At 55.7% G+C, this 113885-nt stretch carries 114 protein-coding genes, 1 tRNA gene and 9 pseudogenes (2 of these 124 cut by a window edge); 74 read left to right on the top strand and 50 right to left on the bottom strand.

Annotated elements, in window-relative coordinates; genetic code table 11:
* A protein-coding gene (locus N8E88_RS09400; protein WP_262292276.1) for an ATP-binding protein crosses the window boundary here: on the top strand, window positions 1-194 show its 3' portion. It extends 409 nt beyond the left edge of the window; the window shows 194 of its 603 coding nt (coding positions 410-603); its start codon lies beyond the left edge, outside the window; it ends in the stop codon at window positions 192-194.
* Here N8E88_RS09400 and N8E88_RS09405 read toward each other — a convergent pair.
* Entirely contained in the window at window positions 180-2429 is a 2250-nt protein-coding gene (locus N8E88_RS09405; RefSeq protein WP_262292277.1) for an adenylate/guanylate cyclase domain-containing protein, read from the bottom strand. The two genes, N8E88_RS09400 and N8E88_RS09405, sit on opposite strands and share 15 nt — an antisense overlap.
* 144 nt (window positions 2430-2573) lie before the next feature.
* Complete coding sequence (locus N8E88_RS09410; RefSeq protein WP_262292278.1) at window positions 2574-3662, bottom strand: GGDEF domain-containing protein; 1089 nt, start codon at window positions 3660-3662, stop codon at window positions 2574-2576.
* 430 nt (window positions 3663-4092) lie between these two features.
* Here N8E88_RS09410 and N8E88_RS09415 point away from each other — a divergent pair.
* Window positions 4093-4669, top strand: a pseudogene (locus tag N8E88_RS09415) (SOS response-associated peptidase family protein).
* Window positions 4670-4676: 7 nt separating this feature from the next.
* Here the strand turns inward: N8E88_RS09415 and N8E88_RS09420 are convergent.
* The 3 genes from N8E88_RS09420 to N8E88_RS31755 form a co-directional block, all read right to left on the bottom strand.
* Window positions 4677-5111, bottom strand: coding sequence for a Ros/MucR family transcriptional regulator (locus N8E88_RS09420; protein WP_262292279.1), 435 nt, complete (start codon window positions 5109-5111; stop codon window positions 4677-4679).
* Between the two features lie 265 nt (window positions 5112-5376).
* Window positions 5377-5661: a hypothetical protein gene (locus N8E88_RS09425; RefSeq protein ID WP_262292280.1), complete on the bottom strand. Its 285-nt coding sequence runs from the start codon at window positions 5659-5661 to the stop codon at window positions 5377-5379.
* A gap of 119 nt (window positions 5662-5780) precedes the next feature.
* Entirely contained in the window at window positions 5781-5909 is a 129-nt protein-coding gene (locus tag N8E88_RS31755; RefSeq protein WP_410010580.1) for a hypothetical protein, read from the bottom strand.
* Window positions 5910-5986: 77 nt separating this feature from the next.
* Between N8E88_RS31755 and N8E88_RS09430 the strand changes: the two genes are divergently transcribed.
* Entirely contained in the window at window positions 5987-6211 is a 225-nt protein-coding gene (locus tag N8E88_RS09430) for a tetratricopeptide repeat protein (RefSeq protein WP_262292281.1), read from the top strand.
* Between the two features lie 178 nt (window positions 6212-6389).
* Here N8E88_RS09430 and N8E88_RS09435 read toward each other — a convergent pair whose 3' ends face one another.
* From N8E88_RS09435 to N8E88_RS09445, 3 genes are all read right to left on the bottom strand, one after another.
* Window positions 6390-6830: a YybH family protein gene (locus tag N8E88_RS09435; RefSeq protein WP_262292282.1), complete on the bottom strand. Its 441-nt coding sequence runs from the start codon at window positions 6828-6830 to the stop codon at window positions 6390-6392.
* Between the two features lie 174 nt (window positions 6831-7004).
* Entirely contained in the window at window positions 7005-7268 is a 264-nt protein-coding gene (locus N8E88_RS09440) for a hypothetical protein (protein ID WP_262292283.1), read from the bottom strand.
* A gap of 33 nt (window positions 7269-7301) precedes the next feature.
* Window positions 7302-7673, bottom strand: coding sequence for a hypothetical protein (locus N8E88_RS09445; RefSeq protein WP_262292284.1), 372 nt, complete (start codon window positions 7671-7673; stop codon window positions 7302-7304).
* Between the two features lie 619 nt (window positions 7674-8292).
* On the opposite strand from N8E88_RS09445, the gene N8E88_RS09450 reads away from it, so the two are divergent.
* Both N8E88_RS09450 and N8E88_RS09455 read left to right on the top strand, forming a co-directional pair.
* Window positions 8293-9585: an alpha/beta fold hydrolase gene (locus tag N8E88_RS09450; RefSeq protein ID WP_262292285.1), complete on the top strand. Its 1293-nt coding sequence runs from the start codon at window positions 8293-8295 to the stop codon at window positions 9583-9585.
* 260 nt (window positions 9586-9845) lie between these two features.
* Window positions 9846-10985, top strand: coding sequence for a helix-turn-helix transcriptional regulator (locus N8E88_RS09455; protein WP_262292286.1), 1140 nt, complete (start codon window positions 9846-9848; stop codon window positions 10983-10985).
* 80 nt (window positions 10986-11065) lie between these two features.
* On the opposite strand, the gene N8E88_RS09460 is transcribed toward N8E88_RS09455, so the two are convergent.
* The 4 genes from N8E88_RS09460 to N8E88_RS09475 all read right to left on the bottom strand — a co-directional run bounded on the left by N8E88_RS09460 (window position 11066) and on the right by N8E88_RS09475 (window position 14144).
* A complete protein-coding gene (locus N8E88_RS09460) occupies window positions 11066-11326 on the bottom strand; it encodes a cold-shock protein (RefSeq protein ID WP_410010581.1) in 261 nt (86 codons plus the stop codon).
* A 519-nt stretch (window positions 11327-11845) separates the two neighbouring features.
* Window positions 11846-12310: an ABC-three component system middle component 6 gene (locus tag N8E88_RS09465; RefSeq protein WP_262292288.1), complete on the bottom strand. Its 465-nt coding sequence runs from the start codon at window positions 12308-12310 to the stop codon at window positions 11846-11848.
* Window positions 12311-12520: 210 nt separating this feature from the next.
* Entirely contained in the window at window positions 12521-13558 is a 1038-nt protein-coding gene (locus N8E88_RS09470) for a nucleotidyl transferase AbiEii/AbiGii toxin family protein (RefSeq protein WP_262292289.1), read from the bottom strand.
* On the bottom strand, window positions 13551-14144 hold the full coding sequence (locus N8E88_RS09475; protein WP_262292290.1) for a DUF6088 family protein: 594 nt from the start codon (window positions 14142-14144) through the stop codon (window positions 13551-13553). The genes N8E88_RS09470 and N8E88_RS09475 overlap by 8 nt, the downstream gene beginning before the upstream one ends.
* A gap of 901 nt (window positions 14145-15045) precedes the next feature.
* Here N8E88_RS09475 and N8E88_RS09480 point away from each other — a divergent pair.
* The 3 genes from N8E88_RS09480 to N8E88_RS09485 all read left to right on the top strand — a co-directional run bounded on the left by N8E88_RS09480 (window position 15046) and on the right by N8E88_RS09485 (window position 16853).
* The gene (locus tag N8E88_RS09480) at window positions 15046-15630 is read left to right on the top strand and encodes a globin domain-containing protein (RefSeq protein WP_262292291.1); all 585 of its coding nucleotides are present in this window, start codon (window positions 15046-15048) and stop codon (window positions 15628-15630) included.
* A gap of 116 nt (window positions 15631-15746) precedes the next feature.
* The gene (locus tag N8E88_RS31760; RefSeq protein ID WP_410010590.1) at window positions 15747-15914 is read left to right on the top strand and encodes a hypothetical protein; all 168 of its coding nucleotides are present in this window, start codon (window positions 15747-15749) and stop codon (window positions 15912-15914) included.
* Window positions 15915-16166: 252 nt separating this feature from the next.
* Entirely contained in the window at window positions 16167-16853 is a 687-nt protein-coding gene (locus tag N8E88_RS09485; protein WP_262292292.1) for an RNA polymerase sigma factor, read from the top strand.
* A 327-nt stretch (window positions 16854-17180) separates the two neighbouring features.
* Here the strand turns inward: N8E88_RS09485 and N8E88_RS09495 are convergent, their stop codons facing one another.
* Window positions 17181-17993, bottom strand: a complete 813-nt coding sequence (locus tag N8E88_RS09495) for a hypothetical protein (protein ID WP_262292293.1) — start codon at window positions 17991-17993, stop codon at window positions 17181-17183.
* A gap of 318 nt (window positions 17994-18311) precedes the next feature.
* On the opposite strand from N8E88_RS09495, the gene N8E88_RS09500 reads away from it, so the two are divergent.
* The 5 genes from N8E88_RS09500 to N8E88_RS09520 all read left to right on the top strand — a co-directional run bounded on the left by N8E88_RS09500 (window position 18312) and on the right by N8E88_RS09520 (window position 20566).
* Window positions 18312-18512 carry a hypothetical protein gene (locus N8E88_RS09500; RefSeq protein WP_262292294.1) on the top strand — a complete coding sequence of 67 codons (201 nt, stop codon included), beginning with the start codon at window positions 18312-18314 and terminating at the stop codon, window positions 18510-18512.
* 3 nt (window positions 18513-18515) lie between these two features.
* Window positions 18516-18860, top strand: a complete 345-nt coding sequence (locus N8E88_RS09505) for a hypothetical protein (RefSeq protein ID WP_262292295.1) — start codon at window positions 18516-18518, stop codon at window positions 18858-18860.
* A gap of 189 nt (window positions 18861-19049) precedes the next feature.
* The gene (locus N8E88_RS09510) at window positions 19050-19238 is read left to right on the top strand and encodes a hypothetical protein (protein ID WP_262292296.1); all 189 of its coding nucleotides are present in this window, start codon (window positions 19050-19052) and stop codon (window positions 19236-19238) included.
* Complete coding sequence (locus tag N8E88_RS09515) at window positions 19235-19423, top strand: EsV-1-7 cysteine-rich motif-containing protein (RefSeq protein WP_262292433.1); 189 nt, start codon at window positions 19235-19237, stop codon at window positions 19421-19423. Before N8E88_RS09510 ends, N8E88_RS09515 begins: the two co-directional genes overlap by 4 nt.
* A gap of 390 nt (window positions 19424-19813) precedes the next feature.
* Window positions 19814-20566 (top strand): Hint domain-containing protein, encoded by a 753-nt coding sequence (locus N8E88_RS09520; protein WP_262292297.1) that lies wholly within the window; start codon window positions 19814-19816, stop codon window positions 20564-20566.
* A 97-nt stretch (window positions 20567-20663) separates the two neighbouring features.
* On the opposite strand, the gene N8E88_RS09525 is transcribed toward N8E88_RS09520, so the two are convergent.
* Window positions 20664-21368 carry a DUF1236 domain-containing protein gene (locus N8E88_RS09525; protein ID WP_262292298.1) on the bottom strand — a complete coding sequence of 235 codons (705 nt, stop codon included), beginning with the start codon at window positions 21366-21368 and terminating at the stop codon, window positions 20664-20666.
* A gap of 66 nt (window positions 21369-21434) precedes the next feature.
* Entirely contained in the window at window positions 21435-21830 is a 396-nt protein-coding gene (locus N8E88_RS09530; RefSeq protein WP_262292299.1) for a DUF1236 domain-containing protein, read from the bottom strand.
* Between the two features lie 338 nt (window positions 21831-22168).
* Between N8E88_RS09530 and N8E88_RS09535 the strand changes: the two genes are divergently transcribed.
* The 3 genes from N8E88_RS09535 to N8E88_RS09545 all read left to right on the top strand — a co-directional run bounded on the left by N8E88_RS09535 (window position 22169) and on the right by N8E88_RS09545 (window position 24112).
* Window positions 22169-22456 (top strand): DUF1236 domain-containing protein, encoded by a 288-nt coding sequence (locus tag N8E88_RS09535; RefSeq protein ID WP_262292300.1) that lies wholly within the window; start codon window positions 22169-22171, stop codon window positions 22454-22456.
* Window positions 22457-22592: 136 nt separating this feature from the next.
* Window positions 22593-23045, top strand: a complete 453-nt coding sequence (locus tag N8E88_RS09540) for a BA14K family protein (protein WP_262292301.1) — start codon at window positions 22593-22595, stop codon at window positions 23043-23045.
* 455 nt (window positions 23046-23500) lie between these two features.
* Window positions 23501-24112: a hypothetical protein gene (locus tag N8E88_RS09545; protein ID WP_262292302.1), complete on the top strand. Its 612-nt coding sequence runs from the start codon at window positions 23501-23503 to the stop codon at window positions 24110-24112.
* A gap of 64 nt (window positions 24113-24176) precedes the next feature.
* On the opposite strand, the gene N8E88_RS09550 is transcribed toward N8E88_RS09545, so the two are convergent.
* Window positions 24177-24830, bottom strand: coding sequence for a response regulator (locus tag N8E88_RS09550; RefSeq protein WP_262292303.1), 654 nt, complete (start codon window positions 24828-24830; stop codon window positions 24177-24179).
* Window positions 24831-25928: 1098 nt separating this feature from the next.
* On the opposite strand from N8E88_RS09550, the pseudogene N8E88_RS09555 reads away from it, so the two are divergent.
* A pseudogene (locus tag N8E88_RS09555) lies at window positions 25929-26561 on the top strand (Crp/Fnr family transcriptional regulator); the annotation flags it as partial.
* Between the two features lie 74 nt (window positions 26562-26635).
* Here the strand turns inward: N8E88_RS09555 and N8E88_RS09560 are convergent.
* The 5 genes from N8E88_RS09560 to N8E88_RS09580 form a co-directional block, all read right to left on the bottom strand.
* Entirely contained in the window at window positions 26636-27460 is an 825-nt protein-coding gene (locus tag N8E88_RS09560; protein ID WP_262292304.1) for a glycoside hydrolase family 16 protein, read from the bottom strand.
* A gap of 51 nt (window positions 27461-27511) precedes the next feature.
* Window positions 27512-28993 (bottom strand): lipopolysaccharide biosynthesis protein, encoded by a 1482-nt coding sequence (locus tag N8E88_RS09565; protein WP_262292305.1) that lies wholly within the window; start codon window positions 28991-28993, stop codon window positions 27512-27514.
* Between the two features lie 122 nt (window positions 28994-29115).
* Window positions 29116-30372 (bottom strand): glycosyltransferase family 4 protein, encoded by a 1257-nt coding sequence (locus N8E88_RS09570; RefSeq protein ID WP_262292306.1) that lies wholly within the window; start codon window positions 30370-30372, stop codon window positions 29116-29118.
* Window positions 30369-31739 carry a glycosyltransferase family 4 protein gene (locus N8E88_RS09575; protein ID WP_410010582.1) on the bottom strand — a complete coding sequence of 457 codons (1371 nt, stop codon included), beginning with the start codon at window positions 31737-31739 and terminating at the stop codon, window positions 30369-30371. Before N8E88_RS09575 ends, N8E88_RS09570 begins: the two co-directional genes overlap by 4 nt.
* Window positions 31736-32431: a Crp/Fnr family transcriptional regulator gene (locus tag N8E88_RS09580; protein WP_262292308.1), complete on the bottom strand. Its 696-nt coding sequence runs from the start codon at window positions 32429-32431 to the stop codon at window positions 31736-31738. The genes N8E88_RS09575 and N8E88_RS09580 overlap by 4 nt, the downstream gene beginning before the upstream one ends.
* 400 nt (window positions 32432-32831) lie before the next feature.
* Here N8E88_RS09580 and N8E88_RS09585 point away from each other — a divergent pair, with 400 nt between their 5' ends.
* The 6 genes from N8E88_RS09585 to N8E88_RS09610 all read left to right on the top strand — a co-directional run bounded on the left by N8E88_RS09585 (window position 32832) and on the right by N8E88_RS09610 (window position 39499).
* Complete coding sequence (locus N8E88_RS09585) at window positions 32832-33542, top strand: sugar transferase (protein ID WP_410010583.1); 711 nt, start codon at window positions 32832-32834, stop codon at window positions 33540-33542.
* Between the two features lie 60 nt (window positions 33543-33602).
* On the top strand, window positions 33603-35399 hold the full coding sequence (locus tag N8E88_RS09590; RefSeq protein WP_262292309.1) for a GumC family protein: 1797 nt from the start codon (window positions 33603-33605) through the stop codon (window positions 35397-35399).
* Window positions 35400-35452: 53 nt separating this feature from the next.
* A complete protein-coding gene (locus N8E88_RS09595; RefSeq protein ID WP_262292396.1) occupies window positions 35453-36418 on the top strand; it encodes a glycosyltransferase family 2 protein in 966 nt (321 codons plus the stop codon).
* A 158-nt stretch (window positions 36419-36576) separates the two neighbouring features.
* On the top strand, window positions 36577-37896 hold the full coding sequence (locus N8E88_RS09600; protein WP_262292310.1) for a polysaccharide biosynthesis/export family protein: 1320 nt from the start codon (window positions 36577-36579) through the stop codon (window positions 37894-37896).
* Window positions 37889-38029 carry a hypothetical protein gene (locus N8E88_RS09605; RefSeq protein WP_262292311.1) on the top strand — a complete coding sequence of 47 codons (141 nt, stop codon included), beginning with the start codon at window positions 37889-37891 and terminating at the stop codon, window positions 38027-38029. Before N8E88_RS09600 ends, N8E88_RS09605 begins: the two co-directional genes overlap by 8 nt.
* Window positions 38030-38032: 3 nt before the next feature.
* Window positions 38033-39499, top strand: coding sequence for a hypothetical protein (locus N8E88_RS09610; protein WP_262292312.1), 1467 nt, complete (start codon window positions 38033-38035; stop codon window positions 39497-39499).
* Between the two features lie 53 nt (window positions 39500-39552).
* On the opposite strand, the gene N8E88_RS09615 is transcribed toward N8E88_RS09610, so the two are convergent.
* Window positions 39553-39858 (bottom strand): hypothetical protein, encoded by a 306-nt coding sequence (locus N8E88_RS09615; RefSeq protein ID WP_410010584.1) that lies wholly within the window; start codon window positions 39856-39858, stop codon window positions 39553-39555.
* Between the two features lie 257 nt (window positions 39859-40115).
* Here N8E88_RS09615 and N8E88_RS09620 point away from each other — a divergent pair, with 257 nt between their 5' ends.
* The 3 genes from N8E88_RS09620 (at window position 40116) to N8E88_RS09630 (ending at window position 42424) form a co-directional block, all read left to right on the top strand.
* Window positions 40116-41027 carry a glycosyltransferase family 8 protein gene (locus N8E88_RS09620; RefSeq protein ID WP_262292313.1) on the top strand — a complete coding sequence of 304 codons (912 nt, stop codon included), beginning with the start codon at window positions 40116-40118 and terminating at the stop codon, window positions 41025-41027.
* Window positions 41028-41041: 14 nt separating this feature from the next.
* Window positions 41042-42064: a glycosyltransferase family 2 protein gene (locus N8E88_RS09625; protein ID WP_262292314.1), complete on the top strand. Its 1023-nt coding sequence runs from the start codon at window positions 41042-41044 to the stop codon at window positions 42062-42064.
* 180 nt (window positions 42065-42244) lie between these two features.
* Window positions 42245-42424, top strand: coding sequence for a hypothetical protein (locus N8E88_RS09630; RefSeq protein ID WP_262292315.1), 180 nt, complete (start codon window positions 42245-42247; stop codon window positions 42422-42424).
* 1192 nt (window positions 42425-43616) lie between these two features.
* Here N8E88_RS09630 and N8E88_RS09635 read toward each other — a convergent pair.
* A complete protein-coding gene (locus N8E88_RS09635) occupies window positions 43617-43964 on the bottom strand; it encodes an autotransporter outer membrane beta-barrel domain-containing protein (protein ID WP_262292316.1) in 348 nt (115 codons plus the stop codon).
* A 231-nt stretch (window positions 43965-44195) separates the two neighbouring features.
* Here N8E88_RS09635 and N8E88_RS09640 point away from each other — a divergent pair, with 231 nt between their 5' ends.
* The 7 genes from N8E88_RS09640 to N8E88_RS09670 all read left to right on the top strand — a co-directional run bounded on the left by N8E88_RS09640 (window position 44196) and on the right by N8E88_RS09670 (window position 48143).
* The gene (locus tag N8E88_RS09640) at window positions 44196-44522 is read left to right on the top strand and encodes a hypothetical protein (RefSeq protein ID WP_262292317.1); all 327 of its coding nucleotides are present in this window, start codon (window positions 44196-44198) and stop codon (window positions 44520-44522) included.
* Between the two features lie 108 nt (window positions 44523-44630).
* Window positions 44631-44861 carry a hypothetical protein gene (locus tag N8E88_RS09645; RefSeq protein ID WP_262292318.1) on the top strand — a complete coding sequence of 77 codons (231 nt, stop codon included), beginning with the start codon at window positions 44631-44633 and terminating at the stop codon, window positions 44859-44861.
* 1426 nt (window positions 44862-46287) lie between these two features.
* Window positions 46288-46962 (top strand): SOS response-associated peptidase, encoded by a 675-nt coding sequence (locus N8E88_RS09650; RefSeq protein ID WP_262292319.1) that lies wholly within the window; start codon window positions 46288-46290, stop codon window positions 46960-46962.
* Between the two features lie 15 nt (window positions 46963-46977).
* A complete protein-coding gene (locus N8E88_RS09655; protein ID WP_262292320.1) occupies window positions 46978-47259 on the top strand; it encodes a hypothetical protein in 282 nt (93 codons plus the stop codon).
* A 148-nt stretch (window positions 47260-47407) separates the two neighbouring features.
* Entirely contained in the window at window positions 47408-47551 is a 144-nt protein-coding gene (locus N8E88_RS09660; protein WP_262292321.1) for a hypothetical protein, read from the top strand.
* A 68-nt stretch (window positions 47552-47619) separates the two neighbouring features.
* The gene (locus tag N8E88_RS09665) at window positions 47620-47952 is read left to right on the top strand and encodes a hypothetical protein (RefSeq protein ID WP_262292322.1); all 333 of its coding nucleotides are present in this window, start codon (window positions 47620-47622) and stop codon (window positions 47950-47952) included.
* Window positions 47943-48143, top strand: coding sequence for a hypothetical protein (locus N8E88_RS09670; protein ID WP_262292323.1), 201 nt, complete (start codon window positions 47943-47945; stop codon window positions 48141-48143). The genes N8E88_RS09665 and N8E88_RS09670 overlap by 10 nt, the downstream gene beginning before the upstream one ends.
* 100 nt (window positions 48144-48243) lie before the next feature.
* Here N8E88_RS09670 and N8E88_RS09675 read toward each other — a convergent pair whose 3' ends face one another.
* Window positions 48244-48471: a hypothetical protein gene (locus N8E88_RS09675; protein ID WP_262292324.1), complete on the bottom strand. Its 228-nt coding sequence runs from the start codon at window positions 48469-48471 to the stop codon at window positions 48244-48246.
* A gap of 760 nt (window positions 48472-49231) precedes the next feature.
* Here N8E88_RS09675 and N8E88_RS09680 point away from each other — a divergent pair.
* The 4 genes from N8E88_RS09680 (at window position 49232) to N8E88_RS09695 (ending at window position 51618) form a co-directional block, all read left to right on the top strand.
* A complete protein-coding gene (locus tag N8E88_RS09680) occupies window positions 49232-49651 on the top strand; it encodes a hypothetical protein (protein WP_262292325.1) in 420 nt (139 codons plus the stop codon).
* Window positions 49652-49654: 3 nt separating this feature from the next.
* The gene (locus tag N8E88_RS09685; RefSeq protein WP_262292326.1) at window positions 49655-50884 is read left to right on the top strand and encodes an HlyD family secretion protein; all 1230 of its coding nucleotides are present in this window, start codon (window positions 49655-49657) and stop codon (window positions 50882-50884) included.
* Between the two features lie 156 nt (window positions 50885-51040).
* Entirely contained in the window at window positions 51041-51229 is a 189-nt protein-coding gene (locus N8E88_RS09690) for a hypothetical protein (RefSeq protein ID WP_262292327.1), read from the top strand.
* 26 nt (window positions 51230-51255) lie between these two features.
* A complete protein-coding gene (locus tag N8E88_RS09695; RefSeq protein WP_262292328.1) occupies window positions 51256-51618 on the top strand; it encodes a hypothetical protein in 363 nt (120 codons plus the stop codon).
* A 198-nt stretch (window positions 51619-51816) separates the two neighbouring features.
* Here the strand turns inward: N8E88_RS09695 and N8E88_RS09700 are convergent, their stop codons facing one another.
* Window positions 51817-52044 (bottom strand): hypothetical protein, encoded by a 228-nt coding sequence (locus N8E88_RS09700; protein ID WP_262292329.1) that lies wholly within the window; start codon window positions 52042-52044, stop codon window positions 51817-51819.
* A gap of 758 nt (window positions 52045-52802) precedes the next feature.
* Between N8E88_RS09700 and N8E88_RS09705 the strand changes: the two genes are divergently transcribed.
* The gene (locus N8E88_RS09705; protein ID WP_262292330.1) at window positions 52803-53087 is read left to right on the top strand and encodes an EsV-1-7 cysteine-rich motif-containing protein; all 285 of its coding nucleotides are present in this window, start codon (window positions 52803-52805) and stop codon (window positions 53085-53087) included.
* A gap of 864 nt (window positions 53088-53951) precedes the next feature.
* Here the strand turns inward: N8E88_RS09705 and N8E88_RS09710 are convergent.
* The 3 genes from N8E88_RS09710 to N8E88_RS09720 form a co-directional block, all read right to left on the bottom strand.
* Window positions 53952-54200, bottom strand: a complete 249-nt coding sequence (locus tag N8E88_RS09710; RefSeq protein WP_262292331.1) for a hypothetical protein — start codon at window positions 54198-54200, stop codon at window positions 53952-53954.
* A gap of 53 nt (window positions 54201-54253) precedes the next feature.
* A complete protein-coding gene (locus N8E88_RS09715; RefSeq protein WP_262292332.1) occupies window positions 54254-54829 on the bottom strand; it encodes a hypothetical protein in 576 nt (191 codons plus the stop codon).
* Between the two features lie 692 nt (window positions 54830-55521).
* Window positions 55522-55764, bottom strand: a complete 243-nt coding sequence (locus N8E88_RS09720; RefSeq protein ID WP_262292333.1) for a hypothetical protein — start codon at window positions 55762-55764, stop codon at window positions 55522-55524.
* Here N8E88_RS09720 and N8E88_RS09725 point away from each other — a divergent pair.
* The 4 genes from N8E88_RS09725 (at window position 55763) to N8E88_RS09740 (ending at window position 57761) form a co-directional block, all read left to right on the top strand.
* Entirely contained in the window at window positions 55763-55909 is a 147-nt protein-coding gene (locus N8E88_RS09725) for a hypothetical protein (RefSeq protein ID WP_262292334.1), read from the top strand. The two genes, N8E88_RS09720 and N8E88_RS09725, sit on opposite strands and share 2 nt — an antisense overlap.
* 320 nt (window positions 55910-56229) lie before the next feature.
* Window positions 56230-56844: a PRC-barrel domain-containing protein gene (locus tag N8E88_RS09730; RefSeq protein WP_262292335.1), complete on the top strand. Its 615-nt coding sequence runs from the start codon at window positions 56230-56232 to the stop codon at window positions 56842-56844.
* 317 nt (window positions 56845-57161) lie between these two features.
* Window positions 57162-57485: a hypothetical protein gene (locus N8E88_RS09735; RefSeq protein WP_262292336.1), complete on the top strand. Its 324-nt coding sequence runs from the start codon at window positions 57162-57164 to the stop codon at window positions 57483-57485.
* Between the two features lie 57 nt (window positions 57486-57542).
* On the top strand, window positions 57543-57761 hold the full coding sequence (locus N8E88_RS09740; RefSeq protein ID WP_262292337.1) for a DUF982 domain-containing protein: 219 nt from the start codon (window positions 57543-57545) through the stop codon (window positions 57759-57761).
* Between the two features lie 127 nt (window positions 57762-57888).
* Here N8E88_RS09740 and N8E88_RS09745 read toward each other — a convergent pair whose 3' ends face one another.
* The 4 genes from N8E88_RS09745 to N8E88_RS09760 all read right to left on the bottom strand — a co-directional run bounded on the left by N8E88_RS09745 (window position 57889) and on the right by N8E88_RS09760 (window position 59416).
* A complete protein-coding gene (locus tag N8E88_RS09745) occupies window positions 57889-58116 on the bottom strand; it encodes a hypothetical protein (RefSeq protein WP_262292338.1) in 228 nt (75 codons plus the stop codon).
* 131 nt (window positions 58117-58247) lie between these two features.
* Window positions 58248-58324 (bottom strand) — tRNA-Met (locus tag N8E88_RS09750).
* A gap of 7 nt (window positions 58325-58331) precedes the next feature.
* Window positions 58332-58667, bottom strand: coding sequence for a hypothetical protein (locus N8E88_RS09755; protein WP_262292339.1), 336 nt, complete (start codon window positions 58665-58667; stop codon window positions 58332-58334).
* Between the two features lie 278 nt (window positions 58668-58945).
* Window positions 58946-59416: a YciE/YciF ferroxidase family protein gene (locus tag N8E88_RS09760; RefSeq protein WP_262292340.1), complete on the bottom strand. Its 471-nt coding sequence runs from the start codon at window positions 59414-59416 to the stop codon at window positions 58946-58948.
* 303 nt (window positions 59417-59719) lie between these two features.
* Between N8E88_RS09760 and N8E88_RS09765 the strand changes: the two genes are divergently transcribed.
* The 4 genes from N8E88_RS09765 to N8E88_RS09780 all read left to right on the top strand — a co-directional run bounded on the left by N8E88_RS09765 (window position 59720) and on the right by N8E88_RS09780 (window position 62218).
* The gene (locus N8E88_RS09765) at window positions 59720-60040 is read left to right on the top strand and encodes a PepSY domain-containing protein (protein WP_262292341.1); all 321 of its coding nucleotides are present in this window, start codon (window positions 59720-59722) and stop codon (window positions 60038-60040) included.
* A gap of 29 nt (window positions 60041-60069) precedes the next feature.
* Window positions 60070-60672, top strand: a complete 603-nt coding sequence (locus N8E88_RS09770; RefSeq protein ID WP_262292342.1) for a general stress protein — start codon at window positions 60070-60072, stop codon at window positions 60670-60672.
* Window positions 60673-61150: 478 nt separating this feature from the next.
* On the top strand, window positions 61151-61534 hold the full coding sequence (locus tag N8E88_RS09775; RefSeq protein WP_262292343.1) for a hypothetical protein: 384 nt from the start codon (window positions 61151-61153) through the stop codon (window positions 61532-61534).
* Between the two features lie 9 nt (window positions 61535-61543).
* Window positions 61544-62218: an SOS response-associated peptidase gene (locus N8E88_RS09780; protein ID WP_262292344.1), complete on the top strand. Its 675-nt coding sequence runs from the start codon at window positions 61544-61546 to the stop codon at window positions 62216-62218.
* Window positions 62219-62381: 163 nt separating this feature from the next.
* Here N8E88_RS09780 and N8E88_RS09785 read toward each other — a convergent pair.
* Window positions 62382-62926, bottom strand: a pseudogene (locus N8E88_RS09785) (transporter); the annotation flags it as partial.
* Window positions 62927-63287: 361 nt separating this feature from the next.
* On the opposite strand from N8E88_RS09785, the pseudogene N8E88_RS09790 reads away from it, so the two are divergent.
* The 4 genes and pseudogenes from N8E88_RS09790 to N8E88_RS09805 form a co-directional block, all read left to right on the top strand.
* Window positions 63288-64154 (top strand): annotated as a pseudogene (locus N8E88_RS09790) (DUF1254 domain-containing protein); the annotation flags it as partial.
* A gap of 577 nt (window positions 64155-64731) precedes the next feature.
* A complete protein-coding gene (locus N8E88_RS09795) occupies window positions 64732-65001 on the top strand; it encodes a hypothetical protein (RefSeq protein ID WP_262292345.1) in 270 nt (89 codons plus the stop codon).
* A gap of 12 nt (window positions 65002-65013) precedes the next feature.
* Window positions 65014-65229: a hypothetical protein gene (locus tag N8E88_RS09800; RefSeq protein WP_262292346.1), complete on the top strand. Its 216-nt coding sequence runs from the start codon at window positions 65014-65016 to the stop codon at window positions 65227-65229.
* A 338-nt stretch (window positions 65230-65567) separates the two neighbouring features.
* Entirely contained in the window at window positions 65568-65714 is a 147-nt protein-coding gene (locus N8E88_RS09805; protein ID WP_262292347.1) for a hypothetical protein, read from the top strand.
* A 267-nt stretch (window positions 65715-65981) separates the two neighbouring features.
* Here the strand turns inward: N8E88_RS09805 and N8E88_RS09810 are convergent, their stop codons facing one another.
* Entirely contained in the window at window positions 65982-68675 is a 2694-nt protein-coding gene (locus N8E88_RS09810) for an autotransporter family protein (RefSeq protein ID WP_262292348.1), read from the bottom strand.
* Between the two features lie 606 nt (window positions 68676-69281).
* Between N8E88_RS09810 and N8E88_RS31765 the strand changes: the two genes are divergently transcribed.
* The 8 genes from N8E88_RS31765 to N8E88_RS31770 all read left to right on the top strand — a co-directional run bounded on the left by N8E88_RS31765 (window position 69282) and on the right by N8E88_RS31770 (window position 75378).
* Window positions 69282-69437: a helix-turn-helix domain-containing protein gene (locus N8E88_RS31765; RefSeq protein WP_410010591.1), complete on the top strand. Its 156-nt coding sequence runs from the start codon at window positions 69282-69284 to the stop codon at window positions 69435-69437.
* Between the two features lie 534 nt (window positions 69438-69971).
* Window positions 69972-70337, top strand: coding sequence for a c-type cytochrome (locus tag N8E88_RS09815; protein WP_112527005.1), 366 nt, complete (start codon window positions 69972-69974; stop codon window positions 70335-70337).
* A 1718-nt stretch (window positions 70338-72055) separates the two neighbouring features.
* Entirely contained in the window at window positions 72056-72307 is a 252-nt protein-coding gene (locus tag N8E88_RS09820; protein WP_262292398.1) for a DUF982 domain-containing protein, read from the top strand.
* A 404-nt stretch (window positions 72308-72711) separates the two neighbouring features.
* Window positions 72712-72969, top strand: coding sequence for a hypothetical protein (locus N8E88_RS09825; protein ID WP_262292349.1), 258 nt, complete (start codon window positions 72712-72714; stop codon window positions 72967-72969).
* 480 nt (window positions 72970-73449) lie between these two features.
* The gene (locus tag N8E88_RS09830; RefSeq protein WP_262292350.1) at window positions 73450-73725 is read left to right on the top strand and encodes a DUF982 domain-containing protein; all 276 of its coding nucleotides are present in this window, start codon (window positions 73450-73452) and stop codon (window positions 73723-73725) included.
* A 296-nt stretch (window positions 73726-74021) separates the two neighbouring features.
* Window positions 74022-74162, top strand: a complete 141-nt coding sequence (locus tag N8E88_RS09835; RefSeq protein ID WP_262292351.1) for a hypothetical protein — start codon at window positions 74022-74024, stop codon at window positions 74160-74162.
* 532 nt (window positions 74163-74694) lie between these two features.
* Window positions 74695-74964 carry a hypothetical protein gene (locus N8E88_RS09840; protein ID WP_262292352.1) on the top strand — a complete coding sequence of 90 codons (270 nt, stop codon included), beginning with the start codon at window positions 74695-74697 and terminating at the stop codon, window positions 74962-74964.
* Between the two features lie 258 nt (window positions 74965-75222).
* Entirely contained in the window at window positions 75223-75378 is a 156-nt protein-coding gene (locus N8E88_RS31770) for a helix-turn-helix domain-containing protein (protein ID WP_410010592.1), read from the top strand.
* Between the two features lie 632 nt (window positions 75379-76010).
* On the opposite strand, the gene N8E88_RS09845 is transcribed toward N8E88_RS31770, so the two are convergent.
* Both N8E88_RS09845 and N8E88_RS09850 read right to left on the bottom strand, forming a co-directional pair.
* A complete protein-coding gene (locus N8E88_RS09845; protein WP_315975243.1) occupies window positions 76011-76265 on the bottom strand; it encodes an autotransporter outer membrane beta-barrel domain-containing protein in 255 nt (84 codons plus the stop codon).
* A 103-nt stretch (window positions 76266-76368) separates the two neighbouring features.
* Window positions 76369-76671, bottom strand: a complete 303-nt coding sequence (locus N8E88_RS09850) for a hypothetical protein (RefSeq protein WP_262292353.1) — start codon at window positions 76669-76671, stop codon at window positions 76369-76371.
* Window positions 76672-77488: 817 nt separating this feature from the next.
* On the opposite strand from N8E88_RS09850, the gene N8E88_RS09855 reads away from it, so the two are divergent.
* Window positions 77489-78103 carry a PRC-barrel domain-containing protein gene (locus N8E88_RS09855; RefSeq protein ID WP_262292354.1) on the top strand — a complete coding sequence of 205 codons (615 nt, stop codon included), beginning with the start codon at window positions 77489-77491 and terminating at the stop codon, window positions 78101-78103.
* A 1857-nt stretch (window positions 78104-79960) separates the two neighbouring features.
* On the top strand, window positions 79961-81034 hold the full coding sequence (locus N8E88_RS09860; protein WP_262292355.1) for a sensor histidine kinase: 1074 nt from the start codon (window positions 79961-79963) through the stop codon (window positions 81032-81034).
* A 277-nt stretch (window positions 81035-81311) separates the two neighbouring features.
* Here N8E88_RS09860 and N8E88_RS09865 read toward each other — a convergent pair whose 3' ends face one another.
* Window positions 81312-81674: a hypothetical protein gene (locus N8E88_RS09865; RefSeq protein ID WP_262292356.1), complete on the bottom strand. Its 363-nt coding sequence runs from the start codon at window positions 81672-81674 to the stop codon at window positions 81312-81314.
* 921 nt (window positions 81675-82595) lie between these two features.
* Here N8E88_RS09865 and N8E88_RS09870 point away from each other — a divergent pair.
* Window positions 82596-82796 carry a hypothetical protein gene (locus N8E88_RS09870; protein ID WP_262292357.1) on the top strand — a complete coding sequence of 67 codons (201 nt, stop codon included), beginning with the start codon at window positions 82596-82598 and terminating at the stop codon, window positions 82794-82796.
* 532 nt (window positions 82797-83328) lie between these two features.
* Here N8E88_RS09870 and N8E88_RS09875 read toward each other — a convergent pair.
* On the bottom strand, window positions 83329-83925 hold the full coding sequence (locus N8E88_RS09875) for an autotransporter outer membrane beta-barrel domain-containing protein (protein WP_315975239.1): 597 nt from the start codon (window positions 83923-83925) through the stop codon (window positions 83329-83331).
* A 135-nt stretch (window positions 83926-84060) separates the two neighbouring features.
* Window positions 84061-84516, bottom strand: a pseudogene (locus tag N8E88_RS09880) (LysR substrate-binding domain-containing protein); the annotation flags it as partial.
* 155 nt (window positions 84517-84671) lie between these two features.
* Between N8E88_RS09880 and N8E88_RS09885 the strand changes: the two are divergent.
* Complete coding sequence (locus N8E88_RS09885; RefSeq protein WP_262292434.1) at window positions 84672-84890, top strand: DUF6894 family protein; 219 nt, start codon at window positions 84672-84674, stop codon at window positions 84888-84890.
* Window positions 84891-85079: 189 nt separating this feature from the next.
* Here the strand turns inward: N8E88_RS09885 and N8E88_RS31775 are convergent, their stop codons facing one another.
* A complete protein-coding gene (locus N8E88_RS31775; protein ID WP_410010600.1) occupies window positions 85080-85265 on the bottom strand; it encodes a hypothetical protein in 186 nt (61 codons plus the stop codon).
* 30 nt (window positions 85266-85295) lie between these two features.
* Here N8E88_RS31775 and N8E88_RS09900 point away from each other — a divergent pair, with 30 nt between their 5' ends.
* Window positions 85296-85397, top strand: coding sequence for a CGNR zinc finger domain-containing protein (locus N8E88_RS09900; RefSeq protein ID WP_262292400.1), 102 nt, complete (start codon window positions 85296-85298; stop codon window positions 85395-85397).
* 150 nt (window positions 85398-85547) lie between these two features.
* Here N8E88_RS09900 and N8E88_RS09905 read toward each other — a convergent pair whose 3' ends face one another.
* The 3 genes and pseudogenes from N8E88_RS09905 to N8E88_RS09915 form a co-directional block, all read right to left on the bottom strand.
* A complete protein-coding gene (locus tag N8E88_RS09905) occupies window positions 85548-86387 on the bottom strand; it encodes an alkaline phosphatase family protein (protein ID WP_262292359.1) in 840 nt (279 codons plus the stop codon).
* Between the two features lie 40 nt (window positions 86388-86427).
* A pseudogene (locus N8E88_RS09910) lies at window positions 86428-86673 on the bottom strand (Rieske (2Fe-2S) protein); the annotation flags it as partial.
* Window positions 86657-86845: a DUF892 family protein gene (locus N8E88_RS09915; protein ID WP_262292361.1), complete on the bottom strand. Its 189-nt coding sequence runs from the start codon at window positions 86843-86845 to the stop codon at window positions 86657-86659. The gene N8E88_RS09915 and the pseudogene N8E88_RS09910, both read right to left, overlap by 17 nt.
* Window positions 86846-87025: 180 nt before the next feature.
* On the opposite strand from N8E88_RS09915, the pseudogene N8E88_RS09920 reads away from it, so the two are divergent.
* Together N8E88_RS09920 and N8E88_RS09925 are read left to right on the top strand one after the other, a co-directional pair.
* Window positions 87026-87370 (top strand): annotated as a pseudogene (locus tag N8E88_RS09920) (alpha/beta fold hydrolase); the annotation flags it as partial.
* Between the two features lie 801 nt (window positions 87371-88171).
* Window positions 88172-89047, top strand: coding sequence for a PRC-barrel domain-containing protein (locus tag N8E88_RS09925; RefSeq protein ID WP_262292362.1), 876 nt, complete (start codon window positions 88172-88174; stop codon window positions 89045-89047).
* Window positions 89048-89470: 423 nt separating this feature from the next.
* Here N8E88_RS09925 and N8E88_RS09930 read toward each other — a convergent pair whose 3' ends face one another.
* The gene (locus N8E88_RS09930; protein ID WP_262292363.1) at window positions 89471-90289 is read right to left on the bottom strand and encodes a transglutaminase-like domain-containing protein; all 819 of its coding nucleotides are present in this window, start codon (window positions 90287-90289) and stop codon (window positions 89471-89473) included.
* Between the two features lie 275 nt (window positions 90290-90564).
* Window positions 90565-90819, bottom strand: a complete 255-nt coding sequence (locus N8E88_RS09935; RefSeq protein ID WP_262292364.1) for a DUF982 domain-containing protein — start codon at window positions 90817-90819, stop codon at window positions 90565-90567.
* A gap of 285 nt (window positions 90820-91104) precedes the next feature.
* Between N8E88_RS09935 and N8E88_RS09940 the strand changes: the two genes are divergently transcribed.
* A complete protein-coding gene (locus N8E88_RS09940) occupies window positions 91105-92097 on the top strand; it encodes a YihY/virulence factor BrkB family protein (RefSeq protein WP_262292365.1) in 993 nt (330 codons plus the stop codon).
* 84 nt (window positions 92098-92181) lie between these two features.
* On the opposite strand, the gene N8E88_RS09945 is transcribed toward N8E88_RS09940, so the two are convergent.
* Complete coding sequence (locus N8E88_RS09945) at window positions 92182-93279, bottom strand: AI-2E family transporter (RefSeq protein WP_262291610.1); 1098 nt, start codon at window positions 93277-93279, stop codon at window positions 92182-92184.
* 853 nt (window positions 93280-94132) lie between these two features.
* Here N8E88_RS09945 and N8E88_RS09950 point away from each other — a divergent pair.
* The 5 genes and pseudogenes from N8E88_RS09950 (at window position 94133) to N8E88_RS09970 (ending at window position 95814) form a co-directional block, all read left to right on the top strand.
* On the top strand, window positions 94133-94324 hold the full coding sequence (locus N8E88_RS09950) for a CsbD family protein (RefSeq protein ID WP_262291611.1): 192 nt from the start codon (window positions 94133-94135) through the stop codon (window positions 94322-94324).
* A 177-nt stretch (window positions 94325-94501) separates the two neighbouring features.
* Window positions 94502-94588, top strand: a pseudogene (locus tag N8E88_RS31520) (hypothetical protein); the annotation flags it as partial.
* Between the two features lie 56 nt (window positions 94589-94644).
* On the top strand, window positions 94645-94956 hold the full coding sequence (locus N8E88_RS31525; RefSeq protein WP_315975217.1) for an HWE histidine kinase domain-containing protein: 312 nt from the start codon (window positions 94645-94647) through the stop codon (window positions 94954-94956).
* A gap of 34 nt (window positions 94957-94990) precedes the next feature.
* Entirely contained in the window at window positions 94991-95359 is a 369-nt protein-coding gene (locus N8E88_RS09965) for a hypothetical protein (protein ID WP_262291612.1), read from the top strand.
* 77 nt (window positions 95360-95436) lie between these two features.
* The gene (locus N8E88_RS09970; protein WP_262291613.1) at window positions 95437-95814 is read left to right on the top strand and encodes a response regulator; all 378 of its coding nucleotides are present in this window, start codon (window positions 95437-95439) and stop codon (window positions 95812-95814) included.
* Between the two features lie 211 nt (window positions 95815-96025).
* Here N8E88_RS09970 and N8E88_RS09975 read toward each other — a convergent pair.
* A pseudogene (locus tag N8E88_RS09975) lies at window positions 96026-96727 on the bottom strand (IS6 family transposase).
* 1166 nt (window positions 96728-97893) lie between these two features.
* On the opposite strand from N8E88_RS09975, the gene N8E88_RS09985 reads away from it, so the two are divergent.
* The 3 genes from N8E88_RS09985 (at window position 97894) to N8E88_RS09995 (ending at window position 100097) form a co-directional block, all read left to right on the top strand.
* Window positions 97894-98103 (top strand): cold-shock protein, encoded by a 210-nt coding sequence (locus tag N8E88_RS09985; protein WP_112532490.1) that lies wholly within the window; start codon window positions 97894-97896, stop codon window positions 98101-98103.
* Between the two features lie 171 nt (window positions 98104-98274).
* Window positions 98275-98550, top strand: a complete 276-nt coding sequence (locus N8E88_RS09990) for a hypothetical protein (protein WP_262291615.1) — start codon at window positions 98275-98277, stop codon at window positions 98548-98550.
* Between the two features lie 167 nt (window positions 98551-98717).
* Window positions 98718-100097, top strand: a complete 1380-nt coding sequence (locus N8E88_RS09995; protein ID WP_262291616.1) for a transposase — start codon at window positions 98718-98720, stop codon at window positions 100095-100097.
* A gap of 355 nt (window positions 100098-100452) precedes the next feature.
* Here the strand turns inward: N8E88_RS09995 and N8E88_RS10000 are convergent, their stop codons facing one another.
* From N8E88_RS10000 to N8E88_RS10010, 3 genes are all read right to left on the bottom strand, one after another.
* Entirely contained in the window at window positions 100453-102243 is a 1791-nt protein-coding gene (locus N8E88_RS10000) for a bifunctional diguanylate cyclase/phosphodiesterase (protein WP_262291617.1), read from the bottom strand.
* A gap of 1206 nt (window positions 102244-103449) precedes the next feature.
* Window positions 103450-106770 (bottom strand): autotransporter outer membrane beta-barrel domain-containing protein, encoded by a 3321-nt coding sequence (locus N8E88_RS10005; RefSeq protein WP_262291618.1) that lies wholly within the window; start codon window positions 106768-106770, stop codon window positions 103450-103452.
* Window positions 106771-107262: 492 nt separating this feature from the next.
* Window positions 107263-113885, bottom strand: the 3' portion of a protein-coding gene (locus tag N8E88_RS10010; protein ID WP_262291619.1) for an autotransporter-associated beta strand repeat-containing protein. The gene runs 4108 nt beyond the window's last position; only the last 6623 of its 10731 coding nucleotides appear in the window; its start codon lies beyond the right edge, outside the window — the gene reads right to left on this strand; the stop codon is at window positions 107263-107265.

The following is a 113885-nucleotide window of genomic DNA, read 5'->3' on the forward strand; positions in this document are numbered from 1 at the left end:
ACAAACCGGATTTTCCAGGGCGGAATTTGGCTCGACACGAGGCGTGGTTGGGGACACAAATTGCCCCTGTATTACATCTTGATGGAACTCAAGCGCCTTGGGTTCTCGTCTCCCAAGTTCTCGCCGAGCAGCAAAGCCTCCAAGTCTGCTTGGAACCTATCTGTGGGTCGATCCGCATCTCATTTCACAACTGAGAATTCGAATCTGTCCCACGGGGTAGTCAAAAGGTATTCGTTCTTCTGCGCGAAGGTACCGCTGGGATTGCGGAAAATGGAGGTGCAGAAACGAGCCTCTGATGGATAGTAGATACACAAGAGATTGCCTTCAATTGTGCTTTTGCCTGTATCGGACCAGTCCCCGACGGTGATGTGTGTTGTGCCGTCATCTGCCGATGCCCGCCAATACGCTTCACCCGTACCGAGTTTGCGTCCCTGTACTTCGTGACCGAATAGCAGCTTTTGTATCGCAGCTCCGTCAAGGCGGTCCGGCGACTTTGGATCAAAGCCGAAAGGCAGTTCCTGGACGCCTGCCTTGCGCAGACCAACGAGCACCCTGTCGAGATCGGCGTAGTTCTTGAACGGGAACTCCGCCGCTGCCAGCAGTCCTGTGTTTTCGCGATCATTTGTCTTGGCCACATAGGGCTTGATACTCTCCTTTGCGCGGGCGACGTCGGCGTCGCGCCCCAAATGCCCGTAAGTGGAGATCAGGAGCTTCAGTCCATTATACGTCGACCAAAAGTCCCAATAGGACGTTTCCTTCGCCTCCGGATCGATCTTTTCGAATGCGACGGCTGCCTCCTTGAAGCGGTCCAACGATAAGTAGGCGAACCCGGCAAGGTAGTAGCGCGAGCGTGACCATAAAGGATCGACACGCGTTGCGGCATCAAGGTAGCCGAGACCATCCGCCGCTCTGCCGTTATAAATCATCGCAGTACTCAGCGACTCGTAGTTCTCAGGATCGCTGGCATCGAGCGCTATGGCCCGTTCCGCGGCGACGATTGCTTCATCCGACCTTTGCTGCAGGTTCAGCTTTCCTGCGAGGATTCTGTAGTACGCCGCAGAGGGGTTCTTCGCGGCCTCTGTGAAATAGGCATCTGCCTTATTACGGGCTTCTTCAATGGAAAGCCCCAACTCTTTCGAGCGTAACTCGGTCCACTGTGCTTCCCGATAGATCCACGCGAGCGCCGCGGCCGCGTTTCCGAATTTCGGGTCGAGCTCAAGGGCCTGCTCGTAGTGCTTTACGGCCTCAACCCAGTCCTCGGGCTTTTCCCTGAGTTCGAGTTCGCGCCCTCGCAGGTAAGCTTCGTAAGCTGCGGCGTTGATTGTACCTCCTGCGATCTTAGCCGCTTGTTGACCCGCAACCAACCGGAGCTTCAGCGCCGTGGCGATCTCGCCGACCATCTTGTCCTGAAGATCGAACACCCCGCTCCACGCCCCGTCGAAGCGCTCCGCCCACATATGGCCACTGGTCGTCGCGTCGATGAGCTGGGCGTTGATGCGCATCTGATCACCAGCGCGGCGAATGCTGCCTTCCAGGATGTAGCGGACGCCCAGTTCAGTGGCGACCTGGGCCGGCTGCGTGGCCTTGTCCTTGTAGGTGAAGGCCGCGTTGCGCGAGACGACAAAGAGCCCAGGAAGGCGCGCCAACTCCGTCGTCAGATCCTCGGTAATGCCGTCCGCGAGGTAGCCCTGCTCGGCATCGCTGCTCAGATTGTCAAACGGCAGCACGACAAGCGATGGCCGGGTGTCGGCCGCGACAACATTCCGCACGTTAGGCCGTTCGCCCGCCATCCGCCATGGCTGCCACCAAGCTGCCGCTCCTGCCAGCAGGAGCGCGATGATTGCCGCGGCAGCCGCCGGAACGCGCCAGGAGCGACGGTTCTTGCGGGCTTCGGTCGTCTTGCCCACTGCTGCCGCGTCGAGCACTACACGGTATACCCTGATGGGCTCGGTGATGTTCTTGACTTTCTGCTCGCCGAGCGAGGCAAAGCCCACAGCAACCTTCGTTCTTACTTGATCGTAGGCCGTGCCGGAGATGGCGATGCCTCCCGGCTCGGCCAGTGCCTGTATTCGGTCCGCGACGTTGACACCGTCGCCATGGATGTCGTCACCCTCAACGATGATGTCGCCGAGATTGACGCCAACTCGAAAATCAAGCCGCTTCTCGGGAGGCGCGGCGCCATTCTGCTTGGCCTTCTCCTGCTGGATATCCACCGCACAGCGCAGTGCATCGACCACACTGTGAAATTCGGCCAATATGCCGTCGCCCATCGTTTTGACCAGCCGGCCGTGATGCTCGGCGATCTGTGGCTCGAACGTATCATTGAGATCGGCCTGGAAACGGGCACGCGTACCCTCTTCGTCGATTTCGCTTAAACGGCTGTAACCAACGACGTCGGCGATCAGGACGGCTGCAAGGTGGCGCTCCATATCTGGGCCCCCTCACGAAATGCAGTGCACTCCGATTGAGCATCTTACCGCAGATGACCTGCCGATGCCATTGCGGCAATGCCTCGAATGGTTGCTTACATCCGCATTGGCAATGCCGAACGCGGGCAGACTGGATCTAGATTGCTATAACGCGATTTCGACGCGGTTTCTGCCACCACTCTTGGCGCGATAGAGCGCCCGATCCGCCGCCTTCATGACAGCATCCATGTCATGAAAGCGATCGCTCAGACTTGCCACGCCAGCGCTGATCGTCACGCCCAAGCTTTCCTCTCCGGATTCGAACTGCGTTTGCTCGATCTGACTGCGAACACTTTCGGCAAGTTCTATCGCCGCCGATTGTGGCGTGTTGGTCAAGAGTAGAACAATTTCCTCGCCGCCATACCGTACGACGACATCCGTAATGCGGACTTTCTTGCGGATAATCGCTGCAACGTCGGCCAATACCGTGTCACCGGCATCATGGCCCCAGCGATCATTGATGGCCTTGAAGTGGTCGATATCGATCATCACCAGCGAGCATTGATGCGATTTCGACCTGTTGTCATTCATGGCGCGCAGTGCAGCCTGATCAAAGGCACGGCGGTTTTGCAGCTTCGTCAGTGGATCAACGCTGGCCTCGTGTTCGAGTGCCCGCATGATGCGCTGCCTTGATTTTTCCCGTTCGAGAAATTCGCCGAGGAGAATGACGCCCGCAATATTGGCAATGATGACCGTGACAAGAGGAATACCGACCAACGTCATCATAATCTCGTGCGGCAGCAGGGTGATGGCGGCCAAGGAAGTCGACGCGGCAATGCCGATCAACAGCGATCTGGCAGGACCAATTTTCAGCTTTCTGACCGGGATCAGTGTGCAGGCAAAGCCGATAAGTGCGGTCGCAACCATTCCAATCACTCCCGATAGCGAACCAATACCACCAATCCAGATGCGATAGACGGCCATGACCGCCAACGTGATAAGCGTCCCGATCGGCCCACCGTAGGGATAGGCCAGCGCCAATAGAGCCGTCCTGCCGTCGTAAATGACACCGGGAGCGAATCTTATTGGATCGTTCATGGAGATAATCCCGCCGAGGGCAAACAAAACGCCGACAGCGGCTCCTTTGGTCAATCCTCCGGAAAACTTGCGGATGACCCAGGAATACCCGAGCACAACCAGCGCCGTCAGGCCAAGCGTGCGGATAATTCCAGTCAGCAGTTCGCCTGAATCCATTTGGTTACCTCTGATTACCCAACCGGACCCCTAGCAGCTTCTGCTTAGGATTGCATGAAAGAAGGCTTCGCCAATGTGGTCTTGGCACTCCGCAGCCTGCCTGATGGGATGAAAAGCCCTCGCAACGGGGGGTACGAGGACTTTTCGGTGTGGGCTTCCAACAGAAAGCACAGCCAGGATGACAGTGAGTTCAAATACGCGCAATAAAATAAGACATGTGGTTCGCTCTTTTACCGTCCTCCGAGCGCACAACAATACCAGGCTGTCAGCCTCGCCCTCCATCTGGAACATTTGCCGTCTCGGGACCTTTTAAGAGCCAATAGCTTCGGTCAACGACACCAGCCTTTCAGGGAACACCTCTTGTCAACCTGGAGTCCAATCTTATCTTGCCCCCTCGAAATGGGGGCGAAGTTGAACTACCTTTGGTGTTATGTGCAATGACTATGAGCAGCATATCCGTTGGGCCGAATATTGCGACATAATGCGCAGGCTCGAGCTAGGCATTCCTGCACATCAGAGCGAGCTCGACCTTCCGCGGGCCGATGATATCAGGGTCAACGATATGGCTCCGGTGATGCACGCTGCCGGAGACTATATCGAACTTTCGCCGATGAATTTCAGTTTCCCACCGACCGGACGTGGCGGACCCGTGTTCAATTTTCGATCGGAGGGACGACGCTTTGCCGACAGCAAACGTTGCCTCATCCCGGCAAGCGCCTTCTTCGAATATCCGAAAGCGAAGCATCGGTTTGCTTTGAAGGATCTCGCCCTTTCTGGCAATCGCGAGCATCTGGCGCGAGGGACAAGGCAACCATTCCGCTGCCTTTACGATGCTAACAACGAGGCCGGGACTGGACGTGGAACCGTTTCACAATCGCCAAGTGGTTGTGCTTCGCCCTGAAAACTGGGCGGCCTGGATTTACTTGACGAAGTCCGAAACAGAATTGCTGCAGCCGCTGCCGGAGGGCTCGCTGACTGTGGAGACAGTGCGGGCGGGAATTGACTGACTGCTGACTAACGCGCCCTCCCCGACTTTCGACCGAGCCCCATGGTCCTGGCAAGGCGGGAGCGAGTCTCGGCGTAATTCGGTGCGACCATTGGATAGGACGGATCAAGATTCCATCTCTTGCGGTATTCTTCGGGTGTGAGATCAAAGGAAGTCTTCAAGTGCCGCTTCAGCGATTTGAACTTTTTGCCGTCTTCCAGACAAATTATGTAATCGGGCGTCACCGAATTTTTGGGGTTCACGGCAGGTACGGGGCTCGGCAAGGGAATGGCCGTCTCTTCGTTTCCAATCGTAGCACCGGATAATGCAGCGTGCACGGTATTGAGCAACATGGGTAAATCCGCGGCACGCACCGCGTTATTACTAACATAAGCCGCCACCAACCTAGCCGTCAGGTCGATCAGCTTGTCCTTGTTCGACGCGGTTTCGACTTCGATGGTCATCAATCAATCCCTCACAAATCAAATATCTAAATCTATTGGTGGGATTTTTGAACACCAGTTGTTCTAAAAATACAAACGCGGAAAACACGGGATAGTATCGGGCGGTTGTCGATTGAACGGTCACCATTGGAATATTGCATTGAAGTGACTGTCCAAGCACAATGACGGCAAACCTAAACTTTCGCTGGAAATGTTTTTTCGTAATGTGTGCCGCTGCCTCTGGCGCAAAGGACACTTGCCGGCCTTAATCAGCTGCTGCTCATGGTCACCCACACAGCGCGAGACTTGCGACGTTGTCCGTCACCAAGCCCGCCATCTTCGCAGCCGGGCTTATTGGGACATTCAGGGCGACCCGAGCATTTCGAGAGGATAATTTCGGTTTCGTTGTCCCCAGGCAGGCCCATGCTGCAAAGTTGTCTTCCTTCGCATACAGGACCCGAGAGACGCCCATGGCATCGGGGATGTAACCGAGTTGGCTGGATTTCTCGTTGTAGCAGAAGCCGTCCATGGAACGATGAATAGCAATGACAACAGGAAGAGCCATCTCCAATTGCGGGCACCTAGCGAGAAGGCATTTTTCAGCTGAGATGGGCCTTTGCTGTTCCCGTAAATTCTTCCAAGAAGATCACCTTTCTAACGACGAAGACAATGGGTTGGCAAACGCGCTGACTAACGAGCTGACGCATCGTCAAACAGATGAGGGTCCTTGACGCCTGCGGCGTGACAGGCATCGCGAAAGAATGCATCGCCGATTACCTTGACTGTATGTTTTGCGCGGAAAATATGTGCCGAACCCACAATTTCATCGTTGAAGATCAGGCATTTCGAGCCCAAGGCTGAGTAAATTTTTCGCCCGGATGGCTCGAAAATAACCTTTGCATCGGACAACAGCAGTAACTTGGTATCGTAAAGCTGCCGAACAGGGCGAGATGGTCGCTCAAACCAATCGCGGCAACGCGTACTGTAACGGGGATGGGGTACCCGTCGACAAATCAGAAGCGGTAAAATGGTACCAGAAAGCCGCCGAACAGGGCGAGTTTCATGCGCAGATCAATCTGACCCTGATGGACAAGACGGGCGATGGCGTCATAGAAGCGTAGCGCTCAAATGGTACAAGGCCAAAGAACAGCGGGGCGCAAAATGAACTTGGCTTTTTTCACGTCTGAACGACTCTCGCTGGTTTCCGAGCCATTGGCGCTGGCAGCGTTAATACGCTGCCAGACAATCGAACCCAGCGTCAGAAAGGCATTCATCCGTCTATCGGGCCGCAAAATGTCGTCAGTTAAAGGTGTGTACGCTGAGTTTCAGGCTTCCGTCAGCCTGTTTCTCAAAAACATGGGTTGCCACTCCACCCCAGGGCTGGTCAGCGCCTTTGGCGTCTTTGCCTTTGGCCGACCATTTCGCTGCGCCGACCATCATATTGCCATCGCCCTGCGCCTCGATCAGCTCAAGCTTGTGACCTGTCACGCCCATGCCGAAGAGTCCGCCAAAGAACTTCTCAACCCCGGCGGGCCCCTTGATCACGTCATGAGTGGCAGGCAAGAACATCGCGTCGTCGGTGTAAAACGCCGCAATCGCTTTGGCATCCGCTTTGTTGAAGGCTGCGTCCCAGGCAGCGTAGGCCGCCTTTACATCGGCGTCCGGGTCAGCCTTGGCCGGCGTCCACGCGAAAAGGCAAAGGCAAATCACGGTGAAGATTGAAGTCAGCAGTCTAACCATGTCATCCTCCCAATAATTCAAGCGGCAAAAATGCCACTCCAAACGATACGCCGCAGCGGTGGATACACATCCATTTTGGCGTTGAAATGGACGGAAGTTGCAAAGCACCAGAAGAAGCTTTCTGCCAACTGTATTGGCGCAGCGACGCCCGCATAGCGGGACCGCCGTGCGGTTTCACTGGACTTCGAGGCTGACTACCGCGTTTTCGAGTGTTTTACAGACGAAAGTGGCACCGCCCGTTACCTTGCCCTCGACCTTCACCCGATTACCCCGTCTGTTGAAGGTCATAGTCGGGGTGGCGGACGCGGGCTTGAGATTTTGTTTCGCAAGCGCAGCAGTACACGCGGCGAGAGTGCGTTTTTTTTCAGAACTGGCCTGCGCGTTGGTGACCAGCAAAACGGCTGCCAAGGGCACCGCGGCGATAAGATACTTTTTCATAGGTCCCCCGACCGTTTGCAGACTTTAAATGAACTAGCATCCGGCTGTGCCGGAACCAGCGGTGTTTGAGCAAGGAGGGCGGTTGGCTCCGCTTGCACCAGAGTCTCCCTGGCTGCCATTCTTCCCGCTACCGCTTCCTCCTTTCCCACTTCCACCTTTCCCCCCGCCACCCTTTCCACCTCCACCATTGCCCCCGCCGCCTTTTCCGCCTCCCCCTCCGCCATTGCCTCCCCCGCCGCCGCCACCTCCGCCTCCGCCTCCGCCTCCGCCATTGCCTCCCCCGCCGCCGCCACCTCCGCCTCCGCCTCCGCCTCCACCGCCTTTAGCGGCAGTCATGGTGATGCCTGCTGCATAAAGCAGCCCGGCGCCAAGCGCGGATAGGAATACACGACGTGATACAGACATTGCCGATCTCCATAAAAAAGAAGTCTTCGCAACCGCCGATTAGAATAACGGTTTCGTTAGATGCCAATTTTAACTATAGGTATAAGTATATCTAGAAAATAGTTCTAGTATAAAGACATGAAGTTTGCGGGTGTAAACCCTGCGGGTCGAGTGCCCGCTTCCTCCATGAGCCATTTCGAACAGGATATATACAAGTCGCGGTAAGCCAAATCTTCACCCAAATGGGTGATGCCACGCACAATAATCGCTCTACATTGGATCCGTGCTGCGTGGGTTGGACGGGTACCGACCGCCAGCAAGGGGGACAAATGTCATGCTTGCGTTCCGGTTTGGACGGTGGTTTTTGCGGTCGAGTCCTGCAAAATCAAGCCGCTTTCTACTGATCTTCTTGTTGACCCTGGGAGGTCTGGCCGGATCTGCCTATGCCGAAGGGAAATTCGAACAGTCGAGTTGCTGGTTCGACCTGCCGGGAGATCGCGATCTAAAGTGTGGGTACCTGACCGTCCCCGAGAATCGCAGCAAGACAACCAGTCGACCGATCAAGCTGCCAGTGGTCATTTTCGAGCCTGATCGAACGCGGCACGAGCCGATTGTTTACCTGACCGGGGGTCCTGGTCAAATGGCCATGATCGACAACGAAGAAGACATTGCCCAGTGGTTGAGTTTCATCGACAACGGACCATGGTTGCGCGGCCGACAGCTCGTCGTGGTGGATCAGCGGGGTGTCGGCCGCGCGGAACCTTCGTTGGATTGCTCAGCGCATTACACACCGTCGGTATGGAGCGAGGTCGTCTCCAAGGTTGATGAAGTGGTTGAGTTTGACTTGGCGCAGAAACGCGATGTTACGGCGTGCCGCGATGCCTTGTTAATGAAGGGCATCGACCTAACGGCCTACAACACAATCGAAAACGCGGCCGACATCCACGATTTGCGCATCGCGCTTGGCATCGAAAAATGGGTGTTGTACGGCATTTCGTACGGAACGAAACTCGCCCTGCAGGTGCTGGAAGATCATCCCGAAGACGTAATCGCTGTGGTCCTCGATTCAACGCTTCCGCCTGATGTGGGATATGTTGATCAGGGTTCCAACAATCTCGACAGCGCATTAAGAACGCTCGAAAAGGATTGCAGCAAGCACTCGGGCTGTTCCAAAAATTTTCCAAATCTGATGACGATGATCGGCGGGATAGTGCGGCAACTCAATGCCCAGCCTGTGTTGCTTCGGCTAGGGGAAGTCGAAGGATCGGCCCGCTTCATACGGGTGTCGGGAGACGATTTCCTTGAGCTGTTGTTCGACGGGTTCTACCAACGGGGTGCGATCGAAGTGCTGCCGCAGTTGATCAAGGATACAAACGAGCAGGATTACAGCATGCTCGTCGAAATACTTGGTGATGATCTGTCCGGGGACGATAAATCCGATTTTGCGGATGGGATGCATCTTTCCATCGTGTGCAATGACAGCGTTCCTCCCTCTGCGCCATCGGCAAAATTCCCGCTCTTCGACCACTGGGCAGCGGACAACATTTATACGTGGGCGTGCCCGCTTTGGCCGTCGGCAAAACCCGTTAAAACTCACAAATCGCTCAAGGCAAATCAGGTTCCGGTCCTGCTGTTGTCCGGAGAGTATGACCCAGCGACGCCCTCAAAATGGGCGAAATACGTCGCAGGGAATACCGGAAGCAGCCAGCTTGTGGTGTTCCGTGGCATAGGTCACGATGTAGTTGACACAACACCTTGCGGCGGGGAGGTAGTCTCAGATTTTTTGAACAACCCAAAAGCTCCAATCACGACACCCTGTCTAGCCGCGATGGACGGACCACATTTTTTGGCTCCTGAGGAAGATGCGTCGCCGGCGTTGGAGGCTTCGGCCGTCTCCCCTTTGCCGCGGAAGCACTTGGTGTCGGGTCCGTAATTTCTCCGCGAGCATAATACCTTCATTGAGACCTGGGCCGGACGCCTGCCTGCACGGCGGCGAGCGAGCCTTGCGATTGGCCCTTCAGTGGAGACTAACTAAAAAGACTTGCAGCATTGGACTTGCGACCTTGTCTCAAACACGGGGTTGGTCGCATGTCCGATTGGCACGAGCTGTAATCGTATTGACTAGGTTCCCTCGACCTCGGAGGACTCGAAGTTTCCGGTCCGCTCATATAAAGTCGGGGCTGGGGGAAGGAGATGCGTACAGCTTTTGATCTCGAGGCGGTTGGCCATGCCATAATTGCAGCAGCGACCGATCCTGCGCGCTGGGATGCCGCAATGGATGTGGTCGCGACCGCTACTGATAGCTTTGGCTCGATGCTGTTCGACGCCAAGGGGCCGTTGCCGTGCCTGCCGCGCAGTCGCGAGATGGGTCCATCATTCGAGGCATACGTCCGCGATGGCTGGATCGACCGGGATGACAGGTACAACTTTATCCCTCTCTTGAAACGCAGAGGGGCGGTCAGCGATCTTGATGTTCTCTCTTCCGAGGAAATTGACAGGCATCCGTACTATCAGGAATTTCTCGCTCCTTTTGGTCTTCGGTGGTTTGCGGGTGCGAAGATTGCGGTAGGCGATGACCTCTGGTGCCTGTCCATCCAGCGATCCATCCAGCAAGGCCCCTTTTCGCCTTCCGAGTTGCAAAGTCTTGCCGGCCTCTCCAGACAGCTGGGCTCTGCTGCAGCGCTCGCAAAAATGCTGAGCTTCGCGCGTGCAGAAGGTGCGCTGGATGCTTTCAGTAAAAGCGGTACGCCTGCAGTCATGCTTGACAGCAACGCTGCCGTCATCATGGCGAATGCGCCTGCAGAAAGGATGTTCGGCCGAGACCTTCTCGTTACGAGGCGTCAGTTGGCATGCATCGACAGGGAGGCCACCAACACCCTCAGGCGCGCGTTGCATGCTCTGTTACGGCATCCGAACCCGCCAGCAATGTTAAGCCCCATACCGTTGCCGCGCCTTCAGGGTAGACCGTTGCTGGCTTACCCTTCTCGTCTGCAGACAAGTGCCACGAATGCGTTCACATCATGCCAGGTTGTAGTCGTGTTTATCGATCCGGACATCTATCCCAAACCGCCAGAGATTGCTTTGCAGAACTGCTTCGGCCTGACACCTGCAGAGGCGAAACTGGCGCGCCTGGTTTCATCAGGCGAGGAGTTGAGAACAGTTGCGGATCAGTTGGGAGTCACCTACGAAACTGCCAGAACCCAGTTGAAAACGGTCTTTGCCAAAACAGACACCCATCGGCAGGCGGAATTGGGCGCATTGCTTGCGAGAATGGCCGGCCACCCCACTACCTTGACGGTTGCGGGTGGTACGTTCGAAGCCAACCATTCTTAGAGGTGATGTCTGTCGCACGGTGGTAATATCTCTGCGGCACGACAAGAAAGGCGGGACCAGGCGTATTCGGCTTTAGCTGCTTAGCCTGCGCTCAATTGATCGGCCGACATTTTGCCCGACTTGTTATCGCGCACCATCTCGTAGCTAATCTTCTGTCCGTCGTTCAGACTGCGCATTCCGGCGCGCTCGACGGCAGAAATATGGACGAAGACATCAGCGCCGCCGTCATCGGGCTGGATAAAACCGAACCCCTTGGTTGCATTGAACCATTTCACAGTACCTGTTGCCACGATGAATCCTCCCGATAGCAAATTGAACAGTATCTTTATCGTTCGAGGCATCCTCTATCAAGCCTCAGGGCCGGATAGATCGATCTTGCGATCCCATCTCTGCTCGCATTCGCGTGTCTTCACCTTGATCGTATCGATGTGCCCGAAGGGATCAAAGAAATCTCGCGCCTGCAAGGCTGTCTGCGGTGAAGCTGGCAGCCTAGTTGCATTTCCGGCAGCGGGACCGTCTGAGCACCCGATGTCCGGCAGCCTGCCCTAACGTTTTTATTGTTCTTGCCATGAGAACACAACGGGAACGCGACCTAAATCGCCTTATCGTCGTTGTCGCATTCAGCCGGGCAGACAATTGGAACTTGCATACGATCCGACGCAGTTCGACACCCCGGAAGAGGCCATTCGAATGGCGCGCTATCTCGCGGTAAAATGCACTGGCGTTTTGGCGTGGGTTAGGGAGGGCGTTTGTCGTGTCCTTGTCTCCAGCTGCCGAGGAACGATCGGCAAGAATGAGATTAACGCCGGGTGTGAATGCGGCGGTGTGAAACCCCTTCTGATTGGCGCGTACAGCTCGGATCATGGCACGGTCCTGACGATTAGCCCGTCTTTAATGTCGATGGTGCCAATGAGATAAAGGAGACTAGAAGCAAGGACGAAGCGCTCGAACGTGCCGACATTCCGCTCTGAGCGGAGACGCTCCCAGAGACCGGAAACCGTCATAGGTCCACTAAGGTGAGCCAGAAGGGTTGCTCCAACTCCGATCAGCGCTTCATTCTGCGGGATATGTTTGGTCGGAAGGATCATTTCTCGAACACATCGCAGATTTCGAACAGGTAGATCAGCACCGCAAATGCCTGCAGTCTTGTCAGCCTGACGTTTTAAACCTCGTTGGGCGAAGGCACACATCAACTCGAACAGTTCGTCGCCCTTATGACCCTCCTTAAGCCGCGCATAATATTTCTCGAGGAAGCCGGCCTTCAGTCGCTCCGGAAAATCGGGATCGAGCTGTGCCTCAGCTTCGACATAGTCGCCGACGGTCACACGAGAGGTCGCACTTTGGGAACGCGCAAACCCCACCGCTCCGAAAAGCCAGAATGATCCTGGTGGGGTAACTAGCGCCCATAGGCACCGGTCCGCGCATAGCCGTGCGGCCGTGGAGCCGACCTCTGCCCTGCTGCGCTCATCTCGCCAAGCTGGTGGTTAATAGACTGAACCGAGTTGATAATATTTCCCCTGGTAGACCGTAGCAGATTACTCATTGATGGCATCTTGTAGTTTTCTAATCTGTGCAAGTATTTCATCGAAAGCTGGCGGTTTTTCATCGAACATCATCGGCGCCATGGCCCGATAATCGGCGCGCAGGTTCTTTATCCGCGCCTCGCTTGGCAGCAGTCGCAAAGTGCCCGGCCGTGCGGTGTCGTAGCTGGCCCAGCTCGACCGAAAGAAGGTGGTCTTGTGCTTCGCCACCGTTGCCAGAAGGTCGAAATCCTTGGCGGCAGCTTTGCCCTCGTCGGTATCGAGAAGCATGGCGAGGTCGTAATAGTGCCGCGAGAAATATTGCGGTGTCGCAGTTTCTACGGGACGATGCGCCTCGGCGTGCAAAGCAGTCGCCTTCTCCCAAAAGGTGCGCTGGGCCGACAGAACGGTCACCATGCTATCAGGGTCTTCAAAGAAGGCGGGATAGTCCTCCGCCGCGTAGGAGCGAATGCCCCTCTCCTCGGTGGGCCAGGGATCGCCGCGCGCCCCGAGCTCCAGTTTCACCCGCGGCGTGATGTAGGCCATGCCTTCATACTCGGAAGCAGGCAGAACGGTCGGATAGTGGAAGTTCACCGTCTGCGCGTCGCCGGCGTCAATCTCCAGCGACCACTCACCTTTGGTCGGCTCGCCGAGTTGCTCGACGATCGCGGACCGTAGAGCCGGAAGCAGCTTCTCGGCAATATGCTGCTCGACATCGGTTACCAGGGCTTCGATAAGTTTTTCGGCCTTTTTCTTGCTGATGCCATCCCCCGCGGGATCGCGGTCGCCGGTGTAGCCGAGGTCCGCCCGATCGAAAGATAGATCGATATCTTCGGAAAAGCGGCGGATGGCGCCGAACGCCTTGGAGAGGGAGGTACCACCCTTGAACACCAGGGTGGCAGTGTCCTTATGCTCCAGGCCGAAAAGCCGCTTCAACGTCCAACAGACCCAGAAGTCTTTTTCGATGATCGTATTGGCGACGCCTCGGCCAGCGCCCGTCTCGCCAAAGAGAGCCGCCCGATCACCAGGCGGAAGAAGTGCGACCTTATCCATCGATCCCACCCGATGCTGCGTTGGCAATCGAGACAAGCGTCGGCCGCATCCACGCGGGGGCCTGGATTGCATTGGATGCGAGCGTCTTCTTGTCGCTGGCCGACAGCCGACGCGACGCGATCTGCGCGACGTCCGCGGCACGTACCGCTCCGACGTGACGAAGGGCCTGAACGACGGTGCCGGCAGCACTGCCTGGAGCGATAAGATGCTTGGGCGAAGCGTGACGCAGATCGACGACACGCCTACCCAGTACGACACGACGGGAGGGACCATCGGTCAGATAGGTACTTTTCGCAGGGACCTGAGTTGAGAGGCCAAGGGCGTTCGCCGCGCGGGCGCCGGCGATCTGCACCAGAGATCCGGTTTCCCGCGCCAATGCTTGCGCAACGTCGTCAGGGGTTGGCGAAAGTGGGCCAAGTTGCGGATGAACCTTCGGAAAGTCGTACAGGCCTCGTGCCAGACGGCGGAGCTTGCCGGACTTGACCAGTCGGGACAACGCCTGGTCCACCGCTGCGCGTCCTGCGATATTCAGAAAATCGCTTGGCGTGAAAACACCGCCGCGCCCGCCACTGCGGGCGCGCTTCATAATTTGATCCTGTACTGACGTAGCTGCACTTTTCATATGTCAGAAAATAGTGCATCTTTTTCTGACAATCAAGCTCCGTATTCAACACCTTCAGCGGAACGGAGTCCCCGGCCACACCGACTTTCGGAAACATAAGACATTGGTGAATAACAATCCCCCACGTTGGAGCCAACTCAGGAAGATCCGCGCACTCAACTGCTTCGGATCTTTTCTACCTCATTCCGTGTGTTTGCATCCGCGATACGATTTATACGATCCAGTCAGCTTCCAGTGGCTCTCGCCCTCTGAACCGAAAACTGGCTAGTATCCCGGCCCCGCTATCTGTTTTTTTTCGTTTCGGCTCTCTTGTTCGTTCTATGGAGAGAACACTGATAGCCATTGACACGCTGGCCTTCGTAATCAGAACAAAAAGAGAGCATGGTTCGAAGTCGTCAAACCCCGGAGATGCCGCGGTAGCCGGTGTACGCATTCAAACTTGGCTAACATGCTAGGCATGATGTCAACCGGATTTGACCAAGGGTTCCTGGATGTGGCTCTATCAGTATTTCCGACAGATCATCCGGGCAGCGGTATTTCAGCAGATCGGCGACGAACGCCATCCGTGGTATGAAGCTTCTGTCTCAAGACACCCGGAGTTCGCTCCCCGCGCCAGTTGCCATGTTCGCACTATTGGCGGCGCTGGCGTTTTGCTCGAGCGAGGACGCACCACCCGGTCTCGTCGCTCCTGACGAGGCAGTTGATCTCAAATGACGACGGGCTGCGGCAGGTCGGATTCCACCGACCAACTTGTGCGGGAATGTGGCTCTTCGTTTCCAGAATAATTTTCGGGAACGCTTTCTACTCTCACGCATCTAACGGTCGTCAATAAAACAATGCCTTTCAGCACGGCAAGGAGGATATCATGTATGCGCAAACAAAGGCCATCGAGCCGGTCGTGGTACAGGGTGTTTCGATTTCCCTCACACGAAGAAACCTGGTCGCAGGGCTGGCGCTGATCGCCGGCGCGGCGACCGCACTAGTAGCCGCCGACAATGCGGACGCGGAGACCAAGCAGTCCGTGACTGAGAAAAGTCTTTACGAACGGCTAGGAGGGGTCTTTGCCATTGCGGCGGTGGTTGACCACTTCAGCGAAGCGGTCGTAAAGAATCCCATCGTCGGCAAGAAATCCAAGAATCCGCAGTTGCGAAAATGGCACACCAAGAACTTGGAACGGCTGCCCGGTCTTAAATTCATGCGTACGCTATGGGTCTGCGACATTTCGGGTGGCCCCTTCAAGTTCTCGGCCACCAAGCCCGGCACGACACCGCTCGGCCTTGAGGAGGCGCATCGGGACCTCCGGATCTCCTCCTCAGAATTCGATGAGGTCGCAGCGGAGCTCGGAAGGACCTTGGACTTCTTCAAGATACCCAAGCGCGAGAAGGCCGAAGTCCTGGCAGCCTTCGCCGCCCACAAGAATGAAGTCACCGCCGGCTATAAGCGCAGCTGAAGGCTCTTGGTTTGCAAGAGCACGATCCGGCGTCAGTTGTAACCCGGAGCTTTGCCGTAGGCACATTTTGTTGGCTCGAAATCGCGGATGGAATCACCGTCGATGGTCTCCCGATCATGTTGACGACCGGACCGGATTCGGCAGCGATCCATGACCTTGATGCGTACTACGAGGCATGTGTCATCGGGGGTTACGGGGCATTTTTAGGAAGGTGTCAGACGTCAGTCAATTTGCCGAGGCAATTCGTAACAAGCTCGTTATCGAGATCGCGGGGTTCAAGCTAAGCGAAGTTCAGGAGCGCCGACTGGCCGCCGCATTCGTGCAATACACGCACCCTACAATTGCCTAGTCGGCGAAGAGTCTCAGGAGCGCGCCATTGGAAAGTGATTGCCGCTAAGCTGCTCGATTGTCAGCCGATAGGAACTGCAACAAACACCAAGACTCGAAGTCGCGAGTTCTCTAAACTGGCGCTTTGAAGCTAGTCTGGGAACCTTTCTGCAGAAATTGCATCTAACCTGTCGGTGAGGAGATTGGTGATGCCCGCAATTTCGATAAATAAAAATACCGTATCCGATCACTCAGGCGATCTCGATCTCGTGCGGCGTGCCCTGACCCGCGACGCTAATGCGTTTCGTACGATCATGCAAACACATAACCTCCGACTTTACCGGATTGCCCGTGGCGTCGTGCGCAATGACGGTGAAGCTGAGGATGTCGTCCAGGAGGCCTACTTAAACGCGTTTGCTCATCTGGATACATTCCGCGGCGATGCCTCACTCGCTACGTGGCTTTCCCGCATCGTGATCAATGAAGCGCGTGGGCGCTTGCGCAGGCAGCGACGGGCATCTGTCGTTGCGGCGACGTTTGCGCGGGACGCTCAAATTATTCAGTTTCCGTTGAGCAAAAACGACAATCCGGAGCAGGCGATGGCGCAACGACAGATACTGCAGCTCATTGAGCGGGCCATCGACAAATTGCCCAATCTGTACCGGGTCGTCTTCGTCGTTCGGGTGATTGAGGGTCTGAGTATCGAGGAGACAGCTAATCTGCTTGCTATCCGGCCCGAAACTGTGAAGACGCGGCTTCACCGTGCTAGGCACCTCGTGCGTCAACAATTGAACGCGCAGATCGGTCCGGTACTGCTTGATGCGTTCCCGTTTGCCGGTCGGCGTTGCGAGCGACTGGCCGCTACAGTCATGGAGCGGATCGGCTTTCCAGAATAGCTTGTTGCTTATCTGTTCACCCGACGTGCAGTGATGATCCATGCACGCGAGTCAGATAGCACACCGTCCGCGGACATGTGCGTTTCAACCAAATCGCGTAACCCCTGTACCCGCCTCTGTGGCAGCCTTGAGTGTGGCATCCTTCAGCATGGTACTCACCTTGTTGGGTGAACCTAGAGGACGGCCCTTGCCCCTATTTCCCGTATTCTCGCCTATTTTATTCCCGTCAGAGTCCTTTATAGGAGACGTGCCTGCGGGACCAGGAAACGGATTTATCCGGCAACCTGTCCACGTATAATTGGTGTAACAATTCCTAGAGTGCGGTTATCAGTTACCGGGCAGCAGTTTAGGATCAACCAGTAAGATTTTGTCGCCGGGCTTCATGCCAAAAACCAACTCAAATTTCTCCGGTCCCAGTAGTATTGCTGCTTGGTTGATCAAATGCTGATTTCGCATGTTAAGGGTATCCGCATCAGGCGGTTGAAAACCCGGAAGCGGTTGAGCAGCAAAGCTTTGAACTTCCGCTTTCAATGACAAAAGCTTGTTGAGCAGTTCGGGTTCATCAGAGAGAATCTCCCGCGCATGTTCTTCAAAATCGTCGGGCAACCCGGTCATTTTCTGTGCTCCGCCAGTTGCTCTGGGAGGTGACACTCCCACACTAGAGCAACTTCTAATCTTAGCTGCCCACGCAGCTTGCTGAAGCCCGTATGTGCCGTAGACGAAGGTGCTGGCCAAATAGCCACGAGCTTTGCTTACTGTGAATGGGCGGATGGATGATTTAGTTGCATACAAAACTTGATTGGCTAATTGATGGCAAACACCATCGACGCCATAGGTGAATATTGTCCCGCGCGCTGCAGCGTTCACTCGGGAATCTGCGTTTGGTTTAACCAGGCATTTCGCTAAGGAAAGGCTGCCACGCTTGCTTCCTAACGCGCCGGATGAATTTCCCGGCGTCTGGCCTTTGGCGTGGTATCCTCCCCAACAGAACCAATAGAACTTCCGAGCCGCCGCAACCGCCTTCGCGTCCTTGTATGAAAACTGCTGGTTATCGAAAGTGGTCACCCAAGTATGGTCTACCGGCGAACCGCTGGTGAACGCCGGAACAGCCCAGGCGTAGAACGTCACTGAATTTGCCATTTCCCCTCCATCACGCCGAGCACGTGTCGGCAGCAAAATGCGCCCGGAGATGAGATTGGGCAAGTCAAGTGGATCACATGGGGCCGCAGTGCCAACCATTTCGAAACGCAGGACGCGCAATTTTACTGCAATGTCCTGGATGGTAAGAGCCGGTGCCGCCCGTATTGTTTCGCTGACGGGCGAAGTGCGTCCAGTGCCTGATTTGCAGGTAGCACGACCGGATCGCGTATTTCCTTCGCCAGCCCCCAGAAAAAGCTTAGCCCAAGGGCGCGGCGGAATAAGCCTGCGTGCTCAATATGGCGTAGCACTGAGGCCAAGGTGCTTCGATCCGCACGCAAACTTGTGCCTGCTTACGATCCGATGCAGTTCGATACCCCGGAAGACGTCTCTCGAATGGCGCGCCATCGCGCGGTAAAATGCGCGGGCGTCTGGCCTGGGTTGGCGATGCAACCCGAAATGGGAGGCTACGGGCCGTCGACGATCCTGTTTCAATCCGGCGACGGACTGGAACTGGAGTAGCCATTGAGCAATCAAACGGACGCTCGTATTGTTACGACCCCTCAATCGCGCTTCCTGCTGGCCGTTGAAGGTGTGCGTCAGACAAGTCTTGCGGTCGCCAACCCTGCCGGGATCAAAGTTATTCCCAACGCCCAGCACAAGGTCGACGTGTCGACGCTGGCTGCAATGATTACAGAGCTTGAAAGCGTCGTTCCGGGTGCAGCAGAGACCTTGGGAGATTTCCGGAATATCCGCATACAACGCAAGAGCGTGTCGCCTGCCCCACCAATCTCACCGGAACCGGGAGCCAAGGCGGTAGATATTCTCAAACAGCTTATTGACCGTGCCCGAATTCTAACAAAGGTTTGAAACGCCTGAGAAGCCCGCCTGCCCTTCCCACATGGAAAAAGCTCCAGCTGGGCTGGAGTGGCATTGCGGCGAGCACAAAGCGGACGCTGGCGACTGAAGCGTTACCAGTTCTGCGCCTTCATCTCCCAAATCCGAGGAACCGTTGGTCCCATAATGCGTTGGACTGCCTAGAATCCAGGGAGCGACAAAATGGCCAAAGACAAGCCGACCATAGAGGCACTTCGCGTGGAACTGTCGAATTTGCGAGATGACCTGGCCGTGATCGCAAGCAGCCAGATATTTTTCATGCAATCGGCAACAGTAAATGAGGAAGCGGTCAATGCCATTAAACATAGGATCGCCGAAATAAAAGCAATTCTTGAGTGCAGTGACAAATGAGCGACGAACCAATGCGGCTTCCCACCCAGATTTCCTACCCTGCCCATATGGAGAAAGCGCCAGTCGGGTTGTTTGAGCATTACTGCATGCACCCTGGATGCAACTCATGGGGATCGTTTGGCTTCGGCAAGCGCGACGGGCTGGAGTGGTATTGCAGCGAACATAAAGGTGATGCTGGCGACTGACGTGAGGACGATATGGCAAAGGGTGGCGGGAGGTTGCATTACTATTTAAGAATGAAGTACCGAAGGAGAGACGGTGGCACACCGAAGGGACGGCCCGAGCGGGTCCCTTCGCTTTAGTTGGGCTGCCGACTCTGCCGAGGTTGAGCCCCCCGCACCCCCGAAAGCAGTAGCCTTCGCCCGCCATACGTCTTTTGCGGTAATATGTACGACCATTTGAGCATTCCGTAAGCACAAATCCTGAGAGCTGTTGAGGTGACAGCTGATGTAAGATGATGAGTCAGTATCTTGGGAGGGTACGCTAACCACAGGGAGGGAACCATGTCTTCAACTCCACAATGTCATCTTCCGCCCAGCCGGGCCAGACGTCACTTCCTTGGCGTCATCGCCGCCATGAGCGCTCGCGTTGCGGCAATAGGCCCCGCGGCAGCTATGATTTCGGCTTTGCCAGCTCAAGCCAAGCCGAAGGAAAAACACGGTAATGGTCGAAAGGGAGGCGGCCACAACTGTTTCCTCCGTGGCACATCTATCAGCACCCCCAAGGGCGACACACGCATCGAAGATCTCAAGATCGGGGATTTTGTTGAAACCGTGCGCGGCAAAGCCGTTGCCATCAAGTGGATTGGTCGCCGGGCCTACAAGAAGGCCGGCGCATTTTGGAATGACAGCGTGATGCCAATTCGCATTTCATCCCACGCCCTCGATGACAAAATACCTTACAGGGATCTTTATCTCTCGCCCGACCACGCTCTGTTAATCGATGGGGTTCTCATCCGGGTAAAGGAGCTTGTCAATGGGGTCTCGATTACACCGGCGGTCCCTGCAGAGTGGGAGAGGATAGAATATCTTCAGATCGTGCTCGACACCCATGAAGTGATTTTGGCCGAGGGGGCTCCTGCCGAGTCCTTCCTTCTCAGGGGCACAAATCATGAGAACTTCTCGAATTTTGCTGAATATGAGCACCTCTATCCTGGCCATTCACGTCTTGCCATGACCCCTTTCGCGCCGATTGTGGGTTACGAAGGCGGACGAGAGCACCTGAAGGCTCTCCTCAACCTTAGCATCTCGCGCTTTGTTCAAGTGCGCGACCCGGTGCAGGAGGCTTACGAGAGGATTGCAGCACGCGCCGCGCAGCCTGTCAGCTGATCTGATTGGCGACTGTAACGATTTGATCGGGTTTGAAAGGTCTTCGAAACACTGCAAGGGGGTGGCGCGAGCTACCCCCTTACATGCGTCTTACCTGTTAGGCGATAATGACGACGATCTCCAGCGAGTCTGGATCGACGATGACGATCCTGCCGTCAGCCAGCAAGAAATAGCGGTAGCCTTCATATCTGGGCACAAGCTTGACGATGCGTGGCGGCAACGGTTGCAGCTCGATCGTTCGCGGCACCGCCACGCCGATGTTCACTTCGAAGTTGACGTCGCGAACCGGCTCAGCTTTCGTTTCGGTTATGACCTGCTTGATTTCCGTCTTCTGCTCGGCCGTCACATTGACGCTGCCTGTCGTTTCGTTGGACGGCTGGCTTGACGTCTTGGCCGTATCATCGTCCGGCGCTGGCTTGGTCTTGGCTGTGCCTTCTGTAGTGGTCGTGCCAGTTTGCTCCTGTGTCTGTTCCTTGCTGGCAGCGCCCTGTTGTTCCGTTCCTTGATCTGCAGGGGCCTGTGCCTTGTCCTGAGTCTGCTCACTCTTCGTGTCCTGACCGGCGGGAGCTTGTGCCTGTCCCTCCGTTTGCTGGCTCTTCTTCATCTGAGTGCCAGCCTGGCCCTCGGTCTGGGACTTGGTTGTTGCACCCGGTTCCTGAGTCCCCGTTTCCGCCGGCATCTGCGTTTGGCCTTCAGTCTGCTGGGCTGGTTTCTTCTTCAGCATTTCGGTTTGTGCAAGTCCTGCTCCGGGCGCAACGCCAAGCGCGAGGACGAGGGCACTTTTCAGAATGATATTCTTCATGGGATTATCTCCTCTCGTTTAATTTGTGTGGAAGAACGCCCCCCGAGCGCTCTTCCACTTTCTCTGTTAGTCAACGACGCGAACCACGGTCCTGTTCGAAGGATCGACGATCACACGTTGATGGTTGACCACTGCGTAGGCGTATTTCGGATCTTGCGGGATACGCATTATCTTGACCCTGTTGGGCAATGGCTTGCCGACAACCACTTTCTGTTTAACAACCACCTCACTCTCCGGGATCGGCTGTTGTTCCACATATGAAACCACTCTGCGCGGCGGTGGAGCGAGCACGGTACCAACGACTGCACCGGCAACGCCGCCGACCGCAGCGCCGACGGGGCCACCAACAATCGCCCCCGTCACAGCACCACCCGCGGCGCCGTTGACTGTGCCTTCCTGCGCAGAGGCAGCGGTTGCAAAACCAAGCACCAATGCCCCAGCTACGATCAATTTCTTGTTCATAACCAATTCCTTTCAACAATCAGAGCCAAGGCGGAGCCTCCCGGGCATACCGGGAGAAGAGACAACATCGTCTTTGTCCGGCTTTGCTGTCCGCCGCCTTGGCTCGTCCTACGTGGACGGCAAAGCTGAAAGGCAAACGTCATCGCAGGTGGCGCTGTTCCGAATTTGGGCTTCAGTCTGATGAAGCCGAGGACTTGGGCCGATTGAGCATCGGACGAAAGTCTGATGGAGACATGGCAAAGGTCTGAAATCTTTTGACAAAGGGCAGCCGGCGGAACAAACCTCAAGGCCGCAAGTTGTGGCAACGGAAGGGAACGATTTCACAAAGGAGAGTAACGATGAGACGGATTTTGCTTGCCACAGCCGTGATGCTTGCGATGTCTGGTAGCGTCTACGCGCAGGATGCAGTTGTCGTTGATGTTCCGCAGCCGGCCCGCGAATATGTTATCGCGCATCCGACAGATCCTGTCATCGTAGAAGGTGATGTTGCAATTGGCACCGCTGTGCCGGAGGACGTCAAGTTGGTGCCGATCCCAGATAGTCCGGACTACGGCTACATCTATGTGGATAAGCAGCCGATTATCGTGTCGATGAAGGACCGTAAGGTCGTCTATATGTCGAAGTGATGTCCGTTTGAAAGTACCTTGGTCGCTCGCGACAACGGCACCGAACGGTTGGCGGGGTAACAGACGTTTTGTCAGGCGATCGCGTGGGATTGAACGTGGCTTGCATTGGGGGCCATGCCACACGAAAGGAACTGCCATGAGAAAGATCCTGTCGATCCTATGCGCCTCATCGCTCAGCCTGGCCATGGGTATATCATCCCCGATCCCCGCTACCGCCGCGCCGTTTATGGCAAGGCAAGTGGAGCTGAGTTCCGGCTTCGAGCAGATTCAATACTACCGCGACGGCTACGGCCCGCGTCGCTATTATCGGCCTTATGCTGGCCGATGGAATGGTTATCGCGGGTATCGTTATCGCCACAATGGCTATCGTCGTCATAATGACGGCTGGTGGTATCCACTCGCCGCTTTTGGTGCCGGCGCCCTCATCGGAGGCGCGATTGCCAATCAAGGGCCGCGTCGCGTTTACCGCAGCAGCGGCAGCGCTCATGTCCAATGGTGCTATGACCGCTATCGTTCGTACCGTGCCTACGACAATACCTATCAGCCTTATAGCGGTTTCCGGCGACAATGTTATTCGCCGTACAACTAACTGGTCATCTGGTGCGCTGACATTCTTAAAATAAAATGCCATCGGCATCGCTGTCCGCGCGCCAGTAAACCGAAGGGAGCGCCGGGTCATGGTATCAAAAAAGGACGAGTTGAGGGTGCCCCACGCGTTTGAGTTGCCTGTCGTTAAGGACAACCGAACTCAAATTGTCATCGTAAGCTCTGATGAATTAGGCGGCGTATATCTTCGTTTGATGCACAGATCGACCGATCCGCGTCACGACATCTTCCAAGTAAATGTTGTAATCAATGGCATCGAATGTGAAACTGAACAGATCACAAGAGATGCAGCCAGGGACTTGGCCAGGGCGCTCGCTGACTTGGCGATTATCAGTCCCTCTGATGACGGGTTGAGATCTTAGCACTGGTTTGCCGACAGCGTGGCATCCGGAACCAGTTCTCGAAATAGTGCTCGTCGAATATTTACAGGAGGCCACGATGCTTACCCATAGGAAGATGCTTCCCGTTCTTTGCAGCACGGCCCTGGCGCTGGGCCTCGTCACAGCGCCTTATAAAGTCACCTTTGAAAATCACTTCCTTGAGCTGCATACACAAACGGCATGGGCAAAAGATGGCGACAAAGGCGGAGGTGGTGGTGGCGCCAACAATGGCAATGGCGGCAGCAATAGCGGGAATGCCGGAGGTAATGGTGGGAATGGCGGGGGTAAGGGCGGCCCCAATGCCGGAGGCAACAGTGGCAATAGTGGAAATGCCGGCAATAGTGGAAATGCCGGCAACAACGGCAATAACGGCGATGGCAAGGGCGACGGCAACAGCGGAAACAGTGATACCGGCACAGACAAGGGCACCGACGGCAAAAACAACAGTGCTGGCAATAGTGGCAATGTTCGCGGCCGCGAAGTCAGTCAGTCTACCCCCGCCGAAAGCGTGGCGATCGACGGTTCCGCGATGGAGGTTCGGCACTGGAACGGAATGAGTGAACGTATCAAGGATGGACGCTACGTAATGAGGGACGCGAAAGGTCGCACAATTGTCAATCGCACGGCGACATCATCGGATCGGTCAAGATTGCAATCGTTCGCCCGCTGAACGTTCGCTGATAACAACGTCTCGTTGCTTACAACAGCTCACCCAGTTCCCAGTATTTTTCAGCTCACACAGGCTGGATCTCGTAACCGGCGTCGCGCAATGCCATAGCGGCTTCCGTCCGGTTTGTGACGTTGAGCTTCGCAAGAATGCGTCCCATATGATGTTTCACCGTCTTTTCATGAAGGTCGAGTTTCAAAGCGATCCGTTTGTTGCTCACTCCGGCCGCGACAAGATTCAGGACCTCACACTCCCGACGGGTAAGTTCGCCGATCGGATCGGTTTTGCTGCGCACCCTTGACATCGACGATATGTCCGAGAGCAAACGGGCAGAGAGAGCCGGAGAAACATAGCCTTCGCCAGATGCCACAGTGCGTATAATTTCCGCAAGCGCCCGCGAGCCGACGCCTTTGAGAACATACCCTTTCGCGCCGCAATTTAGCGCCTTGGTGACGTCATCGCTCGTCTCTGACACAGTCAGCATGACGATCTTCTGGCCGGGAACGAGATCGAGAATCGGGGAGATTGCTTCCAGACCTCCGCCCGGCATCGAGATGTCCATCAAGATGACGTCTGGAGCGTGATCCTGCGTGATGCGGATTGCGTCCTCCTTCGTGGAGCCCTCTCCAACGATCTGAAAGCCATTGATTTCACCGAGGCTGCGTTTGACTCCCTCTCGGAACAACGGATGGTCGTCGATCACCGCCACACGTACTAACATCACGCCTGCTCCATCAAATTTATACTCAGTGACATTCGCACCCGCGTACCGCGTTTCGAAGTCTCTATGGTAAAACGCCCCCCAAGGCTTTCAACGCCAGCAAGTCCATGCTGTCGTGGCTGATAGCGGTAAGATCGAATCCCGGCCCACTGTCCGCGACATCAACTACAACGCGCTCGCCCCGCAAAGTTGCCGTGACCCGGAAACCAGCCCTCCGATCAACAGAAACTGCCTTAAGAGACTGGGAATTCCAGCGCGTCAGCAAATTCATGGGAACATAAGCACAATTGGTCTATGGACAGATCGTTTCCGCACCCAGGAATGGTGTCGCGCTTGGCCATTCGATCGAGGCGACATCCGAACATTCCGTGCGCACCAAGGTACTGATGCATTCATGGTCCTCTCCGTTCGGTTTCGACTCGTGTTGGAACGGCCAATTCCGATTATTGTTCCTCACCGAGCGCCCATGCGGAGCGTTGACGCTCGGGCGTGATGACGGAGCGAACAAATCCTGTGTTTCGGTCAGCCCGTGACAGCGCGGTACAGCACCGGCGTTACGCGAGGCGCACACCGTCCGTAGCTTGTAGGTGGTCGCAGAGAACATAAGACTTATGCCACACCGTCGCCAGACCTTGGTCTGATTACTGTGTGGCGAATGTTTGGTATGCAAGGGAGCAATGTTGATGGAAGACCCGTTCGTTCTGGCCCATCGCCAGATTTGAAGCCCGCCTTGATCTTCTGCGCCAGACGAAGCGAGGCTGCGGGCGAATACCGCCCAAAGAGAACCTACTCAACACCTATTGGCCTTTTTCGAGAGAGAGTAACCCTCTGGAAAGAGCCTGAAGGTTTACCGATAATATATTGCCAGAGTCGTAGTGATACCATTTGTGTTTTTATTTATCGATGCTGAGGGCGGCCGCAAGGTTACTTCTCTCAGACGCGTGAACGTCGCAAATGCGGTGCAGCATCACCTGCGACCAGGCAGTTTGTTTGGGAGTTATGCGCATGGAGGGAGCTACACACACAGGAGGCTGCGGCCTCGCGAAGTCAGTGACTCCAGTTGTTGACGGCGCTCAGCCGAGTGTTGGTGCCAAATCGTATGATGAATTTCCCTTCTGCCGGTCGAGCGTGCGAAGTTTCCGTCGCGGCGAGGTTATCGCCGGGGCCGGTGTCCTCGTTGATATGTTTGCTCGCGTGCAGCGAGGCTTTGTTAGCGCGAGTACAATGTTGTCGGACGGTAAGGAATTCATCGTCGAAATCATTCCGAAAGCAGGGCTCATCGGAGAACTGGAGGTCTTGCGTGGAGACATGTTAAACCTCGAATATCGAGCCAGTTCCGATTGCGAACTGCATTTTTTCAAAGGTCGCTTGTTGCGTGAAAGATGTGCCAGCGATCCTCGTTTTCAGGCGAAAGTTTTTTCCAGGACGTTGGCTCGTGTTGCGGAGCTCGAGCACCGGATCATTGCAAACGCAGGGTCGTGCTTGCAGTCCAGGTTGGCCAGCGCGCTCCTGCGGCTCTCCACGGCCTGCGAAAGGGATGGCGCAAACCACCCGGCGGAGCTCATCATCTCGCAACATGACTTGGCCGCAACGCTTCCGGCTTCCCGCGAAAAGGTCAACCAGTGTCTCCGACGCCTGCGGGAACGTAAGGCAATAGACGGAGCTCAAGGCAAGATTTACATTCTCAACCGCAAAGTGCTCGAGGCCTATGCCGAGGGCGCGCTTGGCTAAAGTGACAAGAAATCGCCACCTTGTCTATTTGCGGAGATTTCCATAGGGCAACGGATCTGTCGGGTGTTGATCGTTCAATCCTTAGAACCGCTAGGCGTTCGCTGGTAAACGTGGATGTAGTCGACCAGTAGAAAGGATGGGTCCGGCGTTTCATCGATCGGCCAACCCGATCCGAGCGCGAGGTTTACCAACGGATAAAACGGGGTGTGGAATTCCTGTGGCGTCTCGAAACTCCATATGGACTTACGATCGAGATAAATGATCGTCTTCTCCGGTGAAATCTCCACGCCATAGGTGTGATATTCATTGCTCAATGTCCCATCCTCGACCGTTGTCCAATGGCCGTCCGTAGTATTCTCACCGCCTTGGCTCTGACGCCAGATATGGTAGCCACTGCTGAATTCGTACGGCACGCGACCGTAATATTCCATTACGTCTATCTCCGCGGTGTACTTCGACCTGTCGATGCCGATGAGCCAAAAGGCCGGCCAGACTCCCTTGCCCGGCGGCAGCTTCATCCGGGCCTCGAAGTAGCCGAATTGCTGCGAGAACCCCTGCCCTTTCGCGTTCGTCGACGCCAGGAGGCCCGAGCGCCAGTTTCCATCGGATCCTTTACGCGCCTCGATCCGCAAGATCCCGCTATCGACGGTGAAGGGAAACCCGTCGGCAGGGTCGGTAAAACGGGCGTCGCCAAAATCTCCATTCCAGGGCGTGTGAGCAATCCAGCGTGAGCCGTTCTCCCCCCAGGCCGAGACATCCAGATTATCGAAGTTCTCCTCGAAGGTCATTTGGAACGCATCAATATTGATCTGATCTTGGGCCGCGCTTGGCTGCGCCAGGAATCCTGACGAACCAAGCGCGATGAGCAAAATGAAAATCTTAGTAAATCGGCAATGCATTTTGCTTCTCCGGAAATGCCAAAACAACAGTCTGATTGACCTGAATTTCGATCACGAGGTGAGGGCCCCGCTTCTTCGAGGTAAGATCTTCCGAACGACGATGGTCTCAAGACCATCGGGCCTTCCGACGATCTGCCACAACAACAGCGCGGAAACCCAGAAGATCGTGGCCGCAGCCCCGCCGCAGAAGGTCAAACCGACGATGAGATTGAGGCCGAGAGGCATGGCACTGAGCACTGGCCGCACCCACAGCAGAAAACCGATCATAGGCAAACTCGCAGCAAGCGGCCTGAAAAAGGCATTGAGCTGAGCACCGAATGTCGCGCCGATCAGGTGTCGCGTGATGACAAGCGATGCGGCATAGGCGACAAGAACTGCCACAACGCGCGCGGCGAGTGCCCCGGCCAATCCGAAATAGGCGATTCCCAGGATCGTTACCGGAACTCTTATGGCGAACTCCACGAACATTCTAAGTGCGACATAGCGGGTGTTGTCCATGACCATAGCCAACGCCGGCATGATGGTTGCAGGAAGACCGATCAGGCTGACGAGACACAGCCATTGGAGAATCGGGATGGCGAATGCCCATTTCTCGCCGACAACGATGCGCACGACCGGGTCGGCAAGCAAGGCGAGGATGAGGAGGACCGGAGCTGCGACCAGGGTGATTGCATTTGTCGCTTTCAGATACGCGGTTATCAGCTTGCGATAATCGTCGACATTGGAGAAGGCGGCCATCAAGGGGCGCATCAGTGGTCCTACAAAGGTCTGGTGCGGAATACCGGCGAGATTATCCGCCACGCTGAAGGCGCCGAACGTCGACAGGCTTGTAAAGCGCGGAAGGAGCAGCCGATCCAGTTGCCAGTTGATGGAATTCAGGATCTGCGCAACCGTGTTCCAACCAATCATGTCCTGAAAGTGCTTCCACTCCGAAAGGGTCAGGGTCGGTCGCATTGGCGCGAAGACATATGAGGTGATCGCCGCCGCGAACGGGCCAGCGACCGCTCCGATCGCCAGCCCCCAGTAGCTGCCGGTCATTAGCGTCACTCCTACCCCGAACAGGAGCGTCGATCCCTTGGCAATGATGTCGAGCGCAAACTCGCGTCTGAAATCAAAATGTTGCATGAAGAGAACCATGCGCGGACTGATCAGGCTGCGCATGGCTGGTGCGAGGGAGAGAACGGCGACAAGTGAGACGAGCCGAGGATCATTATAGATAAGCGCCATCGGCCAAGCGACGATCACCATCAAGAGGCTGATGGCCGCCCCTCTGAGAACGCTCAGCGTGAACGCCGTGGCAAACATCCGGTCTGAAGGAGATCGCTGGCGGACCAGGGCCTGGGTCAGTGGCAGATCGAGGATCGCCTCGACGATGACCAAGACCGAGGTCGCGATGGCAACAAGGCCAAAATCCGCCGGACTCAGGAGCCTTGCCAGGACCAGAAGGCTCATGAAATCGAGCAGTCTTGCGAGGAACTTTCCGCCAATGGTCCAGATGCTTGCCGTCGCCGTCCTTTGCGATACACTTGACACCACTTATCCCTTGTCGACGGGTTGAGATGAATGAAGTCCAGTCGGAAGGACGGCATAGCAGGCGCGGCGAGTCCGTCTGGTGACCCTCACCATGTTGGACACGCCCAGATGTTGCCACGCCGTCAAGGCGTCGTTCCGAGCGACCGCCTTCGGAAAGAATCGGCGGACTGGTCGCTACGCTTGGACAATTGTTGCTCAATAAGGGCGGTCAGCCGCTCGCGGAAGACCATGGAGGAAAACTTCAAGGCATGGGCGCGAATCAGCTTTGGATCGAAATCGTCCTCGATCTCCTCGAACGATACGATCGCATCCAGAAGGGCTTCCTTGGTCTGTGGCGCAAAGCGAAGCCCGACATGGGGTGAAGAAACGGTCTCCCGAGCCCCGCCAGCGTCGAACGCCAGAACTGGCCGCCCCGATGCCATAGTTTCCACCGGCAGAATGCCGAAGTCCTCCGTGCCGGGAAAAAGCAGAGCGCGGCATCGCGACAGATGATCACGCAAAACGGGGAACGGCTGGTGGCCGAGGAATTGAACGGTGGGTCCGGCAATCGACTTGAGATATGCTGTCTGCTCTCCCTCTCCGATCACGATCAGTTTGCGGCCAGTCTCGCTACAGGCGCGAACCGCGATATCCGGCCGCTTGTAGGCCGTCAACTGCCCCGCATAGAGGTAGAACTCGCCCCTCCCTTTCCCCACTGCAAAATCATCAGTTGCAACGGGCGGATGAATGACGGCCGAATCCCGATCGTAGAAGCGTTGGATGCGGTTTGCGACATAGCCTGAGTTCGCCACAAAGACATCGACCCGCGAAGCGGTTGTCACGTCCCAGGCGCGCAGCATTGGTGCCGTGATCGACATCAAGGCCCGGCCCAGCCACGGAAGACCCAGCCGATACACGTGGAATTGATCCCAGATGTAGCGCATCGGCGAATGACAGTAGCATATATGAAGGGCGTCCGCGCGCGTAATGACGCCTTTGGCAGGTCCGGATTCGCTTGACAGCACCAGATCGTACTCCTGCAGATCGAACTGCTCGAGCGCGAACGGCATCAGCGGCAGCATCTTCGTGTAATGCCGCTTCGCACCGGGAATCTTCTGAAGAAAAGAGGTGCGGATATTGCGCGTCTTCAGAAAATCGCTGATACGATCCGGATTGCAGACAAGGGTGAAGATATCGGCCTGCGGAAACATGCGGCAAAGCTCTTCGACGACTTTTTCGCCGCCACGCATCGACACAAGCCAATAGTGCACTATGGCGACGCGAAGCTGCTTGGTATCGCTTTTGCTGGTGGTCTCGATGGACCGGCTTTTCGTCATGACCGGTGCATCGGCGAGAAATGCCATGACTTCCGGAAGAGAGGTTGTTGCTTCGAGGGTCAACTGAGTGCTCCTTGTTTCATCACCGCGTCCGACGGCCCGGGCATTACATTTGTCGAAATCAGGCTGTGGTATTGTGCGAGAAGGGCGTCACGCCATTCTTCATGTGTCGATGCGAGGTTTGGCGACAACTGAAAGGCACGCTCGCTCATCCGGCGAACATCGTGCTTCGGCATCTTGCGGAATGTCGTCAATGTATCGGCAAAGGCGCGCTTGTCGCTCGTATCGCAGGAGAGCGCGATGCCAGCGCCTACCATCTCCTCGGCAAGAAAGGCCTCTCGCGACAGGATGACGGGGACGCCGCTCCCGGCAGCTTCAATAGCGACAAGACCGAACGGCTCGGGATAGCGCGACGGCATCAGCAGCGCACTTGCCTGACGAATCGTCTTGCCGATCTCCGCGTGCGACTGCCAACCGACTGTCCGCACGTGATCTCCGGACGTCGCCACCCGTTCCATCAGCGGCCCGTCCCCGATCACGCAAAGTTTTGCGCCAGCTCTGCGCGTGGCGGCTACGGCGTCTTCCACGCCCTTCTCCTCGTCCAATCGTCCGATGAAGACGAATTCGTCGTTGGCTTCCGCCTCAACACGTTCGGTTGACAGCGGTGCGATGGGATTGCGGATCGTCGTCAGGCGTTCGGGCGGATAGCCAGCACGAAGGAAGAAGCTCGCCATTTTCTCGTGCAGCAGGACTATTTTACCGAAATCGGCCTGATTGCGCAGAAGTCGAACGAGATTGGAGCCGCGGGCAACCCGCCACAATTTGTGCGAATAGCTTCTCTTGTCGCAGGCGGTGGCGATGCAGCTCACTCCGAGCGGACGCCGAAGACAAATCTCTTGCGCCTGATAGTCAAAGAAGGCGCCGTTGGGGCAAGCGGTGAAAAAATCATGCGCGTGAACCACGCATCGTCTGGCGACCGGCACCAGGGCTTTGAATATGGCTGGCGACAGGATCTTGGACCAGCCATGGACATGGTAGCTCGTGTTCGGCGTGTCGTTTGCCCGGATCCAGGTCGCGATCATTTGAAAGGCGAAGACGTTGTGAATGCCTGACACAAACGCCTTCGCGCGCTTGGCGTTGATCAGATCGCGGCTGTTGAGCGACACGATGGAAACGCCGAGGGCAGCAAGTTCTGTGTTGGCGCCGTCGTCCCCGCAAATATAAGTCACCGCGATGTCGAGGCCACGAAACAGTTTTGCCGACAGTACGGACAGAGCTGTCGCGCCGCCTCTGGCCGTCGAATAATCATCGATGATGACCACGCGATCAATCCCCGGACGACCGGGTCCGTACGCCCGTTTCAAGCCTGTGGAACACCGGCTTGTCCTTCCGGCAAATGCAAAAGCATCGGGACGTAAAGGACGCATCACTGCAGCGTCGTCGCGCCATAGGCATAGGCCTCGAGCGCTTTGCGGTTGAGAATGTGGATCTTGCCTTGAGCTCCGTCTATGACCTTGCGCTCGCGCCAGCGTCGCAAACACTGATTGACCTTTTCGCGCGAAGCCGGAAGCGTTGCGGCGAGGTCATGTTGCGAAATGATCAGCTCGTCCGGATTATTCGGAAAATCGCTCCCGTAGACCGCGGAGAGCCGCAAGAGCGTGCTGGCCAACCTGGACTGCAGGCACGACCCCGCATTTGCAATGATCCGCAGCTGGAGCTCTGCAACCCGCGCCAAGGCTCTGGAAAAAACTTTCTCCTGGAAACGCGGATCGCTGGCACACCTTTCGCGCAGCAAGCGACCTTCGAAAAAGTGTAATTCGCAATCCGAACCGGCGCGATATTCAAGATTTAACATTTCCCCGCGCAGGACCTCGAGCTCGCCGATGAGCCCGGCTTTTGGAATCATTTCGACAATGAATTCCCTGCCGTCGGACAACATTGTACTTGCGCAAACCAGCCCCCGCTGCACGCGCGCAAACATATCAATGAGAACACCGGCTCCGGCGATGACCTCACCGCGACGGAAGCTTCGAACGCTCGAACGGCAGAAGGGCAATTCATCGGCAACCGAAATGGCTGCGTTGGCGAGCCTGTAATCGCGTGTCTGTGCAGCTCCATCCATGGCTTAACTCCCCCCATAAACCGGTTGGCTATAGTTGATGCTGCAGTGCATCATTTGTATTGCCCTAGTTTCAGAGGCAAATAATTCCATGCCCTTCGGAGGCATCGATAAATAGAGTCGTTAATAAAAAAGTTCCACAATGTCACTTCTGAACCCTCGTTGGCAATCTATCTCCCGCGTCTTGCCAAAAAGTGATCGAAGGCAACCAGTATTATACGCCGTTCGTAGGCCTTTCTACTTACTATCTAATCATTACGATTTAAAATTTAGAGTGTTACGTCTCAATTACCTCTCATTAGCATAAAAGGTTGTTCATTATTATGACCTCGGTCACAGACAACCTAGTTAAAGCGCAGTAACAAGCTTTTTTGGTCCTAACCGGAATTTGGGGAGACGACCGATGATGTGGAAAGCACAGGGCATTGAAACCAGCCAATCGTGGCCGGGCATTGAGAAGCTGCCGCGAAGCGGTGATCCTCATGTGTCCCGAACGGATGCGGTCGGTAAATCGCCAAAGCGGGCGATAGATCTTTTCATGGCGACCACGGCTTTGGTGCTCCTTTTGCCGCTTCTCCTGATAGTGGCGCTGATCGTGAAGCTTGGTGACAGAGGCCCAGTCCTTTATTCCCATACCCGTATCGGCTTTGGTGGAGCAACCTTTGGGTGCCTCAAGTTTCGCACCATGAAGACTGATGCAAGCGCTCAGCTCGCCGAATTGCTGCGAACCAATCCGGCAGCAAGAACCGAATGGGAAACGACTTGGAAGCTCAAGAGCGACCCGAGGGTCACGGTCGTCGGCGAGATTCTCCGAAAATCGAGTATCGACGAACTTCCCCAGCTGATCAATGTCGTCCGCGGCGATATGAGTCTCGTAGGACCACGGCCGATCACGGCCGAGGAATTACCGCTCTATGGGGAAAATATTGCAACCTACATGGCTGGCCGCCCGGGCCTGACAGGTCAGTGGCAAACCAGTGGCCGCAACGATGTCAGCTACCAGCATCGGGTTTCTCTCGATGTTCACTACCTGCGCAACTGGTCAATTGGCCGGGATTTTCTCATCATGGCGAAGACCGTTCTCATCCTCTTCTCATGGAAGGGCTCGTATTAGACCAGGGTTCCGGCGGAGCGCTGCCCCGCCCGCGACCTAGCTATTTTGGATTAGGACGATATGACCTCCAGTCACATCTTCAGCGGTGTTTCTTCAATATCCCTACCTGCCGCAGCCGCCGGTGGGAGTTCACCGCTGACCTTGCGGGAGATAGTCTTTTTTCTGAAGATGCGCTGGCCGTGGATGCTTGCTACGACCAGTGTCTTCCTGGCACTGGCCGGAGTCTATGTTCTCACGGCCCAACCGATATTCGTAGCCAGCACTCAACTTTTGGTCTTTTCCCAGGTAAACGGCTCTGAAGCGCAGCGCGCTTTCGCTGAGGACGCATTCCTGGAGGCACAGCTGGAAATTGCCAAATCCAACGATGTGCTTGGTGAAACCGCCAAGACGCTTGATCTTGCCAACGATCCTGCATTTGCCGACAAGGCTCCTTCGCTGCAAGACAAGGCAAAGGCCTGGCTGACCGGGACTTTGCATGATGGGGAAACGGAGGGGGCGACAGATGCAGCGGAGCAAGAATCGCTAAAGGAGGGAAAAACCGAGCCCGCCGATCGGGTTGTGGCCAGATTGCAAAGGCTGGCAGTGCTGCGTCGGGACCGAATTATTACCCGGCTGCGAAACATGGTGGTCCTGCGGCGCATCGGCCGTTCGATGATCATCGAGATATCGGCCGACGCATCGAGCCCCAGGAGGGCGGTCGAAATTGCCGATACGCTCGCCAAGCAATACATCCGAAAAAATATTCTGATGAAGGCCGAAGCCGCGCGTCAATACAGCGCTTGGCTGGAAAAATTTGTAACCGAGCAGCAGCGCGGACTAACCGAAGCTGCGAACGCTTTGGCCACATTCAAGAGCAATCCACGCGATCAGTTTAAGCTCGCGGAATTGCAAAGTGCGGCGGACGCACGCCGCACCCTTTACGAAAGCACCCTTACTCAGTTTACCGAAGCCAAGCAGCGCATTTCCTATTCTGTATCCGATGCCACGATTGTTTCGCCGGCCACGGCCCCGCTTTCGAGGGCGAGGCCCCGCGGTGGGCTTGTCGTTGCGTTCGCTACGGCCGTGGGAACGGGCGCCGGCTTGATGCTCGCCATGATCCGGCACGCCGGCGACCGCCGGATCGTCCGCGCCCTACGGCTCGCGGAAGCGGCCGAACTGCCGTTCGTCACACAATTAGCAAGATCGGAAAAGGTCAGGAACGGGAACTCTGCCTGCTTCCTGGCCGCCGATGCAGGCAGCGGCAGCTCAGCCACTTATCCGATCATACCTGGCATGGCGGGATTGGCCGCAACGGTCGCAGGACTTCGGCGCAAGCGGAAGGTTGTCATCGGCATTGTCGCCGTCGATCCGGGCAGCGGAGCGTCGACGATAGCGTGCGAGCTTGCGGTCCAATCCGCCGAATCCGGGTGTCGCACACTCCTGATCGATGCAGCGGCGGAGAAACCTTCCCTCAGCAGTTCGATCGCGCCCTATAGCTCAACAGGCCTTGTCGACGTTCTCGATAATATCGATTTGATCCAGACAGCGGCATTGCCTCTAACCCCGACGTTGACGTTTCTCCCCCTCGGCCGAATGCGCGGGGTATCGCCGGCCATTCGCTTGAGTTCCGGGCGCACGCAATTGAACTTCAACGATCTCAAAAAGGACTTTGATGCCATATTCGTTGACATTTCCGCGTTCTCCACGTCCCCGGATGCGAATGCAATAGCGCCGGAGCTGGACGGAGTCCTGGTGGTCACGTGTCATGGTCGTACCTCGATCGACGATACCGTGGAAGTCATCGACGGCATGCGGAACGTCGGCGCGGAGGTTCTGGGCGCGATCATCAACAAATCTCCGCTGAGGATGCAGTCGTGATCCCGGCTCGTGCAGAAATAACCGGACAAGGCGTTGAGCTGGAGTCGGCGATTATGGCTTACGGCGTAAACGTGAATGAGCGGCGGTGCGCAGGCCGTCGCTTGCGAATTGCCGTCGGCATCGCTACGGCAGGCCGCCCCGCAATACTGCTGGAGACGATCGATTATCTTGCTGGCCTGCCAAACCGGCCAGAGCGGATCATCGTGTGCGTTCCCGACGTCGACGATGCAGCGGGGCTCGGCGATCGCCGCGACGTGGAGCTTATTGTCGGCTCCCGAGGGTTGACCTGCCAACGCAACAGGATTCTCCGGGCGGCCGTTCCCGATACGGACATTCTGATCTTTCTGGACGACGACTTCATTCCAGCGGCGAACTTCATCTCCCGTATGGAAACCGTCTTCGCACGCCAACCGGATGTGACGATCGCAACGGGCGAAGTCCTTGCTGACGGCATCCGTGGGGGAGGCCTTACCATGTCCGACGCCCTGGAAATCATCGAGACCGCTGGCGAGCGGGCTGAGTTGGTGACGGATGTCTATAACGCCTACGGTTGCAACATGGTGCTCCGCCTGTCGGCCGTTATCGAGCATGGCCTTACCTTTGACGAGCAGCTCCCGCTCTATGGCTGGCTCGAGGATGTCGATTTCAGCAGATCAATCGCCCGTTGCGGCAGATGCGTGCGCGTTGCGGGCGCCCGCGGTGTGCATCTCGGCGTCAAATCCGGTCGTCAGCCCGGTCGAAGGCTGGGCTATTCGCAGGTTGCCAACCCTGCCCACCTGGTCAGGAAGGGCACGATGTCGAGGGCGCGCGCCATCGCACAAATTGGCCGCAACATTCTGGCGAATGCGCGCGGCGTGCTACGCGACCGTTCTGGCGATCGACGGGAACGTTTGCGCGGCAACATGCTTGCCCTGGCAGATCTCTTCATGGGGCGCGCGTCTCCCTCGCGTATCCTCGAATTCACCATTTCTTCAAATCACGCGATGTCTTCACCGTCCATCGCAGCAAAACGGAGGTAGCAGGCGTCATGCAATGCGTGTCTTTGCCAGAGCTCAACGGGCGGTCAAGTCGCGCTAGCGGACGCACCGGCGGATTGCTCGCTCTGCTAGACTCAAAAATTCGGATTTTGCCCGAGCGCCTCGTATTGTCCGGCCTTTTCTTGCTTGTCTTCTCGTGCATGTCCAATTGGAGCGCGGCCGGTGCCGACACGTATACGCTGGTGGCAGACGACAAGATAAAGCTACGCATCGTCGAGTGGCGATCGTCCGATACCCGATACGCCAGTTGGGAGGCGCTTGATGGAATATATGCCGTCGACGATACGGGCAATCTATCGATCCCGATCGTGGGTCAGATAAAGGCAAACGGGAAGACGACAGAGCAACTCGCCGACGCCATCGCGAGCGAGTTGGCCGAGAAGGCCGAGTTGCCGGGAAAACCCTTTATTGCCGTCGAGATCGCCGAGCACGCACCAATCTTCGTGACAGGAACCGTGCAGACCCCGGGGCGCTATCCTTTTGTGACGAACATGACCGTCATGAAGGCGGTAAGCATTGCGGGCGGCTTTTTGCGTGCGCGTGAGGGCAATGCCGTCTTCGAGCGCGACCGGATTCAGGCTGCCGGGGCCTATCGCACCGCCCTCCTCAGCCGACGTGATCTTCTGATGCGACAGGCCCGTTTGCGCGCCGAGATAGCCGGCGAACCCAGTTTCGTTGTTCCTGCCGAACTTGTGGGAACGCCAGATGTCGAAAAACTGAAGACGGAGGAGTCCAACCTGATGCGGCTGCGACGCGTCGAGTCCGAAAGCCAGATCGCGGCGGCGAATGATCTCAGCCGACTGTATAGTCAGGAAATCCAGTCACTTGAAGCCAAGATCATCTCGCAAAAGCGACAGATCACCCTGGCGCAGGAGGAACTGGATGCCGTCAGCGGCCTTGCGAGCAGAGGTCTATCGAACAATGCTCGCCAATTTGCACTCGATCGCGCCTTGGCGGATGCCCAAGGCAGCATGCTCGATCTGGAAATCGCCCTGACCAAGGCCCGTCAGGCGCTGAGCGACAGTGAGCGCGAAAAGACCGGGATCATCAATAAGCAGAACGCAGAAAACCAGCAGCTGCTGAATATGGTTGGTCTCGATATCACCAAGGCAGCGGTCGACATCCAGGTGGCGCAACTGCTTGGCGAGGAGGCCGGGTACAATGCTCAACTTGCCCGGATTGGAACGGAGTCGACGAGCCTCGGAAGTACACAGAAAACCTTCAAGATCGCGCGTCGCAGCGACAACGGAACCTATCACACTATCGAGGCGAATGAGACGACCGCTTTGCTGCCGCACGACCTCGTCGAGATCGGTGCCGATGCGGATGCTCAAGCTTCCTCTTCCCTGCTTCAACCACAGGCATCGGCTGCCTTGCTTCCCGATGTCGCTCCAGGTGGACCGTCAGGCGCCCGCCTCGACGTCTCAAGCAGGTTAAAACAAGGAGGTAGCCATGATTGAAGAAGCGGCCATCGCAGATCGATGGCCCTGGTTTGCGCTGTTCCGCTTGGCAGGAGAGCCGGCTGGATGGATGCCGTCATCAACGCGGACGGCGAGATCAAGCCAGGCGCGCGCCGTAAAGGTCGGGATTTGAAGCGTGACCATAGAACCGATTGGCTACGTCGTTCTTCTGCTTGGCGCGCTTAGCGTGATCTACGGAGCACGCTTTGCAATCGGGATACTTTGCTTGTTGACGCTCTTCGGAGCTGCAGCTGCACTCAAGCTGCCCTCGCTTGGGGGAGGCAGCATCCAACCGAGCCATCTTCTGCTGTTTTTCGTTGTCGCGACCGCCTTGCTGCGCCGCGCCGAAACACAAGCGGCCTTGGCCAGCATCGCCTATCCGAGCCCGGGCTTCTGGTTCGCTGTCTACATCCTGTTCTCCGCCGTATCGGCTTTCTTTCTGCCCCGCATCTTTGCAGGTGCAACCCTGGTCTACTCGTCCGCCCGCGACGCGTCGGGGACGATGTCGACAGTGGCCTCTCCGCTGGCTCCAGGTTCGTCCAATTTTACACAGGCTGTCTATCTGCTCGGCGACCTTGCCTGCTTTGCCGTCGTCAGCGGGCTTGCCCGACTCGGGCACGCTGGTCTCATCGCTCGAAATTTGATCGTGACGGCCATGGCATGCCTCGTTCTGGCACTTCTCGATATCGGAGCGTTCATGACCGACCAGGCCGCGTTACTCGGCTCCATACGCAATGCCAACTATACGATGCACACGGCCGAGACGATCAACGGTTTCAAGCGCATCGTCGGTTCGTTTCCCGAAGCAAGCTCCTATGGATCGGCTGCATTGGTCTTCTTTTCTTTCACGCTGCTGCTTTGGCTAGAGCGTTTTCCAAGCCGCCTGACCGGTCTGGCAACGGTATCTGTTGGCGCAACGATCATCCTGTGCACGTCGACAACTGCCTACATTGCCGGTCTGTTTGTTCTCGGTCTTGTCGTACTGCTAAGCCTGAAACGCCTCCCCAGTGGCCGGGCCACGGCCCCCTATGCTGCTTTCCTGGTCATCACACTGTTCATGGTTCCCTGCACGATCGTTGCACTCATGCTGATACCGGATGCGTGGAATTCGATCACGGACCTCACGAGCATTACCTTCGCAGACAAGCTCCAGTCTCAATCCGGCGAAGAACGCACCGCCTGGAACACCCTGGCGCTAGTCTCATTCGTTGAGACGGGCACTTTCGGTGCCGGGCTCGGCACAGTTCGGGCTTCCAGTTTTATTGCCGCATTGCTGTCGAATGTCGGATTGTGCGGCACGGTGCTTTTCGCCGTCTTCCTGTACAGCCTCTTGACGGCGGCCAGTCGCCACAAATCAAGCGATCGGGTGGATCGAGCCATCGGAATCGCCGCCGTGTTGGCATCAATCGCCCAGATCGCCTCGGCGACGATCTCCGGGAGCAGTACGGATCTGGGCTTGCTATTCAGCATTACAGCGGGTCTCGCCATCGGTAGCTTGGACCGCCCCTATGTCTTGCCGCAACGTGGGGCCCGATCGCTTATGAGTCCATCCCTGGAGGCATCGGCATCTCCGATGAAAACGCCGATTGGGTTGACGCCATGACGCCCCCTCTGCGCCGCTTCACAGTAAAATACGCCGCAGCTTCTATTGTGGCATCATCCCCGGCGGTTCTTGTCTGTCGCATGCGCGGGGTCAGTGACGGAATCATTTTTCCGAAGGCTGCGAGCGCGGCGCCAAAGTCCCGACGAAAAGACGCCTGCGAGGAAACTGACCTCCATGAGCGCAAGGATAACAATGCTGGACAGCGCAGCGGCAATCAGGGACGAGCCTTGGGTGAAGGTGACGATGCCCAAGCCGCATGCCACGAAAAACGCAAAGATCGCGGATGCCCAGACGCGGATGGCGGTCCCGGCCGTGATCGAAATCACAGTCACGACGATTGCGCCGCTCAGCATTGTCATCCCCCCTCCCTCTGCATCACGGCAAGGGTCCCAACTGCCGGTCTTCGCGATGTAGCACCGCAGACTGACGATATTGCAACGTCCGTCGGGGTTCAAATTTCAACAATTAAACGCTCAAAAGTCGTCATCAACCAGCCATTTATTTCAAACCGGCGGCTCCGCTACGCATTGGCAACAAAATACCGGACCGCGTTTTTATACGACAGTATCCGTGACAGGCCCAATAAAGGTGTTCGCACTCAGAAAAGGATCGCTCCATGAATAATCAATGCGTGGTTTACGTTACGGATATCGAATATTCATTTCCAACGGTTCTTTCGGCGCTCCAGGCTCGCAAATTTGCCAGTGCAGCGACCGACATCTGCGTCCTCATGTCGGAACACCTTGATAATTTTGCAGAGCTGAAAGGTCTGCTCGCAATGAGCGGGGTCGAACTGATCGATGCAACCGCGGCATTGAAGGACTCGCTCGGCAAGCTCGACGGTTCGCATTTCCAGGGACGCATCAGCGTCAGCACGATGGCCAAGCTGGTCCTTTGCCAGGTCCTGCCGGCCGAGTATACCCAGATTATCTATCTTGATGGAGACACGCAGATCGTCAGCAATCTGGCTGAATTGGAGAACGCCGTCGCCCCCGAGGGCAAATTTTTTGCGGCGCGTGACTACACGTCCATCGACACCCTGCTGCGGACCGGAAGGGACAGCCGCTATTTCAACGCAGGTGTTCTGAAGTTTCACCGCAACGGATGGATCGGCCAGGAGGCGTTAGAGCTTTTTGTGAAAAATCCGGAGGCCTGCGAGGGCAAACATGATCAAGGTGCGCTGAACTATGTCTGCGGATCTTCACTCATCCTCGTATCGAATCGCTGGAACTTTCCGAAGCAGTTTCTTCATCTTGTGAACATGTCCTCCTTGTCCATCGTGCACTACATGGCGCACCCAAAGCCGTGGCATGGGACCTTCTTTCCATGGAGCGATGCCGAAAGCCAAGTCTACGTCGACTTGCGCAAATCGCACCCTGTATACGATGCGCTGTATCGCGGCATAACATTCGACCGTAAAATGTTATACAAGTATCGCTCAATTCGCGAGCGCATCAAACACGCGCGGCAACAGGACAAGTCCGTCCCGCAAGTGCAGAGTCTGCTTGTCGGCGACTATGTCGTGTGATGATCGAAAAAAACATGATCCACAGTGCCTCCCTCACCAGCATTTCACACTACGCAAAGGCCCGACTGCGCCGGTCCCTAAAGGCCAGGCAGGTCAAGTGCGACCTGCTGCGTAGCGGGCTCAAGCACGCGCGCCATGTTGTCATATGCGTCATCCGCGACGAAGGGCATCGGTTGGCATTTTTTCTGCAGTATTATCGCGATCTTGGTTTTGAGCATTTTCTTTGCATCGATAACGGGTCGACCGACGGCACGCTCGAACAATTGTCCAGCTTCGACGACGTGTCCCTCCTTTCGGCCAACGGGTCTTACAAGGCAGCAAGGTTCGGAAACGACTGGATCAACGAAGTCATCAACCGGTATTGCCAGGAAAAATGGGTCCTTTACGTCGATGCCGATGAGTTTCTGGTTTACCCGCATTGCGATACAAGATCGATTAGTCAACTGACCGCCTACATGGATACCGTGGGCGCTCGTTCTCTGCGATCGGTCATGGTCGATATGTACAGCCATAATCCTATCGTTGATAACGTATGCGAGCCCGGAAGAAACCCCTTGGGAGTTTGCAACCTCTTCGACCGCTCGGGCTACGTGTCGCATTTCGACAAGCGCAATCTGACGATATGGATCAAAGGCGGGGTTCGGGGGCGGGTCTACTTCCAAGGCCGTATCTGGGATGGCCCCGCGCTTAACAAGATACCCCTCGTTTACGTGGCGGGTGAGTGCCTGTTTCTCAAATCATCTCATCAGGTTTGGCCGTTGTCCTTGAATTTGGGCGACATGCGCGGAGCAATCGGTGTATCGGGTGCCCTTTTGCATTTCAAGTTTCTATCCACGTTCGTTCACAAGGTTTCGGATGTGGCAAATCGATCGGAGCACACCGAAGAATACGCAGTGTATCCCGCAGGCGAGGATAAGCGTCAGTTCTTGTACGAGGACACGGGTGTTTACAAAAGCTGGAAAGATCTATCGGATCACGGGCTTATACAAGGCGAAGGCTGGAAATACTGGAAGAATGTTTTTGACGCTGGAACCTAGTGGTAGCGATGGATATGCCGCGCACTGAGATATGGTTCACCTGCATCTGGTAAAGTTGTTCGAGACGAGCAGCCTCGTTCCAGGTTGGGACAACCACGTCGCTCACTTTGCGCTCTTCCAGGATTGTCAGCGGGCGATAGAAGAGCGCATGGTGGAGCCGCCGGAAAAAAGGAGCCTGAATTGGCTGACGCCAAATCACATCGCACGCGCCTTATCGTTGTTGTTGCATTCAGCCGCGCCGACAATGGGCAACTTGTGCCTGCTTACGATCCGGTGCAGTTCGATACTGCAGAAGACGCCACTCGAATGGCGCGTTATCTCGCGGTACAATGCGCCAGGCGTTTTAGCTTGGAGTCGTGAAGCACAACCTGTTATCGGTGAATTCGGGCCACCGACGATTCTGTTTCAATCCGGCGACGTACCGGACCTGGAGTAATTTTGACGCCTGAACGATTTAACGAATGCCTCAAGCTTCTACGATGGTCCCAACTTGATCTGGCAGCCGCCTTGGAATGTGATGTATTTTTGGTCAATGCTTGGGCCAATGAAATAGAACCTATACCCGACGACATTGCACTTTGGCTCGACAGACTGGCGAAAGCCCATGCCAAGGCAGGAATTCCCCAAAACTACCAAGGTGTGCAGTTGAAGATGAAAATACGCAGATGAGCGAAACACCCGGGAAACCTGCCTACCCTGCCCACATGTAGAAAGCGCCAGTCGAATTGGTTGAGCATTACTGCATGCGCCCTTGATTTTCCCCAGACAAATCCGGCCCATGCCGCAATCCGGAACTCGTCCCTTTCCTTCAGTTCGTTGATTTGCTTGCGAAAGGCCGCTTGAACCGCCGACGATACAAATTCTTCCCTCTCCATCTTTTTCCTCCTCATTTTGTTCTTTTTTCCGTCATGGATCGACCTATGGCGCGGCCGCCAAGCGCTGGTTGCGGTGACGGCGTAAGGCCCGGGCATGGCGCAGCTTCGTGCCCTTGTTATTGAAACAAGCTCGGAAAAATTCGTTCCGAAGCGGCCAAGTGTCCACCAGCAATTGTAGCGAGCGAAATTAGGCGTAAAATTTTATTGGGTGATGTTGGGAGGTAATCAGATGAACAAACGTCTCGATCACAAACTCGAATGCCCAGAATGCGGAACGATCTATCTGCGAATACCGGATGACGTAAAGGACGACACTCTCATTCAATGCAGTTCGTGTGACAGAGTGCTGGGTCGATGGAGGGAACTGGAAATAGATTTCCATTCGCAAGCGGGCGGCAGCGGCGTCTTCGACATGCACGACGGCCAAATCTTTCGACGGGAATAAATTATGGGAACATCTTTTGACAACGACCCAGATGACAAGCGGGATACACCGCCTTACTCCCTTTACGGCCTCATATTTTGTATCGGCGTTGCTGTCGCCATCGCGGGCAGTTGGTTAGCCTATCTGGAACGCTCAGACCCGATGTTTTGGTAATTAACGCATCCCGCATTGGAGGATGAATAGGTCATTTATTTTTCCTGATAGGTCTTTGGTCCGATCTCTCGGCGACGAATTAAGGCAGCCCGGTCAGCTCAACCTGAGACTCCAGTTGCCCGGGCTTTTGAAGAAGAGCATCTAAAGAACATGATATGATTGATGACCCAATATTCACATTGATACCAAATTGGCGGTGGATCGAAAATCCACCGCCTTTTGTTGGTATCATGATCAGAATTTCACCCTTGAAGCCCGTTGTGCCATTGACGCTGTAGCTGTCGGCGACGTTACTCAAGCCAGCGCCGATCCCGCCCCAGGTACGATCGCTCTCACTGGCGAAATTGACGCCGGCAAGGTCAACCTGCGAACCATCGAGGAATTCGTGATAGAGGTTGGCGAGCCCGTAGACATTGCTGCGTGCCATCCTGCCGGAACTGTCCTGCCAGGCATTCTGGTAGTCGGCGGAGACGCCAAGGCGACCCTTTCAGACTGTCGCTCTTGTCGAGTGAAACGGCCGCGCCGAATGAGTCGGCAAATCATCAAAATCGACATGGAATAGGCCAGCTGCACTTGCGGCGTGATTGACCAAATTTCTGTTCATGCTCCGTTAACAGTCAAAGGCGCACCACTCAGCGTATTGTTAACAGGAGCTACTATGAAAAGAATTGTCTCGCTATTTATCGCAGGAATCATGGCCGTCTTCATGGGCCTGACATCGCTGGGTACGGCATCCGCATCGCCGGTTTCCATACAGGTTCCTGCCGCTTCGAACGTTGTGCAGGTACAGCATGATAAACGCCGATACGAACATCGGAACGAAAAGAAGCGTTGGGAGCGGCATGATCGTCGCCACGATCGGTATGAGAACCGTCGTGATCGTCGTGGCTACTGGAACGGCCACCGCGGTTATCGCGAACATCGCCGCGGCTATCGGCGGCACAACGACGGATATTGGTACCCATTGGCGATCTTCCGCCTCTAAAAAACCAGTCCACTGCTCTGACTAGCTGAAGGCGGTCGTTGCGGGCCGCCTTTTGTATGGAGAGATTAATGCTCAAGCTTCGATCAAGTCGGGTATCACCCTTCGGTCGTGGAACATTTTGAGAAGGGCGACATCGCCGGCGGGATCGGGGCATCCAACTTGATCGGGATGCATTCTCTGGAACTCGCCTTTGCCGAAGCCTACAACTCGGGCGGCACCAGCCTGGTCGACAACCTGCCGAAATTAAAGGCTCCCGGAGGCAACCGGGTGATCTCCGGTTCGGTGTCCGCAATCCGGACAGTAAAGCCCTCCTTCGCGACCATTCTGCGCAGCTCGTGACCCGGATCGTTGACGATCAGCGTGTCGCAATGCGCCGGGCACTGAGACGGGGCTTTCGGAAGGCAGAAGCCCTCGATCGACTACGCTTGACGTGTTTGGCCGGATCAACAGGATATCAGGGAGGCGCGAAGGCGGCATAATCGGGCTGACGTCACAGCAGGAACGTTTCGTGTCCGCGGCGCGCCAAGAGTTGCTTTCGGGCGACTCCGAGCTTCTGCGCGTGCATGGACTGATTCTTCCCTACGGTAAGGATTATTCTCTAGTTCCTTGGATTATTTACCCACCCCTCGCGATCTTGGCGAGTTTCTCACCTGGTCAAGGAACCTTCCCGAACGATTTTCCCTTCGACCTCTATGGTAGCATAATCAAGGGGGGCCGGAGCCGGTGCCGCCTGCGTCGAAGGGGCCGTTCATCGGTCATGCAAGTGGCTAGCGTCGCCACTGAAACTGGCGGCCTAACCCGACTTTGGAGAATAAACCTCCATTTGCCTCAAGCTGCTGCTTGGCTGGGTTTGGCCGGCGCGTGTTTCCTGTCCGAAGGTCCGCACTGAACTTCAAATCAACCGCCTGGGCCTATATGCTGATTTGGCTCCTATCAACCGGTCGATCTGGAAAGTGTCGGACAGGTCGACGAGGCGCGCCTTATTGGCAGGCGTCGCATCCGTGATTGGAACAAATAGCGCTCAAAAGTCTAAACTCGGTTTCACAGCGAGTCTAAACTTTCACAAAACATATCAGCTAAGCCATTGAAAAGGTGGCGATCCCGACTGGATTCGAACCAGTGACGGTCGGCTTAGAAGGCCGTAAGAAACTGTTCTAAATCAACAAGCGTTTATAAAAATCACCAGCCAGACGGTGCCATAAAACAGGAAGAGTTCTAAGCCTTTAAGCCCGACCGCCCAAAGTGTAGAAAACACGATCTTCATGACCCACTACTAACCGGCCCACTCAGTATGCTTGGCTGTTCTTGCACCTCATCGGGATTCCAATAAAGATGTCTCATCCGGTACTTGAATTAGGGGTGGCTCCGTCAATGGCCGTACTGGTCCTGGCTTATCGGGGTCGGGGATAGGCGGATCGTCCGGCAGTGGCGGGTACGGTTCCGGCTCTGGGGACGGTATTGGATCACCCATATCAATGTCTCCTTATGATGAGCTCTTAACTGCTTACTGCAAGGGAATGTTCCGCCTCCCACCCTCAATAAGGCGTCGCGCTAAGACCCAGCTGCTTTGATCCGCACGCTGAGCACTTCACCTTGGAGGGCAGGTCCTTGTACATGGCGCTGTGTTTTCTGCCGAGCTCTTTCGCCAGCATCTCCAGATCCATCTTTCGCGAGTGGTTACACCCACGCCGGTGACAAAATACCCAAGCGTATAAAATCGAGTGACCGTAGGTTCAGCGTCGATTGCTAAGGTATCATCTCCCGCATGTGCAACCTCTACAACGCCACAACGACCCATGAAGCCATGCGGCAGTTGTTCCTGCCGATCAATGACCTGACCAATCGCCTGACACCGCAGATGGATGTCTTTCCAGACTACCCAGCTCCGATTGGGCGCAAGGATGCGAATGGTGATCGTGAACTGGCAATCGCCCGATGGGGAATGCCGACGCCCCCGCAGCTTCTGAAAGGCGAAGTCGATTGCGGTGTAACCAATATCCGCAACGTCAAATCACCACACTGGCAAGCCTGGCTTGGCCCGGCCAATCGCTGCGTTGTTCCGGTGAACAGCTTTGCCGAGTATGGCAAGATTCCGGATTCGGTGACGAAAAAGAAGCCGCTCTACTGGTTTGCACTCAACGAAGAGAAACCGCTGTTCTGCTTCGCTGGCATCTGGACCAGCTGGTACAGCGTGCGAAAGAAGAAAGAAGGCCCGGTTCAAGCCGACATTTTTGCGTTTCTGACGACCTTCCCGAACGCCGTCGTCAAACCGATCCACGAACAGGCAATGCCGGTCATCTTGCGTACATCCGAAGAAATAGACGTTTGGATGAATGCGCCGGCCGAAGAAGCACTACAGTTGCAAAGACCCCTGCCCGATAATGAACTGATTGTTCTGCCACAACCTGAGGTAGAGGAAGAACAACCGCTGCTGCTCTGATCGGAGGATTGAGCCATGCCATGGAAAGTCAGGTTCCGCGATAGGGATTTCATTGGAAACGAGGGCTGGGATCCGGAGTTTGAATTTGAGGTCCGGGAGGCTTTGACAGACACGCGAGAGCTTTCAGGGTCTGCAGAAATAGTTATTCATGTGAAGGGCGACTCCGTTGATGACGTGACCGTTCACGAATCCTCCGATCCCGACGAATTCGCGTATAACGGCGTCCATGGTCATCATCCTGAACTCGGTGAGGTTTTCCTCTTTTCAGGTGTGCCGAACGAAGGTGAAGGACAATGATCGCGCTTTATAGCGCAAAAGACTTCGGCGAACCGCCCTATAATGATGAGCGGTTCACGGGTGACGGCTCATGACGATTCCACGACCACAACATCGACCAAACCATCCGGATCGCTTCCACGATTGTCAGCGGGCGATAGAAGATCGCATGTTGGAGCTCCTGGGTGACGCCCAGGTTGCTGGGTGGACCAAGGAAGAGATCCTCGCTGCGATGATCGAAGTTGCCGAGAATACCAATCTGGCAATGCATCCCAATGACCTGCTGTCGGTTAAAACCGAGCTGGCAAGTTGATGAAACGAAAAGACCTCTGAAATCCATTGTAGACTGCAACCAAATCATCAATGCAGAGTTTGGAAGCCATGGAAATCAAATGGCAAAAAACACCCCCGGGACAGGACGGGCAATTGCAAGACTTTACCGCAACAAGCCGCAACGGCATCAATATCGGCCGGGTTTATCGAATCGATAGTGGCCCAGACCTCGGACTTTGGTTCTGGACTTTTCTCCTCGGTCATTCACAGTTTCGTATGACTGACGTCAGTGGCGTTCAACGCTCAAGGCCACACGCGGCCCAGCAAGTCGCACGGGCCTATCAGCGTTATCTTGAAACCGCTGGTAGTGACGGCGGCGGATTGAGCCGGATACCTTTTATCAATCCCGCTAACAGCAACCGAAAGCCACCATGCCCATAATGCCGCCACAGGATGACCGCGACGACCTGGATTGCCAGGAAGCTTTGGAAGTGGAATTCCAGGCGCATGCGGGAGTGGCGTTACTGCAGCTATTGGAAGACGCCAAGTCGGTGGGTTGGCCCGAAGCGGAAGCGCGCAAAGCTATTACGCGGTTGATCGAGGTGCACCTGAACTCGGAACGCCAAGCCTGATACTTATTGCGACTGCGAATAGTGTCGCGTCATGTAACTCGGCACCTGTAGACTTACCCGAGGGTCATCACATTTGCTAAATGGAGGGTATCAGAAGGTTTCAATCTGCGTAAAGAAGTAGGACGCCACCAATAAGGATCAGGGCTATTGCCGGGAGGTTTTTCGTCAAACCGAGAAACTTCAGTCCTTGGGCGCGAGGTTCCAAAGATGCCGAGTTTTGATTGGCAGACGAGTGGGGCGGCTGGCTCAATTTGCGATGACTGAGCGCTGCCCAAACCGAATAGAGCACGCCAGCGATCACGAGAATTGCGCCGAGAGCCTTAAACATTGTCTATCTCCCTCAGGAATGAGAGTTCGGCCTCGATTTTTTTGCGACTTCCTGCATGTTTGATAATTAATTCGAGAGCACGATTCTTGCTTAAGTCAAACTTGGTCATCAGATATTGGACTTCATAGTCGTCACTGGATTAGACTTTTGAACGATCCCGGTTATCCTGATTATTTTTATCGTCGGCCATCTAAATTCCTCCCGTTCTTTACTTAACTGCAAAACAGTATTCGGTCGTTTTCGTTCCGTGGTATTGCAGCGAGCACAAAGAAGATGCCGGCGAATGACGGAAGGAACACGCGCTCAAGGATTTTTACCGCGACGCGCCTGAAGAGCTTTCCTCATTCTCGTAGCCCGGGCGCTTGTCGGCGGGAGTCTTGGGAGGCGTTGGATCGTTCGCGATTAGCATCACGCCAAGCCTTCAGATAAACCTTGTAGCGCTCCTCGTTCGCCTGCCGCCACTTGCGAGATTTCTCTGCTGCCCTGGCCTTCTGGTCGGGACCTCTGCGGATTGGCAGCCCGCCACTTACGCATCCTTTCAGCCGCCTTGGCTTTACGGTCGACCTCGCTCGTATCATCGCCTTTTGTCATTCAGACGCGTCTCTTCCAAATTTTTGCGTTCTAGAACGGTCGGTTCACGTATTAGGTAGACTATCGGAAATGAGGCCCGGACAAAACGATGTTCCATTGACATACAGGCGGAGCATGTAGAGGCTGAAACGTCCAGAGGGCCGTGACAGCGGCGGAGGGGGATCTGGCAATGGACGACACTTTACATCCGGCAGCGATAGAGCACCTGCCCGGCTTCATCACGGCTCCAGGCCAAAGCGACTGGCTGTTCACTGTCGTGGTCGTCATCTTTTTGGCCGCCGTTCTTATGATTGGCAATGTCTATTTTCAAATTCATGCTCTTCCCGAACGAATGGCGCATCGGACGAAGAAAGTGCAGATGGAAATCGTCGCCGTCCTTGCGCTCATATCCCTCGTTACCCACAACCATATCTTCTGGATCGCAGGCTTGTTGTTGGCGCTAATCGATCTGCCGGATTTCTCCACGCCGATGACTTCCATAGCCCAGTCACTCGAGAAATTGTCAGGACGTGCCCCTGCCCTCCAAGATGAAGTGATCATAACGCCTGAACCGGAACCTAAGCCCGTTACGGCCGGTGAAGGAGTCTGAGCGATGCTTGAATTACTTCTCTGTTCAATGGTCACCATATTTCCGGATTATCTCTATCGCCGCTATGTCCAAGGTAAGCGCATAGGGCGTGAAATCACTCTTTACACGATGTGGTATGAACTGCGATGGGGCATCACCGCGTGTCTATTGCTGACAGTCGCTCTGATCACACTGATTTTCTACTACCATCCTTCGACGAAGAACGTCACGGCGGTATTCCGTACAGTCACCATTCTCCCAGAAACCTCCGGCCGGGTGGCCGAAGTGTTCGTTGGGGTCAATGCAAAGGTCGAAGCGGGTGCACCGCTGTTCCGGCTCGATAGTTCAGAACAGGAGGCAGCACACGAGACGGCACAACGCCTGATAGATGAGGCCATTGCCGAGACCACCGTGGCACAAACAGAACTGGCGGGGGCGGATGGGCTCATTCAGCAGGCACAAGGCGCATACCAGCAGGCCCTGGATGAACTCGCAACCAGGCAAGAGCTTTTGCGGCGCAGGGCGGACGTCTCGGTTCGCGAGGTGGAGCGCTTGCAAATCAACGTGGACAGCCGGAAGGGAGCGCTCGACGCGGCGATCGCCAACAAACGCACCATAGAGACAAAGCTTTCAGCGCTCCTGCCCGCGCAGAAGGCCAGTGCAGAAGCAGCCCTGAAGCAGGCTCAAGTCGAGCTGGATAAAACGCTGGTTCGGGCCGGTGTTGCCGGAACCGTTCAGCAGTTCGCCCTTCGGCCCGGCGACGTTGTAAACCCAATGCTGCGCCCGGCAGGAATCCTTGTCCCGCGAGAAGCTGGACGTGTCGCTCTCGTTGCCGGTTTCGGACAAATCGAAGCGCAGGTGATGAAAAAGGGAATGATCGCCGAGGCCACGTGCATCGGGAAACCCTTTACGATCATTCCCATGGTCGTGACCGATGTCCAGGACGTCATTGCTGCGGGGCAAATCCGTGCCTCGGATCAGCTGATCGATGTGCAGCAGTTGGCGCGGCCGGGCACGCTCACGGTCTTCCTCGAGGCGCTTTATCCGGGGCAACTGGCGGGTATTCCGCCTGGCAGCAGCTGCATCGCAAACGCCTACACCAACAACCACGATGCGCTCGCAGCTCCCGACATCAGCACCTCACGTTGGATATTCCTGCACGTCGTGGATACGGTCGCGATCGTGCATGCCATGATCCTTCGAGTGCAGGCGCTGATGCTGCCCGTCCAGACTCTCGTGTTGGGGGGACACTAAGAGCGCGCTGATTCCTAACAAACTGGAGTAGATCGGTGTGGCAGAGAATAAGATCACTAGATATCAATGACTTGCAAGGCGCTCTGCCACACCTAATATTATTCTAAACCCGGCGACTTCGTTGCTGAGGCGGAAGGTCAGACCATCGGCCGGGTGATGAAGATCGACGGTGGACCAGAGAAGAACAAATGGGAATGGTCATTCCAACTCGGCCATAGCGATTTTCGACGCGGCGATTTGAGCGGCGTCGAGGATAACAAGCAGGAAGCGGCCGACAAGATCAAAGCGGCCTTTGCGCGCTACCTCGAATATCCATCTGACAAGGGCGGAGGATCCGGACTTTAGACCTGAACAATGGAAGCCCGGATCAAATGCCTACGCCAAGGCGAAGGGCGGGTAATGTATTGACCGTCGACTGGATGTCCACGCTTGAGGAACAAGTGGAATTCCTCGCTCAAATTGCGGAAGATGTAGCCCGTACGCTTGCGCTTCCTGATCTGAGTGATGCCCAAGCCTTGAGGCTTTACCTGGTGGTCGAACAGGGTGGGTCCACATTCGATCGTATCCTAGCTGAAATGGATGAAGACGACGTGGAAGACGACCTTTTCGAGGCCGCTGCAGACATTGCCGATATATTGACCAGCCTTTCAATCTCAACAGCAAACAAATTACGTGCAATGGAGGGATTGGCGCCGATAGAGTTTCCGCCTGATGATGGAAGTTCGGGCAAGTGAAAGAGGCAGCAAGCTTATTTGCGGGGATCCGATCCTTGCAGTCATTGCAGTGAGACTATTTTTCCAAAGTCAGAATTTGGAACTCGACCAATCTACGGAAATTGTCGTCGCGGCCAAGCCAAGCATATGCCTTTCCGGCGGTCTGCCACGCCGAATGCATCCATCGCGCTAGGTGACTCGATTTGACCCAATTTTGGCCTATCTAGACTTTTTGCTTTCTGGTCCGCAAATGCGACCGGAATCCCAAGGTATGACTTCTTGACCATCATCTGAATATTTCACGGCCACAGCAGCTTCGGAGTTCGAGACGACAGTTGCCTGCACCCATTCCTCATCACCCGAGACGGAATCACCGCCTCGGATCACTTTGACAGGATCGCCCGGTTGTAGCGAACTGAGTTTGTCACCGGTGTCTGGATTTTGCATGGCAATTCCTCCTGTAGTTCAACACGCAGAACCTGAAGAAGTTGCTGAGGGCTCCGTTTTTTACCCATGGCCAGAAATGGGCATGCGAGAAACGTGCTGAGCTGCACTCGATAGCCGTCAGCCTCACAAAAGTCGCATCGGGTTTTTCGCACGTCCCGCTGCGTTCTTCCACACCGCTATCAATACGGCGTCGCGCTGAGGCCAAGCTGCTTTGAACCGCACGCCGAGCACTTCAACCTAGGCGCGAGCTCCTTATGCATGGCGCTGTGGCTTCCGAGCTTCTGTGCCAACTCCTGAAGATCGATCTTCCGCGAGTGGCTGCACCCTCTCGCTGACAAAATACCCAAAGCGTATAGCCGTTGTCGATCATAGCGCCGATGGTGCCGTTTTCGCTGCTATCATTCATTTGAACGGGTTGCGGCGTCGCTTTCGGTTCAAAGATGTCTTCGTACGGGAGAACTTCGCAATCGGTGCTATTGCAGTCCTTGCACCTGAATTTGAGGCTTTTGATTTCTTGGCCATGGCCAAAGATCCCGGCAAGGCTGTCTGCTGTGAAGCTCGCAGCCTTTTTGCAGATCCGGCAGCGGGATCGCACCAACATGCCATGGCGAGCCGCCTGCCCTAATGTTTTGATTGTTCTCGTCATGAGAACAACATGAGAACATAGGACCAGACCGTCAAGCGCCAAAGACGCCGCAGCAGCTAAGGAACAGTTGCTACTGCGAACCGTTAGAGTACATCTGAGCAGGGAAGAAAAAATGGATAGGGCCGAGGCGACTATCAAGGAACTGCGGGTAGAGTTGTCGAACTTGCGGGATGACCTTGCCGTGATCGAAAGTAGTGAGGTTTTCGCCGCAAGAGCGATTGGCAATCAAGAGGTCGTCAGTGCTATTAGGCATCGGATCGCCGAACTGGAATCGATCCTTAGGCTCAGGCATCACTGTATGCACCCCGGATGCAAGTCGTGGGGATCGTTCGGCTTTGACAAGCGCGATGGTGTGGAATGGTATTGCAGCACACACAAGGGCGATGCTGACGACTGATGCGAGGGCGACAGCATTGCGGTTCTCCATTCATGAAATTCAAATTATTGGGATATGATTGACTCTCTCTGGCCATTGGCGGACTATTCCAAGGTCGCCAGGCATAAATGGCCGCTGGCGCTTGAGAGATGCGATGCGCTCCCGCCGTAACCAAGCGCGGGAGGGATATTATGCCCCGTCATTTCGGGAACTTTATCTATTACAGCGAAGACTGGAATGTAATGCAGAGTGCGCTTTTGAAGGCCACCAGAAAGCTGCACAGGGCTCGAGGCCACGAAGATACGGACCGTCTCGCGCGAAGAGTGATGACACTGTTCGATCAGGGCCTCCGCGATGCAGAAGTCATCGCTCGCACAGCTGCCAATCAGGAAATACTAATTGCCAAAATTGTGTCTTTGCGAAGCTCGGCAAGGTCCCCTCATGCCCAACGATATTAATCAACATCTTGATAGCAAACTGGTATGCCCAAAGTGCCGAACGATCTACCTCACTTTTACGCAAGATATAGGGCCGAAGACACCAATCGTTTGTAGCTCTTGCGGAGAACACATGGGTACATGGGGTGAACTGGAGGCAGATTTCTTTGTCCAAGGCGGAGCCAGCGGCGTGTTCGAAATGCGCGACGGCCAGATCATACGCAGGGAATAATCCTATGTGAATAGATTTCGGTAACGATGGGGAACACGGTCCGCGTGACCTGCCCTACTGTCTCTACGGCTTAGTATTTTTTGTTGCGCTCGCCATCGCGGTCGCGATTGGGTGGTTCTTGCACGTAGAAGACTTGGGAGCAAACGTTCCCTGAACCTAGCACGCAATGAGGCCAAAGCCTCATTGTCCGGCACGGCCTGTTGTGCACCTAGAACTTCACCCTGAACTCTGCAGTGCCATTGAGGCTGTAGCTGTCAGCGAAATTGGACAGGCTGGTGTTGATGGAACCTCGCTGTAGAGCGAATATTTGTCGGCATTCCAGTTATAGCTGCCGCCAGCGCTGATACCGCCCCACGTGCGGTCGGTCGCCGTGGCGAAGTTCACACCCGACACATCGGTCTCGTTGCCGTCGAGGAATTCGTAAATCCGGATCCAGCCTCTCGACGTTGTGAACCTTCGGCGCACGACATCCATCCGCGGTACGATACGTCTGTACGGGCCGACAACTTTGGTTCCGGCTATTTAATGCCCATTAGGTTCTTCAGCTCTGAAACCTTTTTCATGCAACCTTGTTCATCGCCGGCGTCGGCCATCTTGCGCGCATCAGCCATCAATTGACCGATTTTGTCAGTCGATTTGTCGGAGGGTTGGTCGGTGACCTGTTTTTGGTGTGGTGAAATTGCTTCCACCGCGCCCGTTGTCGACCCGCTGTCCTGCTGCTTGCCTGGCAAGACTTCCTCTTGATGCTTGGTGGCGGGCATTCCAGAATTATCGGTCACTGCTCCCGTCTCCGCGGCTACAGTCGGTTGCCTGAGATTGTTTAGTTCTTCTTGGCAGTCCGCGACCGCCGGGGCAGCAAACCAGAGCGTGGCCGCTGCGATTGTGAAAAGCCGGATAGGCATTTGAACCTCCGTGTTGTACGTATTCCTCTTCTTATGAAAACGATCTCGCGCGCGAGGCGGTTCCTTGCGCACCGATTGCCGCCGCGATTTTTCCCAAGCATCGAAGTACAAGCCGGCCGGATGAGCGATATTGCCCGCGGCTAACCGGGCCTGAAACCATAATAACAATTGATAATTTACCGGTGACTGCAATTCTGTCTCAATAGCTGGATGGCAAGCGCTCCACCCGCAAATGGCAGACGATCGGACTCCTTTCCGATCTCGATAGACCACTCAAGAGCCAACCGGCCAAAGAGGCTGGCATCTACGTAGAAGAAAAGCGGCTGTAAGACCTTTTGCCTATTGTGATCGCGCCATTGGTCCGATTTTGCGTCACGGAGCTCATGATAGCCTTATGTCCCGGCTCGTCCCGGTCGGGATGCCCCTCAGGAGGGCCAACAGCCCGATCAGCTGATCTACCCTTCCAGCTGATCGGGCTTTCTGTCCCTCACCGGACAGAGAAGGAACCAAAGCATGTTTATTTGTTTGGTGGACGCCGATATTCCAGATCGGTTGGGTTTATGATCCGCAACGTAGCAGATCACGACCCACAAATTGGCGGTGGCCGAGAATCCGCCGCCCCTTCATTTGGTATTGGCCCTTGCGCGGCGATCATGGCGCTAAGTGTGGCATCATGAGCAGCGTGCTAGCACAAAGCCTCAACAGCAAGCTCGCGTGTCCCAAATGCAAAAACATATACTTCACGTTCAGGCAGAAGATGATGCCGAACACGTCCATCGTCTGCAGCTCGTGCAGTGAGTTCCTAGGAACCTGGGGAGAGCTAAAGGCGGAGTTTTTCGCACATGGCGGCGGCGACGGCGTTTTCGAGATGCACGACGGTCAGATCATTCGAAGGGGATGATTTTATGCGGATACATTTCGATAACGATAACGATCCGGGCGATGGGTGGTGTCACCTGCCCTATCACCACTACGGCCTGCTCATCTGTCTCGGCCTTGCCCTGCGGCGCCGGATGCGATGATGCGCGGTTTCCGGGGTCCGTGCTATAACGCATAGCGGAACCGAGGCTGATCGCTTCCCGTTCGGCGATGATGGAAGAAAAACCCTTCAAAGAAGTGCGCATCATGACAAGCCAGCCAGGCCGGATGCGAGTCGTCACATCAGCGCTACAGGTCGCAGAGCAAATCCTGACAGATTGGCCGATCGAGGAAAGCGAGATGAATGCGCCGGCCGAGGAAGCGCTGCAGCTGCAAGGGCCCCCTGCCCGATAATGAACTGATTGTTTTGCCACAACCTGAGGCAGACGAAGAACAACCGTTGCTATTATGAATAAGAGAGGAAGTAGCTTTGTCTTGAATTGTCACCAACCTTCTTGGCATCTTTAGCGTCTGGCACAAGGAAATATCATTGGAACCACTCCACATCCTCGATCAGGGCCAATGGTTCGGATATTCCTGCGAAGCTCGCGCCGCCTGGATTTTTGCCACTGAAATTATTACACGAAGGTTGAGTTGCGGCGGAACAACACAGCCACACTGCTTGTTAATTCTCCAATGGAGCGCGCACAGGGCGCTTCAAAGGAGGATCTAAAATGCGTACGACATTCTTGATTACTACCGCTTGCGTGGCCTGGGTATCAGGCGGTGCATGGGCACAGACAGCAACCACGCCTGCTGCACCCGCCGATAACGCAGCACCGGCTGGTGCAGAACCTGCAGTTACAAAGGAGCTATTCAAAGCCCCTTCCGGCACTCAGGCTTCGACCGAAATTCAGCCCATCAGCAGTGTTTCGGAGGGTCAGGTGCTCGCCTCTGAATTCATCGGCAAAGCTGTTTACAATGGCGATGGCGATGATGCGCAGTCTATTGGTGAGCTTAACGATCTTATCCTCACGCCGGACGGAACCGTACATGCAGCGGTTATCGGTGTCGGTGGCTTCCTGGGGGTTGGCCAAAAAGACGTGGCCATCCCGGCAAGCCACCTCAAACTTTCCGTTCGAGGCGACAAGTCGAACTGGATAGTGGTGAACACGACCAAGGAAAACTTGCAGAGCGCTCCGGCTTTCGAGACATCGGCAAAGTTTACGGAGGGAGTGGCTGATCCAAACAAGGCGAACGAAGCAAAGACTGATGCAGCGCCCGCCGACCCAGCTCCGGCAGTTCAAGACAATAAAATGGCGCCAGCAACGCCGGCTCCGGCGAACTAAAAAGCCATAACAACGAGGCGGGCTCATCGTGGCAATGATGAGCCCGCGAGGAGGCCATCTCAGCAGGCTTAGTCAATACGGGCGCGAAGCTTACTTCAGGGCTTTACGCAAAGCTCACCGCGCACGATCCTGACTCTGACGACTGAAACGAGGAACAAGCAAACATTTTATTCGTTCCCTCGGAATGGCAGAGCGAAAATACGAGCCGAGGCAGCAAGCCAATGGAAAGTGGGCCGTCTATGACCTTTTCACGGGCTTCCCAACTGTGGTCAACGGTTTCTTTGCGATCGGCCTTCCCCAAGATCAAGCAGACTAACATGGCCATCGACTGGATATCAACGCTGCAAGAACAAGCTGAATTCGTCACGCGCATAGCTGAAGATGTGACACTCACGCTTGAGCTTCCGCAGCTGAGTGATGTCCAGGTTTCCAGGCTCCTTCTGGTTGTTGAACAGGGAGCATCCACGTTTGACCGGATCATGGAAGAAATGGACCATGATGACGATGTTGATGACGATCTTTTCGAAGCCGCAGCAGACATTGCCGATACGTGGACGAAACTTTCAATTTCAACCGCAAACAAACTGCGTGCTTTGCAGGGGTTGGCGCCGATAGTGGTTCCTCCTGACAATGGTGGATAATGAAATTTGATTATCCAGCCGTGCGGAACTGAGTCGAAGGGGAGTTGTTAGCCCGCGATGGAAGAACGGTACTTCAAAGAAGTTCGCATCATGACAAGCCATCCTGGCCGGATGCGCGTGGTTAATTCGGCACTTCAGGCAGCAGATTGGCCGATTGAGCAAAGCGAAATACTGACCGCTGCGAAACACGCTCTGCTAGCCTGTTTGGAAGGGAACCTCTCCCCAGGATCGGCGCGCTTTGCATTTATCCAGGCGGCAAAGGAAGCTGGCAATTAACGCGGCCCGCCAGTGGGAAAGCCCTTCCGGAATCCCCGACGCCGGGCTTGAGGTCGGTTCTCAATTGCGGCAAGGCGATCCAGAAAAGGTAAAAATGTGCAGTCCCACCACACGCGGTATCCTGCGCTTACGATGCTTGATCGTCATGAAACTGCGCGCAGCGATCGATCTTCGCATCGACTTGATCGGCGCTGTATTCCCAACGTTTCTGTGTCCAGCGAGCTTTCTCGCCAAGCTTGGGGATGACGCGACCCATATGCTCTCGACATTCGGGCGGCAGCATGGGGCGGATTGGTTCCGCCCGGGTGATTCCGATAGCCTGGGCGGCAGCGGTTGCCCCTTGCGACGATCGCATCGAAAGCGTCGGCGAATTTGGAGCGTATGGCCTGTTGACCCCGATTAATGACTATTGCGGGAGTCACTCGCATCAGAGGGTACTTTTAAGGGTTGTATGGCCGAACAGGGTTTTGTCCAGTAAGACAGTTTTGGTTGCGGCAGGTCGGATTCGAACCGACGATCTTCGAGTTATGAGCCCGACGAGATGACCACTTCTCCACTCCGCAAAAATTCCTATTGGGGCGCAATACTTTGCGGCTTGCCTTGGGTATCTCCGCCTGATCCAGTTTGTGGCGTGGGCTTTTCCGCAGGTGCGTTAGTCGTTGGCTGATCGCCTGTTGGCGGCGTTGCCTGATCGGAAGGTTTGTTCTGACCAGTCATAGGGGCATTCTGACCTTGGGTAGCTTTATCGTCAGTGATTTCGCCAAACATTTCGGCGCCACCCCAGGCTAAGAGTGCAAGCAGCAAACCACCAATTAGAACCCAAAGAACGGGTTTACCAAGCGGACCCTGTCTCGCTTCCCTCGCGGTTTCCTTAACGTTGTTATCTGGTGTGCGCTGATTGACCATTGTTCGTCCTTTCGTTGAAAGGTGAACCGGTAGAACTGCTTATAGTTCCGCCAGAATTTGGTGAATAGCTTTCCATGGCGGGAAGCCGTGAAGCTCTTCACATGCCCTCGGCGTGTGTCTGTTCTTTCAATCCGGCGTCAACGCAAATCACATGGCTTAAACGCGCAGGATAATTGCCTCCCAAGCGACCTGCGTTGGACTACTAATTCTAAAATTTCCGTAATAGCAAAACCCGGCAAACCATGTTTGCCGGGTTTTTTAATGCTGCTTTGCGACTTTTATTTATTGATCGAGGTGACGGCTAAGTTGGTAAGTTTGTTATTGGCTGCTTTTTCTTGATCAAGAATCTCGCTCAGCAGAACATGAGCCTGTTCATTTCCAAGAACCTTTGCCCATTCGCGCAGAGAACCATAACGAGCGATTTCATAATGTTCCACCGCTTGGCAAGCGGCCAATGCCCCAGCTTCCAAGGCAACGCCTTGGGCTTCCGCCAGAATACCGTCCGTCTCTTTTAAGAGACCGTCCGCAGCATCGCATTTCTCGCCTTGCGCCTTTACACCAATGGTCTTGAAGACCTTTTCCAAGGTTTTGATCTGGCCCTTTGTTTCTGCGAGGTGGTCGTCCAAGGTCTGTTTAAGCGCTGGGTTTTTTACCGCGCTGGATACTTTTGGAAGGGCCTTTGCGATAGCATTCTCGGCGTAATAAACATCTTTGAGGGTGTGCTCGAACAGCTCTGCAAGTGTTTTCATATTGGTGCTCCGGATTCAATTCAGCACCTCAACAACTCGCAGCTAATTTGATCGTTCCGGATTTAATGCAAGACGGGGTGCGGCAGTCAGACACGAGGCAGCAATCTTCGATAAAAAGAGCCTCTGCATTGAACTGCCAAGTTGATCGTTTAGCCAACATCTCAAAGTACACGGCAGGAAACCTCGGCGCACACAACCCTTTGCCCAAATCTTCAGGTCTTTTGCCTCGGCTCCGGAACCTTCACACCGCCGAATGGGTTGATCTTCCATTGAGCAACAGAAATCCTGCTCTGGGAGAAAAAAATGAAACGTCTACTATTAGCCCTTGCTGCCTTGAGCGTGATCGCCGCGGCAAACGCTCAAGAAGCGGCAAAGCCGTCCACCGATCCCCAAACCCCAGCGGTTGCCACGCCTGACACCCAAAATCCTACCGCTCCTGTAGCAGGCGCCAATAGCTTTACCGAGGGCCAGGCCAAGGAACGGATAGAGGCTAAGGGCTATACCGACGTAACAGCTCTGACAAAGGGTGAAGACGGCATCTGGACCGGCACAGCGATGAAGTCCGGGAAGTCGTTTGAGGTAAAGTTGGACTATCAGGGAAACATCACGGAAGCCGCTAAATAAGAACAATAAATTAGATTGGAGGTTTGACTATGCAAACGATTACAGGACTTTACGACGACTATTCCGATGCACGCGCAGCGGTAACCGCTCTGGAGGATGCCGGCGTGTCCTCATCGGATATCAGTATCGTTGGCCGAGACCACGACGGTGTCGAGACCGAGAGTAATGCCGGTGAAGGAGCGGCCGCGGGCGCTGGCATCGGCGCTGTTGTCGGTGGAACAGGCGGTCTCTTAGCTGGCCTCGGCATGCTGGCGATCCCTGGTATAGGCCCGGTTGTTGCCGCAGGTTGGCTCGCGGCGACGGCGGCCGGTGCTGCGGCAGGTGCAGTGGCAGGCGGGGCTGCTGGCGGGCTTATCGGCTCGCTGACGAGTGCCGGAGTGGACGAAGATGAAGCCCATGTCTATGCAGAAGGTGTTCGCCGGGGCAGTACACTGGTTTCGGCGCGAGTAGACGATGACCAGGCCGACCTCGCCCGCTCTATCCTAGACCAAAACCGCCCGGTTGACATCGATTCGCGCCGAGCAATGTATCGAGAGGAAGGTTGGGAACGCTTCGATGCGGACAATCCTGATCTTACCTACGAAGAAATAGTGCGTGAACGTGATCGCGCCAAAATGTATCGCCCGCTTTAAGCGAAATCTAATAGAGGCCTACGCAGCTGAAGTCGGCGGCGTAGGCCAGATCTTAGGTTTCAACCCGTCTGCGGAATTGGTTAGGACGGGTCCGGCGCATGCTGTAACGCTGCCATCGTGATTTGGTTGGAGAAGCCGGATTGGGAACCGACGGCATGAGCCAAGCGCGCTACCGAACTGCGCCATTCGAAACTGAATTTTGTGAATAGCTTTCATGGCGGGAAGCCGTGAAGCTCTTCCCATGCGCCCGTCGAGTATTCCCTGTCCCTCGGTCCGCCAGTCAGCTGCAATCACTATTTCGCGTATATACTGAATTTTAAACACGCTTTCCCATAACACTAGTGGCTCTCTTGCTTTTTGTCCGCACGCGAGCGATGAGCGACGGGACCTCCCCCAATGTGTTCGTAGTCTTTCTCGGACGGGTAGTCTTTTTTCTCGTTGGTTTGCTGATTGCCTCCATGATCGCGAGCACGGGTTTATGGCCCATGTCCTCGAATACAATTACCGCCAATTCGTGGACGACCCTCTGGCTACCCTGGTCCTCTGGATTATATGGGTGCAATTTATCATTGCATTCTCGTTGTTGCCGGCGTTGTTTGTCACAGCAATCTGTTTCAAGCGAAAGAAGCAAACGCCTACCCCATTTATCGTCGTAGGTGGCTTGGTAGGCGTCGCGGGCGCCGCCGCCATGCTTTTGCAGGTGAATCAGTGGGGGACGTTAATTATGTGGTGGTGGATATTTTTTGCCCCGGCCATGGCAGCAACGGGAGCATTGGCAGCATTGGCAGCATTCGTCTTCTGGTGGATCGTAGTTCGTGTCGGAAACCTATTTCTGAGCCCTGCAGAACTTCCAAAATTGTGAAGAAGAGCCATGTGCAATTTGTACAATGCAACAACAACCCATGAAGCGATGCGGCAACTCTTCTTGCCGATCAATGACCTGACCAACCGGCTGACACCGCAGATGGATGTCTTTCCCGACTATCCGGCACCGATAGGCCGCAAGGACGCCAATGGCGACCGCGAGTTGGCAATTGCCCGCTGGGGCATGCCGACGCCGCCGCAGTTTCTGAAAGGCGAAGTCGATTACGGTGTAACCAATATCCGCAACGTCAAATCACCACACTGGCAAGCCTGGCTTGGCCCGGCAAACCGTTGCGTTGTTCCTGCGACAAGCTTCTCCGAATACGGCAAGGTTCCGGATCTGGTGACGAAGAAGAAGCCACTGTACTGGTTTGCCCTCAACGAGGACAAACCGCTGTTCTGGTTCGCTGGCATCTGGACGAGCTGGTACAGCGTGCGGAAAAAGAAGGAAGGGCCCGTTCAAGCCGACATCTTCGCGTTTCTGACGACCTCCCCGAATGCCGTGGTCAAACCGATCCATGAACAGGCAATGCCGGTCATTTTGCGTACATCCGAGGAAATAGACGTCTGGATGAATGCGCCGGCCGAAGAAGCACTGCAGTTGCAAAGACCCCTGCCCGACAATGAACTGATTGTTCTGCCACAACCTGAGGCAGAGGAAGAACAGCCGCTACTGCTCTAGTCGGAGGATTGAGCGATACCGCAATGACGGATAAGCGACCAACCACCGTCCGTCACTACGCGATCTGGCCGTGATTAGTAGCAGGGCGAATACGGATAAGGGCCGCAGGCTGGCCGCTGATAATAGGGATATGCCATGGCGGCTCCGGCGGCGACGGCCCCTCCAACTGAATTGGCTGCTTGTTGACCTTCACCAGCTTTGAGACCGTGAAGTTGATGGGAACGGACCAGTCTTCCGTCTCCCAATTGTAGGTACTCTCCGTGTTCAGCGCGAAGGTCCACGCTTTCGGTGTCGTGTAGGAAATGAAAGGTTGCAGGAACGTCGAGTTCACGTCCTGACGATCATCATCACCCGCGAACGACCAGATGTGGTTGGTCAATGCACCATAGGTCCAGGGCCCGGATTGCCTGAGGAAAACGGCCGTGGGTCCCGCGCCCCACTTCTCGCCGCCAAGCAGTCGTCCGTTGCGGTCGGCAGAAGGAAGACGGGCCCCACGCCCCAGATAATGCCTGAAGCGGTCGGTTTCTTTGGCGAGAAGAACAAGCTTTGCGTCGTATCACCCCAGACCGAACTGATCTCCGGATGGCCCGGCAATGTCGTTCTGCCAGACGATCGGCAAAATAGTGCGAGAGCTGACATTCCAGTCCTCGTTCAGGGTGAACGGATGACGGGTTGAACGTTGATGGTGTATTTGCTGCCATCATCTGGGTGGCCCAAATCCGGGGAACCGGTTCGCCCAGAATGCGTTGAACTGTCTTCTGAGACAAATGAGTGAAGAGATGTGGAGAGGCAAGCCAGCCAAGAGGGAACTTCGGGTAGCGTTGTCGAACTTGCGGGATGACCTTGCCGTGATCGAAAGTAGTGAGGTTTTCGCCGCAAGAGCGATTGGCAATCAAGAGGTCGTCAGTGCTATTAGGCATCGGATCGCCGAACTAGAATCGATCCTTAGGCTCAGGCATCACTGTATGCACCCCGGATGCAAGTCGTGGGGATCGTTCGTCTTTAACAAGCGCGATGGTGTGGAATGGTATTGCAGCACACACAAGGGCGATGCTGACGACTGATGCGAGGGCGACAGCATTGCGGTTCTCCCTTGCAGGATGAGGTCAAGCTCGTTCCGCTCAGCGCTTACGGCAAGGAATGGACACCTCCGAAGGGCAAGGTCGATCCCGCCATCGATACCAAGACAGCGGTGCGCGATCAGGTCAACCGTATGGATGCGGTTGAATATTTCACGCTGCTCGCCGAATTGCTCAAAACCAATCCGCCGAGCGAGGCCGACGAACTGATGGTCGAGAAGTTGGGTCGTATCGGGATCGTGCCGGGCAAGGATTTCGACAAGAGCAAGTTCGATCCGGCGTTGGTGAAGCGGGTTCCGCCGGTCGGATTTGATCGCATCATGCTGCACTACAAGTTCAGCGATGGCGACGTGAAAGACATCAATGGCTGGGGCTTTACCACCAAGACCGGCATCTATGGCATCAACTACATTCAACGCGCACTCATCACCGCAATTGGCCTCGGGGCCAACCGGCCACAGGATGCTGTTTATCCCTTGTCGGCAAAATACGATGGCGGATTGATCAAACGAGCCTATCAGGGTTCAGAGAACTACGTATTGACGTTCAAAAAAGGGGCCATGCCTCCGGTCAGCGGCTTCTGGTCGTTGACCATGTATGACGAGAATTACTTTTTCGTCGAAAACCCGATCAATCGCTACTCGATCAGTGCCCGCCAGGATCTAAAAATGAATGCGGATGGGTCCACTGATCTGTTCATTCAAAATGCCAGTCCTGGGGCGGACAAGGAAGCCAACTGGCTACCCGCACCGAAAGGCAAATTTGTCCTGATGATGCGGCTGTATTGGCCAAAGGAGGGCAACCCATCGCTACTTGACGGTTCGTGGGTTCTGCCGCCCGTGAAGAAGGTTAGCTGACGAGCCATCAAAGAGGTGCCCCGGTTCGCTGTCCTTTCGAAAGTCAGCGCGGGACTCAGCGCGGGCAAGTCGATCCAGCAAAGGTAAGAATTTGCAGTCCCACCACAAGCGGTAACGAAAGCGAAGAGCGAACCGGTATTCCGGCCTGAATGGCTCCAGCCGTACTACTTGCCCGCGTTTCTCCGTCATTGTCGCGCTCCGATGTTAACAGTAGGAACCATGAGCCCGATGATCGGTTCCGACTTAGCGCAAAAAAGCCCGCCAACCGGAGAACCGGCGGCGGGCACAAATTTCTCATCATCTAAGGGTCTAGGATGAATCTATAGAGACAACCTTTCCTCCGGGCCTGATTGAGGAAACCCTTTATCCGGCAGCCCTGACCGCGATGGCTAATTGAACGGAACGACAGTCGCGCCGCGAGGTTCGAGTCCGGGCGGTAGAAATCAACTCATCGGCGGTGCTTCGGCGCCGCCTTCTTTTTGATCTCCAACATGAGCCGGTGATCAGGTGCAACTGATATGCCAAATTGACGTTGTATGTGCTGGATATTGGCGTGCTTGGCTTTGGAGAGGGACCTATGGCTATCGTTGAAGGACCGAATTTACCGGAGAGTCACCCTGACAGATTTCTTTCATGTAAAGAGGCCATGAAGGACCGGTTCAATGAATTGGTTGAAGGCAAGCAGCCTATGACGGATCTTCATGCAGAGGCGATTGCTGCCGGCTGGAATGAGAATGAGGCTCGGGAGGGCATTTTGGGTTTATTAGAGGCTCAGGTTGCCATGGAGAAAGAAATGGACCTTGAAGAGGCTCAGCGCACTAAGGCTCGGGATGAGAACAATCACTGACGAGGTAAGACGATGGCGGATGACGACGAGGAACTCATGCGTGAAATCAACCGGCAAGCCGATAGAGCGGAGGAGATGAGGCCGGCTCGGATGGACCGTTACGCACTGGCAGCAACCCTGGCGGGTCGATTCCAACAACATGGCACGGACGAAATCGAAAAGATGATTACCGGTGTATGGCTTCTGCCACAACCTGAGGCAGAGCAAGAACAGCCACTGCTATTATGAATAGTATCACCATCAGTCGTAGCCTGGTCGGCATCCTCCTCGTCGCATGGCTTCCGTTCGTTACTGCGGCCCACGCCACGGACCGGGCCGCAAGTATTGGAAGTGACTGCTTTATCCGCTATCAATTGACTCCTTTCGTCCCTTGGCAGACAATTCAAACGTCGTCAGGCATCTTTGGCCACTGACGCTTGAGAGATGGAACGCGCTCCCGCCTAACCTATGGGAGAGCACCATGCTTCACTTACTCAGCCAGCATAACTATTCACCCGAAGATTGGGATCTGATGCAACGTGCGCACGCCAAGGCGTCGCAGATGCTTGGCCGTTGCCAAATCACCCATGAAAACGCAAACCGTCTCGCGCGAGATCGTGATGAAGCTTTTCGACCAGGGGCTGCGGGACGATCTGCTTATTGCGGCCAGAGCCGCGGAGCAGGAACATACGGCGACCAAAATCGCGAACGAACGTACCGGCATGGTATCCTGACAATGGCTGGAAAGCTGAAACGGCGGCCAAATGATTGGTCCTATCATTTGTACCGTCCAGTTTTCTTACTCGCTATCGCGATATCCCTGGTGCTCGGATGGGTGTTTCGCTGACCTAGTTTAACTGCATTGCTGATCCCAGCCCCCCGGATCAGCAGAGGCCCGACCTGTCCGGAGTAAAAGTGTTGTGGCGGAGAAGTCGGGCCTCACTTAACGAGACTGATAAGTAAGCTCTGGAAACGCAAAAAGGCCGACGGACTCTCGCGGCTCAGAACTTCACCCGGAACCCCGCTGTGCCATTGAGACTGTAGCTGTCAGCGAAATGGGACAGGCTGGTGTTGATGGAAACCTCGCTGTAGAGCGAATATTTGTCATCATTCCAGTTATAGCTGCCGCCAGTGCCGATACCGCCCCAGGTGCGGTCGTTCGCCGTGGCAAAGTTCACGCCCGAGACATCGGTCTCGTTGCCATCGAGGAACTCATAATAGAGGTTGGCGATGCCATAGAGATTGGTACGGGTCAGCTTGCCGGCACCATCCTCCCAGGCATTCTGGTAATCGGCGGAAAGTCCAATCCTGCCCTTGAGGCTGTCGCCGCTGCCAAACGACACGTCTGTACCGAATGGGTCGGTGAAGTTGTCGATATCGACATTGGAATAGGCAAGCTGCGCCTGCGGCGTCAGGGTCCAGCTCTGGTCAAGGTCGATGCGCTTGCCGGTTTCAAGGCTGAAGGCATAGCCGAAGCCATTGTTGCCGTCGGCAAGGCTGGTGCCGAGCGTGTCGGAGGTCAGATCACTGTCATACCACGTCGCCTGTGCCTGTCCGTCGACATAAAAGCCGTTCTGGCCATACCATGTCAGCGCGCCGCCGAGACCATAGCCGTCGGTGTCGATCGAGCCATCACCGAAGAACGAGGAAATGTCAGCCGAGGCATGGCCGTAATGGGCGCTGAGGCTGCCAATCAACTTGCCGGCGTCGCTCTCGTAGAACTGGCCGTCAATCCCGGTCTCTACCTTCCAGGTGTCGATATCGTAATCGGCGGCCGTGGTGGAAGTCCTCGGCTCGAACTTGCCATGGGCACCGTCAATCCGCGCCCAGATGCCGCGCGCATCAGTGACGATATCGCCACCTTGCGAAGGCGCCGGAGCAGCTTCCAGCGTTCCGGGGCCATCGCCTTGTGCGAGCGCGCTGTTGCCCGCGCCTGCCCAATAGCGATTGCCGACACGCTGCTGCAGGCTCGAGACACCATTGAGGCTTTGCAGGACCTGCGCATAAGCTTCGTAGAGAGGCGCACCTGGCTGGTAGATCGGACCTGATGACGGCGGCGTGGTTGGTATCGTCGGTGGCGTGGTTGGAAGGTTGGTGGGTGGAGTGGTCGGTGGTGTGGTTGGAGGGGTTGTGGGCGGTGTTGTCGGAGGCGTCGGCGTCAGCTCGGAGCGCAGGTACCAGTCACCATCACTGGGGGTGCTGACCCCATTCTTGTGCAAGGTATACCCATAGGCGCCGGCAACAACCGCCTGTTCGCCATTGATCACGTAATCGCCGAGCAGCGAGAAGGCGCCGTTGGAAGCGCCGCCAACGTCGACGATCTTGATGCCCTCGACCGTCGCCGCCCCTGTGCCACCGGTATTGATCACTTTTACATTGCTGCTGCCCGACGTATCGCCGGTAACCACCAGCCGGTCTGTCGGCGAGGCATCGTCGCCAAGCGCGGTTTCTATCTCCAGAGTGCCACCATTGCCGATATAGTTGCCAGCCACGGTCAATGTGCCGATGGAATTACCGGGAGCAATCATGCCTAGATTCTCGACATCGCCGAAGATCGTGCCGATGCCGCCGAGAGTACCGGCAGTCGCCACGGAGACCGGGGTTGTGATTGAGCCGTTTATGGCCAAAGTACCGGCGACAACCGAAGTTAGACCACTATAGGTGTAGTCGCCATTCAGGATGGTCGTGCCACTGCCGGACTGCAGTACATTGCCGGTTCCGGTGATCGCATTGTCGAAGGTCACCACGTCGGATCGGTTGAACTCTAGTGATCCGCCGTTCAAAGCCAAATCGCCGACGACACTACCGCTCGTGCCGCCATTGCCTAAAGCGAGAGTTCCAGCCTGAATGTCCCAATTCGTTGTCGCTGCACCCGTGCCGGTCAGCGCCCAGGTGCCGTTGCCGGTTTTCTGAAAAGTATCGAAGTTCTGGTATTGCGGGCCGATCGTCGACACGTCAAAGCTGTCGGTGCCCGTTCCACCCAGCCGCAAGATATCGTTTGTAACAGTCGAATTGCCGACGACATTGCCGTCGATGACCGAACCTGCTTGCAGTTCCAATGTGATGCCATTCGCGCCGCCTTGCGTAAGCAGGATCGCATTTGTCTGACCAGCACCCGCGCGGATTGTGCCGCTGTTGACGACATTGAGGCTGACATTGCCTGCGTTACCCACGATCGCCAGAGCCCCCGCGCCACCCCCGATTGTCCCGGTATTGATGATCGTGCCTGCGCGAACGAGAATCCCGTTGCCATTCACCACAGTTCCGGTCCCGCCACGAATCGTTCCTTTGTTGATTAGTGAAGGTGCAGCCCCGGGCCCCCCAAGCTCGACGCCCACGCCGCCTGACCCACCGAGACTGTTTCCGCCTTGAACCACTCCCTCGTTGGTTACCGTCGGCCCGAGCGTTATTCGAAGGCCACTCCCGCCGACTCCGAGATCCGCGTTGCCACCCTTGAAGTTACCCACGAGGGTATAAAAGCGGCCGCCACCGCTCCCCAGCAAGGATATTCCGGTACCATTGGCGGCGCCGGAACCATCTGCGCCAGAAAGGGTAAAGCCCTGTGTGTCGATCGTAATGGGCTTGGTGGGAACGACCAAGCTTGGTGCCGCGGCTGAGAATACTACGTTGTCGGTGAGCCTGATGGTGGCAGTGGCATCTGCATCAATATTCGCTTGACGGATCGCGTCGTCCAATTCTCCCCGGGTGCTGGCTGTATAATTGCCGGCTATGACTTCCGAGGGAACTCCGCAAACGATTGCCAATGCGGCACAACTCACGCCCGCGAGAAGCGCATTCCGCGTCCCCGAAATCTCTCTGCTGATGCTTGATGCCACCGACCTTACCCCTCAATACCGCCCCCGCAGTCGCAACCTATGGGATTCGGTGAATACAACAATAGGTTGTAGAGGCAAACTTCTGCGTTGCTTAAGAAAACTTGAATCTGTTGCAGCGCAGCAACGGCAGGACTATTCAGTAATGAATATTGACTATCGAGGGTTGCGGAGCTCAGCCTCATCAAGCACCGTTGGGGGTAAATGGCAAAGAGCTCGACACGACGAAAAGAAGCGCGATTGACGCCCCCCTCGTGCTCTGCGAACTTCCTGTAACAAATGGGGAGACAAAATTATGGTCGAAGTGATTCGACCGATGTGCAATTCAGCTCAACACTTCCTCATGAAACATCGCATGGAAACGTGCAGAGAGACCGTCGGAGAGACACAAGGTTGCCAGTATATCACTCCAGAACAATAGAAATCGAAATTGGGGCCAAGCTTAAGGAACTTCGGCTTCAAGCCGGGATGTCACAGGAGAGGTTTGGAACGGCGATGGGCCTTTCACACGCCCAGGTTCAAAAGTACGAACAGGGCAAAAACAGAATCGCAGTTTCAACTCTCGTAGGAATTTGTGAGGTTCTGGGCGCCAACCCTATGGACTTCCTTGATCCCTATTTTTGAGGAAGCATAAGATAGGAGCCGGAGCGGCCACCGCCTATTTTGAAACTGACACAAGAGCAAGCCGAAGCATAGGCACTTGCAACAGGTCTGAGCATCGCGCCAAGAACATTCCCTGGTCGCACGCGGGCGGGTGCGCGTCGTCACATCAGCGCTACAGGCCGCAGAGCAAATCCTGATAGACTGGCCGACCGCGGAAAGCGAGATGAATGCGCTGGCCGAGGAAGCGCTGCGCTGCAAAGGCCGCCAGCCCGATAATGAACTGATTGTCTTGCCGCAACCTAAGGCAGAGGAAGAGCCGTTGTTGCTATGAAGATTTGGCTGGGTTGCGTGTGCATGGGACACACTACGGCGTGTACTCATAAATTTTGGCTGAGTCCGCTTCGCTCCGATAACGATCACTTTTGTGCAGACGCCCCGGCGAGTGCCGTGGCGCTGTTGGCGGGCAGCACTGCTGGCGAGTGAATTGCGCCAGCGTCACGGAACGGATTCTGACCGGCAGACGTTGTGCCTCCGGCACCAGAACCGGAGAATGACATGAACACGCGCTTTTTCGCGCTGGGTCTCGTCGGCGGGCTGACGTGCCCTCTCGCGCTTGCCCAGGACGATGGTCAGACCGCTTTCAACAACAGCTGCCGCACTTGCCATACGATGAAGGAAGGCGACAACCGGCAAGGTCCGAACCTCGCCGGCATCGTCGGCCGCAAGGCCGGCTCATTGCCGGACTACAACTACTCGTCGTCGATGAAGCAGTCCGGCATCACCTGGGACGAGGCAAATCTCGACCAGTTCATCGCCAATCCCGACCAGGTGGTAAGAGGCAACAGCATGAAACCCTATGGCGGCATTACCGATGCCGCGCAACGCAAGACGATCATCGAGTTCCTGAAGTCGGGCGACTAGATGGTCGTCGTAGGTGCCTTCACCTGTATTTTGTTCGCCATCCGTGCACCATTCGAGCACGTCGAAAAGTGGCGCACCGATTTCATGGGCAACGAGCCAAAAGTTCGGTGCGGTCGAGACGCACCATCCATGTTACCGCACTATTGATAACATTGAGAGTTTCCGCTGATCGCACCATTCCTGTGGCGATATGTGGCCCAAAGTGCGGTCCCAAAAGGAACAACAGATTATGCTCATATGAAATGCTATCATATCGCGTTTAGGAACCGATAAGTAGCCGGAACAATTTACTCCGGTTGAAGTTACAGACCACTCGGCGTGACCAGTTTTCCGATAGAGGCATGTTTGTTATATGAATCGCCGCTTGATGAAAATTTGTACCGTACTTGCCGCAATAGGCGTAATCGGTTTAGCCCTCATCGGCTACGTGACCGCAGTCACACTGTTAGCAGATCCTCCTATAGAGCACGTGCCTGAATGAGAGGACCCGGCGGGGGCTGCTTGCGAATTTATGACTGCTGTGGACGGAACTGCCGGAACAAACCTTTACTATCGTAGTTGGTAATTTGTCGGAGAGCGCCGAACTCTTCGGCCGAGGTCTGGCGTCGTTAGCGTGGTCGTGACGACGTCGACCTCACCTATTTCACTTGTCTGACTGTCAAGTGTGAACGTAAGCGGAATGACGAATGAACGACGAACCAATTCGGCTCCCACCACAAACTTCTTATCCATCCCACATGGAGAAAGCTCCTGCTGGACTGTTTGAGCACTACTGCATGCACGAGGGCTGCAAGCCGTGGGGATCGTTCGGGTTTGACAAGCGCTACGGGCTGGAGTGGTATTGCGGTGAACACAAAGGTGATGCGGAAGTATGAAGTATAGTGAGTCTGCATGATAATGGGCGATGATACGACTAGGGCCGACACGAATGCCAAGGCGGCTGCGAGGATGCGTAAATGGCGGGCGGCCAATCCGCAGAGTCCCGAGCAGAAGGCAAAGGCGGCAGAAAGATCCCGGAAGTGGCGGCAGGAGAATAAGGAGCATTACGCCGCTTATCTGAGGGCGTGGCACGCCGCCAATCGCGAACGATCTGATGCTTAGCGAGATATGTCAAAATGTGCGCCGTCGCTAATGACTGGCACGAGGAACAAAGCACACATTTCGTTCGTTCGCCCGGAATGGCAGAGAGAAAATACGAGCCGAGGCAGCAAGCCAATGGAAGGTGGGCCGTCTATGACCTGTCCACGGGCTTCCCAACTGTGGTCAACGGTTTCTTTGCGATCGACCTTCCCCAAGATCAAGCAGACTATCTGAGCGATCTCTTGAACATCCAGGATGCGAAACAAACGGGCACTTCTGGATCTGAGTAGAATCGCTGGGAGGACAATCCGTCTATTCGGATGATCTGGCCGTCATGCATTTCAAAGATGCCGCTCTGCCCACCTTGAGCGTTGAAGTCTTCTTCGAGCTCGATCCATCTGCCAAGCAGCTCGCCGCACGTGCTGCAACAAATGGGGCTATCCTTCGATAGAACGGTCGGAAATTTGAGGTACAATGTACCGCAATGCGGACATTCCAACCTGTGGTCGAGGCGCTGAGACATCCATATTGAACCCCTTCAACAGTCCCTTACCCAAGCACAATACGCCGAACTGTTGTCTGCGCAAGTCGCCGCTCCAAAAACAAGGAACGGCATTTCGTATTGCGCGTTTAATGGTATGCGCGACCTACCGTTCCCCTATGTAACCATTACCGATCAATTCGGGAACACGAAGAACATTGGCTCTGCAGTCGAAGCGGAAATATGGCTTGTTGCGCATTGGCCGGTAAGGAACGCCGATAAATTCAAGACAGCAAAGCGGGCATGCCTGGATGCTCTCGCCGGCGAGGCCACTTGTACGAGTTGCAGGAACGCCTTTATCGAAGCCGCTAAAGAAGCCGGTATCTACATCACTCAAAAGCGGCTGTAGGTCTTTTGCCGTGTGGTTAGCGCCATTGGTCCGATTTCAGGTCACGGAATACATGGTATCTTTCGGTCCCGGCCCGTCCCGGTCGGGATGACCCTTCAGGGGGCCAACAGCCCGATCAGCTGAAAATCTTCCTGCTGATCGGGCTATCTGCCCCTCACCGGACAGAGAAGGAACCAAAGCATATCTTATATGTTTGGTGGAGGCCGATATTCCAGATCGGTTGGGCTATGATTTGCCAGGCACGTATTTCATGGCTCACAAATTGGCGGTGGAATGTCCACCGCCTTTTTATGCTTGCAGCTGCCACAACGACGAAAATCCTTCGATTATGGGGTACGATCATGACCTTTCAACCACTCACATCCGTTTCTGAAGTCGTATATAGCCAAGAGGATTGGCGCGTGATGTCCGACGCATACGCCAGGGCAGCAGCAATGCTGGAACGTTCACCTCGGACCGATCCGCATGCGCAACGCCTGGCGCGGGAAGTCATGCGCCTCTTCAACAACGGAAAACGCGATATCCAGTTGATTACCTCTCTGGCAGTCATCAACGAACAGACTGTCGGGTCCGAAACCGAGCAAGGGCGTCACCGGCACAGCGCTCATCTATCGCATTCATCTGCATCACATGGCTCCATATCTGGAAAACTCTATGAGTAGCAACATGCCGCAACGCTTGGATCATAAACTCGACTGCAAAGCCTGCGGGACGATCTATTTGGAAATCCCCGAAAACGTTCAGAGCCATACGCCCATTTATTGCAGCTCATGCGGAGATCTCCTTGGCCGTTGGGATGAGCTCGAACGCGATTTTAACCAGCAAGGTGGCCAGAACGGCATCTTTGAAATGCATGACGGTCAAATCATACGCAGGGAATGATCCTATGCGAATAGATTTTGGTGACGATCCGGAACACGGTCCGCGTGACCTGCCCTACTGTCTATACGGCTTAGTATTTATTGTTGCGCTTGCCATCGCTGTCGCGCTTGGGTGGTTCTCGCACGTAGAAGACTTGGGAGCCAATGCTCCCTGAGTCCTGTCTCAGATAATAAATATTGACTATCCCATCGTGCGGAACTGAGTCCACTTTTGGTCGTTAGCCCGCGATGGAAGAAAAACCCTTCAAAGAAGTTCGCATCATGACAAGCCATCCTGGCCGGATGCGCGTCGTCACCTCGGCACTTCAAGCCGCAGAGCTGATTCTCACAGATTGGCCGATCGAGGAAAGCGAGATATTGACGGCGGCGAAACACGCGCTGCTAGCGTGTCTGGAAGGGAACCTCTCCCCCGGATCGGCGCGCTTTGCATTTATCCAAGCCGCAAAGGAGGCTGGCAACTATGTGGATGAACCGGAACGTGGACCGCCGACCGGCAAATCCATTCGGTGGCACAAGAGCAAGCTTCGGCGGGCATGACCAATCTTAAATTACTGGAACCAAGTGCTGCACCGATAGTTTGGGCGTTGGTGCAAGGGGACATAGATCAAGCGAGGCCCGTTTATCCTAGACCTACAACCATGAAAAAAGCTCGCAGGATTATTTTTCCCCACGAGCTTTTCTTGGAACTGGCGTGCCTAATACTAGTCTACTGAGATCACGTCACCCGACCGGCGATCCACTGCGACTCTAATATCATTGCCCCTTCGATCACTGCCACGCACTACAAAGTTTGAGCGAGTCCTTCGAACGTCATCAACCTGACGGACACCCTCATGGCGCGCGATACGGATAGCCTCCCGCTCTCCTATACCGACGTCCCGACGCATTCCATCTCTCGGCACTATCCGGTCTTGTTGCTGGTGCATCCTTACGCCGTTCGGTCCGATCTCAACGCTCTGGGCAAAAGACGGTGACGCCGCTGCCAGAGCGAGCATTGCAGTCGCACCGATAATCACAAATTTCTTAAACATAAATTTCTCCGCAAATGGTGGGTTGAAATGACCATTCGGATTTTAACGTGCCACGACCATTAACGTTCCGGTCTAAAAGACTAGTCTGAGGGCCAAAAGCAAAAGTCAACAAGCGCTGGCGCACTAGCATCTGTCATTCTAAAGCAAAAGGCCCGCCAACCGGACAACCGGCGGCGGGCACAAATTTCTCATCATCTAAGGGTCTAGGATGAATCTATAGAGACAACCTTTCCTCCGGGCCTGATTGAGGAAACCCTTTATCCGGCAGCCCTGACCGCGATTGTTAATTGAACGGAACGACAGTCGCGCCGGGAGGTTCGAGTCCGGGCGGTAGAAATCCAACTCATCGGCGGTGCTTCGGCGCCGCCTTCTTTTTGATCTCCAACATGAGCCGGTGATCAGGTGCAACTGATATGCCAAGTCGACGTTGTATGTTCCGGATATTGACATGCTTGGCTTTGGACAGGAGGGAGCTATGGCTCTCGTTGAACGACCGAATTTACCGGAGAGTCACCCTGACAGATTTCTCTCGTGTAAAGAGGCCATGAAGGACCGGTTCAATGAATTGGTTGAAGCCAAGCAGCCTATGACGGATCTTCATGCAGAGGCGATTGCTGCCGGCTGGAATGAGAATGAGGCTCGGGAGGGCATTTTGGGTTTATTAGAGGCTCGGGTTGCCATGGAGAAAGAAATGGACCTTGAAGAGGCTCAGCGCACTAAGGCTCGGGATGAGAACAATCACTGACGAGGTAAGACACGACGAAAAGAAGCGCGATTGACGCCCCCCTCGGGCTCTGCGAACTTCGTGTAACAAATGGGGAGACAAAATTATGGTCGAAGCGATTCGACCGATGTGCAATTCAGCTCAAAACTTCCTCATGAAACATCGCATGGAAACGTGCAGAGAGACCGTCGGAGAGACACAAGGTTGCCAGTCTATCACGCTCGAACAATAGAAATCGAAATTGGGGCCAAGCTTAAGGAAGTTCGGCTTCAAGCCGGGATGTCACAGGAGAAGTTTGGAACGGCGATGGGCCTTTCACACGCCCAGGTTCAAAAGTACGAACAGGGCAAAAACAGAATCGCAGTTTCAACTCTCGTAGGAATTTGTGAGGTTCTGGGCGCCAAGCCTATGGACTTCCTTGATCCCTATTTTTGAGGAAGCATAAGATATGAGCCGGAGCGGCCACCGCCTATTTTGAAGTGACAAGGTGGCACAAGAGCAAGCCGAGACATAACCTCTGTCTATTGCCGGACTGACGTGGAACCAGAATTAAATGCTGGTTGTTTTCCCATGTGCTGAAGCCCCGTTTCAGCAAGAGGTCTGAGGAAGAAGCAGCCCTTCTTTTTCACATCAGACCTGATAGGCCCGGCCGCTGGTATTTTGCGTTCCGGTCGGCCGGGCCACTCATTTCGCTGTAAGTGACAGATCTTATCGCCTTTCCGGCAGAACCAGACTCATATTCGTGCGTTGTAGTGGCGTCGAACTTAGCCACAGCTCGACAGAGGTCCCGACGTCTGTCATCCGAGCCCAAGGAGGGGCGTCGGGCCTCACCTAGCTTATTGGAATTAGTACCGGAGCCAATCTTCATCCGACACGTTCGACCCTTGTCGGAGAGCTCACAAGCTCCGGCCCGAGGCCCGGCGTGTCACCGCCCATTGACCCCCACGTCGGGTCTCACTCAATCTTAATCACATGGGAGCATGCTATGATCGCTGAGCCCCAAATGTCAGCAACCCGGCCTGCCTTTTGTATTGCGTTTTAGGCAGGTCGGGACGGGCTCTGGTGCCTCAGAACTTGATCCGGAACCCCGCCGTGCCGTTGAGGCTGTAGCTGTCGGCGAAATTGGACAGGCTGGTGTTGATGGAAACCTCGCTGTAGAGCGAATATTTGTCGTCATTCCAGTTATAGCTGCCGCCAGCGCCGATACCGCCCCAGTTGCGGTCGTTGGCCGTGGCAAAGTTCACACCCGACACATCGGTCTCGTTGCCGTCGAGGAACTCATAATAGAGGTTGGCGATGCCATAGAGATTGGTGCGGGTCAGCTTGCCGGCACCATCCTCCCGGCATTCTGGTAATCGGCGGAAAGTCCAATCCTGCCCTTGAGAAAGTCAGGCTGGTCCCCCGGCGCGGATCCACTGGCGACGTTTACACCGACAGTGCGAAGGCGCCCGTATCGAGCGTCACCGGTCTGCTCAAAGCAGGAAGCAGCGTGGGATCGATGATGATTATGTTCGCAGTCAACGTGACTGTGGCAGTGGGGTCCGCATCGACATTGGCGTCCAAAATGGCTTGGCGAAGCTCAGTTTCATTCGATGCCAGGTGATTTGCCGCCCAGCTGTGCTGCGGCAGCAGAGCGGCAATCGTCAGCACAGAGCAGGATGTCATGGTCAGTAGCTTGAGTGAAGTCGCGATTCGGACCGATTTGCGCCGGCTACTGTTTGAATTCATCCTGATTCCCCCTATTGGCGAAGCCGCCCTGTCACTAAATCGTTCGAATTACACTGCGAACGCAAATGTTTTATGATGTGAAATGGTAAATGATTAGAATTTCCATGGCATTGTTGCTGATACAGAGCAAAATTGTCCCACTTGGACTGAGGTGACATAAATAATAACTTTGGCACTCTGGACAATAGTCATCGGCTGGACAATTTTTATTAGTGGCTAGCCTAGTTGAAATCACAGAATAATTCCTGATCTACGGTTGCTAGGTCGCATTCGATTTGCTTTACCTCGAGGTCACGACCTCTCGGGCATCGAGCTATGGGAAAGGATGACCGGATTCTGCGCTACTACTTGAGAATGAAGCACCGAAAGCGTTTAGGACGTTCCCTGAGACACATCAGCCGCGTGATGAGAAAAATGCTGTACTTACGGAGACGGGATCATCTCCGTAATAATAGTGGTTGTCTCACCCGTGCACCGTTCGAGCACCACTGTCGAGATGTGGCGCGCCGATTTCCGGTTAACGCACCATTATTGAGGCGCATTATGTGGCCCAAAGTGCGGGTAAACTAGAACCTAATGGTAACCCGAAATGACCCATATTGAAAACCGGAAGCTAAATCGATCCATCGGTGATATTTCTACGGTGAATTTCCTCGCATGAAAAGGGACACCCAAACATAGTCCCTCCCGTATAACTTAGACTTGATGCTTACAGAAATTATTACACGAAGGTTGAGTTGCGGCGGAACAACACAGCCACACTGCTTGTTAATTCTCCAATGGAGCGCGCACAGGGCGCTTCAAAGGAGGATCTAAAATGCGTACGACATTCTTGATTACTACCGCTTGCGTGGCCTGGGTATCAGGCGGTGCATGGGCACAGACAGCAACCACGCCTGCTGCACCCGCCGATAACGCAGCACCGGCTGGTGCAGAACCTGCAGTTACAAAGGAGCTATTCAAAGCCCCTTCCGGCAGTCAGGCTTCGACCGAAATTCAGCCCATCAGCAGTGTTTCGGAGGGTCAGGTGCTCGCCTCTGAATTCATCGGCAAAGCTGTTTACAATGGCGATGGCGATGATGCGCAGTCTATTGGTGAGCTTAACGATCTTATCCTCACGCCGGACGGAACCGTACATGCAGCGGTTATCGGTGTCGGTGGCTTCCTGGGGGTTGGCCAAAAAGACGTGGCCATCCCGGCAAGCCACCTCAAACTTTCCGTTCGAGGCGACAAGTCGAACTGGATAGTGGTGAACACGACCAAGGAAAACTTGCAGAGCGCTCCGGCTTTCGAGACATCGGCAAAGTTTACGGAGGGAGTGGCTGATCCAAACAAGGCGAACGAAGCAAAGACTGATGCAGCGCCCGCCGACCCAGCTCCGGCAGTTCAAGACAATAAAATGGCACCAGCGACGCCGGCTCCGGCGAACTAAAAAGCTATAACAACGAGGCGGGCTCATCGTGGCAACGATGAGCCCGCGAGGAGGCCATCTCAAAATGTCGGCTGACTCTGACGACTAAAACGAGGAACAAGCAAACATTTTATTCGTTCCGCCGGAATGGCAGAGCGAAAATACCAGCCGAGGCAGCAAGCCAATGGAAAGTGGGCCGTCTATGACCTGTCCACGGGCTTCCCAACTGTGGTCAACGGTTTCTTTACGATCGACCTTCCCCAAGATCAAGCAGACTATCTGAGCGATCTCTTGAACATCCAGGATGCGAAACAAACAGGCATCATTGGATCTGAGCAAAATCACTAGGAGGACGATCTATCTATTCGAATAATCTGGCCGTCATGCAGCTCAAACACGCCGCTCTGCCCACCTTGAGCGTTGAAGTCTTCTTCCAGCTCGATCCACCTGCCAAGCGGCATGCCGCAAGTGCTGCAGTGGATAGGGCTCTCAGCCGATAAAACGGTCGGAAATTTGAGGTACAATGTACCGCAATGCGGGCATTCCAACCGGTGATTGAGGCGCTGAGACATCCATATTGAACCCCTTCAACAGTCCCTACCCAAAGCACAATACGCCGAACTGTTGTCTGCGCAAGTCGCCCGTCCCAAAACCTAGGAACGGCCTTTCTTGTTACGTGTTTATTAGCATCGCGACCTTGCGTTCCCTCATGTAACGATTTGCCGATCAATTCGGTAACACGAAGGATATTGGGTCTGTCGTCGAAGCGGAGATTTGGCTCGCTGCGCATTGGCCGGCAAGGAACGCTGACAAATTCAAGGCAGGCAGCGGGCATGCTTAGATGCTCTTGCTGGAAGGCCTTGTACAAGTTGCAGTATTGCGCGACCTTGGTTTCTCGTCCCCCGATTTATCAAGGGAAAAGTAACCATCTGATACTTGTCACTTAGCTCCGAACGCATGAGTTTCAGATTTATGCCATCCCACGGCAGAACCACGGTATCCGAATGAGCCAGTTCATTTCTTATTTTAACGAGACGGAAGTCGTTTGCAGTGTCCTTTCAAGAGTCGCGATCTTCGATTTGTCATTGTCCAAAAAACGCGCAGGCAAGGCGACGCAAGTATCATACACGAAGGAGCCATTTTCTCTCCAGCTTCCTAATTCAGGAAAATCGTAAATCATTCGGGGAAGCACGAAGCGGTTCACGTCCGATCGGAGGACTCGAACCCATTACCCAACATGCAAGCCCTATCGATCCTTGCCAAGGATTTGGCTCTTGTTATCCGATTGCAGAACCTGCCACCTTCCTTTGAAAGTGCCGATAATCGCTGATTTTCTCCATTCTGTGATTGTCGAATGAAATTCCACAATCATTGCTTCGGTGGTGAGGTGTATTTGACGACGTTTGACCCACTGAGCCTGCTGTGCGATCGGGCGGTTCAATGACGATGCGTTTTACGAGATGATCCCCGCTGCGACAACGCCGTGCCGAGATCAAAATTTGCACGAACCGCACGCCGTGCGGTACGCGCGAGCATCAAGCCACGCAATCGTGCACCTCTGTGAAAAATGCTGATCTGGTGATGAGTTTTGGCCCGCCGTACTCGGTAGGTTTCTCCCGCAGTTTGAGTGTCGCTTGTCACGCCAATTCCATCCCAAGTGTCGCACTGCATTTTATTTGCCTCCGTAAAGTGGTGGGTTTGAAAACCATTCGGGAAGGCGACCCGTCACGGGTCCATACGTTCCGGTTCGCTCAGACGATCTGCGCAGTGAATAATCCGTTAGCGACATTGGTGGGCGAACAGTCTATTATCACCCGAGGATCAAATGGGCGCTCGTATCGAAGCCGTACCGGGTTCGGATCGGATCCACCCTTTGTCATGATCGACCTGCCCAATCTCGAAGACGCGCAAAAGCTTGCGCAAGCTATCGTTAACACCATTCCCGAACCCTTTCTCGTGCTTGACGATAAAATTCGCGTCCTCGCCGCAAGTCGATCCTTCTACGAAAAATTCAAAGTCGATCCCGAACAGACGCGGGGCCATTTGCTCTATTCACTCGGAGACGGCCAGTGGGACATCCCTGCACTACGCATTCTTCTCGAAACCATCATCCCGGAAAAGACAGCGATGGACGGCTTCGAGGTAGAGCATGATTTCCCCAATCTCGGCCACAGGACCATGCTGCTCAACGCGCGAAAAGTACTTTATGACGACAGCAGCCTTTCAACGATCCTTCTGGCATTTTCCGATGTCACGGACCGGCGCGTGATCGAGCGGGAAAAGGCAAATCTCCTCCGGCAGACGGAAGAGCTTCTGCGCCAGAAAGATACGCTACTACAGGAAATGCAACATCGTGTTGCCAATAGCCTGCAGATTATTGCCAGCATTTTGCTTTTGAAGGCACGCGCCGTCACGTCGGAGGAAACACGGCTGCATCTGCACGACGCGCATCAGCGTGTGATGTCGGTGGCTGAGGTGCAGCGACATCTGCATACGTCGATCAGTGTCGACCAGATTGAAGTCGGCTCTTACTTGTCCAAGCTCTGCGCCAGTCTGGCCGCCTCGATGACCGGCGAGAACAATCCGGTCGCCATCAACGTCCTTGCGGACAAGGAGTGGATCGGCTCGGACAAGGCTGTCAGCCTCGGACTGATCGTCACAGAACTCGTAATCAACGCCATCAAATATGCCTTTCCAGTGGTTCGAGCAGATGACGCGATCGCCGTTACATACGAAGTGGACAGGTCTGACTGGAAGTTGATCGTTTCCGACAATGGCATCGGCAAAAACACTGTTACTACAAGCGAAACCGCTGGCGGACTTGGAACAGCCATCGTCCAGGCTTTGGTCAAGCAACTTGATGCGAAAATGGATGTTGCCAGCAGTGCAAAAGGCACGAGCGTGTCGATCACGCGGGCGACCTTCACCTCGCGCCTACCAAAGGCTGCATGACCACTGCCGCCGGCACGTGGCGTCTGGTGGACAAGTAGCGTTCCCCATAGATCTAACGGCGCGCAATGGAACCGGAAGGCAATGGATGCCAGGTTCGAGGCTGCAGAATTCCAAACCCCAGCAGAGGCTGAGCTGAAGGGATTGTTCCAGGATGCAATGGGACCAAAATGGACGTAGAGTAACGCAAATATTATTATCGCCCGCCAAGTGTTGACCTACTGGTTGTCTGGTCTGACCAATAAAGGCTCGGCCATCTCTCTTCCTTTTCCCCTATCGATCATGTCTTTTGCGGCGATCGGAAATTTGCAACGACCACATTGTCGCTACCGCTGCAATTGGCTTCCTCTTGTGTCATAAGGTCAAAAGACTTGTAGGTAAATGCGCGCTTGGCTGCGCTTTCCCGAGCAATTCGCTTTGTCTGTATAAGCCGTATCGCATCACGCAATGCCTGCAAGCTCTCAACGTCAAGGTGCGCGCCAACCGCCATCGGATAAGGCTCGGCACTCAAAACTGCGTCACTCAATTCGCTCAAGGCAACGATGAAAGTTTCCCGCTCAATATCGGACAATGCTTCATTGTGTTGCAGTCTCGATGTCTCGCGAGCCAAGGTATCGTGAAATTTTATCGCATCCCAATTCAACGTCGTTCCTCTCACTCCGCTTCTTGTGCGTGCTTTGTGACATACGCTGGCGACCACGCACAAGAGGGACAAGGATCGTCTTGGTCCATTGCCGGACCGGAGGTGAACCAAGAGTTGATACCCTGTATTCTTGAGATAGCTGAAAGCCCCCCGGTTTCAGCAACGGTCTGATTTAGAAGAGATTCTTTTTCACATCAGCCCTTCAAAACCCGACCGCCGACGATTTGCGTCCCGGCCGGTCGGCTCCGCTTCGGTTCGCACGCAGATGCTGACGATACCAAACATGCCTCGCCTGGCGCGGACTTGAACAAATTCAACTTCTTACAAATCCGCGTGCCAGCAGACCCGATCCCTGGATGTCCATGACTTGCACGGGGCTCTGCCGCATCTTACGTGTAGCAAGCGATCAAAATTTGAAAGTGTCACATAGGAGCGGCACTTATCCTCGCCTACCGGAGGAGCAGATGGTCATATTTCCGCTACGGAAGTTCTGGACGTATTCCCCGCGCGGTTTGGCCGCCGCCGTGTTGTGGAACGTATGTTTGATCCTGCGCATTCCATGTCCGTACGTGCCAACCCTCTTGGGATGGATCGTTGGTGCGAAAGAGACTTTGCGGGACGATGAGGATTGACACGGCGGCGAGCACCAGGAAGAAGCGAATAACCAAGTTTTGTCTGGTCAATCGCTGCCTTATCCTATCAAGCAGTGTCCGAGAACTTTCATCATTCCGGACGGTTCTGCTTTCTGACAACATATACTCGCAAGAATCTCGCGGTGGGTTGCCGCCAGCCTCTGAGTTTTTAATCACTTGGGGTACCCGTTGCCCCGTCGCCACCCGAACAACGCTGGAGAATGTGTCATCGTCCGCTGGGCGACAGGGGGAGCATCTGATATGGTAGCAAAATCAACGGGGCGACAGCATGACCGACGACGACAGAAGACTTATGATTGAGATCAAGGCGCAGGCCAGAATCGCTTATGAATCCCGCCCCAAGGTCACGAACGCATCGATAATGGCCGCGGCCCTCGGCAAGGATTTTCCCCATCGTAGTGCGGACGAAATTCATCAAAAAATAAAAAGTGTATGGCGCGTCAGGGGAATGCTTTGTTTCGGTGAATAAAGCATCGAAACTTCGCACATTGGGGTCTCCGCCGTCCCTGCGCCGGGCAGCGGCGGAACCAAGTCTGATTTTAATTGTTCCTGAACACCGGGGTTCCAGCCGGGCGGGCGCATGATCCATACAAGTTTGTGGCCCGCGGATTGGCGGTGGACCTAGGCCACCGCGTCTTTATTGCACAAACGGCTTCAGCATGACCCTCAGGTTCGACATTAGACGTGAGACGAAGAATAAGTGGACAGTCTATGACGTGTTTACCGAGAAACCGGCCTCGATAGAGGGCTTCGACGCCATTCTGCTGGAGGCTGCCGAGGCCAGGCGTATTAGAGACGAGCTGAATGCTTTGGAGATAAAACGCAGGGGTGGCCCGAATGCCATACGCTGATAATGTAGCTCTTGCTACGCGTGCCCTGACTGGATCCTCGAAAACACCAGAAAGTCCTGGGACAGCGCGGGGATCACGTCAATCAGGTTTCCCTCGGTGTAGCTCACAAAATTTCTGAACTACACTAGGGGTTTTCACTCAGGCTGTGCCTCAGAACTTCACCTTGAACCCGGCCGTCCCGTTGAGGCTGTAGCTGTCAGCGAAGTGAGACAGGCTGGTGTTGATGGAAACCTCGCTGTAAATGGAATATTTGTCATCATTCCAGTTATAGCCGCCGGTGCCAATACCGCCCCACGTCCGATCGTTCTCGCTGGCAAAGTTTACGCCTGATACTTCAACTTCCGTCCCATCCAGGAACTCATAATAAAGATTGGCAATACCGTAAAGGTGCGTGCGGGTTGTCCTTCCTGAAGCGCCCTCCCAGGCATTTTCATAATCTGCCGAAAGTCCGAGACGACCCTTGAGGCTCTCACCCGTCCCGAGAGAAACATTGGCACCGAAGGGGTCGGTGAAGGCGTCAAAGTCTACATTGGAATATGCAAGCTGAGCTTGCGGGGTGAGCGTCCAGCTCTGGTTCGAAGCAAGTCTTTTGCCGGTTTCCAAGCTGAAGGCGTAGCCGAAACCGTCATTCCCATTCGAGAGACTACCGAGGACGCCGGAAGACAGGTCACTTTCGTACCATGCCGCCTGCGCCTGCCCGTCAAGGTAAAAGCCATTCTGGCCATACCAGGTCAGCGTAGCTCCCACTCGTAGCCATCAGTGTCGACCTCGCCATTGCCGAACATGGAGGATACCCGCCTCGTTCCTATGAGCAACCTTCCAGTGCAATCGCCAGAGAATGGTATAAATCAGTTGCGCGACAGATAGCCCGCGTTTGGGGCCTCAGCGGTCGGCCGATGACATATCCGCCGTCGCCGCGACAATGGCGCGCCTCAACCAGATGTGCCTGGGGGTGTCCTGTTGACGCGCGTGCCAGACGAGGCTCATCGTGAAGCTCCCAAGATCGAGGGGCGGAGGCCGCGACACGAAGCGCATCATGTCGGCGGCGGATCGCGCCAGGCTCGACGGCAGGGTGATGATCAGGTTGGAGCAGGCGGCTATCTCCACCGCTGCAAAGAAGTTCGGCACGCGCAGCTTCACCCTTCGCTTCCGCCCCATGCGCGCAAGCACTTCATCGACGGGCGCAGCGCCGGCGCCGGTGACGCTGACCACGATATGCTCAAGCGCTAGAAAGCGGTCGAGCGTGAGTTTTCCGACAGCGGCCGGATGATCCGTACGCATCAATGTCACAAGTTTTTCGTCATAGAGACGGCGGCGACGGATGCCGGCGGGTGCTTCGTCGATCAGCGCCACCATCGGTTAACGATCCGACCCGGCTGATTTGCTGGAACGGTGAAGACACGTCGTATGATCGGCCCTCGAAGTCTGCGTGCAACGATTGACCTCCCGCCGCGTTACACGAGATCGGGACCGTCCGTTCCGGAGGGACTAGCATGCCATCGTTTCGATTTGAATTTCATGAAGGGACCAAAAACAACGACATAACCGTCGAATTTATCGACCACGAAGCAGCGTTGGCCGAAGCAAAACGCGCGGCAGGTAAAATGCTGGTCGATAGCGCCATCGATCCGGCCGAATGGCTTATCAGAGTTTACAATGACTCTGAGGAGTTGATCGGCACCATTTTTCGCAATGACCTGCTCAACGGGTAGTCAAACATCGCTTCTATGAAATTCGGAAGATTATCTGCTGCCTTGGCATCCGGATTGTTCATCAGCGGCGGCATAAGGATGTTAGGGAGACGAAATTGAGCCCGCGGTCCGACCAAAAGGAACTGATCCTCCTAGGCAGCAGTTGATGCCGACCCGCATTAACTACCGATCCTGATAGAATATCCGCTCCTATTTCTGCTCCCTTTTAAGAACGACGACGGCAAGATCTGGATTGATCTGTTTCAGACGGATGGCAGCCGCAAGACCTGCTGGGCGACCTCCGACAATCACGATGTCGGATTCCGGCGCATTAATGCGGTTGATGCCGACATCAATGACAGTGGTTCCCTGCTTTATCCAGTCGCCCTCAATCATCTGGGAGCGTCTCCGGGAAGAACTGCTGGCATCGATCATACGAGAGGTGGGCGGCGGCGGTGGTGCTCAGACGACACATGCGGGCCGCATGACCGCCGCGTCCGGCGCTTCAGATCCGAAAATCGGCAATAATGATCGCCGACCATGCCGACTGAAATTTCGTGTTTGTTGCCGTTGTGGCATGATCCACTGCGAATCTCCAGGCAGACAGAGGGCATCATATCTCCGCCTACAGGCGTTCTGTTAAGGCTTACCCCGGAGCGGCCAATACCGCAGAGTAACCTATCTCAGAAAAGATTCGGCTTTCATCGTTGCCGGCACCGGTGCGCCCAGCCGTTCGAGGACAGTCGGGGCAAGTTGCAATTGGTCGAGCAGGACATCGTCTTCAGGTCCTTCGCCGGCGCCGAAATAATAGAGCGCGAAATCCTGCATTTCGTCGCCGCGACCGCCATGATGACCGCGGTCCGTCTGGCCGTGATCGGCCGTCACCATCACCTCGTAGCCTGCTTTGCGCCAGCGCGGCAGAAAAGTGGCCAGCATTGCGTCCATGGCAAACAGCGCATGGTCCATCTCGCCACAATCATGACCGTAGCGGTGTCCCATCGAATCCAGCGTGCAGGTATGGAGAATGCCGTAGTCGATGCCGTGACGCTCTGCCAGCATGGTCAGCGTGGCAAACAAATCCGTATCGCTGGGCGTCATCTGGTTCTTGTGATTGTAGCCGGTCATCGTGTGAAAACGACCATGGGTGATCGGTCCGCCAGGTTCGTCGTACTCGATGTCGCGGACGAGATCGAAGGGCACGCGGTTGAAGAACATCGACCAGAACGAATGCGTGACTGCCCCTGTCTTGCCCCCCGCTTTCACAACTTCGGAAAATATGTCGGGCTGTTCTACCCGAAACAGCGTTTCGTTGGAAACGACATAGTGGACCTGCGGCGATACGCCGGTGTGGATCGAGGCGTAACAGGAGGCGGAGGTCGACGGCAGGACGGAGCGCATCTTCCAAACGCGCGCCTCGCCCGACTGCACCCAGCCTTCGAGGTTGCCCATATATTTGCGCCAGTTGCGCCATGGCAGGCCGTCGAGGACAATGAGAAGAAGTTTCGAGCGAAGCGGCATGCAGTGTCCTTGCTATGTGGGGACCAGGTAAACGACAGCCTCAAAGATGCACAAAAATCTTCTCGTCCTCAACCGTCACCGGGAAAGTTCTTGCCCGTATTTTCGGATCGACTAGGAAGGCGCCGCTGCGGATGTCGAATTCCCAACCGTGCCAGGCGCAGCGAACCAGTTCCCCCGAGCGCTCGTAGACGAACTCGCGGCTGTCGGTCTGCTTTGTCGTGCCGGAAACCGGTCCCTGGCAGATCGCGGCACCCCGATGCGGACAGATATTAAGCATCGCGTAGAACCTGTGCAAGAGAGGGACGAAGATTCGGCTTGCGCCGCTCAAGGCAACCACGAACCGTTTCCGCATGCCGTTGGGTCTCGCGGATATGCTGCGAAATCCGTTGGCGCAGATCGGGATAGTTCTCCAGCCGGCCCTCCTGGCCTTTCAGGATGGTGCGCGCTTGTTGTTCCATCGCATGAACCGCATGTTCGAGAGCTTTTATCCAGCTGGCAACCGCGCTTGAAGGACGTTGCCGATTGGCGTTTCGTCAGCGCCCCAGCAATTTCACTACCCATTCAATCAGTACTGCTCGGAACCCATCGCGAACCTTCCCATTAAGCTTTTGATGTTCTCAATGAAGAAGGGAAGAAGCATGACAAACGGGCGTGCACATCACAGAGAACTGAACCTGGGCGGCATGAAAATTTTCTATCGTGAGGCTGGGTCAAAAGACGCTCCGGTCATCCTGTTACCCCATGGATATCCATGTTCGTCTTATGAGTTTCGTAACTACATGCCGCCACTGGCCGACGGTTGGCGACTAATTACGCCGGATTTTCCAGGCTGCGGTTACAGTGATACGCCAGAGGAATTTCGAATACACCTTCGACGGCTACACTGATTTCTGGAGCGCTTCACGGCGCAACTCGGACTTAGCAAATTCACTTTGTATCTCCATGACTTCGGATCACAGATCTCGGCAAGCATCCGGCAACGCCACCGCAATCCATCCAATTCCGGCAGTTTCCATTCAATTTTTCCAAGAAAGCTGATGTCCAACACTGAACACAGGCAGGCGCCTTTTGTTCCGCGAGGTGAACTGGATTGTCTTCGAATAACATGACGCAATGAGGAGCCGGGGGCTCAGACTTCCTCGGGGCGTTTAGGCTGGTCATCTTCTAAGAGCTGTGATTGTTCATGAAGTAAGGACCCCTGTTTTGGGGGTTATATTCATCCACGGGCCCCATCGGCTTTGGCTAGTGTGTCTTCCGTTTTACCGGAGGCCTGTGTTGGATGCTTGTAGTGGAGACGATTGCAAAGGTCCGTCTGCTTTCACGGGTCCAAGGCAAATCGATCAAGCAGATTTGCCGTGACCTGAAGATTTCGCGCAAAGTGGTGCGCAAGGTTCTCTGCTCGGACCGCTACGAACAACAACACCAGCCCCCTGCCTCGTGGCGGGAAGAGCTTGATCGTTTTCTGACGGCGAATGCGGGAAAGTCATCGCGAGAGCGGCTGACATTGATCGGTTATATAAACAGCTTCGTGCTCTGGGCTATGATGGCAGCTATACGTCGCGTGCTTACAAGAAGCAGCATGGCAAGTTGTCGGCGGAGGCGTATGTGCCACTTTCATTCCGCGAGACCGGGCACTCGGTGAGATTGACTGCTAAGACCCACTTCTGTTCTGGAGATAGATCGGCTACTCGGCGATGTTTTCACAGCCAACCTGGAACAGAGAGCTAGTCTCTGCGTTTGTGCTTGGCTGCACGCATTGTGCCGCCTTCCAGGAGCAATCAATTTTGAAAACTTTATTCACGACGACTTTTCTCATAACATTGATGACAACAGGGGCATTCGCACAAGACGGAAGGACGTCTCACGACGTTTTTGGGCAACCATCGGTGGCGGTACGCGATCACGATCGCTATCTCGTCGCTTCGAAAGGGCTCGTCCTCACATCGGGCCTCGTCGGACAAACAGTTTATAACGGTCCGGCAGACGACGCTGCCACGATCGGCGAAGTGACCGATATTGTGCTCAGCCCAGACGGAAATGCGGTGGCGGCGCTTATTGGCGTCGGCGGTTTTCTTGGCGTCGGCCAGAAGGATATTGCCGTCAGTCTCGATCAATTGGCATGGGTGACTCGCGCGGACAACAAGCGGTGGCTGGTTGTTGCGAGCAGCAAAGAGGAACTGAGCGGCGCTCCCACGTTCGATCGCACTAGTTTGCTCAGGGACGGCGCATCCGATCCCGTCAAGGGACCGGCTACGGAAGTCGCAACGAATGCTAAACCGGAAAGCGTGGTTAATAAGGCTGCTTCGGATATCAGGAGCGCGCTCAAGGCTGTTCCGACTGCATCGATAAGCTCTGAAAAGTTGATAGGTTCAGCGGTCTATGGCCCCGATGACAAGCAGCTCGGCAGCGTGGCAGATACATTGATGGCAGGTGACGGCCAGGTCGACGCTTTCGTCGTGGATGTTGGTGGCTTTCTTGGACTAGGCAAAAAGCCGATCGCAATCTCGATTGAAAACCTCGATCTGCTCGCCGATGACAATGGAAAAATTTCCGTTTTTACGCCGTTTACCAAGGACGAGCTTGAGAAGCACCCGGCCTATTCGGCAGAGGCATATAAGGCCGACAGCGAGAAGATTCTGCTTCGCGGTGCGGCCGAATAGAGTCAGATGCCGACTGCCTGTGTTTAGGCCTTTCGTAAACATCCTTGCCGCGGTCATGGTCCTTTTCGAGGTCTTCGCCTCATGATGAGGTTTGGATCGGGGTCTCAAGCAACGAAGTGCGGCCGAGCCGCCTGCCTGCAGCCCATGCAACGAGGTCACCACAACCACCGTCCCGGCGGAGATATCACAGGTTCCGCTGCGGGCCGATAAACTGGCAGGATTAAGTGAGGCTTATGCGTTCGTTTCGTTCCATTCGAAGGTTGTCCCATCTACCCAAATGCAATGAAGCAGGATTGAGAGTTTTCGGGCTACCGCGACTTTGGCCTTGGTGGACGGTCTTTGTAAAAAAGGGATCAACCATCTTTGCGTGGCGGAGACCGAGATTGATTTTGGACGCCACTACAATGCTCCATTAACGCCCAATTACTCGAACGTGTGGGCTGCCTCGTCGGCCCACACCTTAAATTTGGTCAAAACGTTTGGCCCGAATATATTTGTGAGCGGCACGTCGGCCGCGTCCCGGCCATGTGCAACCTTGATACGCCCGATGCGAGGGGCGTTGTTGCGCGGATCGAATGCGTGCCATTGACCACCCAGAAACACTTCCATCCAGGCACAAAAGTCCATCTCCGCATACGGGGGCGGCAGCCCGATATCGGTAATGTATCCGGTACAGTACCGTGTCGGGATATTCAGGCATCGACAAAGCGCAACGGCGAGATGCGTGTAATCCCGGCAAACACCTCGGCCTTCGCCAAATGCCCCATAAGCCGTGCGTGTCGGATTGGAATATTCGTATCCAAAATGGATATGGTGATGCACGTAGTTGCAAACCGCCTGAACACGCTGCCACCCGGGCGCGCGATGTTCGAACAGCTTCCAAGCATTATCGCTCAACAAATCCGTCTCACAGTATCGGCTACCCATGAGATAGACGAGTGTGTCGTCCGGAAGGTCCTGCACGCGATGTTGAACGGCATTAAGCACGACAGGATCAGGTCCGCCGCTGTCGTTCACTAGGGCATTCGTGCTGAGGCTGAATGTGCCTGCTGGTGCGACAATCCGATTACACCAGTTTCCAAACTGATCGTGGTACCCGCTGGCTCGGATTGCGGGTGACGTGGTGAATGTTTCAACGTCGATCAAATCGGCCACACGGGAATGGTGAACGTTCAATATCGCAATCAGCGGTGTTTCCTGCGGAAACTCGAATGTCAGTTCACACCCGACATGTAATCTCATATGCGGCACTCCGTTGGTTGTATCCAACAATGCAAAGCGCGATTCGAAATATTGCAGATGCACACGCTTGAATGTAAGTTTTTTGACAGAACAGCGTCCCCAAGGCCATCGCACCGGTGCCGACAGTACCAACAACGGAAGCGGATCATCGCGTCAAGGGAAGGCACAGTGATTGCAACTAGGCTTCTCGTCTGATCGTTCCGTTAAAGCCGGTTTATGCCATGCGGTATTAGAAGCAGATCCTAGCCTCATTGGCATTTTTCTAATCAAGCGGATTAGAGCCTCTTTTCTGCGACGTAAATATCGGCTTCCTTGGCAGCTTCGATAAATGCTGACCGAGCAGCGGTGCACATGATCTTGCCCTCCAATGCCTCAATGCAGGCCTGCTTCGCCTCAACGAACTTCTTGCCCGTCTTGATCGGCCAATATATTTCCAGGAAATCCGCTGCCTCTTCTACCGACGAAATGTTCCGCGTGCCGCCGAGGGGTTCAGTCTCTATCGTAACGTATGGAAATGGCAGATCGCGCATACCCAGAAACGTGGATATTTGATGGAAGTTCCATGGAAGACCGGCTTTTCCCTATGCGGCCAATAGCGGATCAATCAACTTGACCGCGCTCTAATCTATCGTGGAAATGAACCAGCGGAACGGACATTCCCTTCATACTGAGATCCCACCCGAGGACGACGGGCTGGATCGGCACAATGAAATGCCAGCATGATCGCCGTCAAGCGCGAACGGATGATCGAACCCTTGCACCTTGATAAGCCCTCAGAAATTTGAAAGGATTGGTTCTGGTGGGGAGGTTCTGCCATGGCCGCTAAGACGCTACTGCGGCGTGCAAGGCAGCAGGGTCGCGGCCGCCGCGCGCATGCGCCTTCTGAAATTCCGATGAAGGGTTGGAAGGATATTCTCCACAGAGTGTACGGCTCATTGTGGGAAGACCGGATCATGTTGATTGCGGCAGGAGCAACATTCTATTTGCTGCTCGCGCTGTTTCCGGCGCTTACAGCGTTCGTGTCGGTGTACGGTTTCCTGGCTGACCGCGCCACCGTCGCAGGTAACACCTCACTCCTCGCCGGCATTCTTCCGGCGGACTCGGTTAGTCTGATCCGATCCCAGCTTGAGGCTCTTGCAGCGCAGGATACGAAAGTTCTCAGTCTCGGGTTCTTCATCGGACTTTCGGTGGCACTGTGGAGTGCGAACAATGGCATCAAGGCAATATTCGAAGCCTTGAACGTTGCGTATAGCGAGAATGAAACCCGCAGCTTTGTGCGCGTTAATCTGGTTTCGTTTGTTTTCACGTTCGGCAGTATGTTTTTTGGAATTATCCTGATCACTGCGCTGGGTATTATCCCACACGCGTTGGCGCTGCTTGGCCTGGACGGTTGGAATGCGGTGCTGATTAGCTTGGCCCGCTGGCCTTTAATTGCCGTCGTTGTCGCAGCCGCCGTCTCCGTCTTTTATCGCTTTGGGCCAGACCGCGAGCAGCCCAAATGGCGCTGGCTGTCGTGGGGGGCCATTCTTTCCACATTGGTGTGGCTGATCACATCGGCGGGCTTCACATTCTATCTCGCCAATTTTGCCGATTACAATGCCACCTATGGCGCGCTCGGTGCGGTTGCCGGCCTGATGGTATGGACATGGATCTCGGTGATCATCCTCATCCTCGGCGCTGAACTGAACGCTGAACTGGAACATCAAACAGCGATCGATACGACCATCGGAGATCCGGCTCCCATGGGAGAACGCGGAGCCGTGGTTGCCGATACACTTGGCGCATCTGCAAATGAGACGAGGCGCTAATAGCAGTTAAACGCGGCCATTCCAACGCGCCGGGTCTGCTGGGCGGCGCGATAAACCAAAGCGTGAACTTCGTCTTTTTTGGCCTTACCCTTCCAAAAAATGCCCCATCGAATTCAGCGGAGCAATCTCATCGCAGATGATCTTTAGGATCGCCAACATGGGAACGGCGAGGATGGCGCCGGGCACGCCCCACATCCAGAACCAGAAGATCAGTGACAAAATGACCAGAACTGGATTGAGCGTGAAACGCCGGGCGAGCAGCATGGGCGTAACGATTTCGCCTTCGATCAAATGGATCAATAGGTAGAGCCCTGCGGGCAAAAAAGCTGTCCAGGTTCCATCGATGCCAAGCAGACCGACAAATACGAATATGGCTACACCAGCGAACGGACCCAGGATCGGCACATAGTTCAGGACAAAAGCCAAAACGCCCCACAAGATCGGATCGCCCAGGCCCGTTGCCCACATTGCCGTTCCGGTTGCAAGGCCCACCAACCCGTTCATAAAGGTGATGGTCACAAGATAGGCAGAGATATCTTGCTCAACCTGCTGTGACAGGGCGACCATCTGGCGCTTGTCGCTGAAACGGGGAATGATCTCGACGGTTCGCCGCAGGAACGTGTCGCCGGAAATCAAAAGAAAGAACAGGATCAAAATGGTCTCGAACAACCCGCTTGCGAAGTGCTGCGTTCCCTGGAGCAGGATAGCGGACAGATTGAAGCCGGCATCGGCTTGTCCGCCGTCGATTTGATGCATGAAATTCTGGAAGGTCTGGATCGGTTTGCTCAGAAAATGAAGACGTTGTTGTAGCCTCTCAATACCTTCGGGCAGACGGCCTGCCCATGACGAGGCCGGCCCCGATACGGCAGCGCCAAGACCCACGATAAGACCAAATAAGGTCAGAATGACCGTGAGTGCCGCAAGCGGTCGGGGGACGCGGAGCCTTTCCAGTTGCCGCATTCCCGGCTGGAACAGAAGCTTTAGAACGAACGCAAGAATGACTGGCAGCAAGATCTCAGCGGCGACATAAGCCGCCGTCAAACTCGCGAGAATCAAGAGACAGGCCAGAATGACAAGCTTCGGATCGGCGGTGAAGGGTCCCGCTTCTTTTGTCAGATCGGAGATGTCGACCGGCGTCGCTTTGCTGGTAGGAACAGTCCCAGAAAAGATTGACTTCCTCATCGATGCCTCCTCAAGCACGACACCTCGCGGTACCTGCAATTGCCGCCTCACCTCTAAATCCAAGCGAAGAATGAAGGCCTTCATCATCATTCTACGGAGTTTCTTCACCGGCAGACCTGTCGCGCACCGGTCGTAATGAGCGTTGGATGGGCGTATTTGTTCTTATCTCGTCATCCATCGCCTCAAGCGATTTTCTCATAATCTTGTCTCGGAGGGGCCCAGCGAAACGCTAGCCACGCCCCATGGATGTCGCTAAAACGCGCTGTTGTGAAAGCGGTTCCATCTTCGGAAAAGTGACGTCGCCCCGGGCGCTAAATCGCAACGACACATTGGGATGACGATCGACACGCATTGGGAGAAATTGATGTGGACGCGTCGCTGCAAATGCCAGGTCCCGAACTATTCGACCGTCGCCGGGGTCGTGCGCTTTTCGGGTCAGAGCCGCATGACGATCTTCGCTCGATGCCTCAAAGTTTGGGACAAGTGTGGGCGACCCGCCGGCAGCCCGACTAAACCGGGCCATTACTCGGCGAATAGCCATTTGTCACGGACGACATGGCTGGGTGCCAGTCTATAAGCTGTTGCCCCTAAAGTTAGAACACAAATCAAATCGGGTTTTTCCTGATGTCTTGGGGAGGTTTCCCCGTTTCTTCGACGTGGTGTGTTTGGAGCAACATGAACCAGGCATGCGTTAGCGGAACTTTGTTTTGGGGACAGGGTTGGCTATCGACGATGCCCGCAGCGCGCCGCCTATTGTCACACTATTTCAATAGGCTGGACTATATTTCCAAGTGGAACCAAGGGCGGCGTTGACCGTTTAGCTTTATGAAAGAAGCTTTCAAGGAGTTTACCCATGGGTAGCACAAGCGACAAAGTTTCCGGAATGGCCAATAAAGCAGCCGGCAATATCAAGCAGGCTGCCGGCAAGGCAACCGGTTCCAGGGAAATGCAGGCAAAAGGCAAGATGCAGGAGATGAAGGGCGAGGGCCAGGAGGCCAAAGGTAAAGCCAAGGATGCTGTGAAAAAGATCATCGATAAAGCGTAATCCGGTTTCGGACCGGTTGTTTGGTCCGGCGCCGTACCGCGATCGAAGAGCCGGGAATGAATCTTGAGTAAAAAGACAAGCAAGTCTGAAGATCAACTGGCCGCCGAAGCAGACGTTGACAGCTTTCGAAGAGACCTTGGCCCATTCGTTGTTGCCGCTGAACAAACGCGAATGGCGATGGTCTTTACCGATGCCAGGGAACCAGCCAATCCGATCATTTTTGCCAATGAAAGTTTCCTCGCACTATCGGGATATGAGCGTGACGAGGTCCTCGGTCAAAGTTTCAATTTCCTGATCGCGCACGCCTCCGATGCAGAGGATTGGCACAAATTGAAGCCGAGTTTGAAGGTCATTCGGGCGATGGCGCGGAAATTCGCTATCGACGCAAGGATAGCAGCGAGTTCTGGGCGGCGCTTTTCATCAGTCCCGTTCGCGATGAAGGCGGCGCGATTGTTCAGTATTTTGCTTCTTTCGTCGATCTCACCCGGCACAAGGAAGAAGAAGCTCACTCGAGGATGCTGATCAATGAGCTCAATCATCGCGTGAAGAATACCCTTTCAACCGCGCAATCGATTGTCTGGCAGGCCTTGCGGACGGCGACCGATCCCAACTTTAATTCGAGAGGCGATTGAATCAAGGTTGCACGCGCTGTCGCGGTCGCACGACATGCTTACGCTTACAAATTGGCAAAGCGTAGGTTTGCTCGATGTGGTCAACGATGCGCTGGAACCGTTCGTGGTGACAGACGGCCGCAAGGATCGCATTGTCATCAACGGCGACAACATTCAGTTCCACCCAAAGGCCGTTCTGGCGTTGGGGATCGCGCTCAACGAACTTGCAACCAATGCCGTGAAGTATGGTGCATTTTCCAATGGCACGGGATCGGTCCTGATCCAGTGGAAACTTGAACCGACGCTGGAAGGCAAGGAGCTGATTCTGCTCTGGCAAGAGCAGCACGGACCAGCCGTGTTGCACTCCTTCCCGCAGGGGCTTTGGATCACGCATGATCGAAAACGGTTTAGCGCAGGAACTTGAAGGTGAAGTGCATCTCGATTACCGGCCGGAGGGCCTTGCTTGCACCATGAAATTTCCCGTTCCCCAAGATGCCCGCAATGGATAAATTGCTCGCTGGCCGGCGCATCCTTGTCGTTGAGGACGAAGTACTGGTCCTTATGATGATTGAAGACATGCTGGCTGACCTCGGATGCCGGTCTGTGACCACAGCGACCAGGGCCGATCACGCCGTTTCCCTGATTGAGAACCAATCTTTCGACGCAGCCATGCTGGACATGAACCTGAATGGCCAAACAAGCCGCTCTGTCGCAGACGCGCTCGCCATGCGGGCTGTCCCCTTTGTCTTCGCCACCGGCAATAGTATCAAGGATATTTGGGATGGATACGGCGACCGGGCGATAATCCGAAAGCCATTCATGTTTGAGGAACTGGTCGATACGCTGACGTGTCTTTTGCGCAACTCATCTATGGGATGAGATTCTTGAGCTCGGTTGGGTATGGCAAACTACGCATGCCGAAAAACCCAGACCGAGAATTTCCGGCTCCGGCAGACGTTGCCACCTGATCGCTAACCTAAGGTTGGGCGGGCGTGGGTGTTCATTCTCTGACGTGGATATCAGCCTCCTTTGCAGCTGGTGCTGTCACATTGTTTGAAGGGTAGACGCATTAAGGCCCGTACTTAGAGTTTCAGACGAGCTGGCCACAGACGGCCTTCCACTGAGCCATGGCCTGCAGGCGGTGGTTGCGAATTTGGTTGGCAGAGGTTTTGTGTGATCTGGAACGAAGAGATTGCGGACGGCGGAGAACAGCGAACGAAATGCTGCAAGCTTTCTATTGAACGGAAGCCCTGTCGCATTCGTTCCCGCTTTCTAAACGGCAGATGAGAGTTCTCCGCCCGATTGTTCAAGCCTTTATGTGAGCGATGCTCGACATCCGGCATGACCTGGCGCTTTGCTGCTCGATAGGAGCGGAGTTTATCGGTTATTATCCGCTTGGGTGAAAGGCCTTGTTTCTTCAAGAGCCGGGTCAGCAAACGTCTGGCCGCCTTAGTATTGCGACGTTTCTGGGCGATCTCATCGAGCACATAACCATCTTGATCGACAGCGCGCCATAGCCAGCATTTCATGCCATTGATGCAACTGCAACCTCGTCGAGATACCAGACATCACTGCCCGAAGGTGACTTTCGGCGAACGCGCCGGGCATAATCGGAGCCATGTTTCCTGCCCCACCGGCGGATCGTTTCATAGGAGACAGCGATCCCGCGCTCGAGCAGCATTTCCTCAACGTGGCGCAGGCTCAACGGAAACCGGTAATAGAGCCAAACGGCGCGGGCGATAATCTCTGGCGGGAACCGGTGGTTTTTGTAATGGGCGATGGGCTGGTTCATCCAGAACCGTCTATCGATTCTTAAGCTAAAAACAATGTGACAGCACCCGCCCCACACATCAGGGATAAACTTTCAAAAAACGGGATCGAGGTCGTTGGTGGGTCTCCGGCTGAATTCGCTCAGTTTATTTCTTCCGAGCTTGAACGATGGGCTTGGCTCCGTACGTCCCCGTAATGCAAGCCGTCCTTCAATCCCAACACAACAGGCCCCGACTAAGTCTAGGAGCAGGATACAGATAGAGTGTATCTCGACATGTTGAAGTTCCAGTCTGGACGCGTCATTGACGCGCGGTGGTGGAGGCACCGCCCTTCTGGGGTGCCTCCACCACCGCGAAGCCATTCGACCGCCGGCGTGAGGACCAGCATGCATGGAGGGAGGCCCTCTGATTTACCCATAGAACCCGTACGTTCGCAAACTCTAACCAGAAACCGATTGATCTGACGTGTCGCTGGATCAGGAGTACATCCGGGTTCTTTGCGGCATCTCATCTGTAAAGTGGTTAGTCAGTCCTACACCGATCTTAAAATCGTATCGGATCGCTAGCGGTCTACCCGGGACCGCATTAAATCAATGTCGGCAGAAGTGGCCGACCAGCCAAGCGAGCGCAGTGATCAGTGCTTTTTAGGCCATCGGCTCGCATCAGATGATGTAAATCTGGAACGGTTCAGTTCCCCGGGCCTGAATAACCTCACCAGCGCTTAGGCGGCCTTTTTATTTTTCGTCTCGGAAAGGTCCGTTGAGCCAGAACAGATTGAAGTCACGGTCAAAGCCGACACTGGACCGGAACAGTGGTGCGAAATTGGAATTTGCTGTCATAGTCATATCCTCCTTGAAGCAACATGACGCCGAGACGCCGAAGCTGACGCCTCCAGCGGTATCGATCCTACAGTCAGCGATCGACGCGGAATGATTTGGTTTGACAATTGGAGGAGTCAAGAAGGGCGCGCAAAAAATTATCGTTCCTCATCTTGAAACATCGAAGAGAGCGTTAATTTGACATTGGCAGGCTTTGAGCGTAGCTATGCGTTGTCGATATTGCTTGTTTGACTTTTGTTATCGTGCGCTGGCAGCGTGCCCTGGACGAACTTCCCCCTTCAAAATCGAATTCATCATCCGCGATGCTTTCTGCGTTGCGGTATTTTAAAATTGCTATGAAAGGGTTCGTTATGACCACTGGCACAGTTAAATGGTTCAATTCCACAAAAGGCTTCGGCTTCATCCAACCCGATAATGGCGGGACTGACGCGTTTGTGCATATTTCCGCAGTTGAACGCGCAGGTATGCGTGAGATCGTTGAGGGCCAGAAGGTCGGATATGAGCTGGAACGCGACAACAAGTCTGGCAAGATGTCGGCTTGCAATCTGCAAGCGATATAAAATTTGGTGACTGCTTTCCTTTGACCACGGATGTACTGGCACTGTCGAAAGCAAGCTAAGCAGAAAGGTCAGGCATTTGTCTGGCCTTTTTTATTTTCAAAGAACAGGGACCATCCAGCTGGGCCTCTGACAATGCTGAACAATAATTGATTCGTATCAACGGAGGTTTGGATGCCAGACCCGGCTAATGAATTGCAGGCGATTAATACAGCGTGGCAAATTGCCATGCAGGAAATTTTACGGATGGTTGTTCGGGATATTTATAAAACGGGCGATGAAGGCATTTTCAAATCGCACATCAAACGTATTGAAGAGGCCGCCGTGGATAGTATTTATAGCGGCTTAATGCTTCGGGGAACTGACGAATGGACGGAAACGCTTGTCAAAGAGAAAGCCAGCAACTTCGTTACAACCCTGCTGACTTCATTCACATATGATCGGGCCTAGCAGCGACCAGAACTCGGTGAGAGATGCTTATTCCCCAGCACACCCCATGCATGGCAATCAACTCCACGCAGTGTCCTCTTTGGGCCGATATTGTTGAAAAACTCGGCATTGCCGATGCTTGGGACGCGTGATTCAATCCTCTGAGTGATTTGCAGGGGATCAGGCGAATGATGGGATGTCAGGCGGTTTCGGCGCAGCTCTTCTACGACTTCTGCCTCGATGATTATGTCCCTGCGGACCATCTGCTGCGCGGGATCGATCGTCACCTCGATCTCGATAGCGTTCGAGCACAGTTGAAGCCTTTTTATAGCAACACTGGGCGGCCCTCAGTTGATCCTGAGCTGATGATGCGAATGCTGATTATCGGCTACAGCATGGGTATCCGGTCGGAACGGCGACTTTGCGAGGAGGTCCATCTCAATCTCGCATATCGGTGGTTTTGCCGCCTTGGCCTGGACGGAAAGGTACCGGATCATTCCAGCTTTTCGAAGAACCGTCATGGCCGGTTCCGGCAAAGTGATATCCTCCGGCACATGTTTGAGACTGTGGTGGAACGGTGCCTTGCCCAAGGGCTGGTGGGAGCAGAAGGCTTTGCGGTTGATGCCAGCCTGATCGCGGCGGACGCCAATAAGCAGCGTTCGGTGCCCGGCACTGAATGGAAAGCCGAAGACGATGCTGGCCGCTCGGTTCAGGAATATCTGGCGGTTCTGGATGACGCGGCTTTTGGCGCTGCCTCGCCGGTGACGCCGAAGTTCATTTCGCAATCCGACCCGGCAGCTCAGTGGACAGGTGCTCATAAGGGGCATGCCTTCTTCGCCTACGCCACCAATTATCTGATCGATACTGATCACGGTGTCATCCTTGACGTCGAGGCTACGCGAGCGATCCGTCAGGCGGAGGTCGGAGCATCCCGCACGATGATCGACAGAACCGAGAACCGCTTCGGCTTGAAGCCAGGCTATCTGGCAGCCGACAGCGCTTACGGTTCTGCTGACAATCTTGCCTGGCTAGTCAAGGAAAAGGACATCGCGCCGCACATTCCGGTGTTTGATAAATCCAACAGGACCGACGGGACCTTCTCGCGTTCGGACTTCACCTGGGATGGCGAGAATGATCGCTACATCTGCCCGGCAGGCGAAGAGCTCAAGCAGTTTCACCGAACCTATGCATCGCCCAGATCGGGGATAACGAGTGAAGGGACGCGGCTCTATCGCGCCAGCAAAAAGAACTGCGACGCCTGCGAATTCAAACAGCGCTGCTGCCCGAATGCGCCTGCTCGCAAGGTGCCGCGTGATCTCAACGAAGATGCCCGCGATGTCGCCAGAGCTATTGCCGCCACACCCGCTTACGAGCGGTCCCGGCATCGCCGCAAGAAGGTCGAGATGCTCTTCGCTCACCTCAAACGCATTCTCCGGATGGCGCGTTTGAGGCTGCGAGGTCCATGTGGTGCGCGAGACGAATTCCTGCTTGCAGCAACCGCCCAGAACCTCAGAAGGCTGGCGAAACTCAGACCACAAAGGCCACCACACGGCGTCATTGCTGCATAAAAGCGGCCAGAAAGGATACCCTACGCGAAAGTGCGGGGCAGATAGCCCATCATCCCTACCGGAAGGATGCTGCAACAGCCCGATGAACAGCTACCTGGCCGAGTTTTTCAACGATATCCGCCGGATGCGGCCAGTATGATCGCCTTGAACGGATACGTTGGCTTTGACAGTCTCCATACGCGAATTGACGAGGACAATTGCGAGAACGACGTTTCGATCTCACCGACCTCCGGCTGTCGCCTTCCACGTTGCACGTCCAGAACCCAGCTGGAGGATCGGCGGAAAATCGCCGGCATGAGATCATGCTTGAAAGCACGCTCTCGATTGGATGTCGAAATGAAATACGTGACATCGGTCAACTGGTTCTAGCGGCCGCCTGAACTGTCGGACGAAGCAGTCGGGTGGCTGCTTCCCAGTCCACGGCCTTTGAGAAAAAATAGCCCTGGCCGAACTCACAGCCAAGCGCGTGCAGTTGCCGGGCCTGTTCGGATGTTTCGATGCCTTCGGCAATGACGTCGATTCCAAGTCCTGCGGTAATTTCCAGCAAACCTTCCGTTATGATGATTGCAGGGTCTCCAGGGACCAATCTTTTGACAAAAGTCTGATCGATCTTGATGATGTCAACAGGCACGGTCATCAGGTGGGTGAGAGAGGCAAAGCCCGTTCCGAAATCATCCAGCGCGACATGAAGGCCGAGGTCTCTCAGCGACTTTATCTCCCTTGCAAGGAAGTCCTCCTGCTGGCCGAGATAAACCGATTCTGTGATTTCCAAAACGATATGCTGCAATGGGACCCCTGCCCAGCCAAAGATCTCGCACACTCGCTCTTTAAGATTGCCCGTGTGAAAATCGGAGGCTGAGAGGTTGATTGCCACGCTGTGAAAAGGCACATCCATATCCAACCATCTGCGGACGTCTGCGGCAACAAGCGTCATCATGCGCTGAGTGAGCTCGGCGGCTACATGTGCGTCTTTGGTGGCTTCATTGAAATTGACAGCTTCGATAATCTCTCCCGTCGCCGTGGTGATGCGGCACAGGGCCTCGAAGCCCGCCAAGTCTGTGCTGCCGAGGCGAATGATCGGCTGGTAGTGCGGAGAAATCCTATCATCTGCGAGCGCTTGGCTAACCTGTCGTATAGCGTGGAAGCGGCGCGTCAATGCGGTGCCCTGGTCTCCATGGTACTCAACGAACCGCCCGCGGTTTTGCTCCTTGCCGTGATAGAGAGCGATATCAGCCTTCCGCCGAACGTCGTCTGGACTGTCACCAGGTTCCGAAGTTGCGCCGCCAATGGTCACCTTCGGAAAGACGACATGACCGTTGCAACTGCAGGGCTGTTCCAAGACGGACAGGACTGTCAAAGCCTCGCCCTTCAGATCGGAGCCATCCTGATGACCAACCACAATTGCAAACTCATCGCCGCCCAATCTGAAGATCAGATCAGACCCTGTGACCGACATGAGCCTGTCCGCCACAACTTTAATCAGGTCATCGCCCGCACTATGGCCAAACGTATCGTTGACCATCTTCAGATTATCGATGTCGGCGAGCAGGATTCCAAACGGTCGTCGCAAACCCTGTTCGATTAATTTTTCATTGAACCGCGCCCGGTTTCCCAATCCCGTGAGTGCGTCGGTGTAAGTGAGGCGTTGCCTCTCCTTTACCCGCTCGTGTCGCTCGAAGGCGATCGAACAAAGATGAACGCAGGCGCCGACAATGTTCTCTTCAAGCTCGCTGGGTCCGCGCTGATCGAAATAATAAAAGGCAAACGTGGCCACCACCCGGTCAGCATTTAAGATCGGAGTCGACCAGCATGCTTTGAAACCAAGCGGGTGGACCAAAGCTTTGAAATCACGCCAACGGACATCGGTTTCAATATCAATGGCAGAGACTGCCTCTTGATAGTAGGCCGCGGTCCCGCAAGATCCCGAAAAGGGTCCGATCTCGATACCGTCAAAGGCCGACGAATAGGCAAGCGGCAACGTGGGGCCTGCAAGGGGGCGGAGTCGCCGTTGGTGATCGACGGCGACCACAGAACACACCATGCGAGGGACCAGCGTCTCGACTTCCCGACACAAGCAATCAAGAGTTTCCTTAAGCGAACTGCCAGTGGCAATCATTTCGAGGATAGTGTTCTGAAGCTGAAGCATGTGATGTCGCTTATTTTGGCGGAAGAAGTAACGTAACAGATTTCCGATCATCTTTTATCTTGTTGAACGACGGCTTAACGCAATTTTGTACAGAACGGTTCAGCCAACCGTTCCAAATTTTTTGAAAATTGATTAACCCCCTTGCGCCCTTGACGTTGAAAGACCGGCGGTTTGGGTGTCACGCGCTCCGATCGTTATATAGGCCAGGCAAGACTCTACCGGTGGTGTTCCAGCGTCTTGACACTCACTGCCATCAACTTCAGCACGACAGTGGCAGCAGCGTTGAAGAATGTCCTTGCTGGCGCAGTTTGGTCGAGACAGCCGCAGAAAGTCGAGGAGGTCATTATCTGGACCAACTATTGCGTTTCCGAGCATAGACCCAGGCGTTGCCGTAGGGTTCGCCACGTTCTGCCGCACCGCCAAACCTGTGTGGTCAAGGTCGTCAAGGAACCTGTCCTGGGCGAAGGATCGCGACCAAGAAACGCATCTGCTGCCAGACTTCCAACTCCGAAACCCGCTGAACACTTCAGCCGGTTTTTGTGCGCTGGCCTCTTTCAGCGAAATCGGTACCTTTTCGCTGCAGCAGAGTCCCCCGCCTCCGTTCGCGAACATAGACTCGAACCATCTGTGAATTCGGGATTATCGGTTTTGACCAGTTTTTTGCGATGCAGATGAGATAGGATCAACCGCACCGCGCGCTCCGAAGCCTGGAGGTTTTCGGCCAGCTCGGCGATCGCCACCGTGTGCCCAGAGCATGATGACGGGATGTTGCGCAAGACTTGCAGTTCCTGGAAGGTGGCCGATTTTGCCATTATCTCTTTTGTGTGCATTTTTTAGAGGGGTCGCGCGCCGAGTGGCTGAGAAACATCTCCAACGGCATGTTTCGATGAATTAACTCAGATACTCGACGTACGTGATTTTAGTGTGAAAAACTGGAGAACTCATATGCGGGATCACGACACATCATAAGTGTCTGGTGTCACTTGAATGGAATCGAACGCACGACACACAGAGTCCCGGCTGTTCTTTATCGTGGGACGTGTCGGCACCCTCCTTTCGAAAAGGCCGCCCATAACGGATTTCTAGTCGTCTACAATCGCCGATCTGCATCGACGCAGCGTACTCCTCGAATATAGCTTCCCTTCCCCTTAATGGAGCTCAGGAAGATTCCTGAACTACACTAGGGGTTTTCACTCAGGCTGTGCCTCAGAATTTCACCTTGAACCCGGCCGTGCCGTTGAGGCTGTAGCTGTCGGCGAAGTGAGACAGGCTGGTGTTGATGGAAACCTCGCTGTAGATCGAATACTTGTCATCATTCCAGTTATAGCTGCCGCCGGTGCCAATGCCGCCCCACGTCCGATCATTCTCGCTGGCAAAGTTTACGCCTGATACTTCAACTTCCGTCCCATCCAGGAACTCATAATAAAGATTGGCGATACCATAAAGGTGCGTGCGGGTTGTCGTTCCTGAAGCACCCTCCCAGGCATTTTCATAATCTGCCGAAAGTCCGAGACGACCCTTGAGGCTCTCACCCGACCCGAGAGAAACATCAGCGCCGAAGGGGTCGGTAAAGGCGTCAAAGTCTACATTGGAATATGCGAGCTGGGCCTGCGGGGTGAGCGTCCAGCTCTGGTTCAAAGCAAGCCTTTTGCCGGTTTCCAAGCTGAAGGCGTAGCCGAAACCATCATTGCCATTCGAAAGACTACCAAGGACGCCGGAAGACAGGTCACTTTCGTACCATGTCGCCTGCGCCTGCCCGTCAAGGTAAAAGCCATTCTGGCCATACCAGGTCAGCGTACCGCCCACTCCGTAGCCATCAGTATCGACCTCGCCATTGCCGAATAAGGAGGAGACATCTGCGGATGCATTGCCATACTGCGCGGTGATGCTTCCGATGAGTTTGCCGCTCTCGCTTTCATAAAGCTGCCCATCCAGACCGCTTTGGATCTTCCATGTGTCCAAATCGTAATCGGTGGCACTCGTTGACGTTCTTGGGTCAAAGCGTCCATGTGCGCCTTCGATGCGCGCCCACAAGCCGCGTCCCTCGATCAAGGCCGGCCCGCCGTCAGAAGGCTGCGGAGCCGGCTCGATTGTCCCGGGTCCATCACCTTGCGACAGCATTCCATTGCCGGCGCCCGACCAATAGCGATTGCCAACGCGTTGCTGCAGTGTCGGCAGTCCGTTGAGACCGAGCAATGTCTGTGCATACGCCTCATAGACGGGAACGCCAGGTTGGTAGAGCGGCGAAAATGGCGGGGAGGTTGGATCTGCAGGATCTGTAGGATCGGTCGGATCCGCAGGGTCGGCCACGGCGGAACGCAGGTACCAGCTACCATCGGTTGGCGTCGCGATGCCATTCTTGTATAGCCGGTAGGCATAGGCGCCGCCAATGACGGCCTCGTCGCCCTCAAAGACATAGTCGCCATCAAGCGCAAAGCTGCCGGCGGAAGAACCGGCAACATCGATCACCCGTATCCCTTCCACTGTCGGTGCTCCGCTGCCGCCAACATTCGCCACAACAAGCGTTGTCGACCCTGACGTGTCACCGAGGACAACGAGCCTGTCCGTCGTTGAAGCGTCATCGCCGAGCGCCGTATTCAACCGCAAGGTCCCGTCGGCGCCCACATAGTTGCCGCTGACAGTCAACGTTGCTCCCGGCGCACCACCAACATTGACCAGTCCGGCATTGGTAAGCACGCTCACGGTCTGATCGAATCCGGCCGCATCGAGGGTTCCGCCAGCAAGCACGGAAGTCGGGGAATTGGGACTAAAGGCGTTCGTTGCGCCAGCCGCGAGCCTTCCGGCCTCGACCGTTGTTGCACCGGCGTATGTGTTCTGTGCGGTCAGGATTGTCGTTCCGCCGCCGATCTGCCTGACGTTACCCGAGCCTGAGATCACACCGTCGAAGTTCAAGCTGTCGGAACGATTGAAAGCAAGGGAGCCATCGTTAGCGACATTTCCGACGATAGAGCCCGAAGTTCCGCCATTGCCGAGCTGCAAGGTTCCGGCGTTGATGATGGTCCCGCCACTATAGGTATTGTTGCCGGTCAGGATCGTGGTGCCCGAACCGTTCTGCTCCACGGCACCCGAACCGGAAATGACTCCCGGCACTAAAAATGCATCGGAGCGGTTGAAGGCAAGGAGGCTGTTGTTCAACACATCGCCGGCGATCGAGCCGCTGGTTCCGCCGTCGCCAAGCTGGAGGATACCTGCGGAGATCACGGTGCCACCACTATAATCGCTGTTGCCCGTCAGGACGAGAGAGCCTGTTCCTGTCTTGGTCAGCCCGCCCGGGCCGGTTACGCCCTGTGCCAATGTCGAATCGAAAGCCTGCGTATCAATCGTGCCGCCCCCGACATTCAGGGTCACCGCGCGATCCGCCGACAAGTCGAAACTGCTGTTTAATCGCAGGGTGCCACCATTGAAACTGACACCGCCGGTCGAAGCGCCCAGCGCATTGTCAGCGCCGACTGCAACAACGCCGCCATTGATGAAGGTTCCGCCGGAATAGGTGTTGCCGGCCGCAACCGAAGGCTCAAGTGTAAGGACCCCAGCGCCGGTCTTTTCGACGGCACCGGTCCCGACGATCTGACCCACATAGGTGCCATCATCGGGCTGGGCAAACCGTACAAGGCCATTATTGGTGATGTTGGCGACATTGTTAGCGGGAAGAAGCTGCGTTGGCAGAGCCTGCGCACGTGCTTCCAGGGTACCGGCTGGATCGATGATCACCTGGCCGGTGTAGTTGGTGTTTGCCCCGGTCAGAACGAGCGTGCCGTTTTGGACCGTAGCCACAGTGACACCGGTGATCGTGCCTGTCAGCGTCCATGTGCCGAGATCGTTTTTGACGAGGCTTTCAAATCCGTTGAAGTTGCCAGCCATGGACGATTGCCCGTCGCCGCTGAGGAAGATTGCATCAGTGCCGCCGCCACCGGTAAAATTGCCGGTAACGGTCGATCCTGTATACAGACGCAAGATATCATTGCCGTTGGCGAGATTGATACTGCCGCGAATTGTGCCCCTATTGGTAAAGTCGAGCGCTCCTGCCCCCGATCCGCCGATGACCGTGCTGGTTGTTCCGTTGCCCGCTTCAATAATGCCGGTTTCATTGTTGATCACGGTGTTGAGACCGGACGTATTCTGGGACCAGATAGCGACAGAATTGTTTGCGTCGATCAGGCCACTATTGGTGAGTACATTGCCGGTGCCCTGGAAGTTCACTGCTTCCGCGCTGCCCTGGGTTCCCAGAGCAAGGAGCTGGCCTCCCTGTTCAATCGTCAGAGTACCATTGTTGTTGATCTCAACGGCGTTGCCACCCGTATTGTAATTGCCAGTGGTGGAGATTGCCGTCGCGCTGACGAGGCCGCCACCGGCAATGGTGATGGCCGCATTATTTCGCAGGCTGATGGCATTCAAATCGCCCACAGCAACCTGGGAACCAGGACCAACATTCACGGTGATGTTGTCTGCAGCAGCAGAATTGCCAGCGCCAACTGTGCTGGTAAAAGGATCTCGGCGCTGCGGCATCGCAAGTGATGACACCCCCAAGGGTGACGCAATCGGCAAACGCCACCGCCGGCGCCATTAATGAGCCTCCGGTGAAGACAGCAGCGAGGATTGGTAACCGGGCGGCCGATGATGCCAAAGCGGAATGAAGTCTCTGCATGCTGATCTCCTGAGAATCTTTTTTGACTGTCTAGCGTAGAACCATTCAATTGCCTGTGTTCAATCGGCAACAAAATTTAAATCTTGAAGTAAACTTTGAACTTCTCCCTGAAACTGCTTGGGGAACACGACAATCCTTGCCGTTGCGGACCCGCCAACCGCGTCGTGGAACCGTTAACAATGCGAGACCCATCGATGCCGTCACCTTGCAGAATCCGTTTGATCTGCCGTGGCCCCCGGGACACGCGTCACTTTTTCGGTGTCCTCACTTTAGGTCTCGCCGATCCGGATCAATCCGCAATGATGTAAATAGCCCGCCAGTGATGAGCTGGCGGGTCATTGTTGGCCCGGGCCTCAAAACTTCACCCTGAACCCCGCAGTGCCATTGAGACTGTAGCTGTCAGCGAAATGGGACAGGCTGGTGTTGATGGAAACCTCGCTGTAGAGCGAATATTTGTCATCATTCCAGTTATAGCTGCCGCCAGTGCCGATACCGCCCCAGGTGCGGTCGTTCGCCGTGGCAAAGTTCACGCCCGAGACATCGGTCTCGTTGCCATCGAGGAACTCATAATAGAGGTTGGCGATGCCATAGAGATTGGTACGGGTCAGCTTGCCGGCACCATCCTCCCAGGCATTCTGGTAATCGGCGGAAAGTCCAATCCTGCCCTTGAGGCTGTCGCCGCTGCCGAGCGACACGTCTGCCCCGAACGGGTCGGTGAAGTTGTCGATATCGACATTGGAATAGGCAAGCTGCGCCTGCGGCGTCAGGGTCCAGCTCTGGTCAAGATCGATGCGCTTGCCCGTCTCAAGGCTGAAGGCATAGCCGAAGCCATTGTTGCCGTCGGTAAGGCGGGTGCCGAGCGTGTCGGAGGTGAGATCACTGTCATACCAGGTCGCCTGTGCCTGTCCGTCGAGGTAAAAGCCGTTCTGGCCATACCATGTCAGCGCGCCGCCGAGACCATAGCCGTCGGTGTCGATCGAGCCATCACCGAAGAACGAGGAAATGTCAGCCGAGGCATGGCCGTAATGGGCGCTGAGGCTGCCAATCAACTTGCCGGCGTCGCTCTCGTAGAACTGGCCGTCAATCCCGGTCTCTACCTTCCAGGTGTCGATATCGTAATCGGCGGCCGTGGTCGAAGTCCTTGGCTCGAACTTGCCATGGGCACTTTCAATCCGCGCCCAGATGCCGCGCTGGTCGATAGCGACATCACCACCTTGCGAAGGTGCCGGAGCAGCTTCCAGCGTTCCGGGGCCATCGCCTTGTGCCAGTGCGCTGTTACCCGCCCCGGCCCAATAGCGATTGCCGACACGCTGCTGCAAGGTCGAGACACCATTGAGGCTCTGCAGCACCTGCGCATAAGCTTCATAGAGAGGCGTTCCGGGCTGGTAGATCGGACCGCCGGGTTCACCCGGTTCGCCAGGACTTCCAGGCTCGCCAGGGGCGCTCGGCGATGTCAGGCCCGATCGCAAGTACCAGTCGCCATCGCTCGGGGTGCTCACCCTGTTCTTCTGCAAGGTATAACCATAGGCCCCGGCAACAACCGCCTGCTGGCCGCCGATCACATAATCGCCGAGCAGGCTGAACGCGCCGTTCGAAGCGCCGCCGATATCGACGATCTTGATCCCTTCAACTGTCTGCGCACCAGTGCCGCCGACATTGATCACTTTTACATTGGTGCTGCCGGCCGTGTCGCCGGTAACCACCAGCCGGTCTGTCGGCGAGGCATCGCCGCCAAGCTCGGTCTCGATCTCGAGCAGACCGCCACTGCCGACATAGTTGCCGGCCACGGTCAATGTGCCGATGGAATTACCCGGCGCGACGGTGCCCGCATTGTTGGTATCGCAGACAGTGCCGATGCCTTGAAGCCGTCCGCCGGCAAGCACGTTTACATCGCCGCACAGGCTGCCATTGACAGCAAGCGTGCCGGCCTCGACAGAAGTTGTGCCCGTGAAGCCGGAACTGTCGGCGGTGAGTTCGGTCAGGCCCGCGCCGATCTGGCGGATCGAACCCGCGCCGGAAATCACGCCGGCGAAGCTCACGTTGTCCGAGCGGTTGAAGGCCAGTGTCCCGTCATTGGCGACATTGCCCTGGATAGAGCCGCTGGTCCCGCCGTCGCCAAGCTGCAGCGTGCCGCCGGTAATCGTCGTTCCGCCCGCATAGGTATTGACGCCGGTCAGCACCGTGGCGCCGGTGCCGATCTGGCTGACCGATCCGGAGCCGGAGATCAGGCCCGCAAAAGTCAGCGTGTTGGAGCGGTTGAACGCAAGCTCGCCATTATTCGTGACATCGCCGACGATCGAGCCCGTCGTGCCGCCATTGCCGAGCTGCAGCACACCGTCGCTGATGATTGTACCGCCCGTATAGGTGTTGTCGGCGGTCAGTACGACGTCGAGCGTGCCAATCTGGTTTACCAGACCCAAGCCGGAGATCAGTCCGTCGAACACCAGCCTGTCGGAACGGTTGAACGTCATCACGCTGTTGTTAACGACATCGCCGACAATGCTGCCGCTCGTGCCGCCATCGCCGATCTGCAGCGTCCCGTGCGAGATCGTCGTGCCGCCGGCATAGGTGTTCTCGCCGGCCAGCACGAGCGTGCCGAGGTCGGTCTTCTCCAGAGCTGCGTTGCCCTGGAGCACGGAGCCGATCGTGGTGGTATAGCCCGCCCCGTCCGCCGTGCCGTCGCCGACGCGCATGATCGCGGAGCCGCCGACGAGCGTTATCGGCTCGCCAGAGATGTTGTATCCATCCACGGCGAACTGCATGCCGGAGGTTTCGACCTGGCCGTTTGCATTGTCGACGGTCACATCGCCACCCTGGCCGGTGAAGATAGAGAAAGCGCCGTTCGAATAGGGAGCGTTGATTGTGCCCGTGTCTTCGGTCCAGTGATTGTTGTCGCTGAGGCGCCAAACGCCGTCGCCGCCCTGGATCAGGCCGTCGCCGGGCGCGGGATCGCCGTCCGGCCCGTCCCAGAAATTCAGCGTCACGCCCGTCAGGTTGACCAGATTGACCTGGTTCGCGACGGACGTCTGCACGACATGGTCGGGCGAGGTCTCATCAAGGCCGAGATTGGTCAGCGCGCCGTCATAGGAGATTACGCGGTAGATGCCGGGGCCGAAATTCCCGCCGCCGCTCTCCGCGACGTTTATCGTGCCATCCAGCACGAGGTCACCGTGCACGACCGTCAGGTCGTTGTATGCTCCACCCACCACATTTGCCTGGCCGAAATTATAGTTGAGGTTCGACAAATCGCCGAGCGTCAACCCGCCATTAATCGTGAATTTTCCAGGGGCAATGCCGAGATCGCCAGGATTGATCGCCCCGGCGACCCCGGCAGCGACAGTAACATCACCGCCGACCACGCCGATGCCGCCGAGAACACCGCCGTCCTCGATGGAGGTCAGACCCGTGGCGCCGGATTGGTTCCCATTGACGATCAGCGTCCCTTCGCGAATGTCCGTGGCGCCGGTATAGCTGTTGTTCGCGCTCAGGATCGTGGTTCCGGCGCCTAGCTGTTCGACAGTACCGGTTCCGGAGATCAGTCCTGAGAAGGCATAGGTGTTGGAACGGTTGAACGACAGCACGCCGTTGTTTACGACATCGCCGAGGATCGAGCCGCTCGACCCCCCATCGCCCAGCTGCAGTCTGCCCGCCGAGATCGTCGTGCCGCCGGTATACGTGTTGGCGGCAGTCAGCGTCAGCGTACCGGCGCCCGCTTTGGTCAGCGCGCCTGCGCCGCCGACCAGGCCCGACCAGGTGAGCGTCGCGCCAGAGTCGGTCTCGACCGTGCCGCCGGCCGCGCCCAGCGTGGCGCTGCGCATGGAGGTGAAGGACGCCATGCTCCGCAGCGTGGCTCCGTCGATCGTGACGCCACCCGCTGCGGCACCGAGATTGGCGTCCGCCGAGACGGCGACGGTTCCGCCATTGATGAAGGTCCCTCCGGCATAGGAGTTGGCGCCGTCCAGTACCAGCGCGGAGGCGCCGGTCTTGGTGAGCGCGCCGGCGCCGCCGACGACGCCGGTCAGCGTCAGGTCAGCGAGCGTCTCAAACGTGCCGCCAGCGGCAAGCAGCGTCACGCCGCGCGCTGAGGCAAACGCGCCTGTATTGCGAAGCGTGGCATTTTCGATCGAGAGCGCTCCTGCGGCAGCGCCGAGATTGACGTCGCTAGCGACCTGCAGCACGCCGCCATTGATCGTCGTGCCGCCGGTATACGTATTGGTACCGCCCAGGACCAGCGTGCCCAGGTCGGTTTTCACGAGCTGGCTGTTGTTGGTCAGGTTGGCGTTGATGGTCGCCACATAGGCGCTGCCCGCCGAGCTTCCGTCGCCGACGCGGATTGTCGACTGCGGCCCCACCAAAGCGATGTCGTCGCCCTGAACCAGATAGCCGTCGGTTGCGAACTGCATGCCGGAGGCGCTGACGCCGCCATTGGCGTCGTCAACATTCACCGTGCCCGGCAGGCCCGCGAAGATCGCGAAGCTGCCATTGGCGAACGCCGCGTTGACCACGCCCGTGTCGCTGGTCCAGTTATCGTCGCCGGCGGCGCGCCAGACGCCATTGCCGCCATTGACGCTGCTGTTGTGCTTCGGCCCGGCGTCACCGTCCCAATAGGTGAGCAACATGCCGGACGTGTTCACCAGATTGACCTGATTGGCGATCGACGTCTGCACCAGGAATTCAGGCGAGGAGTCGTCCAGGCCGTTGTCGGTGAGAGCGCCGCTATAGGAGATGATCCGATACAGGCCCGGGCCGAAATTGCCGCCGGGGGTCTGCGTGACGTTAATCGTTCCGTCGAGGTCAAGGTCGCCGGCAACCGTGATGAGGTCGTTCAGCGGTCCGCCGACTGTGTTCGCCTGGCCAAAATTGATATTGAGATTCGATCCGCTGGCAAGCGTCAATCCGCCATTGATGGCGAGCGTCCCGGCAGCCAGGCCGAGTTCGCCCGGATTGAGCGCGCCGCCGCTGGCGACCGTGACGTCGCCGCCGATGGTTCCTGTGCCGCCGAGCGCCGCGCCGCTGCTGACCGAGGTTGGGCCGGCCGCGCCGGACTGGTTGCCGTTGATCAGCAGCGTGCCCGCCTGCACGTTGGTCGCGCCGGCATAGGTATTGGCGCCGGTCAGCGTTGTTACGCCTACGCCCATCTGGGTCACGCCGCCCGTGCCCGAGACGACACCGGCAAAGCCGTAATTGTCCGACCGGTTGAACGACAGCGTGCCGTTATTGAGCACATTGCCGGTGAGCGACCCGGAAGCCCCGCCGGCGCCGAGTCGCAACTCGCCGGCCCCGATCGTCGTGCCGGCCGTGTAGCTGTGATCGCCGGTTAGCGTCAGAACGCCGGTGAGCTGCTTGTTCAGGCTTTCGAACCCGCCAACGTTCAGACCGTCGATGGTGCGGTCGATGGCGTTGTTGACCCGTAGTATGTCGCCCGCTCCGGCGCCGGCATTGACGCCCGCTCCGGTCAGCGCAGCGCCGTCGTTCAACGTCAGCGTGTCATTGCCGTCGCCGAGATTAAGCATCCCGGCGCCGGTATTCAGCGCGCCCGTCAGTGCCACGATATCGCTGCCGCCGCCGAGATCGCCACTGGCTGTCAGCGTGCCGCCCGTCGCGACCGTGATTGTGCTGGCGCCAGCGTCACCTGTCAGCGTCGACGGAGTGCCGCCAGCGGCGCCGACTGTGCCGTTCACCGTCAGCGCGGACGTCCCGGTCATGGCAATACCGGTGGCCGTCAACCCGCCATTCACCTGCAGCGTTCCGGCGCTGATCGAGGCCGCGCCGCCGATATTGTTGCCCGCCGCGGTCAGGACCGTCGTGCCTGTCCCGATCTGCGCGAAGTTGCCCGCGCCGCTGATCGTGCCGGCAAAGTTGAACGTATCGCTGCGATTGATCGAAAGCGTCGATGTGGCGGCGTTGACGATCACATTGCCGGCGCCGGCGTTGCCGCTGGTCCCGCCGTTGCCGATCGTCAGATTGCCGTCATTGATGGTCGTGTTGCCGGTGAAGCTGTTGTTGCCAGTTAGCACCCAGGTGCCCGGGCCATTCTTGACGAGCGTGGTTGTGCCGCCGGGACCGTTGACGATGGTCCCGCCCATCGTGTTGAGGCCGGTATTCGTGCCGCCGAGCGCCAGCGTACGATTGCCGCTGCCAAGATACGCGGCCGAGCCGATATTGCTGAAATTGATTGCCCCCGTTCCCGAGGCTTCGATGGAGCTGGTGCCGGTCGATAGCGTGAACAGGCGATCCGTGGTGTCGCCGGCGCCGGTATAGCGCAGTGTCGAGCCGCTGCCGATGATGAGGTTGGAGGCTGCGTTAGACGACATGCCGATCGAGCTGGCCTGCCCACCATTGGTGAGCTTGTCGACGCCGAGCACGCCGCCGGCGATGGTGGTGACGCCGGTATAGGTGCTGGCCGGATTCCTCAGGACCCACGTGCCTGAATTGGTTTTGGTCAGCGACGTGACGCCAGCGCCGTTATTGGTGATCTGCGCGGCGAGGCTGTTACTGCCGGTGTTGGTACCGGTCAGCGTCACCGCCTGTGAGGTGTTGACGCTAGTGAATGCGATCGCCCCCGTATTGGTGAAATTGACCGCGCCGGTGCCCGAGGCGTCGAGCGCGCTGGTGGCAGAGGGGCCGAGGGTGAACTGGCGATCAGTGCTGTCGCCGTCGCCGACATATTGCAGGGTGCCGCCATTGAGAACAAGATTGCTCGCGGCAGCGCTTGCAGCGCCGATCGAGCTGGTGCTGCCGCCGTCCGTCAGGCAGCTCACCGCCAGCGTGCCGGCATTGACCGTCGTGCTGCCGGTATAGCTGCTGTTACAGCCGGAAATCGTCTGGATACCCCCGCCGTTCTTGACCAGACCGCCGCTGCCGCCAATGGCGCCGGCGTAGTTCGCATTAGAACCGGCAGTGATCGTCAATGTCCCGCTGCCCAAGGTGACATTGCCACCGGTGGTGCCGCCACCGCTCAGGTAGGCCACGTTGA

This window comes from Phyllobacterium zundukense, assembly GCF_025452195.1.
GTDB lineage: Bacteria > Pseudomonadota > Alphaproteobacteria > Rhizobiales > Rhizobiaceae > Phyllobacterium > Phyllobacterium zundukense_A.

Coding starts and splice junctions, on each gene's coding strand:
- N8E88_RS09695 (WP_262292328.1), top strand. CDS start 51,256: ATGCCTACGCCAAGGCGAAGGGCGGGTAATGTATTGACCGTCGACTGG.
- N8E88_RS09665 (WP_262292322.1), top strand. CDS start 47,620: ATGGAAATCAAATGGCAAAAAACACCCCCGGGACAGGACGGGCAATTG.
- N8E88_RS09530 (WP_262292299.1), bottom strand. CDS start 21,830: ATGAACAAGAAATTGATCGTAGCTGGGGCATTGGTGCTTGGTTTTGCA.
- N8E88_RS09945 (WP_262291610.1), bottom strand. CDS start 93,279: ATGAGGAAGTCAATCTTTTCTGGGACTGTTCCTACCAGCAAAGCGACG.
- N8E88_RS09850 (WP_262292353.1), bottom strand. CDS start 76,671: ATGAATTCAAACAGTAGCCGGCGCAAATCGGTCCGAATCGCGACTTCA.
- N8E88_RS09780 (WP_262292344.1), top strand. CDS start 61,544: ATGTGCAATTTGTACAATGCAACAACAACCCATGAAGCGATGCGGCAA.
- N8E88_RS09745 (WP_262292338.1), bottom strand. CDS start 58,116: ATGCGATCGTCGCAAGGGGCAACCGCTGCCGCCCAGGCTATCGGAATC.
- N8E88_RS09580 (WP_262292308.1), bottom strand. CDS start 32,431: ATGGATGGAGCTGCACAGACACGCGATTACAGGCTCGCCAACGCAGCC.
- N8E88_RS09800 (WP_262292346.1), top strand. CDS start 65,014: ATGGCGGATGACGACGAGGAACTCATGCGTGAAATCAACCGGCAAGCC.
- N8E88_RS09450 (WP_262292285.1), top strand. CDS start 8,293: ATGGCCATGATCGACAACGAAGAAGACATTGCCCAGTGGTTGAGTTTC.
- N8E88_RS09655 (WP_262292320.1), top strand. CDS start 46,978: ATGCCATGGAAAGTCAGGTTCCGCGATAGGGATTTCATTGGAAACGAG.
- N8E88_RS09410 (WP_262292278.1), bottom strand. CDS start 3,662: ATGGATTCAGGCGAACTGCTGACTGGAATTATCCGCACGCTTGGCCTG.
- N8E88_RS09930 (WP_262292363.1), bottom strand. CDS start 90,289: ATGAGATTACATGTCGGGTGTGAACTGACATTCGAGTTTCCGCAGGAA.
- N8E88_RS09820 (WP_262292398.1), top strand. CDS start 72,056: ATGCGCGACCTACCGTTCCCCTATGTAACCATTACCGATCAATTCGGG.
- N8E88_RS09550 (WP_262292303.1), bottom strand. CDS start 24,830: ATGTTAGTACGTGTGGCGGTGATCGACGACCATCCGTTGTTCCGAGAG.
- N8E88_RS09620 (WP_262292313.1), top strand. CDS start 40,116: ATGAATAATCAATGCGTGGTTTACGTTACGGATATCGAATATTCATTT.
- N8E88_RS09605 (WP_262292311.1), top strand. CDS start 37,889: ATGATTGAAGAAGCGGCCATCGCAGATCGATGGCCCTGGTTTGCGCTG.
- N8E88_RS09835 (WP_262292351.1), top strand. CDS start 74,022: ATGGCGCGCGATACGGATAGCCTCCCGCTCTCCTATACCGACGTCCCG.
- N8E88_RS09950 (WP_262291611.1), top strand. CDS start 94,133: ATGGGTAGCACAAGCGACAAAGTTTCCGGAATGGCCAATAAAGCAGCC.
- N8E88_RS09730 (WP_262292335.1), top strand. CDS start 56,230: ATGCGTACGACATTCTTGATTACTACCGCTTGCGTGGCCTGGGTATCA.
- N8E88_RS09700 (WP_262292329.1), bottom strand. CDS start 52,044: ATGCAAAATCCAGACACCGGTGACAAACTCAGTTCGCTACAACCGGGC.
- N8E88_RS09585 (WP_410010583.1), top strand. CDS start 32,832: ATGATGTGGAAAGCACAGGGCATTGAAACCAGCCAATCGTGGCCGGGC.
- N8E88_RS09405 (WP_262292277.1), bottom strand. CDS start 2,429: ATGGAGCGCCACCTTGCAGCCGTCCTGATCGCCGACGTCGTTGGTTAC.
- N8E88_RS09775 (WP_262292343.1), top strand. CDS start 61,151: ATGGCCCATGTCCTCGAATACAATTACCGCCAATTCGTGGACGACCCT.
- N8E88_RS09985 (WP_112532490.1), top strand. CDS start 97,894: ATGACCACTGGCACAGTTAAATGGTTCAATTCCACAAAAGGCTTCGGC.
- N8E88_RS09660 (WP_262292321.1), top strand. CDS start 47,408: ATGTTGGAGCTCCTGGGTGACGCCCAGGTTGCTGGGTGGACCAAGGAA.
- N8E88_RS09965 (WP_262291612.1), top strand. CDS start 94,991: ATGCTTACGCTTACAAATTGGCAAAGCGTAGGTTTGCTCGATGTGGTC.
- N8E88_RS09680 (WP_262292325.1), top strand. CDS start 49,232: ATGGACGACACTTTACATCCGGCAGCGATAGAGCACCTGCCCGGCTTC.
- N8E88_RS09705 (WP_262292330.1), top strand. CDS start 52,803: ATGGATAGGGCCGAGGCGACTATCAAGGAACTGCGGGTAGAGTTGTCG.
- N8E88_RS09495 (WP_262292293.1), bottom strand. CDS start 17,993: ATGGCAAATTCAGTGACGTTCTACGCCTGGGCTGTTCCGGCGTTCACC.
- N8E88_RS09455 (WP_262292286.1), top strand. CDS start 9,846: ATGCGTACAGCTTTTGATCTCGAGGCGGTTGGCCATGCCATAATTGCA.
- N8E88_RS09600 (WP_262292310.1), top strand. CDS start 36,577: ATGTCCAATTGGAGCGCGGCCGGTGCCGACACGTATACGCTGGTGGCA.
- N8E88_RS09475 (WP_262292290.1), bottom strand. CDS start 14,144: ATGAAGCGCGCCCGCAGTGGCGGGCGCGGCGGTGTTTTCACGCCAAGC.
- N8E88_RS09650 (WP_262292319.1), top strand. CDS start 46,288: ATGTGCAACCTCTACAACGCCACAACGACCCATGAAGCCATGCGGCAG.
- N8E88_RS09770 (WP_262292342.1), top strand. CDS start 60,070: ATGCAAACGATTACAGGACTTTACGACGACTATTCCGATGCACGCGCA.
- N8E88_RS09765 (WP_262292341.1), top strand. CDS start 59,720: ATGAAACGTCTACTATTAGCCCTTGCTGCCTTGAGCGTGATCGCCGCG.
- N8E88_RS10000 (WP_262291617.1), bottom strand. CDS start 102,243: ATGCTTCAGCTTCAGAACACTATCCTCGAAATGATTGCCACTGGCAGT.
- N8E88_RS09690 (WP_262292327.1), top strand. CDS start 51,041: ATGAAGATCGACGGTGGACCAGAGAAGAACAAATGGGAATGGTCATTC.
- N8E88_RS09855 (WP_262292354.1), top strand. CDS start 77,489: ATGCGTACGACATTCTTGATTACTACCGCTTGCGTGGCCTGGGTATCA.
- N8E88_RS09720 (WP_262292333.1), bottom strand. CDS start 55,764: ATGATGCGCACTTCTTTGAAGGGTTTTTCTTCCATCATCGCCGAACGG.
- N8E88_RS09525 (WP_262292298.1), bottom strand. CDS start 21,368: ATGAAGAATATCATTCTGAAAAGTGCCCTCGTCCTCGCGCTTGGCGTT.
- N8E88_RS09725 (WP_262292334.1), top strand. CDS start 55,763: ATGACAAGCCAGCCAGGCCGGATGCGAGTCGTCACATCAGCGCTACAG.
- N8E88_RS09815 (WP_112527005.1), top strand. CDS start 69,972: ATGAACACGCGCTTTTTCGCGCTGGGTCTCGTCGGCGGGCTGACGTGC.
- N8E88_RS31770 (WP_410010592.1), top strand. CDS start 75,223: ATGTCACAGGAGAAGTTTGGAACGGCGATGGGCCTTTCACACGCCCAG.
- N8E88_RS09595 (WP_262292396.1), top strand. CDS start 35,453: ATGGCTTACGGCGTAAACGTGAATGAGCGGCGGTGCGCAGGCCGTCGC.
- N8E88_RS09760 (WP_262292340.1), bottom strand. CDS start 59,416: ATGAAAACACTTGCAGAGCTGTTCGAGCACACCCTCAAAGATGTTTAT.
- N8E88_RS31765 (WP_410010591.1), top strand. CDS start 69,282: ATGTCACAGGAGAGGTTTGGAACGGCGATGGGCCTTTCACACGCCCAG.
- N8E88_RS09885 (WP_262292434.1), top strand. CDS start 84,672: ATGCCATCGTTTCGATTTGAATTTCATGAAGGGACCAAAAACAACGAC.
- N8E88_RS09635 (WP_262292316.1), bottom strand. CDS start 43,964: ATGGCACGCAGCAATGTCTACGGGCTCGCCAACCTCTATCACGAATTC.
- N8E88_RS09535 (WP_262292300.1), top strand. CDS start 22,169: ATGAGACGGATTTTGCTTGCCACAGCCGTGATGCTTGCGATGTCTGGT.
- N8E88_RS09435 (WP_262292282.1), bottom strand. CDS start 6,830: ATGGTTAGACTGCTGACTTCAATCTTCACCGTGATTTGCCTTTGCCTT.
- N8E88_RS09440 (WP_262292283.1), bottom strand. CDS start 7,268: ATGAAAAAGTATCTTATCGCCGCGGTGCCCTTGGCAGCCGTTTTGCTG.
- N8E88_RS09515 (WP_262292433.1), top strand. CDS start 19,235: ATGAGCGACGAACCAATGCGGCTTCCCACCCAGATTTCCTACCCTGCC.
- N8E88_RS09970 (WP_262291613.1), top strand. CDS start 95,437: ATGGATAAATTGCTCGCTGGCCGGCGCATCCTTGTCGTTGAGGACGAA.
- N8E88_RS09995 (WP_262291616.1), top strand. CDS start 98,718: ATGATGGGATGTCAGGCGGTTTCGGCGCAGCTCTTCTACGACTTCTGC.
- N8E88_RS09545 (WP_262292302.1), top strand. CDS start 23,501: ATGCTTACCCATAGGAAGATGCTTCCCGTTCTTTGCAGCACGGCCCTG.
- N8E88_RS09860 (WP_262292355.1), top strand. CDS start 79,961: ATGATCGACCTGCCCAATCTCGAAGACGCGCAAAAGCTTGCGCAAGCT.
- N8E88_RS09420 (WP_262292279.1), bottom strand. CDS start 5,111: ATGACCATCGAAGTCGAAACCGCGTCGAACAAGGACAAGCTGATCGAC.
- N8E88_RS09915 (WP_262292361.1), bottom strand. CDS start 86,845: ATGGAACAACAAGCGCGCACCATCCTGAAAGGCCAGGAGGGCCGGCTG.
- N8E88_RS09675 (WP_262292324.1), bottom strand. CDS start 48,471: ATGTTTAAGGCTCTCGGCGCAATTCTCGTGATCGCTGGCGTGCTCTAT.
- N8E88_RS09840 (WP_262292352.1), top strand. CDS start 74,695: ATGGCTCTCGTTGAACGACCGAATTTACCGGAGAGTCACCCTGACAGA.
- N8E88_RS09990 (WP_262291615.1), top strand. CDS start 98,275: ATGCCAGACCCGGCTAATGAATTGCAGGCGATTAATACAGCGTGGCAA.
- N8E88_RS09795 (WP_262292345.1), top strand. CDS start 64,732: ATGGCTATCGTTGAAGGACCGAATTTACCGGAGAGTCACCCTGACAGA.
- N8E88_RS09480 (WP_262292291.1), top strand. CDS start 15,046: ATGTATGCGCAAACAAAGGCCATCGAGCCGGTCGTGGTACAGGGTGTT.
- N8E88_RS09940 (WP_262292365.1), top strand. CDS start 91,105: ATGGCCGCTAAGACGCTACTGCGGCGTGCAAGGCAGCAGGGTCGCGGC.
- N8E88_RS09625 (WP_262292314.1), top strand. CDS start 41,042: ATGATCCACAGTGCCTCCCTCACCAGCATTTCACACTACGCAAAGGCC.
- N8E88_RS09825 (WP_262292349.1), top strand. CDS start 72,712: ATGTCCGACGCATACGCCAGGGCAGCAGCAATGCTGGAACGTTCACCT.
- N8E88_RS09870 (WP_262292357.1), top strand. CDS start 82,596: ATGACCGACGACGACAGAAGACTTATGATTGAGATCAAGGCGCAGGCC.
- N8E88_RS09755 (WP_262292339.1), bottom strand. CDS start 58,667: ATGGTCAATCAGCGCACACCAGATAACAACGTTAAGGAAACCGCGAGG.
- N8E88_RS09805 (WP_262292347.1), top strand. CDS start 65,568: ATGAAAACGCAAACCGTCTCGCGCGAGATCGTGATGAAGCTTTTCGAC.
- N8E88_RS09905 (WP_262292359.1), bottom strand. CDS start 86,387: ATGCCGCTTCGCTCGAAACTTCTTCTCATTGTCCTCGACGGCCTGCCA.
- N8E88_RS09670 (WP_262292323.1), top strand. CDS start 47,943: ATGCCCATAATGCCGCCACAGGATGACCGCGACGACCTGGATTGCCAG.
- N8E88_RS09685 (WP_262292326.1), top strand. CDS start 49,655: ATGCTTGAATTACTTCTCTGTTCAATGGTCACCATATTTCCGGATTAT.
- N8E88_RS09485 (WP_262292292.1), top strand. CDS start 16,167: ATGCCCGCAATTTCGATAAATAAAAATACCGTATCCGATCACTCAGGC.
- N8E88_RS09830 (WP_262292350.1), top strand. CDS start 73,450: ATGACAAGCCATCCTGGCCGGATGCGCGTCGTCACCTCGGCACTTCAA.
- N8E88_RS09510 (WP_262292296.1), top strand. CDS start 19,050: ATGGCCAAAGACAAGCCGACCATAGAGGCACTTCGCGTGGAACTGTCG.
- N8E88_RS10005 (WP_262291618.1), bottom strand. CDS start 106,770: ATGCCGCAGCGCCGAGATCCTTTTACCAGCACAGTTGGCGCTGGCAAT.
- N8E88_RS09460 (WP_410010581.1), bottom strand. CDS start 11,326: ATGCCTCGAACGATAAAGATACTGTTCAATTTGCTATCGGGAGGATTC.
- N8E88_RS31775 (WP_410010600.1), bottom strand. CDS start 85,265: ATGATTGAGGGCGACTGGATAAAGCAGGGAACCACTGTCATTGATGTC.
- N8E88_RS09590 (WP_262292309.1), top strand. CDS start 33,603: ATGACCTCCAGTCACATCTTCAGCGGTGTTTCTTCAATATCCCTACCT.
- N8E88_RS09540 (WP_262292301.1), top strand. CDS start 22,593: ATGAGAAAGATCCTGTCGATCCTATGCGCCTCATCGCTCAGCCTGGCC.
- N8E88_RS09445 (WP_262292284.1), bottom strand. CDS start 7,673: ATGTCTGTATCACGTCGTGTATTCCTATCCGCGCTTGGCGCCGGGCTG.
- N8E88_RS09735 (WP_262292336.1), top strand. CDS start 57,162: ATGGCCATCGACTGGATATCAACGCTGCAAGAACAAGCTGAATTCGTC.
- N8E88_RS09640 (WP_262292317.1), top strand. CDS start 44,196: ATGAAAAGAATTGTCTCGCTATTTATCGCAGGAATCATGGCCGTCTTC.
- N8E88_RS09560 (WP_262292304.1), bottom strand. CDS start 27,460: ATGCATTGCCGATTTACTAAGATTTTCATTTTGCTCATCGCGCTTGGT.
- N8E88_RS09935 (WP_262292364.1), bottom strand. CDS start 90,819: ATGCGCGATCTGCCATTTCCATACGTTACGATAGAGACTGAACCCCTC.
- N8E88_RS31760 (WP_410010590.1), top strand. CDS start 15,747: ATGTTGACGACCGGACCGGATTCGGCAGCGATCCATGACCTTGATGCG.
- N8E88_RS09470 (WP_262292289.1), bottom strand. CDS start 13,558: ATGGATAAGGTCGCACTTCTTCCGCCTGGTGATCGGGCGGCTCTCTTT.
- N8E88_RS09615 (WP_410010584.1), bottom strand. CDS start 39,858: ATGACAATGCTGAGCGGCGCAATCGTCGTGACTGTGATTTCGATCACG.
- N8E88_RS09520 (WP_262292297.1), top strand. CDS start 19,814: ATGAGCGCTCGCGTTGCGGCAATAGGCCCCGCGGCAGCTATGATTTCG.
- N8E88_RS09740 (WP_262292337.1), top strand. CDS start 57,543: ATGGAAGAACGGTACTTCAAAGAAGTTCGCATCATGACAAGCCATCCT.